142 protein-coding genes, 1 tRNA gene and 1 riboswitch are annotated in these 107557 nt (G+C 71.6%); of the genes, 115 read left to right on the forward strand and 28 right to left on the reverse strand.

All coding sequences use genetic code 11. The features are described 5' to 3' along the window. A riboswitch (cobalamin riboswitch) is annotated at nt 1-115 on the forward strand. A 128-nt stretch (nt 116-243) separates the two neighbouring features. From GPA10_RS04695 to GPA10_RS04720, 6 genes are all read left to right on the forward strand, one after another. Continuing rightward, nucleotides 244-1485 (forward strand): SCO2321 family membrane protein, encoded by a 1242-nt coding sequence (locus GPA10_RS04695; protein ID WP_157164360.1) that lies wholly within the window; start codon nt 244-246, stop codon nt 1483-1485. After that, a complete protein-coding gene (locus tag GPA10_RS04700; protein WP_425505665.1) occupies nt 1482-2258 on the forward strand; it encodes an SCO2322 family protein in 777 nt (258 codons plus the stop codon). Before GPA10_RS04695 ends, GPA10_RS04700 begins: the two co-directional genes overlap by 4 nt. Then, the gene (locus tag GPA10_RS04705) at nt 2194-3498 is read left to right on the forward strand and encodes an energy-coupling factor transporter transmembrane component T (protein ID WP_425505666.1); all 1305 of its coding nucleotides are present in this window, start codon (nt 2194-2196) and stop codon (nt 3496-3498) included. The genes GPA10_RS04700 and GPA10_RS04705 overlap by 65 nt, the downstream gene beginning before the upstream one ends. A gap of 2 nt (nt 3499-3500) precedes the next feature. After that, nucleotides 3501-5153 (forward strand): ABC transporter ATP-binding protein, encoded by a 1653-nt coding sequence (locus GPA10_RS04710; protein WP_157164613.1) that lies wholly within the window; start codon nt 3501-3503, stop codon nt 5151-5153. A 182-nt stretch (nt 5154-5335) separates the two neighbouring features. Next, a complete protein-coding gene (locus GPA10_RS04715; protein WP_343040430.1) occupies nt 5336-6151 on the forward strand; it encodes an ECF transporter S component in 816 nt (271 codons plus the stop codon). A gap of 345 nt (nt 6152-6496) precedes the next feature. Next, nucleotides 6497-6916, forward strand: coding sequence for an aggregation-promoting factor C-terminal-like domain-containing protein (locus tag GPA10_RS04720; protein WP_058845822.1), 420 nt, complete (start codon nt 6497-6499; stop codon nt 6914-6916). A 198-nt stretch (nt 6917-7114) separates the two neighbouring features. On the opposite strand, the gene GPA10_RS04725 is transcribed toward GPA10_RS04720, so the two are convergent. Beyond that, nucleotides 7115-8284, reverse strand: a complete 1170-nt coding sequence (locus tag GPA10_RS04725) for a steroid 3-ketoacyl-CoA thiolase (protein WP_058845823.1) — start codon at nt 8282-8284, stop codon at nt 7115-7117. 290 nt (nt 8285-8574) lie between these two features. Between GPA10_RS04725 and GPA10_RS04730 the strand changes: the two genes are divergently transcribed. Then, entirely contained in the window at nt 8575-9819 is a 1245-nt protein-coding gene (locus GPA10_RS04730; RefSeq protein WP_157164363.1) for a cytochrome P450, read from the forward strand. A 112-nt stretch (nt 9820-9931) separates the two neighbouring features. Then, the gene (locus GPA10_RS04735) at nt 9932-11566 is read left to right on the forward strand and encodes a hypothetical protein (protein ID WP_343040331.1); all 1635 of its coding nucleotides are present in this window, start codon (nt 9932-9934) and stop codon (nt 11564-11566) included. On the opposite strand, the gene GPA10_RS04740 is transcribed toward GPA10_RS04735, so the two are convergent. Further along, complete coding sequence (locus GPA10_RS04740; protein WP_425505667.1) at nt 11523-13817, reverse strand: bifunctional glycosyltransferase 87/phosphatase PAP2 family protein; 2295 nt, start codon at nt 13815-13817, stop codon at nt 11523-11525. The genes GPA10_RS04735 and GPA10_RS04740 overlap by 44 nt on opposite strands. 522 nt (nt 13818-14339) lie before the next feature. On the opposite strand from GPA10_RS04740, the gene proP reads away from it, so the two are divergent. The 3 genes from proP to nadE all read left to right on the forward strand — a co-directional run bounded on the left by proP (nt 14340) and on the right by nadE (nt 17787). Then, on the forward strand, nt 14340-15818 hold the full coding sequence (proP, locus tag GPA10_RS04745) for a glycine betaine/L-proline transporter ProP (protein ID WP_157164365.1): 1479 nt from the start codon (nt 14340-14342) through the stop codon (nt 15816-15818). 312 nt (nt 15819-16130) lie between these two features. Next, entirely contained in the window at nt 16131-16865 is a 735-nt protein-coding gene (locus tag GPA10_RS04750) for an O-methyltransferase (protein ID WP_157164366.1), read from the forward strand. Between the two features lie 91 nt (nt 16866-16956). After that, the gene (gene nadE, locus GPA10_RS04755; protein ID WP_343040332.1) at nt 16957-17787 is read left to right on the forward strand and encodes an ammonia-dependent NAD(+) synthetase; all 831 of its coding nucleotides are present in this window, start codon (nt 16957-16959) and stop codon (nt 17785-17787) included. Nucleotides 17788-17842: 55 nt separating this feature from the next. Here nadE and GPA10_RS04760 read toward each other — a convergent pair whose 3' ends face one another. Next, complete coding sequence (locus tag GPA10_RS04760; protein ID WP_058845829.1) at nt 17843-18238, reverse strand: FHA domain-containing protein; 396 nt, start codon at nt 18236-18238, stop codon at nt 17843-17845. Between the two features lie 117 nt (nt 18239-18355). Here GPA10_RS04760 and GPA10_RS04765 point away from each other — a divergent pair, with 117 nt between their 5' ends. Together GPA10_RS04765 and GPA10_RS04770 are read left to right on the forward strand one after the other, a co-directional pair. Beyond that, a complete protein-coding gene (locus GPA10_RS04765) occupies nt 18356-18778 on the forward strand; it encodes a DnaJ family domain-containing protein (RefSeq protein WP_157164368.1) in 423 nt (140 codons plus the stop codon). A 72-nt stretch (nt 18779-18850) separates the two neighbouring features. Then, on the forward strand, nt 18851-19168 hold the full coding sequence (locus tag GPA10_RS04770; RefSeq protein WP_058845831.1) for an antibiotic biosynthesis monooxygenase family protein: 318 nt from the start codon (nt 18851-18853) through the stop codon (nt 19166-19168). Between the two features lie 51 nt (nt 19169-19219). Here GPA10_RS04770 and GPA10_RS04775 read toward each other — a convergent pair whose 3' ends face one another. Continuing rightward, nucleotides 19220-20572 carry an NsdA family TPR-like regulatory protein gene (locus tag GPA10_RS04775; RefSeq protein WP_157164369.1) on the reverse strand — a complete coding sequence of 451 codons (1353 nt, stop codon included), beginning with the start codon at nt 20570-20572 and terminating at the stop codon, nt 19220-19222. Between the two features lie 274 nt (nt 20573-20846). Here GPA10_RS04775 and GPA10_RS04780 point away from each other — a divergent pair, with 274 nt between their 5' ends. Continuing rightward, nucleotides 20847-21305 carry an ATP-binding protein gene (locus GPA10_RS04780; protein ID WP_425505668.1) on the forward strand — a complete coding sequence of 153 codons (459 nt, stop codon included), beginning with the start codon at nt 20847-20849 and terminating at the stop codon, nt 21303-21305. Between the two features lie 133 nt (nt 21306-21438). Continuing rightward, nucleotides 21439-21999: a GNAT family N-acetyltransferase gene (locus GPA10_RS04785; protein WP_157164371.1), complete on the forward strand. Its 561-nt coding sequence runs from the start codon at nt 21439-21441 to the stop codon at nt 21997-21999. 399 nt (nt 22000-22398) lie between these two features. On the opposite strand, the gene GPA10_RS04790 is transcribed toward GPA10_RS04785, so the two are convergent. Further along, nucleotides 22399-24435 carry a DHA2 family efflux MFS transporter permease subunit gene (locus GPA10_RS04790; protein ID WP_157164372.1) on the reverse strand — a complete coding sequence of 679 codons (2037 nt, stop codon included), beginning with the start codon at nt 24433-24435 and terminating at the stop codon, nt 22399-22401. 176 nt (nt 24436-24611) lie between these two features. Here GPA10_RS04790 and GPA10_RS43595 point away from each other — a divergent pair, with 176 nt between their 5' ends. Further along, a complete protein-coding gene (locus GPA10_RS43595) occupies nt 24612-25640 on the forward strand; it encodes a peptidoglycan-binding protein (protein ID WP_157164373.1) in 1029 nt (342 codons plus the stop codon). 85 nt (nt 25641-25725) lie between these two features. On the opposite strand, the gene GPA10_RS04800 is transcribed toward GPA10_RS43595, so the two are convergent. Together GPA10_RS04800 and GPA10_RS04805 are read right to left on the reverse strand one after the other, a co-directional pair. Continuing rightward, nucleotides 25726-26385, reverse strand: a complete 660-nt coding sequence (locus GPA10_RS04800; protein ID WP_157164374.1) for an HAD-IA family hydrolase — start codon at nt 26383-26385, stop codon at nt 25726-25728. Nucleotides 26386-26672: 287 nt separating this feature from the next. After that, nucleotides 26673-27257 carry a TMEM165/GDT1 family protein gene (locus tag GPA10_RS04805; RefSeq protein ID WP_157164375.1) on the reverse strand — a complete coding sequence of 195 codons (585 nt, stop codon included), beginning with the start codon at nt 27255-27257 and terminating at the stop codon, nt 26673-26675. 283 nt (nt 27258-27540) lie between these two features. Between GPA10_RS04805 and GPA10_RS41600 the strand changes: the two genes are divergently transcribed. From GPA10_RS41600 to GPA10_RS04830, 5 genes are all read left to right on the forward strand, one after another. Further along, nucleotides 27541-27777, forward strand: coding sequence for a hypothetical protein (locus tag GPA10_RS41600; protein WP_198351506.1), 237 nt, complete (start codon nt 27541-27543; stop codon nt 27775-27777). Nucleotides 27778-27890: 113 nt separating this feature from the next. Continuing rightward, nucleotides 27891-28538 (forward strand): HNH endonuclease family protein, encoded by a 648-nt coding sequence (locus tag GPA10_RS04815; protein WP_157164377.1) that lies wholly within the window; start codon nt 27891-27893, stop codon nt 28536-28538. Between the two features lie 110 nt (nt 28539-28648). Beyond that, nucleotides 28649-30394 (forward strand): alkaline phosphatase D family protein, encoded by a 1746-nt coding sequence (locus GPA10_RS04820; RefSeq protein WP_343040432.1) that lies wholly within the window; start codon nt 28649-28651, stop codon nt 30392-30394. Between the two features lie 218 nt (nt 30395-30612). After that, nucleotides 30613-32616 carry an FAD/NAD(P)-binding protein gene (locus GPA10_RS04825; protein ID WP_157164378.1) on the forward strand — a complete coding sequence of 668 codons (2004 nt, stop codon included), beginning with the start codon at nt 30613-30615 and terminating at the stop codon, nt 32614-32616. 71 nt (nt 32617-32687) lie between these two features. Next, on the forward strand, nt 32688-33146 hold the full coding sequence (locus tag GPA10_RS04830) for a DoxX family protein (protein ID WP_058845840.1): 459 nt from the start codon (nt 32688-32690) through the stop codon (nt 33144-33146). 171 nt (nt 33147-33317) lie between these two features. On the opposite strand, the gene GPA10_RS04835 is transcribed toward GPA10_RS04830, so the two are convergent. Next, nucleotides 33318-33866 (reverse strand): superoxide dismutase family protein, encoded by a 549-nt coding sequence (locus GPA10_RS04835; RefSeq protein ID WP_157164379.1) that lies wholly within the window; start codon nt 33864-33866, stop codon nt 33318-33320. A gap of 252 nt (nt 33867-34118) precedes the next feature. Here GPA10_RS04835 and GPA10_RS04840 point away from each other — a divergent pair, with 252 nt between their 5' ends. Next, nucleotides 34119-34739, forward strand: a complete 621-nt coding sequence (locus GPA10_RS04840; protein ID WP_343040334.1) for a DedA family protein — start codon at nt 34119-34121, stop codon at nt 34737-34739. A gap of 150 nt (nt 34740-34889) precedes the next feature. On the opposite strand, the gene GPA10_RS04845 is transcribed toward GPA10_RS04840, so the two are convergent. Continuing rightward, complete coding sequence (locus tag GPA10_RS04845; protein ID WP_157164381.1) at nt 34890-35114, reverse strand: DUF2277 domain-containing protein; 225 nt, start codon at nt 35112-35114, stop codon at nt 34890-34892. Nucleotides 35115-35171: 57 nt separating this feature from the next. Here GPA10_RS04845 and GPA10_RS04850 point away from each other — a divergent pair, with 57 nt between their 5' ends. The 4 genes from GPA10_RS04850 to GPA10_RS04865 all read left to right on the forward strand — a co-directional run bounded on the left by GPA10_RS04850 (nt 35172) and on the right by GPA10_RS04865 (nt 37785). Next, nucleotides 35172-35531 (forward strand): hypothetical protein, encoded by a 360-nt coding sequence (locus tag GPA10_RS04850; RefSeq protein ID WP_058845844.1) that lies wholly within the window; start codon nt 35172-35174, stop codon nt 35529-35531. A 206-nt stretch (nt 35532-35737) separates the two neighbouring features. Further along, on the forward strand, nt 35738-36037 hold the full coding sequence (locus tag GPA10_RS04855) for a hypothetical protein (protein ID WP_157164382.1): 300 nt from the start codon (nt 35738-35740) through the stop codon (nt 36035-36037). 513 nt (nt 36038-36550) lie between these two features. Beyond that, nucleotides 36551-37090 (forward strand): hypothetical protein, encoded by a 540-nt coding sequence (locus GPA10_RS04860; RefSeq protein WP_157164383.1) that lies wholly within the window; start codon nt 36551-36553, stop codon nt 37088-37090. Between the two features lie 149 nt (nt 37091-37239). Continuing rightward, a complete protein-coding gene (locus GPA10_RS04865) occupies nt 37240-37785 on the forward strand; it encodes a DUF6879 family protein (RefSeq protein ID WP_343040337.1) in 546 nt (181 codons plus the stop codon). A gap of 20 nt (nt 37786-37805) precedes the next feature. Here the strand turns inward: GPA10_RS04865 and GPA10_RS04870 are convergent, their stop codons facing one another. After that, nucleotides 37806-38351, reverse strand: coding sequence for a flavoprotein (locus GPA10_RS04870; protein ID WP_157164384.1), 546 nt, complete (start codon nt 38349-38351; stop codon nt 37806-37808). Between the two features lie 115 nt (nt 38352-38466). Here GPA10_RS04870 and GPA10_RS04875 point away from each other — a divergent pair, with 115 nt between their 5' ends. Next, nucleotides 38467-38736: a hypothetical protein gene (locus tag GPA10_RS04875; RefSeq protein ID WP_157164385.1), complete on the forward strand. Its 270-nt coding sequence runs from the start codon at nt 38467-38469 to the stop codon at nt 38734-38736. Between the two features lie 55 nt (nt 38737-38791). On the opposite strand, the gene GPA10_RS04880 is transcribed toward GPA10_RS04875, so the two are convergent. Continuing rightward, nucleotides 38792-38974: a hypothetical protein gene (locus tag GPA10_RS04880; RefSeq protein ID WP_157164386.1), complete on the reverse strand. Its 183-nt coding sequence runs from the start codon at nt 38972-38974 to the stop codon at nt 38792-38794. 159 nt (nt 38975-39133) lie between these two features. Here GPA10_RS04880 and GPA10_RS04885 point away from each other — a divergent pair, with 159 nt between their 5' ends. The 4 genes from GPA10_RS04885 to GPA10_RS04900 all read left to right on the forward strand — a co-directional run bounded on the left by GPA10_RS04885 (nt 39134) and on the right by GPA10_RS04900 (nt 41568). Beyond that, entirely contained in the window at nt 39134-40384 is a 1251-nt protein-coding gene (locus tag GPA10_RS04885) for a helix-turn-helix transcriptional regulator (protein ID WP_157164387.1), read from the forward strand. Between the two features lie 91 nt (nt 40385-40475). Next, nucleotides 40476-40931: a hypothetical protein gene (locus GPA10_RS04890; protein ID WP_157164388.1), complete on the forward strand. Its 456-nt coding sequence runs from the start codon at nt 40476-40478 to the stop codon at nt 40929-40931. Continuing rightward, a complete protein-coding gene (locus tag GPA10_RS04895; protein ID WP_157164389.1) occupies nt 40928-41122 on the forward strand; it encodes a hypothetical protein in 195 nt (64 codons plus the stop codon). The genes GPA10_RS04890 and GPA10_RS04895 overlap by 4 nt, the downstream gene beginning before the upstream one ends. Further along, complete coding sequence (locus GPA10_RS04900) at nt 41119-41568, forward strand: hypothetical protein (protein WP_157164390.1); 450 nt, start codon at nt 41119-41121, stop codon at nt 41566-41568. Before GPA10_RS04895 ends, GPA10_RS04900 begins: the two co-directional genes overlap by 4 nt. 3 nt (nt 41569-41571) lie before the next feature. Here GPA10_RS04900 and GPA10_RS04905 read toward each other — a convergent pair whose 3' ends face one another. From GPA10_RS04905 to GPA10_RS04915, 3 genes are all read right to left on the reverse strand, one after another. Further along, nucleotides 41572-41805 carry a helix-turn-helix domain-containing protein gene (locus GPA10_RS04905; RefSeq protein WP_343040338.1) on the reverse strand — a complete coding sequence of 78 codons (234 nt, stop codon included), beginning with the start codon at nt 41803-41805 and terminating at the stop codon, nt 41572-41574. A 694-nt stretch (nt 41806-42499) separates the two neighbouring features. Continuing rightward, nucleotides 42500-43795 (reverse strand): tyrosine-type recombinase/integrase, encoded by a 1296-nt coding sequence (locus GPA10_RS04910; protein ID WP_343040339.1) that lies wholly within the window; start codon nt 43793-43795, stop codon nt 42500-42502. Between the two features lie 445 nt (nt 43796-44240). Then, nucleotides 44241-44618 carry an XRE family transcriptional regulator gene (locus GPA10_RS04915; protein WP_157164391.1) on the reverse strand — a complete coding sequence of 126 codons (378 nt, stop codon included), beginning with the start codon at nt 44616-44618 and terminating at the stop codon, nt 44241-44243. 563 nt (nt 44619-45181) lie between these two features. Between GPA10_RS04915 and GPA10_RS04920 the strand changes: the two genes are divergently transcribed. From GPA10_RS04920 to GPA10_RS05010, 19 genes are all read left to right on the forward strand, one after another. Continuing rightward, nucleotides 45182-45430 carry a hypothetical protein gene (locus tag GPA10_RS04920; RefSeq protein WP_157164392.1) on the forward strand — a complete coding sequence of 83 codons (249 nt, stop codon included), beginning with the start codon at nt 45182-45184 and terminating at the stop codon, nt 45428-45430. A 95-nt stretch (nt 45431-45525) separates the two neighbouring features. Beyond that, nucleotides 45526-45876, forward strand: a complete 351-nt coding sequence (locus tag GPA10_RS04925) for a hypothetical protein (protein WP_157164393.1) — start codon at nt 45526-45528, stop codon at nt 45874-45876. Then, nucleotides 45873-46799: a hypothetical protein gene (locus GPA10_RS04930; RefSeq protein ID WP_157164394.1), complete on the forward strand. Its 927-nt coding sequence runs from the start codon at nt 45873-45875 to the stop codon at nt 46797-46799. The genes GPA10_RS04925 and GPA10_RS04930 overlap by 4 nt, the downstream gene beginning before the upstream one ends. After that, nucleotides 46799-47050, forward strand: coding sequence for a hypothetical protein (locus GPA10_RS04935; protein ID WP_157164395.1), 252 nt, complete (start codon nt 46799-46801; stop codon nt 47048-47050). The genes GPA10_RS04930 and GPA10_RS04935 overlap by 1 nt, the downstream gene beginning before the upstream one ends. Continuing rightward, complete coding sequence (locus GPA10_RS04940) at nt 47047-47409, forward strand: hypothetical protein (protein ID WP_058847321.1); 363 nt, start codon at nt 47047-47049, stop codon at nt 47407-47409. Before GPA10_RS04935 ends, GPA10_RS04940 begins: the two co-directional genes overlap by 4 nt. Next, nucleotides 47406-47783: a hypothetical protein gene (locus GPA10_RS41605; protein ID WP_198351507.1), complete on the forward strand. Its 378-nt coding sequence runs from the start codon at nt 47406-47408 to the stop codon at nt 47781-47783. Before GPA10_RS04940 ends, GPA10_RS41605 begins: the two co-directional genes overlap by 4 nt. Next, on the forward strand, nt 47780-48427 hold the full coding sequence (locus tag GPA10_RS04950; RefSeq protein ID WP_157164396.1) for a hypothetical protein: 648 nt from the start codon (nt 47780-47782) through the stop codon (nt 48425-48427). Before GPA10_RS41605 ends, GPA10_RS04950 begins: the two co-directional genes overlap by 4 nt. Next, entirely contained in the window at nt 48424-48651 is a 228-nt protein-coding gene (locus GPA10_RS04955) for a hypothetical protein (RefSeq protein WP_157164397.1), read from the forward strand. The genes GPA10_RS04950 and GPA10_RS04955 overlap by 4 nt, the downstream gene beginning before the upstream one ends. After that, nucleotides 48648-49541: a PD-(D/E)XK nuclease-like domain-containing protein gene (locus tag GPA10_RS04960; RefSeq protein WP_157164398.1), complete on the forward strand. Its 894-nt coding sequence runs from the start codon at nt 48648-48650 to the stop codon at nt 49539-49541. Before GPA10_RS04955 ends, GPA10_RS04960 begins: the two co-directional genes overlap by 4 nt. Next, nucleotides 49538-50401, forward strand: a complete 864-nt coding sequence (locus GPA10_RS04965) for a hypothetical protein (protein WP_343040340.1) — start codon at nt 49538-49540, stop codon at nt 50399-50401. The genes GPA10_RS04960 and GPA10_RS04965 overlap by 4 nt, the downstream gene beginning before the upstream one ends. Then, nucleotides 50398-51132, forward strand: coding sequence for a 3'-5' exonuclease (locus GPA10_RS04970; RefSeq protein ID WP_343040341.1), 735 nt, complete (start codon nt 50398-50400; stop codon nt 51130-51132). Before GPA10_RS04965 ends, GPA10_RS04970 begins: the two co-directional genes overlap by 4 nt. Further along, on the forward strand, nt 51132-51371 hold the full coding sequence (locus GPA10_RS04975) for a hypothetical protein (protein ID WP_157164399.1): 240 nt from the start codon (nt 51132-51134) through the stop codon (nt 51369-51371). The genes GPA10_RS04970 and GPA10_RS04975 overlap by 1 nt, the downstream gene beginning before the upstream one ends. Then, nucleotides 51368-51766 carry a restriction endonuclease gene (locus GPA10_RS04980; protein ID WP_157164400.1) on the forward strand — a complete coding sequence of 133 codons (399 nt, stop codon included), beginning with the start codon at nt 51368-51370 and terminating at the stop codon, nt 51764-51766. The genes GPA10_RS04975 and GPA10_RS04980 overlap by 4 nt, the downstream gene beginning before the upstream one ends. Then, nucleotides 51763-52656, forward strand: a complete 894-nt coding sequence (locus GPA10_RS04985) for a hypothetical protein (RefSeq protein ID WP_157164401.1) — start codon at nt 51763-51765, stop codon at nt 52654-52656. Before GPA10_RS04980 ends, GPA10_RS04985 begins: the two co-directional genes overlap by 4 nt. Then, the gene (locus GPA10_RS04990; protein ID WP_157164402.1) at nt 52653-53234 is read left to right on the forward strand and encodes a WhiB family transcriptional regulator; all 582 of its coding nucleotides are present in this window, start codon (nt 52653-52655) and stop codon (nt 53232-53234) included. Before GPA10_RS04985 ends, GPA10_RS04990 begins: the two co-directional genes overlap by 4 nt. Continuing rightward, complete coding sequence (locus GPA10_RS04995; RefSeq protein ID WP_157164403.1) at nt 53231-53470, forward strand: hypothetical protein; 240 nt, start codon at nt 53231-53233, stop codon at nt 53468-53470. The genes GPA10_RS04990 and GPA10_RS04995 overlap by 4 nt, the downstream gene beginning before the upstream one ends. Further along, on the forward strand, nt 53467-53694 hold the full coding sequence (locus GPA10_RS05000; RefSeq protein ID WP_157164404.1) for a hypothetical protein: 228 nt from the start codon (nt 53467-53469) through the stop codon (nt 53692-53694). The genes GPA10_RS04995 and GPA10_RS05000 overlap by 4 nt, the downstream gene beginning before the upstream one ends. Before the next feature lie 113 nt (nt 53695-53807). Further along, nucleotides 53808-54014 carry a helix-turn-helix domain-containing protein gene (locus tag GPA10_RS05005; protein ID WP_157164405.1) on the forward strand — a complete coding sequence of 69 codons (207 nt, stop codon included), beginning with the start codon at nt 53808-53810 and terminating at the stop codon, nt 54012-54014. Beyond that, the gene (locus GPA10_RS05010) at nt 54014-54340 is read left to right on the forward strand and encodes a hypothetical protein (RefSeq protein ID WP_157164406.1); all 327 of its coding nucleotides are present in this window, start codon (nt 54014-54016) and stop codon (nt 54338-54340) included. Before GPA10_RS05005 ends, GPA10_RS05010 begins: the two co-directional genes overlap by 1 nt. 62 nt (nt 54341-54402) lie before the next feature. Here GPA10_RS05010 and GPA10_RS05015 read toward each other — a convergent pair whose 3' ends face one another. Further along, a complete protein-coding gene (locus GPA10_RS05015) occupies nt 54403-54642 on the reverse strand; it encodes a hypothetical protein (RefSeq protein ID WP_157164407.1) in 240 nt (79 codons plus the stop codon). Here GPA10_RS05015 and GPA10_RS05020 point away from each other — a divergent pair. From GPA10_RS05020 to GPA10_RS05100, 17 genes are all read left to right on the forward strand, one after another. After that, nucleotides 54641-55255, forward strand: coding sequence for a GIY-YIG nuclease family protein (locus GPA10_RS05020; protein ID WP_157164408.1), 615 nt, complete (start codon nt 54641-54643; stop codon nt 55253-55255). The two genes, GPA10_RS05015 and GPA10_RS05020, sit on opposite strands and share 2 nt — an antisense overlap. Before the next feature lie 25 nt (nt 55256-55280). Further along, nucleotides 55281-56249, forward strand: coding sequence for a hypothetical protein (locus GPA10_RS05025; protein ID WP_157164409.1), 969 nt, complete (start codon nt 55281-55283; stop codon nt 56247-56249). After that, on the forward strand, nt 56246-56641 hold the full coding sequence (locus GPA10_RS05030; RefSeq protein ID WP_157164410.1) for a hypothetical protein: 396 nt from the start codon (nt 56246-56248) through the stop codon (nt 56639-56641). The genes GPA10_RS05025 and GPA10_RS05030 overlap by 4 nt, the downstream gene beginning before the upstream one ends. After that, the gene (locus GPA10_RS05035; RefSeq protein WP_157164411.1) at nt 56638-57273 is read left to right on the forward strand and encodes a zinc finger domain-containing protein; all 636 of its coding nucleotides are present in this window, start codon (nt 56638-56640) and stop codon (nt 57271-57273) included. The genes GPA10_RS05030 and GPA10_RS05035 overlap by 4 nt, the downstream gene beginning before the upstream one ends. Further along, nucleotides 57270-57635 (forward strand): hypothetical protein, encoded by a 366-nt coding sequence (locus tag GPA10_RS05040; protein ID WP_157164412.1) that lies wholly within the window; start codon nt 57270-57272, stop codon nt 57633-57635. The genes GPA10_RS05035 and GPA10_RS05040 overlap by 4 nt, the downstream gene beginning before the upstream one ends. Then, complete coding sequence (locus GPA10_RS05045; RefSeq protein ID WP_157164413.1) at nt 57632-57820, forward strand: hypothetical protein; 189 nt, start codon at nt 57632-57634, stop codon at nt 57818-57820. Before GPA10_RS05040 ends, GPA10_RS05045 begins: the two co-directional genes overlap by 4 nt. An 86-nt stretch (nt 57821-57906) precedes the next feature. Beyond that, nucleotides 57907-58758, forward strand: a complete 852-nt coding sequence (locus tag GPA10_RS05050) for a hypothetical protein (protein ID WP_157164414.1) — start codon at nt 57907-57909, stop codon at nt 58756-58758. After that, on the forward strand, nt 58755-59420 hold the full coding sequence (locus GPA10_RS05055) for a hypothetical protein (protein ID WP_157164415.1): 666 nt from the start codon (nt 58755-58757) through the stop codon (nt 59418-59420). Before GPA10_RS05050 ends, GPA10_RS05055 begins: the two co-directional genes overlap by 4 nt. 38 nt (nt 59421-59458) lie before the next feature. Then, nucleotides 59459-59929, forward strand: a complete 471-nt coding sequence (locus GPA10_RS05060; RefSeq protein WP_157164416.1) for a hypothetical protein — start codon at nt 59459-59461, stop codon at nt 59927-59929. Between the two features lie 76 nt (nt 59930-60005). Next, entirely contained in the window at nt 60006-61061 is a 1056-nt protein-coding gene (locus GPA10_RS05065; protein WP_157164417.1) for a hypothetical protein, read from the forward strand. After that, the gene (locus tag GPA10_RS05070) at nt 61058-61243 is read left to right on the forward strand and encodes a hypothetical protein (protein WP_157164418.1); all 186 of its coding nucleotides are present in this window, start codon (nt 61058-61060) and stop codon (nt 61241-61243) included. The genes GPA10_RS05065 and GPA10_RS05070 overlap by 4 nt, the downstream gene beginning before the upstream one ends. Beyond that, nucleotides 61240-61485 (forward strand): hypothetical protein, encoded by a 246-nt coding sequence (locus GPA10_RS05075; RefSeq protein ID WP_157164419.1) that lies wholly within the window; start codon nt 61240-61242, stop codon nt 61483-61485. The genes GPA10_RS05070 and GPA10_RS05075 overlap by 4 nt, the downstream gene beginning before the upstream one ends. Continuing rightward, nucleotides 61482-61826 (forward strand): hypothetical protein, encoded by a 345-nt coding sequence (locus tag GPA10_RS05080; RefSeq protein ID WP_157164420.1) that lies wholly within the window; start codon nt 61482-61484, stop codon nt 61824-61826. Before GPA10_RS05075 ends, GPA10_RS05080 begins: the two co-directional genes overlap by 4 nt. Further along, entirely contained in the window at nt 61823-62227 is a 405-nt protein-coding gene (locus tag GPA10_RS05085) for a hypothetical protein (protein WP_157164421.1), read from the forward strand. The genes GPA10_RS05080 and GPA10_RS05085 overlap by 4 nt, the downstream gene beginning before the upstream one ends. Nucleotides 62228-62390: 163 nt before the next feature. Then, a complete protein-coding gene (locus tag GPA10_RS05090; RefSeq protein ID WP_157164422.1) occupies nt 62391-62873 on the forward strand; it encodes a DUF6085 family protein in 483 nt (160 codons plus the stop codon). A 2-nt stretch (nt 62874-62875) separates the two neighbouring features. Next, nucleotides 62876-63160, forward strand: a complete 285-nt coding sequence (locus GPA10_RS05095) for a hypothetical protein (protein WP_157164423.1) — start codon at nt 62876-62878, stop codon at nt 63158-63160. A gap of 90 nt (nt 63161-63250) precedes the next feature. Continuing rightward, nucleotides 63251-63463 (forward strand): hypothetical protein, encoded by a 213-nt coding sequence (locus GPA10_RS05100; RefSeq protein ID WP_157164424.1) that lies wholly within the window; start codon nt 63251-63253, stop codon nt 63461-63463. A gap of 229 nt (nt 63464-63692) precedes the next feature. Here GPA10_RS05100 and GPA10_RS05105 read toward each other — a convergent pair whose 3' ends face one another. Both GPA10_RS05105 and GPA10_RS05110 read right to left on the reverse strand, forming a co-directional pair. Continuing rightward, nucleotides 63693-63908 (reverse strand): hypothetical protein, encoded by a 216-nt coding sequence (locus GPA10_RS05105; protein ID WP_157164425.1) that lies wholly within the window; start codon nt 63906-63908, stop codon nt 63693-63695. A 23-nt stretch (nt 63909-63931) separates the two neighbouring features. After that, the gene (locus tag GPA10_RS05110) at nt 63932-64261 is read right to left on the reverse strand and encodes a DUF6233 domain-containing protein (protein ID WP_343040343.1); all 330 of its coding nucleotides are present in this window, start codon (nt 64259-64261) and stop codon (nt 63932-63934) included. Between the two features lie 92 nt (nt 64262-64353). Here GPA10_RS05110 and GPA10_RS05115 point away from each other — a divergent pair, with 92 nt between their 5' ends. After that, on the forward strand, nt 64354-64530 hold the full coding sequence (locus GPA10_RS05115; RefSeq protein ID WP_157164426.1) for a hypothetical protein: 177 nt from the start codon (nt 64354-64356) through the stop codon (nt 64528-64530). Nucleotides 64531-64545: 15 nt separating this feature from the next. Here GPA10_RS05115 and GPA10_RS05120 read toward each other — a convergent pair whose 3' ends face one another. Next, nucleotides 64546-64980, reverse strand: a complete 435-nt coding sequence (locus GPA10_RS05120) for a DUF6221 family protein (protein WP_157164427.1) — start codon at nt 64978-64980, stop codon at nt 64546-64548. Continuing rightward, on the reverse strand, nt 64973-65248 hold the full coding sequence (locus GPA10_RS05125; protein WP_343040344.1) for a helix-turn-helix domain-containing protein: 276 nt from the start codon (nt 65246-65248) through the stop codon (nt 64973-64975). Before GPA10_RS05125 ends, GPA10_RS05120 begins: the two co-directional genes overlap by 8 nt. Before the next feature lie 183 nt (nt 65249-65431). On the opposite strand from GPA10_RS05125, the gene GPA10_RS05130 reads away from it, so the two are divergent. The 12 genes from GPA10_RS05130 (at nt 65432) to GPA10_RS43315 (ending at nt 70521) form a co-directional block, all read left to right on the forward strand. After that, entirely contained in the window at nt 65432-65740 is a 309-nt protein-coding gene (locus GPA10_RS05130) for a hypothetical protein (protein WP_157164428.1), read from the forward strand. Then, nucleotides 65737-65910 carry a hypothetical protein gene (locus tag GPA10_RS41610; protein WP_198351508.1) on the forward strand — a complete coding sequence of 58 codons (174 nt, stop codon included), beginning with the start codon at nt 65737-65739 and terminating at the stop codon, nt 65908-65910. The genes GPA10_RS05130 and GPA10_RS41610 overlap by 4 nt, the downstream gene beginning before the upstream one ends. Next, nucleotides 65907-66197 (forward strand): hypothetical protein, encoded by a 291-nt coding sequence (locus GPA10_RS05135; RefSeq protein ID WP_157164429.1) that lies wholly within the window; start codon nt 65907-65909, stop codon nt 66195-66197. Before GPA10_RS41610 ends, GPA10_RS05135 begins: the two co-directional genes overlap by 4 nt. Before the next feature lie 65 nt (nt 66198-66262). Beyond that, complete coding sequence (locus GPA10_RS05140; protein ID WP_157164430.1) at nt 66263-67345, forward strand: hypothetical protein; 1083 nt, start codon at nt 66263-66265, stop codon at nt 67343-67345. Then, the gene (locus GPA10_RS05145; protein WP_157164431.1) at nt 67342-67554 is read left to right on the forward strand and encodes a hypothetical protein; all 213 of its coding nucleotides are present in this window, start codon (nt 67342-67344) and stop codon (nt 67552-67554) included. Before GPA10_RS05140 ends, GPA10_RS05145 begins: the two co-directional genes overlap by 4 nt. After that, entirely contained in the window at nt 67551-68090 is a 540-nt protein-coding gene (locus GPA10_RS05150; RefSeq protein ID WP_157164432.1) for a hypothetical protein, read from the forward strand. Before GPA10_RS05145 ends, GPA10_RS05150 begins: the two co-directional genes overlap by 4 nt. Next, on the forward strand, nt 68087-68599 hold the full coding sequence (locus GPA10_RS43310) for a hypothetical protein (protein WP_157164433.1): 513 nt from the start codon (nt 68087-68089) through the stop codon (nt 68597-68599). The genes GPA10_RS05150 and GPA10_RS43310 overlap by 4 nt, the downstream gene beginning before the upstream one ends. Beyond that, on the forward strand, nt 68596-69237 hold the full coding sequence (locus GPA10_RS05160) for a hypothetical protein (RefSeq protein WP_157164434.1): 642 nt from the start codon (nt 68596-68598) through the stop codon (nt 69235-69237). The genes GPA10_RS43310 and GPA10_RS05160 overlap by 4 nt, the downstream gene beginning before the upstream one ends. A 63-nt stretch (nt 69238-69300) precedes the next feature. Further along, nucleotides 69301-69561 (forward strand): hypothetical protein, encoded by a 261-nt coding sequence (locus GPA10_RS05165; protein WP_157164435.1) that lies wholly within the window; start codon nt 69301-69303, stop codon nt 69559-69561. Nucleotides 69562-69639: 78 nt separating this feature from the next. Continuing rightward, complete coding sequence (locus GPA10_RS05170; RefSeq protein WP_157164436.1) at nt 69640-69792, forward strand: hypothetical protein; 153 nt, start codon at nt 69640-69642, stop codon at nt 69790-69792. 63 nt (nt 69793-69855) lie between these two features. Next, the gene (locus tag GPA10_RS05175) at nt 69856-70029 is read left to right on the forward strand and encodes a hypothetical protein (RefSeq protein WP_157164437.1); all 174 of its coding nucleotides are present in this window, start codon (nt 69856-69858) and stop codon (nt 70027-70029) included. A gap of 135 nt (nt 70030-70164) precedes the next feature. Continuing rightward, a complete protein-coding gene (locus tag GPA10_RS43315) occupies nt 70165-70521 on the forward strand; it encodes a hypothetical protein (RefSeq protein WP_157164438.1) in 357 nt (118 codons plus the stop codon). Between the two features lie 46 nt (nt 70522-70567). Here GPA10_RS43315 and GPA10_RS43950 read toward each other — a convergent pair whose 3' ends face one another. Together GPA10_RS43950 and GPA10_RS05190 are read right to left on the reverse strand one after the other, a co-directional pair. After that, nucleotides 70568-71062 (reverse strand): endonuclease domain-containing protein, encoded by a 495-nt coding sequence (locus GPA10_RS43950; RefSeq protein ID WP_157164439.1) that lies wholly within the window; start codon nt 71060-71062, stop codon nt 70568-70570. Continuing rightward, complete coding sequence (locus tag GPA10_RS05190) at nt 71055-71255, reverse strand: hypothetical protein (RefSeq protein WP_157164440.1); 201 nt, start codon at nt 71253-71255, stop codon at nt 71055-71057. Before GPA10_RS05190 ends, GPA10_RS43950 begins: the two co-directional genes overlap by 8 nt. Before the next feature lie 105 nt (nt 71256-71360). Between GPA10_RS05190 and GPA10_RS05195 the strand changes: the two genes are divergently transcribed. From GPA10_RS05195 to GPA10_RS05315, 26 genes are all read left to right on the forward strand, one after another. Then, a complete protein-coding gene (locus tag GPA10_RS05195) occupies nt 71361-71744 on the forward strand; it encodes a WYL domain-containing protein (protein WP_157164441.1) in 384 nt (127 codons plus the stop codon). A 77-nt stretch (nt 71745-71821) separates the two neighbouring features. Further along, nucleotides 71822-72346: a hypothetical protein gene (locus tag GPA10_RS05200; protein ID WP_157164442.1), complete on the forward strand. Its 525-nt coding sequence runs from the start codon at nt 71822-71824 to the stop codon at nt 72344-72346. Continuing rightward, nucleotides 72327-73826, forward strand: coding sequence for a hypothetical protein (locus GPA10_RS05205; protein WP_157164443.1), 1500 nt, complete (start codon nt 72327-72329; stop codon nt 73824-73826). Before GPA10_RS05200 ends, GPA10_RS05205 begins: the two co-directional genes overlap by 20 nt. A 50-nt stretch (nt 73827-73876) precedes the next feature. After that, nucleotides 73877-74008 (forward strand): hypothetical protein, encoded by a 132-nt coding sequence (locus tag GPA10_RS43320; protein WP_281364758.1) that lies wholly within the window; start codon nt 73877-73879, stop codon nt 74006-74008. 15 nt (nt 74009-74023) lie between these two features. After that, on the forward strand, nt 74024-75643 hold the full coding sequence (locus GPA10_RS05210) for a phage portal protein (RefSeq protein ID WP_157164444.1): 1620 nt from the start codon (nt 74024-74026) through the stop codon (nt 75641-75643). Further along, nucleotides 75640-76752 (forward strand): head maturation protease, ClpP-related, encoded by a 1113-nt coding sequence (locus tag GPA10_RS05215; RefSeq protein ID WP_157164445.1) that lies wholly within the window; start codon nt 75640-75642, stop codon nt 76750-76752. Before GPA10_RS05210 ends, GPA10_RS05215 begins: the two co-directional genes overlap by 4 nt. 9 nt (nt 76753-76761) lie before the next feature. Next, nucleotides 76762-78111 (forward strand): phage major capsid protein, encoded by a 1350-nt coding sequence (locus tag GPA10_RS05220; protein WP_058847368.1) that lies wholly within the window; start codon nt 76762-76764, stop codon nt 78109-78111. 79 nt (nt 78112-78190) lie between these two features. Then, on the forward strand, nt 78191-78604 hold the full coding sequence (locus GPA10_RS05225; RefSeq protein ID WP_157164446.1) for a hypothetical protein: 414 nt from the start codon (nt 78191-78193) through the stop codon (nt 78602-78604). 17 nt (nt 78605-78621) lie between these two features. Further along, nucleotides 78622-79092 (forward strand): hypothetical protein, encoded by a 471-nt coding sequence (locus tag GPA10_RS05230; protein WP_157164447.1) that lies wholly within the window; start codon nt 78622-78624, stop codon nt 79090-79092. Nucleotides 79093-79192: 100 nt separating this feature from the next. Continuing rightward, nucleotides 79193-79513, forward strand: a complete 321-nt coding sequence (locus GPA10_RS05235; RefSeq protein ID WP_157164448.1) for a hypothetical protein — start codon at nt 79193-79195, stop codon at nt 79511-79513. A gap of 41 nt (nt 79514-79554) precedes the next feature. Next, nucleotides 79555-80613 (forward strand): hypothetical protein, encoded by a 1059-nt coding sequence (locus GPA10_RS05240; RefSeq protein WP_157164449.1) that lies wholly within the window; start codon nt 79555-79557, stop codon nt 80611-80613. 1 nt (nt 80614) lies between these two features. Beyond that, entirely contained in the window at nt 80615-80989 is a 375-nt protein-coding gene (locus GPA10_RS05245; RefSeq protein ID WP_157164450.1) for a hypothetical protein, read from the forward strand. 6 nt (nt 80990-80995) lie between these two features. After that, nucleotides 80996-81460 carry a hypothetical protein gene (locus GPA10_RS05250; protein WP_157164451.1) on the forward strand — a complete coding sequence of 155 codons (465 nt, stop codon included), beginning with the start codon at nt 80996-80998 and terminating at the stop codon, nt 81458-81460. Beyond that, nucleotides 81453-82205 carry a hypothetical protein gene (locus tag GPA10_RS05255; RefSeq protein ID WP_157164452.1) on the forward strand — a complete coding sequence of 251 codons (753 nt, stop codon included), beginning with the start codon at nt 81453-81455 and terminating at the stop codon, nt 82203-82205. The genes GPA10_RS05250 and GPA10_RS05255 overlap by 8 nt, the downstream gene beginning before the upstream one ends. Further along, on the forward strand, nt 82205-82651 hold the full coding sequence (locus GPA10_RS05260) for a hypothetical protein (protein WP_157164453.1): 447 nt from the start codon (nt 82205-82207) through the stop codon (nt 82649-82651). The genes GPA10_RS05255 and GPA10_RS05260 overlap by 1 nt, the downstream gene beginning before the upstream one ends. Nucleotides 82652-82657: 6 nt before the next feature. After that, on the forward strand, nt 82658-83065 hold the full coding sequence (locus GPA10_RS05265) for a hypothetical protein (protein ID WP_246258775.1): 408 nt from the start codon (nt 82658-82660) through the stop codon (nt 83063-83065). Nucleotides 83066-83077: 12 nt separating this feature from the next. Beyond that, the gene (locus GPA10_RS05270; RefSeq protein ID WP_157164454.1) at nt 83078-83482 is read left to right on the forward strand and encodes a hypothetical protein; all 405 of its coding nucleotides are present in this window, start codon (nt 83078-83080) and stop codon (nt 83480-83482) included. Nucleotides 83483-83623: 141 nt separating this feature from the next. Beyond that, nucleotides 83624-87481: a phage tail protein gene (locus GPA10_RS05275; RefSeq protein ID WP_157164455.1), complete on the forward strand. Its 3858-nt coding sequence runs from the start codon at nt 83624-83626 to the stop codon at nt 87479-87481. 70 nt (nt 87482-87551) lie between these two features. Next, the gene (locus GPA10_RS05280) at nt 87552-88001 is read left to right on the forward strand and encodes a hypothetical protein (RefSeq protein WP_343040349.1); all 450 of its coding nucleotides are present in this window, start codon (nt 87552-87554) and stop codon (nt 87999-88001) included. 3 nt (nt 88002-88004) lie between these two features. Next, nucleotides 88005-90266, forward strand: coding sequence for a hypothetical protein (locus tag GPA10_RS05285; protein WP_157164456.1), 2262 nt, complete (start codon nt 88005-88007; stop codon nt 90264-90266). Nucleotide 90267: 1 nt separating this feature from the next. Next, entirely contained in the window at nt 90268-91485 is a 1218-nt protein-coding gene (locus GPA10_RS05290) for a poly-gamma-glutamate hydrolase family protein (protein WP_157164457.1), read from the forward strand. An 11-nt stretch (nt 91486-91496) separates the two neighbouring features. Continuing rightward, the gene (locus GPA10_RS05295) at nt 91497-92015 is read left to right on the forward strand and encodes a hypothetical protein (protein WP_157164458.1); all 519 of its coding nucleotides are present in this window, start codon (nt 91497-91499) and stop codon (nt 92013-92015) included. Between the two features lie 11 nt (nt 92016-92026). After that, nucleotides 92027-92278 carry a hypothetical protein gene (locus GPA10_RS05300; RefSeq protein WP_157164459.1) on the forward strand — a complete coding sequence of 84 codons (252 nt, stop codon included), beginning with the start codon at nt 92027-92029 and terminating at the stop codon, nt 92276-92278. 43 nt (nt 92279-92321) lie between these two features. Beyond that, nucleotides 92322-93233 (forward strand): N-acetylmuramoyl-L-alanine amidase, encoded by a 912-nt coding sequence (locus GPA10_RS05305; RefSeq protein ID WP_157164460.1) that lies wholly within the window; start codon nt 92322-92324, stop codon nt 93231-93233. Nucleotides 93234-93254: 21 nt separating this feature from the next. Then, nucleotides 93255-93626, forward strand: coding sequence for a hypothetical protein (locus tag GPA10_RS05310; RefSeq protein WP_157164461.1), 372 nt, complete (start codon nt 93255-93257; stop codon nt 93624-93626). A 15-nt stretch (nt 93627-93641) separates the two neighbouring features. Continuing rightward, nucleotides 93642-93938, forward strand: coding sequence for a hypothetical protein (locus GPA10_RS05315; RefSeq protein ID WP_058847385.1), 297 nt, complete (start codon nt 93642-93644; stop codon nt 93936-93938). A gap of 714 nt (nt 93939-94652) precedes the next feature. On the opposite strand, the gene GPA10_RS05325 is transcribed toward GPA10_RS05315, so the two are convergent. Together GPA10_RS05325 and GPA10_RS05330 are read right to left on the reverse strand one after the other, a co-directional pair. After that, entirely contained in the window at nt 94653-94841 is a 189-nt protein-coding gene (locus tag GPA10_RS05325) for a hypothetical protein (protein WP_157164463.1), read from the reverse strand. Between the two features lie 25 nt (nt 94842-94866). After that, on the reverse strand, nt 94867-95559 hold the full coding sequence (locus GPA10_RS05330) for an HAD family hydrolase (RefSeq protein ID WP_343040353.1): 693 nt from the start codon (nt 95557-95559) through the stop codon (nt 94867-94869). A gap of 82 nt (nt 95560-95641) precedes the next feature. Between GPA10_RS05330 and GPA10_RS05335 the strand changes: the two genes are divergently transcribed. From GPA10_RS05335 to GPA10_RS05355, 5 genes are all read left to right on the forward strand, one after another. Then, complete coding sequence (locus GPA10_RS05335; RefSeq protein WP_157164464.1) at nt 95642-96844, forward strand: helix-turn-helix domain-containing protein; 1203 nt, start codon at nt 95642-95644, stop codon at nt 96842-96844. A gap of 106 nt (nt 96845-96950) precedes the next feature. After that, nucleotides 96951-97406, forward strand: a complete 456-nt coding sequence (locus GPA10_RS05340; RefSeq protein WP_157164465.1) for a hypothetical protein — start codon at nt 96951-96953, stop codon at nt 97404-97406. After that, nucleotides 97403-97606: a hypothetical protein gene (locus GPA10_RS05345; RefSeq protein WP_157164466.1), complete on the forward strand. Its 204-nt coding sequence runs from the start codon at nt 97403-97405 to the stop codon at nt 97604-97606. Before GPA10_RS05340 ends, GPA10_RS05345 begins: the two co-directional genes overlap by 4 nt. Then, nucleotides 97594-98088: a hypothetical protein gene (locus tag GPA10_RS05350; protein ID WP_157164467.1), complete on the forward strand. Its 495-nt coding sequence runs from the start codon at nt 97594-97596 to the stop codon at nt 98086-98088. Before GPA10_RS05345 ends, GPA10_RS05350 begins: the two co-directional genes overlap by 13 nt. Continuing rightward, nucleotides 98085-98228, forward strand: coding sequence for a hypothetical protein (locus GPA10_RS05355; RefSeq protein WP_157164468.1), 144 nt, complete (start codon nt 98085-98087; stop codon nt 98226-98228). The genes GPA10_RS05350 and GPA10_RS05355 overlap by 4 nt, the downstream gene beginning before the upstream one ends. A gap of 4 nt (nt 98229-98232) precedes the next feature. On the opposite strand, the gene GPA10_RS42210 is transcribed toward GPA10_RS05355, so the two are convergent. Both GPA10_RS42210 and GPA10_RS05365 read right to left on the reverse strand, forming a co-directional pair. Further along, nucleotides 98233-98466 carry a helix-turn-helix transcriptional regulator gene (locus GPA10_RS42210; RefSeq protein WP_343040355.1) on the reverse strand — a complete coding sequence of 78 codons (234 nt, stop codon included), beginning with the start codon at nt 98464-98466 and terminating at the stop codon, nt 98233-98235. A gap of 525 nt (nt 98467-98991) precedes the next feature. Continuing rightward, a tRNA-Val gene (locus tag GPA10_RS05365) sits at nt 98992-99063 on the reverse strand. A 362-nt stretch (nt 99064-99425) separates the two neighbouring features. Here GPA10_RS05365 and GPA10_RS05370 point away from each other — a divergent pair. The 4 genes from GPA10_RS05370 to GPA10_RS05385 all read left to right on the forward strand — a co-directional run bounded on the left by GPA10_RS05370 (nt 99426) and on the right by GPA10_RS05385 (nt 103321). Continuing rightward, entirely contained in the window at nt 99426-100796 is a 1371-nt protein-coding gene (locus GPA10_RS05370; protein ID WP_425505669.1) for a hypothetical protein, read from the forward strand. 126 nt (nt 100797-100922) lie between these two features. Beyond that, complete coding sequence (locus GPA10_RS05375; protein WP_157164470.1) at nt 100923-101540, forward strand: DUF4383 domain-containing protein; 618 nt, start codon at nt 100923-100925, stop codon at nt 101538-101540. Nucleotides 101541-101573: 33 nt separating this feature from the next. After that, a complete protein-coding gene (locus GPA10_RS05380) occupies nt 101574-102197 on the forward strand; it encodes a bifunctional 4-hydroxy-2-oxoglutarate aldolase/2-dehydro-3-deoxy-phosphogluconate aldolase (protein ID WP_157164471.1) in 624 nt (207 codons plus the stop codon). 95 nt (nt 102198-102292) lie between these two features. Next, nucleotides 102293-103321: a sugar kinase gene (locus GPA10_RS05385; RefSeq protein WP_157164628.1), complete on the forward strand. Its 1029-nt coding sequence runs from the start codon at nt 102293-102295 to the stop codon at nt 103319-103321. Between the two features lie 31 nt (nt 103322-103352). On the opposite strand, the gene GPA10_RS05390 is transcribed toward GPA10_RS05385, so the two are convergent. The 3 genes from GPA10_RS05390 to GPA10_RS05400 form a co-directional block, all read right to left on the reverse strand. Then, nucleotides 103353-103580, reverse strand: coding sequence for an FmdB family zinc ribbon protein (locus GPA10_RS05390; RefSeq protein WP_079085943.1), 228 nt, complete (start codon nt 103578-103580; stop codon nt 103353-103355). 203 nt (nt 103581-103783) lie between these two features. After that, a complete protein-coding gene (locus GPA10_RS05395; protein WP_157164629.1) occupies nt 103784-104575 on the reverse strand; it encodes an HAD family hydrolase in 792 nt (263 codons plus the stop codon). Between the two features lie 101 nt (nt 104576-104676). Continuing rightward, nucleotides 104677-107211 carry a phosphoribosyltransferase gene (locus tag GPA10_RS05400; RefSeq protein WP_246258779.1) on the reverse strand — a complete coding sequence of 845 codons (2535 nt, stop codon included), beginning with the start codon at nt 107209-107211 and terminating at the stop codon, nt 104677-104679. Nucleotides 107212-107557: the final 346 nt, after the last annotated feature.

Below are 107557 nucleotides of genomic sequence, written 5' to 3' on the forward strand. Positions count from 1 at the left end.
GGCGGGTCGTCATCATGCGCGTACGAGGGAAAGCCGGTGCGAATCCGGCGCTGACCCGCAGCCGTGATCCGCGCGCCTCCCCACCTGTGCGCGGTGAGCCGGAACGCCTCCCGCCGCATGACCGGCTCGCGTCATCGGAACTGCCGATGGCCGGCATCGTCGAGGTATACGGAGCCGGAGCCGCCCGGTGCCCACCCGTGCCGTGCCGCCCGGCTCCCCGCAGGGAGAGGCACCCGCCGCATCATGAACGTTCGCCGCAGCGCAGCTGCCCTGGCCGTGGCCGTCGCCGCCCTCGGCACCGCCGCCGCCCCGGCCGCCTTCGCCGCCGACGCCTCGCCGTCGCCCGCGGGCCCGCTGCCGTCCGGTCTCTACGGCAAGAAGGACCCGCAGTTCGACGGCGTGTTCCGGCAGTCGTACGCCCTGCTCGCCCTGAAGACCTCCGGCGTCACCCCGGCCGCCAAGGCCGTCGACTGGCTCACCGGCCAGCAGTGCGCGAGCGGCGGCTTCGCCGCGTACCGCGCCGACGCGAACGAGCCGTGCGGCTCCAAGACCCAGGTCGACTCGAACTCCACCGCCGCCGCCGTGCAGGCACTCGCCGCGCTCGGCGGGAAGCAGGACACCGTGAAGAAGGCGCTCGGCTGGCTGAAGTCCGTGCAGAACCAGGACGGCGGCTGGGGCTACAACCCGGGCCTGCCCAGCGACGCCAACTCCACCGGCATCGTCGTCGGCGCCTTCGCCGCCGCCGGTGAGAAGCCCGCAGCCGTGCAGTCCCAGGAGGGCAAGGCACCCGAGGACGCCCTGACGAAGCTCGCCATGGACTGCGGCAAGGGCGGCGGCGCGTTCGGCCTCGCCGACGCCAAGTCCGGCAAGCTCGCCCCGAACGCCGACGCGACCGCGGCCGGTGTGCTCGGTGGTCTCGGCCAGGGCCTGGTCCTCGACGAGAAGGCCCGCAAGGAGGCCCAGAAGGCCGACGGCGCGCCCGAGTGCGCGAAGCCGGACGACGCCGCGCAGGCCGCGCGGAACGGCACCGGCTACCTCCTGAAGTCCCTCGCCAGGACCGGTCACCTCACCTCCGCGATGCCCGGCGCCGACGACCAGCCGGACGTGGGCAACACCGCGGACGCCGTCGTGGCGCTCGCCGCCGCCGGTCAGCAGGAGCAGGCGGAGAAGTCGGCGAAGTGGCTGTCGGAGAACTCCGCCGCGTGGGCCAAGGACAGCGGCCCCGCCGCGTACGCGCAGCTGATCCTCGCCGCCCGTGCCGCGGGCATGGACGCCCGTGACTTCGGCGGCGCGAACCTCGTCGACCAGCTCACCGCCCAGGGCCCGAAGCCCGAGGCCACGGACGCCGGTGACGAGGCGGAGAAGAAGGACGGGAAGGACGACGGCTCCGGGGTCAGCGTCTGGTGGATCGTCGGCGTCGGCCTGGTCGCCGGTGTCGGCATCGGCATCCTCTTCAGCGGCCGCAAGAAGAAGAACCAGCTGTGAGCCCGCGCCGCCCGGGGCGCGGCCCGCGCGCGGCGGCCGCCCCTCTCCCGACGGTGCTCGGGACGCTCGTGACCGCGCTGGTCGCAGCCGTCATCGCGCTCGCCGCCACCCTCGTCACGGCGGGCGCGGCCCAGGCCACCGAGTACCGCTACTGGTCGTTCTGGCAGCAGGACAAGGGCGGCGCCTGGGTGTACGCCACGCAGGGCCCCTCCGTCGCGCGGCCCGACGACGGCGACGTGGAGGGCTTCCGGTTCGCCGTGTCCGCCGACTCGCGCAGCGCCGTGCGGCCGCGCGGGGCCGCGGACTTCGACACGATCTGCGCGGACACGCCCGCGCGCGGCGGCAGCAAGCGGATCGCGGTCGTCGTCGACTTCGGCACGCCCGGCGACGCCCCCGGCGGCGAGACGCCCCCGAAGACACGTACGGCGTGCGCGCGCGTCGGCTCCGACGCCACCACCGCCGACGCCCTCGCCGCCGTCGCCAAGCCGCTGCGCTACAACAGCAGCGCGCTGCTGTGCGCCATCTCCGGCTACCCGAAGAACGGCTGCGGCGAGCCGGTCTCCGGCAAGGAGTCGAAGGGCGAGGACTCGGGAGGCAAGGACTCGGGGGACGAGGACTCGGGGGGCGAGGTGTCCGCGGGCGAGCGGGGCAGCGGCACGGCGGACGGCTCCGGGGACGGCGGCGGGCCCTCCGTCGGCCTGCTCGCCGGTGTCGGCGCGATCGTCGCGCTCGGTGCCGCCGCCGTCTGGCAGGCCCGCCGCCGCCGTGGCTGACGCGGCCCCCGTCCCGCGCGCCCGGCGGCGCCGCCTCGCCCCGCAGGCGCACCGGTCGAACGCCCTGCACCCGGGAGCCTGGTGGCTGTGGTCGCTCGGCCTCGCCACGGCCGCGTCCCGCACCACCAATCCGCTCCTGATCGGGCTGATCGTCGGCGTCGCCGGCTATGTCGTCGCCGCCCGCCGCACGTCCGCGCCGTGGGCCCGCTCCTACGGCGCGTTCGTGAAGCTCGCCCTCGTCGTCATCGGCATCCGCCTGGTCTTCGCGATCGTCCTCGGCTCGCCGATCCCCGGTACGCACCTCATCGTGACGCTGCCGGAGGTGCCGCTGCCCGACTGGGCGCAGGGGGTGCGCATCGGCGGCCGGGTGACCGCGGAGGGCGTGGTGTTCGCGCTGTACGACGGGCTGCGCCTCGCGGGCCTGCTGATCTGCGTCGGCGCCGCCAACGCCCTGGCCAGCCCGGCCCGGCTGCTCAAGTCGCTGCCGGGGGCGCTGTACGAGGCCGGGGTCGCCGTCGTCGTGGCGATGACGTTCGCGCCGAACCTGATCGCCGACGTGCAGCGGCTGCGGTCCGCACGGCGGCTGCGCGGGCGCCCCGACAAGGGGCTGCGGGGGCTGCTCCAGGTGGGTCTGCCCGTCCTGGAGGGCGCCCTGGAGCGCTCGGTCGCGCTGGCCGCCGCGATGGACGCGCGCGGCTTCGGCCGCACCGCCGCCGTGCCCGCCCGGGTGCGCAGGACGACGGCGGCGCTGACGCTCGGCGGTCTGACGGGGGTGTGCGCGGGGACGTACGGGCTGCTCACCGCGGAGGGCTCGACGTACGGCCTGCCGGTGCTCGGTGTCGGGCTCGCCGCCGCGCTCGGGGGCCTGTGGCTCGGTGGCCGCCGCTCGGTGCGCACCCGCTACCGGCCGGACCGGTGGGGGTGGCGCGCCTGGGCCGTCGCCGGGTCCGGCGCCGCCGTGGCCGCTTTGATGATCGCGGCGAACTCGGGGGACGCCGGTGCCCTGCACCCCGGGGTCGTCCCGCTGGTCGCGCCCGAGCTGCCGCTGCTGCCCGCCGCCGCGGTCCTGCTCGGACTGCTCCCGGCGTTCGTGGCGCCGGTGCCGCCGCCCGCGGAGGCACCGGTCCCGGAACGCCGCCGCCCCCGCCCGCCCCGTACGCCTCGCCCGCCACGTACATCCCGTACACCTCGCGCACCCCGTACGTCCCGCTCGTCCCGTACCGAGGAGAAGACCTCATGACCATGATCCGGTTCGAGGACGTCTCCGTGCGGTACGAGGGGGCCGCGGAGCCCACCGTGCGGGGCGTCGACCTGAGCGTCCCCGAGGGCGAGCTGGTGCTGCTCGTCGGTCCTTCCGGGGTCGGCAAGTCGACGCTGCTCGGTACGGTCAGCGGGCTCGTCCCGCACTTCACGGGCGGCACCCTGCGCGGCCGGGTGACCGTCGCGGGGCGCGACACCCGCACCCACAAGCCGCGCGAGCTGGCCGACGTCGTGGGCACGGTGGGCCAGGACCCGCTCGCCCACTTCGTGACCGACACCGTCGAGGACGAGCTGGCCTACGGCATGGAGTCGCTCGGTCTCGCCCCGGACGTGATGCGCCGCCGCGTCGAGGAGACCCTGGACCTGCTCGGCCTCGCGGACCTGCGGGACCGCCCCATCGCCACGCTCTCCGGCGGCCAGCAGCAGCGCGTCGCCATCGGCTCCGTCCTCACCCCGCACCCCCGCGTCCTGGTCCTCGACGAGCCGACGTCGGCCCTCGACCCGGCCGCCGCGGAGGAGGTGCTCGCCGTCCTCCAGCGCCTCGTCCACGACCTCGGCACCACCGTCCTGATGGCCGAGCACCGCCTGGAGCGCGTCGTGCAGTACGCCGACCAGGTCCTGCTCGTCGCCGCCCCCGGCGAACCCCCCGTCCTCGGCGATCCCGCCGCCCTCATGGCCGTCTCCCCCGTCTGTCCGCCGGTCGTGGACCTCGGCCGCCTGGCGGGGGCGGACCCGCTGCCGCTGACCGTGCGGGACGCGCGGCGCAGGACGGCGGGGCTGCGGGAGCGGCTCGCGGGGGTGGAGGTTCCCGTGGGGCCGGTGGGCGCGGCGCACGGCGCGGGAGCGGGCCGGGACGCGGTGCCGGCCGCGCGGGTCGAGCGGCTCGCCGTACGGCGGGGGCGGGTCGAGGCGCTGCGGCGCGTCGACCTCTCCGTCGCGCCCGGTGAGACCGTCGCCCTGATGGGGCGCAACGGCGCGGGCAAGTCCACGCTCCTGTCCACCCTGGTGGGACTGCTCGCCCCCGCGTCCGGGTCGGCGCGGGTCGGGGGCGCGGTGCCGCACCGCATGGCGCCGCGCGAGCTGATCCGGCACGTCGGCCTCGTACCGCAGGAGCCGCGCGACCTGCTGTACGCGGACACGGTCGCCGGAGAGTGCGCGGCGGCCGACCGGGACGCGGACGCCGCGGCGGGCACCTGCCGGGCGCTGGTGGCGGAACTGCTCCCCGGCATCGCGGACGACGTGCACCCCCGCGACCTGTCCGAGGGCCAGCGCCTGGCCCTCGCCCTCGCGATCGTGCTCACCGCCCGCCCGCCGCTGCTCCTCCTCGACGAGCCGACCCGCGGCCTGGACTACGGCGCCAAGGCCCGCCTGGTGACCGTCCTGCGCGGGCTCGCGGCGCAGGGGCACGCGATCGTCCTGGCGACGCACGACGTGGAACTGGCGGCGGAGCTCGCCCACCGGGTGGTGATCCTCGCCGACGGCGAGGTGGTGGCGGACGGCCCGACGGCGGACGTCGTGGTGTCGTCGCCGTCGTTCGCCCCGCAGGTGACGAAGGTGCTCGCGCCGCAGCCGTGGCTGACGGCGACCCAGGTGCGCAGCGCCCTGCGGGCGGCGGAGGGGGAGGCGACGCCGTGACCGTCCCGGAGTCCCCGAGACCCCCGTCGTCGCCCTCGCCGTCGCCCTCGCCGTCGCCGTCGCCCCCCTCGTCGCCCTCGCCCTCGCCCTCGCCGTCGCCGTCGCCGTCGCCGTCGCCGTCGGGCCGCGCCCGTCCCGCCGTCGACCGGCAGGTACGCCCGGTACGGCTCGGGCCCCGGTCCGTGGCCGCGCTCGGCCTGGTCAGCGCGGTCGGGGTGGTCGCCTTCGGATGGCCCCTGTTCGCGGGCGGCGACTCGTCGCTCAGCGCGCACGCGCAGGACGCTCCGTGGCTGTTCGCGGCGTTGCTGCCGCTGCTCATCGGGGTCGTGGTGGCGACGATCTCCGACGTCGGCCTGGACGCGAAGGCCATCGCGATGCTCGGGGTGCTCGCCGCGGCGGGCGCGGCGCTGCGGCCGCTGGGCGCGGGCACGGCCGGGATCGAGCCGATGTTCTTCCTGATGGTGCTGAGCGGGCGGGTGCTCGGGCCGGGCTTCGGGTTCGTGCTCGGCGCGGTGTCGATGTTCGCGTCCGCGCTGCTCACCGGCGGGGTGGGGCCGTGGATGCCGTTCCAGATGCTGGCCATGGGGTGGGTGTGCATGGGGGCGGGCCTGCTGCCGGGCGCGGACGCCGCGGCGCGCTCCCGGCTCCGCCCGAACGCGGCGGGCGCCATCCGCGGGCGCTCCGAGCTGTGTCTCCTCGGCGCGTACGGGGCCCTCTCGTCCGTGCTCTACGGCACCGTGATGAACCTCCAGGGCTGGCCCTACATCGGCGGGCTCGCCACCGGGGTGTCCTTCGTGCCGGGCGACCCGGTCGGCGACAACCTGGGCCGCTTCGTCGCGTACTGCCTGGCCACCTCGCTCGGCTGGGACCTGCCGCGGGCCGTCGTCACGGTGGTCCTGAGCCTGACGCTCGGCCCCGCCGTCCTGAAGGCGCTGCGCCGGGCCACCCGGCGGGCCGCGTTCGAGACGCCGGTCACGTTCGAGCCGTCCGAACGGTGAGCGGGTCTGCGCGCTCCGTGAGGAAAAGGGCGGCTCGTCCGTGAAGCGGCCCACAGGACCTTGGTCCTCCACTACCCGGGGCCGTAGCCACACCACTTGAGGCGTACACACCAAAACACGCTCTGACCTGGGCTTTGAGAGCCACGTCACACGGGGGACCTCCGGTCATGGTGCGAGTACCACTAGTAAGAGGGGGCATTGCCAGGCCGCGACAGCCCTGTTTCTCTGGATGAGTCGCACGGCGCCGACGTGCCCCTCAGGGCCGCGGCGCCGAGGCATTCCCCCCACGATCCGCGTGATCACGGCATGCCCGCGGCCATCCAGTCCCCCACCGGAAGGTCCTCTGTGTCCGTCTCGCTCCTCCGCCGCATCGCTTCCCCGAAGAAGGCTCTCGCCACCGGCGCCGTCGCCGCGGCCGCCACCGGCATGGTCTTCGCCGCGGCCCCCGCCCAGGCCGCTCCGGCGGCCGCGACGTCCGACTCGGCCAAGGCCGTGGCTCAGCGGATGATCTCGGACGACGCGCAGTTCAAGTGCTTCGACCACATCGTCTCCCACGAGAGCGGCTGGGACGTCAACGCCAAGAACGCCTCCTCCGGCGCGTACGGCCTGGTCCAGGCCCTGCCCGGCTCGAAGATGGCCTCCGCGGGCGCCGACTGGCAGACCAACCCCGAGACCCAGATCGAGTGGGGCGTCAAGTACATGAAGGACCGTTACGGCAGCCCCTGCGGCGCGTGGAGCTTCTGGCAGGCCAACGGTCACTACTGAGCCCCCCTGGGCTTCAGGCAGCGAAAAGGGCGGCACCCCGGTGTGGGTGCCGCCCTTTTCGCGCTCCGCGCTCGTCCTCAAACGCCGGACGGGCTGGTTTCCCACCCACCCACCCTCACTGCCCGCCGCAGGCAATCAAGCCCGTCCGGCGATTGAGGACGAGGCGCGGAGCGCCGGTACACCCCACCCCGGCAAGGGCTAAAGCCGCTGAAGAAGCGTCGCGGCAGCGACCGCACCCCCCGCGCACATGCACACCAGCGCGAACTCCTTGTCCGCCCGTTCCAGCTCATGGAGGGCGGTGGTCAGCAACCGCGCCCCGGTCGCCCCGACGGGGTGGCCGAGGGCGATCGCGCCGCCGTTGACGTTGACCTTCTCCAGGTCCTGCTCGAAGACCTGGGCCCAGCTGAGGACGACCGAGGCGAACGCCTCGTTGATCTCGACCAGGTCGATGTCCCGCAGGGACATGCCCGCCTTGCCGAGCACGGCCCGCGTCGCGTCGATCGGCCCGTCGAGGTGGAAGTGCGGATCGGCCCCGACGAGGGCCTGGGCCACGATCCGGGCCCGCGGCCGCAGCCGCAGCGCGCGGGCCATCCGCTTGGAGGTCCACAGGAGCGCGGCGGCCCCGTCGGAGATCTGCGAGGAGTTGCCCGCGGTGTGCACGGCGGTGGGCATGACGGGCTTGAGGCCGCCGAGGGCCTCCATGGAGGTGTCGCGCAGCCCCTCGTCGCGGTCCACGAGCCGCCACATGCCCTGGCCCGCGGCCTGCTCCGCCTCGTCCGTCGGCACCTGCACGGCGAACGTCTCGCGCTTGAAGCGCTCCTCGCTCCAGGCGGCCCGCGCCCGCTCCTGCGAGATGAGGCCGAGGGAGTCCACGTTCTCGCGGCTGAGCCCCCGCTTGCGGGCGATCCGCTCGGCCGCCTCGAACTGGTTGGGCAGGTCGACGTTCCACTCGTCGGGGAAGGGCTTGCCGGGCCCGTGCCGGGAGGCGGACCCGAGCGGCACCCGGGACATCGACTCGACGCCGCAGCTGATCCCGACGTCGATGACGCCCGCCGCCACCATGGTGGCGACCATGTGCGCGGCCTGCTGGGACGAGCCGCACTGGCAGTTGACCGTGGTCGCCGCCGTCTCGTACGGCAGCCCCATCGCGAGCCACGCGGTGCGCGCCGGATTGGCGGACTGCTCACCGGCCTGGGTGACCGCGCCGCCGACGATCTGTTCCACGCAGTCGGCGTGGATGCCGGTGCGGCCGAGGAGCTCACGGTAGGTCTCGCCCAGGAGATAGGCGGGATGGAGATTGGCGAGCGCGCCCCCGCGCCTGCCGATCGGAGTGCGCACGGCTTCGACGATGACAGGTTCAGCAACCACAGACTCGTCCTCTCCTCCACGGCCCGCGGGGCGTCCCGGCATCCCGCGCGTGAGAACTAGTACGCGTTCTAGTTCTGTTCAGCAGTCTGCTGAGCCCGGCCCCGCTCCCGCAAGGGGCGTGCACACAAGGGCCGTACGCACAAGGGCCGTACAGGCAATGCCCGCAGCGTCACCCACCCCGGGCCGGTCGCATCGATCACGTCGTGGGCCTTGCGACTTGCAGAACCCGTGATTACGTTGCCTACCCACCTCCTGATGACCCGTCAGATGAACGTCTGGAGCTGGCTTCGATGTCCTGTCCCGCCCTGCCCGACGGCTTCGACTTCACCGACCCCGACGTCCTGCGCGACCGCGTGCCCTTCCCGGAGTTCGCGCGGCTGCGGCAGTCGGAGCCGGTGCGCTGGATCGCGCAGCGGCCCGGCATCGCCGGCTTCGACGACGCGGGCTACTGGGCCGTGACCCGGCACGCCGACGTCAAGTACGTGTCCACCCACCCGGAGCTGTTCTCCTCCGCCCTGAACACCGCGATCATCCGCTTCAACGAGTCGATCGGCCGCGACCGGATAGACGCCCAGAAGATGATCATGCTTAACATGGACCCGCCCGAGCACACCCGGGTCCGCCAGATCGTGCAGCGCGGCTTCACCCCGCGCGCCGTCCGGTCCCTGGAGGGCGCCCTGCGCGACCGCGCCCGCCATATCACCGAGAGCGCCCTCGCGAGCGCCGCCGTCGACGGCTCCTTCGACTTCGTCACCCAGGTCGCCGTCGAACTCCCCCTCCAGGCCATCGCCGAGCTGATCGGCGTGGAGCAGGAGGACCGCGCCAAGATCTTCGACTGGTCCAACAAGATGGCGGCGTACGACGACCCGGAGTACGCCATCACCGAGGAGGCCGGCGCCGAGGCCGCGATGGAGATCGTGAGCTACGCGATGAACCTGGCCGCCGCTCGCAAGGAGTGCCCGGCCGAGGACATCGTCAGCCGGCTCGTGGCGGCGGAGGACGAGGGGAACCTCAACTCCGACGAGTTCGGGTTCTTCGTGATCCTGCTGGCCGTCGCCGGCAACGAGACCACCCGCAACGCCATCACCCACGGCATGCACGCCTTCCTCACCCACCCCGGCCAGTGGGAGCTGTACCGGCGCGAGCGCCCGGCGACGACGGCCGAGGAGATCGTGCGCTGGGCCACGCCCGTGGTGTCCTTCCAGCGCACGGCGACCGAGGACACCAGCATCGGCGACGCCCGGATCAGGAAGGGCGACCGCGTCGGGATCTTCTACTCCTCCGCCAACCACGACCCCGAGGTCTTCGACCGCCCCGACGCGTTCGACATCACCCGCGACCCGAATCCGCACCTCGGCTTCGGCGGCGGCGGCCCGCACTTCTGCCTCGGCAAATCCCTCGCCGTCCTGGAGATCGACCTCATCTTCCACGCCCTCGCCGACGCCATGCCCGGCCTGCGCCTGACCGGCGACCCGCGCCGGCTGCGCTCGGCCTGGCTCAACGGAGTCAAAGAACTCCAGGTCAGCGTGGGCTGAGCACGCGGAATCCGCCAAATGTTCAGGTGATCGGCAAGAATCGCCAACGTTTTCGACGCGACGCGCGTCTAGTGGGGTGAACCTTGCCCCTCCAAGACTTCGAACGGAAACGGTGGCCGTGGTCTCTGCCGACGTCTCGCTCGTCCCGGCCGGCAGTTCACCCACAGAACGGAAGAGTCCCTTCCGTACCGCCCGCTCCTTCTGCCGGCGCCACCGCGTCGCCGTCCTCGCGACCGCGCCCACGCTGCCCCTGTACGCGCTGTGGGCGGCGTTCCTCGCCACCGGCGGCGGCGACCTCGCCGCCCAGGAGGCCTGGGCCAGGTTCGCCGACGACCACGGCTCGGCCGCGTACGGCCTCTTCTGGTACGGCGGCATGCACACCGCCAACTACAGCCTGATATCCCCGTACCTGATGGCCGCGCTCGGCGTGAAGACCGTCACGGTCCTGTCCGGCGTCGCCGGTGCCTGGCTCGTCGCCGTCCTCATCGCACGCTCCGGGGTGCGCAGACCGCTCGGGCCCGCGGTCCTCGCCTCCCTCGCCGTGTGGTGCAACGTCGCCTCCGGGCGCACCACGTTCGCGCTCGGCCTCGCCTTCGGACTCGGCGCCGTCCTCGCGCTGCTGCGCGGGAAGCGCGTGACGGTCGCGGTGCTCTGCGCGGCGCTCGCCACCATGGCCTCCCCCGTGGCGGGCCTGTTCCTCCTGGTGGCGGGGGCGGGCTACTTCTTCGTACGGGAGTGGGGGCGCGCCCTGGCCCTGCTCGTGCCGCCGGTCGTGGTCGTCGGCCTCACCACGCTGCTCTTCCCGTTCAAGGGCGAGCACCTGATGTGGGCGCACCGGATCTACCCGCCCGCCTTCTTCAGCCTGGTCCTGGTGGTGGCGGGGCCCCGGGAGTGGCGGGTGCTCCGCTGGGGCGCGGGGGTGTACGCGGCGGGGACCGTCCTGACGTATCTGATCCCCTCCCCGATCGGCACCAACGTCGAGCGCCTCGCCGAACTCGTCGCGCCCGCGCTGCTGCTCGCCGCCCTGCTCACGCCCGCGCTCTCCACCATCCGCCGCCTGGCCCTGGTGACCGCGCTCGTCCTGTCGACGGCGTGGGTGGCGCAGAAGACCGCCGACGACCTGAAGGTGTCCACGGCGGTGCCCGCCTGGGCCAGGGACACCCAGGGCGTCGTCGCGGAGCTGAAGCGGCTCGGCGCCGACCGCGGCCGGGTCGAGGTGGTGCCCGCCCGCAACCACCGCGAGGCCACCGCGCTCGCGCCGTACGTGAACATGGCGCGCGGCTGGAACCGCCAGCTCGACATCGAGCGGGGCAGGCTCTTCTACGACGGTTCGTTCTCCGCGGCGACCTACCGCGCCTGGCTCGACCGCTGGGCCGTCGGCTACGTCGTGCTGGCGTCAGGGCGCCCCGACGGGCCCGCCCTCGCCGAGGCCGCCCTGGTGCGCAGCGCCCCGAAGTGGCTCGAACCGGTGTGGCAGGACGAGCACTGGCGGATCCTCCGGGTGCGCGACGCGGTGCCGATGGCGTCGGCACCCGCCTCCGTGGTCCGTGCCACCAGTACGGACGTGGTGGTACGGGTGCCGGAGCGGGGCGCGGTGACGGTGCGGATCGCGTACTCGCCGTGGCTCAAGGCCGACGGGGCCTGCCTGCGCAAACACGGCGAGTTCACCCGCCTCACGGTCCGGGCGCCGGGCACCTACCGGATCAGCTCGGGGTACGGTCGCCCGCCGCGCCCTTCGGCTTGCTGACGGGCGGCGCGTCCGGCGCGTCCGGCGACGTCTCCCTGGCCTTGCCGGGCGCCGCCTTCCCCGCCTTGCCGGGTGGCGGAGCCTGCTGCTTCTCGGACGTGGGCAGGAGTTTCTCCGGGGTGAGCGCCTTCTCCGGGCCGGTGCCGCCCTTCACGGCGGCGGGCTCCTTCCCGGGGGACGCACCGGCCGCCCCTGTCGCCCCTCGCGCCCCGGCAGCTCCAGGCGCGGCGGCCACCGCGGGCCGCACCCCCGTACCGACCCGGAGGGCCTCCTTCACGCGCGGCCCCTGGAGCAGATACGTCAGTCCGAAGCCGGCGCCGACGACGGCCGCGCCGCCCACCGCGTCGAGGACCCAGTGGTTGCCGGTGCCGACGATGGCGCACACCGTGAAGAGGGGGTGCAGCAGGCCGAGGGCCTTCATCCACCACTTCGGCGCGAGGATCGCTATGGTCAGGCCGCACCACAGGGACCAGCCGAAGTGCAGCGAGGGCATCGCCGCGTACTGGTTGGTGAGCTTCGTCAGGGTGCCGTAGTCCGGCTGGGAGAAGTCCTGCGGGCCATGGATGGTGTCGATGAAGTTGAGGTCCTCCATCAGCCGCGGCGGCGCCAGCGGATAGCCCCAGAAGCCGACGAGCGCGAGGATCGTGGCGAAGCCGAGGGCGGAGCGCGCCCACCGGTACTGGGCGGGGCGGCGCAGATAGAGGATCGCGAGGACGCTCAGCGGCACCACGAAGTGGAACGACGTGTAGTAGAAGTTGAAGAAGCTCTCCATCCAGGGCGTGCGCGCCGTCAGATGGTTGAACCAGTGCTCGATGTCGATGCGCAGGAACTGCTCGATGGAGTGGATCTGCTCACCGTGCGTCTCGGCCCGCTCCCGGCCGCCGGAGATGGTGCCGCCGGTCGCCGCGAGCCGCGTCTGCTGGTACGCGGAGTAGCCGACGCGGATCAGGAGCAGTTCGAGGAGCAGGTTCGGGCGGGTCAGGACGCGCCGCCAGAACGGGAACAGCGGCACCCACTTCCAGCGTGCCGGTACGGGATCGGCGTACGAGGTGGGGATCGGCTTCCGGTACTCGGGGGCCGTGCGGGACAGGAACGGCACGAACAGGGCCGAGGCGAGCGCGGCGATCAGGACGACGTTGTCGCGCACCGGGTCCAGGGCCGACATGTTCGGCAGCATCATCTTCGACGGCAGCGTCATCACGAGGACGATGGCGATCGGCCACACGTACCGGTCGGACGCCCGCTTGCCGACCCGCCCCACGACGGCGAGCAGCAGCCACAGGAGCTGGTGCTGCCAGCTCGTCGGGGACACCGCGACGGCCACACAGCCGGTGAGCGCGACGGCGAGCAGAAGCTGGCCGTCGCGGGCGTAGGTGATCGCGCGGCGCAGACCGACGACGGCGACGGCGGCGCCGAGGGCCAGGAAGACCCCTATCTCCAGGGGCCCTTCGAGGCCGAGGCGGAGCAGGGCGCCGTGCAGCGACTGGTTGGCGCCCGCGTCCGGGTTGGCGCCGAGTCCGGCGCCCGCGAGGTGGTGCACCCAGTACGTCGACGAGTCGTGCGGCATGGCCGCCCAGGCGACGGCGGTGGCGGCGGCGAAGGTCGCGCCCGCGGTACCGGCGGCCTTCCTCCGGCCGGTGAACCACAGCAGCGGCGCGAACAGCAGGACGGTGGGCTGCAGGGCCGCGGCGAGACCGATGAGGATGCCGGGGGCCCGCTCCCCGCGCACGGCGAAGCAGCCGAGCAGCACGAGGAGCACGGGGATGATGCTGGTCTGGCCGAGGTGGAGGGTGTTGCGCACCGGCAGGGACAGCATGAGCAGGCAGATCGCGACGGGGGCCGCGAGCAGCGAGGTGCGGCGCGAGACGGGCTGCGGCAGCGCGCGGGCGGCGACCAGACCGAGGACCACGACGAGTCCGAGGGTGCCGAAGGTCCACGCCCAGCCGAGCGCGTTCTCCGCGGAGCTGGCGAGCGGCTTGAGGGCGAGGCCCGCGAAGGGGGTGCCGGTGAACTTGTCCGCGTCGTAGAGCGAGCCGTTCACGTGCAGCACGCCGTTCGGCCCGATCCAGGTCTCCAGGTCGGTCAGGCGTTCGCCCTTGGGGGTGCGCAGGACGACGGCCACCTGCCGTACGGCGAGGACGGCGGCGATCAGCCAGAGGGCGACCCGGACGGCCCCGATCCGCGGATCGGGCGTCCCGGATGCCCCCGTGCCCAAGGCACTTCCCGGTCGCCTGTGCTCAACATTCGCCACGCCCTGTCGGCCCTCCCGCCCCATCCGTCACCCTTGAATATCGCTGAATATCTCGTTGTACGCGCCAGGAGATCTGACGGGATCCACCAGCAGATCCACCAGCAGATCCACCAGCGGACCCATCAGCAGACCCACCAGGGATCCCCTGATGCCACCCGAAGAGGCTCGCACGCCCCTGAGGGAGACGCGCGCAACCCCCACGTCACCTGGCAGCCACACCGCTTTTTACCGGCTTTTCGGGTCCTGTGCCCAACCGGCCCACGGGCGGCGGGGGCCGCGACGGGGCCCGTACGGCGCATATTTGTGCGAAGACTGCGGGTACCCCCCTGTGCGGTTGCACCGTCCGGGCGCGACATAGATCACATGGGCCTCATGCCGCCACTGCCGGAAGTAATCCCGTTTGGCCTGAATACAGCGCTATTGCCCACTGTGCGCGATCACGCCGCGACCCCGCGTAATGATGCTTGCTGCACCTAAGGTCACGGGGTCCATGTCGTCCACGAAAGGCAGGCGAGCGAGCTCTTGCCGACCGCGCAACACGTCGAACCTCGCACCTCGGCGGCCCCTCCCCGCTCCGGCCAGGCTCCCGCCCCCGGCACCCCGGCGGGCACGCCCCCCGGGACCCCGGCCGCCACGGAAGCCACCGTCACCGACCCCGCGCTCGTCAAGCGCGCCGTGAAGGCGGCCGCGCTCGGCAACGCGATGGAGTGGTTCGACTTCGGCGTCTACAGCTACATCGCGGTGACCCTCGGCAAGGTCTTCTTCCCCTCCGGCAACCCGACGGCGCAGCTCCTCTCCACCTTCGGCGCCTTCGCCGCGGCCTTCCTGATCCGCCCCCTCGGCGGCATGGTCTTCGGCCCGCTCGGCGACCGCGTGGGCCGCCAGAAGGTGCTCGCCCTCACCATGATCATGATGGCGGCCGGCACCTTCGCGATCGGCCTCATCCCCTCGTACGCCTCGATCGGCGTCTGGGCCCCGGTCCTGCTCCTCCTCGCCCGCCTGGTGCAGGGCTTCTCCACCGGCGGCGAGTACGCGGGCGCCTCCACCTTCATCGCCGAGTACGCGCCCGACAAGAAGCGCGGCTTCCTCGGGAGCTGGCTGGAGTTCGGCACGCTCGCCGGCTACATCGGCGGCGCGGGCCTCGTCACCCTGATGACGGCCCTGCTCTCCTCCTCCGACCTGGAGTCCTGGGGCTGGCGCATCCCGTTCCTGATCGCGGGCCCGATGGGCCTGATCGGCCTCTACCTGCGCATGCGCCTGGAGGAGACCCCGGCGTTCGCGGCCGAGCTGGACAAGGCCCACAAGGACGAGCAGACCCGGCCCAAGGTCCGGGTCCGGGACATGGTGACCGGCCAGTGGCGCGCCCTGCTCCTGTGCGTGGGCCTGGTCCTGGTCTTCAACGTCACGGACTACATGCTCCTGTCCTACATGCCGAGCTACCTCACCAGCGAGCTGAAGTACGACGAGACGCACGGCCTGCTCGTCGTCCTCGTCGTGATGGCCCTGATGATGTGCGCCCAGCCGTTCATGGGCGCCCTCACCGACCGCGTCGGGCGCCGCCCGGTCATCGCCGCGGGCTGCGCGGGCTTCCTGCTCCTGTCCGTCCCCGCCCTGCTCCTGATCCGCGAAGGCTCCCTGTGGGCCATCGGCCTCGGCATGGCCGCGCTCGGCCTGCTCCTCGTCTGCTTCACGGCCTCCATGCCCTCGGCGCTGCCCGCCCTGTTCCCCACCTCCGTGCGCTACGGCTCCCTCTCCATCGGCTTCAACATCTCCGTCTCGGTCTTCGGCGGTACGACTCCGCTGGTGGTCACCGCGCTGATCGGGGCGACCGGGGACGTGATGATGCCCGCCTACTACATGATGGCGGCGGCGGTCGTCGGTGGGATCGCCGTCTGGTACATGGCGGAGTCGGCGGGGCGGCCGTTGCCCGGGTCGCCGCCGGCGGTGGAGACCCGGGCGGAGGCCCGCGCACTCGCTGGGGCGCGGGCCGAGCGCGGTTGACCGCACCCTCCGGTGCGGTTCGTCCTCGCCGCCGACTGGGCGCTTCCTCCCCCACCCGCCCGCCCTTTCTCCGCGCTGCCGCGCTTGTCCTCAATCGCCGGACAGGCTTTTCCCCACCTGCCCGCCCTTCACCACCCGCCGGGGGATCAAGGCCGCCCCGGCGGAAATGTGAGCCCGTCCGGCGATTGAGGACGAGGCGCGGAGCGCCGACAAGAGGCGGGGGTCCAGGGGGCGCAGCGTCCCTGGTTTCGGGAAGGGGCGGGACTGGGGAGGCACAGCGCAGCGCAAACCCCCACCACCCGAGGAGCAGCCATGGCCCCAGCCCCCACCCCCGCCCCGAACCCCGACCGGCCCCCCACCCCCTGGACGGAGGTCGACGACTACTTCGCCGACCTCCTGGCCCCGGCGGACCCCGCCCTGAGCACCGCCCTGCGCGACAGCGACTCCGCCGGCCTGCCCCCCATCAACGTCGCCCCCAACCAGGGCAAGCTCCTGCACCTCCTGGCCCGCGTCCAGGGCGCCACCCGCATCCTGGAGATCGGCACCCTGGGCGGCTACAGCACCATCTGGCTGGCCCGCGCCCTGCCCGCCGAGGGCGGCCACCTCCTGACCCTCGAATACAGCCCGGAGCACGCGGCCGTGGCCGCCGCCAACCTCGCCCGCGCGGGCCTCGACAAGATCACCGAGATCCGCACGGGCCCGGCCCTGGACTCCCTGGCGGCCCTGCACGCCGAGAACCCCGCCCCCTTCGACCTGGTCTTCATCGACGCGGACAAGGCCAACAACCGGAACTACCTGGAGTGGTCGCTCAAGCTCACCCGGCCGGGCAGCCTGATCATCGTCGACAACGTCGTACGCGGCGGCGGAGTGGTCGACGCGACCAGCGACGACCCCGCCATCCTCGGCACCCGCGCGGCCCTGGAACTCATCGCGAGCCACCCGAGGCTCGACGGCACGGCGGTACAGACGGTGGGCCTGAAGGGACACGACGGCTTCGCCCTGGCCCGCGTACTCGACCAGGACCCGTCCGCGTCGGACAGGCCCTGAACGCCGAGGCCACGCCCACATCCGCGCCCCCGCGACAGCCCTGGGTAGGGTGGGCGCGACAGCACACCGCGTACCGGAACCAGGAGCAGTCGTGAGCGAGCCGGCGTCCACCGCCCTGCAGCAGGAGATCGCCCGGGAACTCCAGGTCGCCGAGGTGTTCGAGGCCGAGCGGGAGATCGAGCGCCGCGTGGCCTTCCTCGCCGAGCGGCTGACGGCCACCGGGCTGCGCTCCCTCGTGCTCGGCATCAGCGGCGGCGTCGACTCCACCACCGCGGGCAGGCTGTGCCAGCTCGCCGTCGAGCGGGCCCGCGCCGCCGGACACGAGGCGCACTTCTACGCGATGCGACTGCCGTACGGAGTGCAGGCCGACGAGCACGACGCGCAGCTCGCGCTCTCCTTCATCCAGGCCGACCACGTGCTGACCGTGGACGTCAAGCCCGCGAGCGACGCCGCGCTGGCGGCCGCCCTCGCCGCCGACGTGGCCTTCCGCGACGCGGGCCACCAGGACTTCGTACTCGGCAACATCAAGGCACGGCAGCGCATGATCGCCCAGTACGCCGTGGCGGGCGCGCACGACGGCCTGGTCGTCGGCACCGACCACGCCGCGGAGGCGGTCTCCGGCTTCTTCACCAAGTTCGGTGACGGCGCGGCCGACCTGGTCCCGCTGACCGGCCTGACCAAGCGCCGGGTGCGCGCCGTCGCGGACGCCCTCGGCGCGCCCGCCGAGCTGGTGTGGAAGGTGCCGACGGCGGACCTGGAGACCCTCGACCCGGGCAAGGCCGACGAGACGGCGCTCGGGGTCACGTACGACGAGATCGACGACTTCCTGGAGGGCAAGCCGGTGGACGAGCGGGCCTACGAGAAGATCGTCGGCCGCTACCGCCTGACGGAGCACAAGCGCCAACTGCCCATCGCGCCCTAGCCGCCACACAGCACTGCGCTGCACGGCACGGCACCGAACGGAACAGCACCAGCGCTCAACTCTCGTGATAGAACCCCACGTTGACGCTCCGTGGTCCCGACCGGTCCTGGACGACGACCTCACCGGTGCCGCCGCGGGGCAGCGGGGTCGTGGCCCCGTAGGCGAGGGGCACCGCGGAGCCGCCGGTCAGGATGCGCACCTCGGCCGCCGGGTCGGGCTGCGAGCCGCGGACCCACGTCACCGTCCACGCGCCGTCGATGCGGCAGCGGAACTCCAGGTGCCTGCGCGAGACGAACAGCCAGTCCTGCGGCGGCGAGAGCCTGCACACGGCGCGGTCGCGCCCCACGCGCAGGACCGCGCCGGGATCGCTCGGCGCGTCCGCCATCAGCATGCCCGCGGTCGCTCCCGCGTCCGCCGCCCCCGACACCATGGCCATGGTGAGCTCAAGCACCTGGGTACCCCCTGCCCCTGAATTCCGGACCACCGCGCGCATCCTAGCCCCGGACCAGGGCCTTCCACCGGCCTCTCGCCCGGGGACACCCCGGACGTGCTCTGCGACCATGGAGGCATGACTGAACGGAAGCCACCAGGAGTCGCTTTCGAGTCCTGGGTCGACAAGCAGATCCGAGAGGCGGAGGCGCGCGGCGACTTCGCCGCCCTGCCGGGCCGCGGCAAGCCGCTGCCGCACGACGACGGCGCGGCGTACGACGAACTGTGGTGGGTCAAGCGGAAGCTGGCCCGCGAGGGGGTCTCCGTCCTCTCACCGACGCTCGCCCTGCGCAAGGAGGCCGAGGACGTCGCCGCCGCGGCCGCCGATGCGCCCTCCGAACGGATGGCGAGACGCCTCGTCACCGAACTCAATGAGAAGATCCGGGTGGCCCTGCGCAACCCGCCGCCGGGCCCGCCGCTCGGCCTGCGGCCCTTCGACGTGGAGGAGGTGGCCCGGGGCTGGCGGAAGCGACACGGAGCCGAGGGAGCCGACGGGCCCTGACGGGGTGAAGCCCGGGGGCGCGGGGGGGGGCCGCGCCTCCTCCGTGTCCGGTCGTGCGCGACGATGGTGCCCATGAGCATCGTGAAGATCAACGTCCTGACCGTGCCGGCCGAGCAGCGCGAGGTCCTCGAGAAGCGGTTCGCGTCCCGCGCGGGTTCCGTGGAGAACTCGGACGGCTTCGAGTGGTTCGAGCTGCTCCGCCCCGTCGAGGGCACCGACCAGTACCTGGTGTACACGCGGTGGCGCGACGAGGCCGCCTTCCAGGCGTGGATGGAGGGCCCGATGAAGTCGGCCCACCAGGGCGGCGGCGACCGCCCGAAGCCCGCGGCGAGCGGCTCCGAGGTCTGGTCCTTCGAGGTCGTCCAGCAGGCGGCCCCCAAGGGCGCATAGCTCTGGCTCGCTTGCGTACGCCGGGCCGGTGGATTTGTGCGGCAGGCGACATCAGAACGGAAGTTCTGGTGCCGCCTGGCCTCGCGCGATGCTCACGACGCGTTCGTGGAAGTCGCGGGAAGCGATCTCTCGCGGATACCGGGACCGGAGTTCCCTGTCCAGTTCGTTGGCGACCAGGAGCAGGGAGGGCAGGGACTTGCGGTCGGCCTCCAGCGCCACGGTGCCCATCCCCACTGCCTGTTCCATGTCCCCGGTCCGGGCAGCGGAGACCCCGAGCGTGAGGCGGGCTTCAGCAGCTCGCATGGGTGAGGTCTCGGTCCCGTCCGGGCCTGTACTGATGCGGATCACCGACCGGGCGTGCTGGGCGGCGCGCTCGTCGTCGCCGAGCAGACGGTAGGCATCCATCTCGTAGAAGTCCCACTTGTCGGGATCGATGATGAAGTGATGCTCCGGGTGGTCCGGGCGGGGCAGCCGGTCCAACCTCGCGCGCCCCGCGTCGAGAGAGTCGCGGACCAGGCGAGCATCCCCCATACGCGCGGCGGCACGTGCCTTGTGGGCGTAGAGCTGTACGCCGACGGAATGCGTCTGGTCGGCGGCGTGCCCGGCCTCGACCGCGTCGATCATGTCCTGCCAACGGCTCTGCGTGAGGGCGAACCATGCTTCGATCTCCCACGCCCACGCCTTGATCTCGCCGTGGCCGACTTCGTCGCCGATCCTGAGTGCGGCGGCCTTGCTGAGGTTGGCCGCCTCCGACTGGCCCCGGTCGTACTGGACGCACGCGTTCAGCAGGAACAACCAGCCCGCGTCGACGAGGAGTTCCCTGTGCTGGCGCAGGGTCATCCGGCTTTCGAGCTGCTTGGTGACGTACTGGAGGCCGTTGCGGGTGCGCTCGTGCAGGTGATCGGCATCGGCGTACGGATAAGCGCGTGCCAGTTGGTCGATGCCCTGCTCGATCGACTCCAGGGCCGCGCTGTTGATGTCGGACATCTCGGCCCGCCGAAGCAGCTCCGCGACGTCCCACAGTCCTGCGCCGCCTCGCGCGAGCAAGGTGCTCGGGTCCACCTGCCGCGAGACGTCCGTCCGGCGTTCGAACTCCCAGGGCCTCGGGGCGAGCCCGGCGAGATGGCCGGGGATACGCAGCGCGTCCACCACTTCGAGGATCTTGCGGTGCTGTGTGATCCGGGGGCGGACGCCGTGGCCGTCGGCCTCGGGCCGCGCCATCTTGCCGATGTGCTCGCGCTTGTAGCCGACGGCTTCGGCGATCTTGGCGTAACTGATCTTTCCGTGCAGCCGGGCGAGGCGGAAGACCTCGCCGAAGTCATGGTTGGCGATGGCCGCGCGTACGTCGGCACGTTCCACCACGTGCGGCGGCAGGGCCGCCGGAGTGGGAGCAGCTTCGGTCATCTCACGTCCCCGTTGTGGCTGACCTTCCGTCTCCGTGCCGCGAGTGTACTCACGAGGGGGGTCCCCAAGAGGGGGGAGCGGCACGCGGCGAAAGCGGTGGACCCTCGGTCCACCCTGCCGGGACCATCCCGGTGGGCGCGAGCCGAGAACGGGTGATCGTGCCATGAACGCGCCGGACAACAGAGGTTTGGCGAACCCATCCGTATCCGTCGTATCCGTACCCCCAGCTCCTCGTGAGCGGAAGCAGATACCGGTTGGCGGGCACTTCCGTGCGTTGACGCTCTTCGCCGAGTCCCCGGACTGTGTACGCGGCTCGCGGGCCATGGTGAGCGCGTGCCTGCGGGACTGGGGGCTCGCCCCTCTCGTGGACGACGTCCGGCTGGTCGTCTCGGAACTGGTCGGCAACGTGGTCCATCACGTAGTGCCGGACACGTGCCTGTCACGGCCCGGCGCCGCACGGCGTATCGACGTCGTTCTCAGAATGTGGCCGCAATGGCTCTTCATCGGTGTGACCGACGAAGACTCGACGCTGCCTGATCTGCCGCTGGGCGAGTTCGTCTCCCCGGAACTGGCGGGCGAGTTGTCCGCAGCGGTGTTGCCGGACAGCGGGCGTGGCCTGTTCATCGTGCATCGTCTCGTCGACTTCGTGTGGTGCGAGCCGGGTGAGGTGGGCGGCAAGACCGTGTGGTGCCGCTTCGACCTTGATTGCAGGGACGCCGACAGCTTGACGTAGAGATCACCGAGCATCCGCGCGAGCACATACCGGAACCGGATCGCCGATCTCTTGGCGGGGCGCGGCCTCTGGTGCTCTCACGGTCACCAAATCCCTTGGGATCTGTGTGGGGTGACGGCCTAAGTTGACGAGTATGACCGTGCACAGGAGGAGTAGTCGCCACGTCGGACCGGACGGGTCGGGAAGGCACGAGCCGTGGACCGTGGCCCCCGAGCCCGTCGGCTCGGCGGCGGCGGTCGCGCTGTGGCGTGCGTACTACACGGAGGTCAGCGACCGCTGGTACGAGGTGCACGAGGGGCGTCGTACGGACGCCGCCGAGCTGGAGCGGGGCATCGCGGAGGACACCGGTGCGGGGCTCTCGCCGCCCGCCGGTGTCCTCCTCGTGGCGCGCCACGGCGGTGAGCCGGCGGGCACGGTGGGCGTGCGCCTCGTCGCGCCCGGCACGGCCGAGCTGACCCGCGTCTTCGTGCTGCCCGCGCTGCGCGGTAAGGGCGGCGGGACGGTCCTCCTGACCGCCGCGGAGGAGGCCGCCCAGGGTCTGGGCGCGACCCATGTCCGCCTCGACACCCGCAACGACCTCGTCGAGGCACGGGCCCTCTACGCGCGCCACGGGTACGTCGAGGGACCTCCGCACAACTCCGACATGTACGCGGAACACTGGTTCCGCAAGAACCTGCCCCCGCGAACGGCCTGACGGCCGCGCCGCTACTGGTTCCGTCGCCGACCCGGGATGCGGGGTGAGGGTCGTGGGTGTGCCGCCGTACGCCGACCCGACGGCCGACAGCAACGGGCGGGCGGGTGGGAGACACCGCCGCGGCAGCGGCGGAAGAGGGCCACCACGGCGCACGGCGCGGGAACACCCCCGTACGCCAGCCCGACGGCCGACAGCAACGGGCGGGCGGGTGGGAGACACCGTCGCGGTAGCGGCGGAAGACGGCCACCATGGCGTACGGCGCGGGAACACCCCCGTACGCCAGCCCGACGGCCGACAGCAACGGGCGGGCGGGCGGGAGACACCGCCGCGGCAGCGGCGGAAGAGGGCCACCACGGCGCACGGCGCGGGAACGCCCCGTACGGGAAGGGAGGGGGCCCTCTACGCCCGCCGGGCGGGACGCTCCGCGTCGGAGCCGCACATCTCGGCCCCCAGTTCCTCCACCAACTGCATGAGATCCGTGGGCCGTCCGGGCCCCCACCAGTCCCCGAGGAGTTCGGAGAGCGACTCCTCCCGCGCGGTGGCGAGCCGGGCGGCCACCTCGCGGCCGGAGTCGGAGAGCCGCATGCCGAGCCCCTCGCGGACGGCGAGGCGCCGTTCCTCCAACTGCCGGGCGGCCTGGGTGACGACGGTGAGCGGCACCGTGCTCCGCTCGGCGAGCGTGCCGGGTTCCACGTGCCCGTGCCGGGCGATCCGCAGGAGGAGCCAGCTCGCCGCGGGCAGCAGGTCGTACCCGGCGCGCTCGGTGATCCGCACATACACCTCGCGCCGTCCCGCGCGCGTACCGAGCAGGGAAAGAGCCCGCGCCACCTCGTCGTACGAGGACCGCTCGACGGGGTTGCTGGCGAGGGTCTGGGTGGCCTCGGGCGCCCGTACGGCCCCGCGCAGCCGGTCCTCGCGCAGGAACCAGGCGAGGACGAAGGCGACGAGGGCGACCGGCGCCGCGTACAGGAAGACGTCGGTGATGGCGGATGAGTACGCGTGCAGCGCCCCGGCGCGGGCCCCGGGCGGCAGTTCCGCGATGCCGCGCGGATCGGCCTTGAGGGAGTCGACGCCGGCCCCGGCGGGCAGGTCCTGCCCGCGCAGCGCGTCGGTGAGCTTGTCGCCGAGCCTGCCGGTGAACACGGTCCCGAAGATCGCGACGCCGAACGAGGCGCCGATGGACCGGAAGAACGTGGCGCCGGACGTGGCGACGCCGAGGTCCTCGTAGTCGACGGCGTTCTGCACGATGAGCACGAGGACCTGCATGACGAGGCCGAGCCCGAGGCCGAAGACGAAGAAGTAGGCGCTCATCTCGCCGGTGGGGCTGTTCTCGTTCAGCTGGTGCAGCAGCAGCAGGCCGAGCGTGGTGACGGCGGTGCCCGCGACGGGGAACACCTTCCACCGCCCGGTGCGGCTGACGATCTGCCCGGACACCGTGGAGGCGATCAGGAGCCCGGCGACCATCGGCAGCATGTGGACGCCGGACATGGTCGGCGAGACGCCCTGGACGACCTGGAGGAACGTCGGCAGGTAGGTCATCGCCCCGAACATGGCGAAGCCGACGACGAAGCTGATGACGGCGGACAGCGTGAAGGTGCGGATGCGGAACAGCTTCAGCGGGATCACCGGTTCCGCGGCCTTCCGCTCGACCGCCACGAACCACACGGCGAGCAGGACGCCGAGCACGGCGAGCCCGATGATCCGCGCCGAGCCCCAGGCCCAGGTCGTACCGCCGAGCGAGGCGACGAGGACGAGGCAGGCGGCGACGGAGGCGATGAGGAAGGTGCCTAGGTAGTCGATGGTGTGGCGGGCGCGGCTCGCCGGGATGTGCAGGGCGGCGGCGATGACGGCGAGGGCGACGACGCCGATGGGCAGGTTGACGTAGAAGACCCAGCGCCAGCTGAGGTGCTCGGTGAAGACGCCTCCGAGCAGCGGCCCGAGGACGCTGGTGGCGCCGAAGACGGCGCCGAAGAGGCCCTGGTACTTGCCGCGTTCGCGGGGCGGGACGAGGTCCCCGACGATCGCCATGGACAGGACCATGAGGCCGCCGCCACCGAGGCCTTGGAGCGCCCGGAAGCCGATGAGCTGGGGCATGTTCTGCGCGACGCCGCACAGCGCGGAGCCGATCAGGAAGATGACGATGGCGGTCTGGAAGAGCTTCTTGCGGCCGTACTGGTCGCCGAGTTTGCCCCAGAGCGGGGTCGCGGCGGTCGCGGCCAGCATGTACGCGGTGACGACCCACGACAGGTGTTCCAGGCCGCCGAGGTCGCTGACGATGGTCGGCAGGGCGGTGGAGACGATGGTCTGGTCGAGGGCGGCGAGGAGCATGCCGAGGAGCAGGGCACCGATGGACACCAGGACGCTGCCCGGCACGTGTTCCGGGGAGCCCGCCAGGCGCCTCGCTCCGGCAGGGCGGGGGCTCACGTCGTGCGTCATGGACACCTCCTGCGGGTGCTCACTTTCCATCGTCGTCGGTGTCACCCGTTATGGCCTGTTGAGTCGTGCGGCTGCATACTCCTGGGAAGCCCTGTGGGGCCGGCGAGGGAGGGGAGCGGGCAGTGGACACGGGAGACGCGGCACGGGGCCGGTTAGATGAGCCCGGGGAGCCGGGCGTGACAGGGGCGGCGGCCGGGGCGGCCGGATGCCCGGGGTGCGGCACGGCCAGGGGCCCCGGCGGGGAGCCCGCCTGCGGCTGTGCGGGCGCGGCGGCCCGTGCGGCCCTGGAGGCGCGGTCGGCCCAGGCGGCGGCCGTGGAGGACTTCGATCCGCTGCGGATCCGCCCGTATGTGACGCTGCCGGAGCCGTCGGCACCGTCGCCCCCGCCTCCGCTGCCCGGAGGCACCGGACCGGACACGAGAACCGGCACCGGAACAGCCTCGGACACAGGCACAGGCACAGGCGCCGAAGCAGGCACAGACGCGGGCACACACGCGGGCACGGGCCCCGTACCACCACCCCCCGGCCCCGTAGCCGCGGGCCGGGAGCGGCGCCGCAGCCGCGCCGCCCTCTTCTCCGGCGCGGGCATGCTCGCCGCCTCCGCGGCCGTCTTCGCCGGTGGCATGTACGCGGGTGCCGGGGGCGGCGGCGGGCTCGAAGGGCACGCGGACCGTGCCCTGCCGGACACGGCGTCGAGCAGCCCGGACCGCCCCGGCCACCCCGGCGCCGGGGACCCCGGCGCGGACGAACCCGCCCTTCAGACGTCGGTGCGCTCCGCGGCCGTCGCGCCGAGCCCCGGCGCGACCCGCGCGGAACCGCGCGCGACGCGCCCCTCGCCGGAGCCGTCGTCCTCGTCCCCGTCGGCGTCCGCGCGGCAGGAGTCCCCTCGTACGCTGCGGGAACCGGCGACGTCACCGACGCGTACGACGGCCCGCGCGACCGGCACGGTGATCCTGCCACCCGACCGGCGCCCGCAGGGTCTCCGGGCCCTGCACGTGGGCGACACGGGTCCCGATGTGAGCGAACTCCAGTGCCGACTGGGACAGTTGTCCCTGTACGTGGGCCCGCGGGACGGCACCTACTCCCCCGCGGTCGCCGACGCGGTGGCCCGCTTCCAGTGGGCGCGCGGCGTCACCGACGACCCGCCCGGCACCTACGGCCGGGCGACCCGCCGGGCCTTGGAGGCGGAGACGACCGTGTCTTAGGGGGCACGGCCGAAGTGGGCCTCAGCCCGAGAGGCGCCCGGCTGAAGAGGACCTCGACCGAAGGAGACCCCGGCCGAGGGGTGCCTCAGCCGAAGACGAGGCGTATCGCGCCGTCCGCGGTCGGGGTGACCCGGACCCGCGTCAGGTCGTCCACCCACACCGTGGGCTCATGGGCACCGGCGCGGGAGCCTATCCCGACGACCCGCATCCCGGCGGCCCTGCCGGCCGCGATGCCCGCCCCGGAGTCCTCGAAGACGACGCAGTCGGCGGGGTCGAAGCCCAGCTCGGCGGCGCCCTTGAGGAAGCCCTCGGGGTCGGGCTTGCTGGCGGAGACGTTCTCGGCGGTCACGCGCACCGCGGGCAGCGGGAGCCCGGCGGCGGCCATCCGCCCGGTGGACAGCGGTATGTCGGCGGACGTCACCAGGGCGTGCGGGAGACCGGCGAGCGAGGCGAGGAAGCCGGGGGCGCCGGGCACGGGGACGACGCCGTCCATGTCGGCGGTCTCCTCGGCGAGCATCGCCCGGTTCTCGGCGAGGTTCTCGGCCAGGGGCCTGTCGGGCAGCAGCAGCGCCATCGAGGCGTGGCCCTGGCGGCCGTGCGCGACGCGCAGGACCTCGTCCCCGTCGAGGCCGTGCCGGGCGGCCCAGCGCCGCCAGACGCGCTCCACGACGGCGTCGGAGTTGACGAGGGTGCCGTCCATGTCGAGGAGGAGGGCTCGGGCGGTCAGTTCGTTCACGGCCGTCATCGGCGCACTCCAGAGGGGAAGAACCGCAGGGAAACGCGGACGCGGGGCGTCCCGGGGATCAAGGCGGCCCCGCCCGCCGGTCAGGGAGTACGGGCGGAGCCACTTTGTTCCCTCACGGTACAAAACAAGCCCCTCATGCGCCAACACCGCAGGTCAAGCCGTTGTGCGAGCACAAGCCCAGGCGCCCGTGACCTGGCGCTCAGACCCAGCCGGGGCCGGGCCCCGGCGCCGGGTCCACTCCCTCAGGCCACCGCCGGGGCCGCGCCCCCGGCGTCAGGTCCACTCCCTCAGGCCACCGCCTCGATGAGGCTCCACACACCGAGCGCCAGCATCAGAACCCCCGCGATCTTCGTGATGAGGGACAGCGGCACCCGCTTCATCAGCGCCTTGCCGCCCACGATGCCGATCCCGGCGACCGCCCACAGCGCGAGCACCGCGCCGAGGCCCACGGACAGCGGGTCGTCGTACCGCGCCGCCATGTTGGCCGTCATGATCTGCGTGAGGTCGCCGAACTCCGCGACCAGGATGAGCATGAAGCCCGCTCCCGAGACCCGCCAGAAGCTCTGGTCCTTCGGCGCCTTCACCTCGTCGCCGTCCTCGTCGCCGCCCTTGGAGAGCAGCAGCATCGCGGCGCCGCCGAGGAAGAGGACGCCGGTGAGCGCGTGCACCAGCTGCTGCGGAAGGAGCGTGAGCACGCTGCCCGCGGCCACCGCGAGCACCACGTGCAGGGCGAAGGCGGCGGCGACTCCGGCGAAGACGTACGAGGCGCGGTAGCGGGTGCCGAGGACGAGCCCGGCGAGCGCGGTCTTGTCGGGGAGTTCGGCGAGGAAGACCACGCCGAAGACGAGCGCCGTCACACTGATGCTGATCAAGGTTCCTCAATCGGTCGGGCCGCCCCGCCGAGAGTTCCGCAGCCTTCGCGTACGACACCTCGGCACGGCAGCGCACGGCTGCGCGCACGGGTGTGCACGCTGAGCACTGCTGGCCGAAGGTCTCGCTGGCCGCCCACCGCGTGGGCTGCCTCCGGGCGCCGGCTCAGACGAACTGAGCAGTATGTCGACGGTCCGGCGAAGAGCTACTCCCCTTCTGCTCCGGCCATCCTACGCGACCCGCGCACCGCCCCGGCCAGGGACTTTGGCCCCGCCCCCTTCGATCGTGACCCATGCCACACCGGGCACCCGGGCCGCCGCACCCGACCGCCCGGAACACCGCGAGCACCCCGAGCACCCCGAGCACCCCGAGCACCCCGAGCACCCCGAGCACCCCGAGCACCCACCGGACACCGGGAGCGCCACCCGCGGCCACCCGGCACACCCACGCGCCCGGCATTTCACCCCGAAGTACCAACTTCCGCCTCAACGCGCCGCCATGACGGGGCACCAGAACCCTTGATGTTTACAGGTGATTGACGCGACCCTGTCACTCAGTGCACACCTCGGCGCCATCCGAGCACGCCAGCATGACCGCCCCACCGGTCAACGTCCCCCCACACCAAGGGAGTTCAGATGCCCACGTTCTACGCGCGTCACCGCGCCGCCACCCTCGGCGCCCTCACCGCCCTGGCCGCCGCGGGCACCCTGCTCGCCGGCTCGCCCGCCCAGGCCGCCCCGCCCACCCCCGTCGACGCGAGCACCGCCCGCACCTACCTCGGCCAGCTCACCGTGCGCGCCGAGGGCTCCTCCGACGGCTACAGCCGCGAGAAGTTCCCGCACTGGGCGACCCAGTCCGGCGCCTGCAACACCCGTGAGGTCGTCCTCAAGCGGGACGGCCAGAACGTCCAGCAGGACGGGAACTGTGCCGCCGTCTCCGGCACCTGGAAGTCCGCCTACGACAACGCCACCTGGACCCAGGCCTCCGACCTCGACATCGACCACGTCGTACCGCTCTCCGAGGCGTGGAAGTCCGGCGCCAACGCCTGGACCACCGACCGCCGCAAGAGCTTCGCCAACGACCTGGGCCAGCCCCAGCTCATCGCCGTCACCGACAACGTCAACCAGGCCAAGGGCGACAAGGACCCGGCCGAGTGGATGCCGCCCACGTCGTCGTACCACTGCTTCTACGTCCGCATGTGGGTGGACGTGAAGCACCACTACGGCCTCACCGTCGACTCCGCCGAGAAGAGCAAGCTCACCTCGGTCCTCAACGGCTGCTGACCGGCCGCCGACCGGCCGCCGACCGGCGCTGATCACTCCGCTTCGGCGGAACCGGCCCGCCCGCCTCCGTCGTTCCGTACCGTACGGGGCGACGGAGGAGGGTGATCACTGTGGCACGGCTGCGCCTGGGACCACTGCTGAGGTACGTCGACGGCGCGAGCGCGACCGTCTGGGTGGAGGCCGACCGGCCCTGCACGGCTGAGGTGCGCTGCGCCGACGGCGCCCGGGGCACGGCGCGGACCTTCCAGATCGCGGGGCACCACTACGCCCTGGTGCAGGTCGAGGGGTTGCGTCCGGGCACGGACACGGCGTACGAGGTGTCGCTCGACGAGAGCCCCGTGTGGCCGCTGCCCGACTCGCCGTTCCCACCGAGCACCATCCGGACGCCGGGCGGCACGGCAGCGAGCGGGAGCGGCGGCGGCACGGGCCGCGACGGCGGCACGAGCCATGACGGGGACGGGGGCGGGGACGGGGAGACCGTGCGGGTGACCTTCGGGTCCTGCCGGTGGGCCGCGCCGCCCGCGGCCGAGCACGGCGCCTCCCCGGGAGCCCGGCTGCGCTCGCACCAGGAGGACCCCATCGGCCCCGACGCCCTCGACACGCTCGCGGCCCGCATCGCCGCCGACCCCACCGGACCGCGCCCCGACGTGCTGCTGCTCCTGGGCGACCAGGTGTACGCGGACGAGGTCTCCGACGACACCCGCCGCTGGCTCGCGGCCCGCCGCGACCTCTCCGAACCCCCGGGCGACCAGGTCGCGGACTACGAGGAGTACACCCACCTCTACTACGAGTCCTGGCTCGACCCCGAGGTGCGCTGGCTGCTCTCCACGGTGCCCAGCTGCATGGTCTTCGACGACCACGACGTGATCGACGACTGGAACACCAGCGAGTCCTGGCTGGCCGAGATGCGGGCCACGCCCTGGTGGCGCGAGCGCATCCTCAGCGGCCTGATGTCGTACTGGGTGTACCAGCACATCGGCAACCTCCCGCCGGACGAACTCGCGCGCGACGAGCTGTTCACCGCGGTGCGCGCCGCGCCCGACGGCACGGACGCCCTGCGCTCGTTCGCCGCGGCCGCCGACAGCGACCCGGCGTCGACGCGCTGGAGCTACCGCAGGGACTTCGGCCGTGTCCGCCTGCTGATGGTCGACACCCGGGCCGCCCGCGTCCTGAAGGAGGACGAGCGGGCGATGCTCGACCCGGAGGAGGCCGAGTGGCTGCGCGCGCAGGCCCTGGAGGGCGGCTGCGACCATCTGCTCATCGGGACGTCGCTGCCGTGGCTCCTCCCGCATCTCATTCATGACGCCGAGGGCTGGGACGCGGCACTGTGCCGCGGCGAGCGGGGCGCCCGCTGGGCCCGCTTCGGGGAGCGGCTCCGCCGGGCCGCGGACCTGGAGCACTGGGCGGCGTTCCCGTCGTCGTTCGACTCCCTGGCCGCGGTGATCGCCGAGGCCGGTTCGGGCGCGGACGCCCCGGCGACGGTGTGCGTCCTGTCCGGCGACGTCCACCACGCGTACGTCGCCGAGCCCACCTGGCCCGGCGGCGGCCCCGACGCGCGCGTGCTCCAGCTGACCTGTTCGCCGGTGCACAACTCCATACCCGCCTACATAAGGGGCGGGTTCCGGTTCGGCTGGAGCCGGGTCGGCCGGGCCCTCGGGCGGCGGTTCGCCCGGCACGGGCGGCTCCCCCGCGCCGCCGTCGACTGGCGCAGGACGGGCGGCCCCTGGTTCGGCAACCATCTGATGACCCTGACGATGCGGGGCAGGTCGGCCCGGCTGCGCCTCGACCGGGCGCGGGCGGGCAAGGACGGCGCGGAGCGGATGGAGACCGTGTCGGAGACGCAGCTGACCCCATGAGCCATGAGCCCATGAGTGCTTGCCTGCCTCCGTGCCCGCCGACCCCATGGGCCGGTATGCCCTTTCCGTCGGCGTGACGCGGGCCACAACCGGATGACGATCCTCCGAAGCGGGGTCCTGCGACCGCACTGCCGACGGCATGATGTCCCGGTCCCTCCGTCCGTACCGGGAGCCATGAGCCGTACCGGGAGTCACGATCCGTACCGGGAGTCACGCCTTTGTCTGCTGCCCCGCCCGCTGACCCTTCCATAGCCGTCGTCGGCGCGGGGCCACGCGGCACCAGCGTCCTGGAGCGCCTGTGCGCGTCGGCCACCGAGCTGCTGCCCCTGGGGGCGCGGCTCACGGTCCACGTGGTCGATCCGGCGCCGCCGGGTCCGGGACGGGTCTGGCGCACCGCCCAGCCGCCGGAGCTCCTGATGAACACCGTCGCCTCCCAGGTGACGCTGTTCACCGACGCGAGTGTCGACTGCGCGGGGCCGGTGCGGCCGGGGCCGAGCCTGTACGAGTGGGCCGCCCGCGGGCACCTGCCGGGGCTCGGCCCCGACGACTATCCGACGCGCGCCGACTACGGCCGCTACCTGGAGTGGTTCTTCGCCCGCACCGTGGCCGCCGCGCCCGAAGCCGTCCGCGTCGTCGTGCACCCGGCGCGCGCGGTCGGCCTGAGCGAGGAGCCCGACGGACGGCAGACCCTCGTGCTCGACGACGCCGAGGTGCTGTCCGGGCTCGGCGCCGTCGTCCTCGCCCAGGGGCATCTGCCGGCGGCCCCCGACCCGGCCCAGGCGGAGCTCTCCGCGTACGCCGCCCGGCACGGCCTGCGCCACATCCCGCCCGCCAACCCCGCCGACATCGACCTGAGCGCGGTCGCGCCCGGCGAACCGGTGCTGCTGCGCGGCCTCGGCCTGAACTTCTTCGACCACATGGCGCTCCTGACCGTGGGGCGCGGCGGCCGTTTCGTCACCGGCGAGGACGGCGCGCCGCGCTATGCGGCGAGCGGCGACGAGCCGCGCCTGTACGCCGGTTCGCGCCGCGGAGTCCCGTACCAGGCACGCGGCGACAACGCCAAGGGCCCCTACGGGCGGCACCGGCCCGCGGTCCTCACCCCTGAGGTCATCGCCCGGTTCCGCAAGCGCGCGGACAGCGGGGACGCGCCCGACTTCCGCGCCGAGGTGTGGCCGCTGGTCGCCAAGGAGGTCGAGACAGTCCACTACACGGCGCGGCTGAACGCCTCCGGCGCGGCGGAGCGGGCCCGCGCCTTTCCCGACCGCTTCCTCGACACCGCGCCCGGCAGCCCCGAAGAAGCCCTCGTCCTGGACGAGTTCGGGTTCGCCCCCGACGACCGCTGGTCCTGGGAGCGGCTCGCGCGGCCGTACGCGGGGCTCCGCTTCGGCTCGCCCGACGACCATCGGGCCCGGCTGCTCGACCGGCTGCGCGACGACGTCGCGCAGGCCAGGCTCGGCAATGTGGCGGGCCCGCTCAAGGCGGCCCTCGACGTGCTCCGCGACCTGCGCAACGAACTGCGCCTCGTCGTCGACCACGGCGGCCTGACCGGCGCCTCGCGCCGCGCCCATCTGGACGGCTGGTACACGCCGTTCAACGCCTTCCTGTCGATCGGCCCGCCGCGGCGCCGCGTCGAGGAACTCGTCGCGCTGATCGAGGCGGGAGTCGTGGAGGTCGTCGGGCCGCGGATCGACGTGCGCGGCGCGGACGGGGCGTTCCACGCGCACTCGCCGGACGTGCCGGGCTCCGGGGTGCGGGTGACCACCCTCATCGAGGCCCGGCTGCCCGAGCCCGACCTGCGGCGCACCGGGGACGCGCTGCTCGCGGGGCTCCTCGCCGCCGGGCAGTGCCGTCCGCACACCGTGGACGGCTACGAGACGGGCGGGCTCGACGTGACGCCGCGGCCGTACCGCCTGATCGACGGCGAAGGGCGGGCGCACGCGCGCAGGTTCGCGTTCGGGGTGCCGACGGAGGGGGTGCACTGGGTGACGGCCGCGGGCGCCAGGCCGGGGGTGGACTCGGTGACGCTGTCCGACGCGGACGCGGTGGCGCGGGCCGCGCTGCGGGCGGCGGCTCCGGCTCCCACTCTGGCTCCGGGTCCGGCCCCGGCTCCGGCTCCGGCCCCGGCTCCGGCTCCGGCTCCGGCTCCGGAAGGGGCGATGTCCGCCCCCGCGCGGGAGATTCTCACGAAACACTCAGATGTTGAAGTTGCAAGTACTAATTAGGCGGACCTAATCTTGGATCTCCCGATCGGTTCCCGTCCCCAAACCGTTCAAGACCGAAGGAGTCCCCCACCATGACTGGACGTCTGGACAGCGCCCAGCCCTATGCCCTCGGCCTCTTCCGCATAGTCGTCGGACTGCTCTTCGCCTGCCACGGCGCCGCCTCGCTCTTCGGCGCGCTCGGCGGCACCGACGGCTCCGGCGGCACCGTCGACGCCGGTACCTGGCCCGGCTGGTACGCGGCGGTCATCCAGCTCGTCGGCGGCAGCCTGGTCCTGCTCGGCCTCGGCACCCGCGCGGCGGCGTTCGTGTCGTCGGGGTCGATGGCCTACGCGTACTTCAAGGTGCACCAGCCGGAGGCGCTGTGGCCGATGGAGAACGGCGGTGAGGCCTCGGCGATGTTCTGCTGGGCCCTCCTGCTGCTCGTGTTCACCGGTTCCGGGGCGTTCGGCCTCGACCGGGTGATCGCCTCGGCCCGCCGCGAGCGCGAGCCGAAGGCCGCGGACTCGGAGCGCACGCCCGTCGCGGCCTGACCCGCAGGGCGCGCACGGTCGGCGCCCCTTTCTCCGTGGCTGGTTCCCGATACGGAGGAAGGGGCGCCGTCGGCGTTCCGGCGCCTCGCCGGTTTTCCGGGGCCTCGCCGGTTTTTCGGGGCCTCGCCGGTTCTTCGAGGCCTCGCCGGTTTCCGAGGCCTCGCCCCGGCGCTACTTTCCGGCGCGCGGCTCGAACGGCACGGTGAAGCACGCCACCCGGTCCCCGGCGCCGCCCTGTTCGCGGTGCAGCACCACCGACGCCGCCTCGCCGGGCCTGAAGTTCCAGGGGTGGACCGCCGACGCGGCCCCCGATCCGTCGCGGCGCGCGGTGAAGTCCAGCCACACCTCGTTGCCCGGATTCACATAGTCCGGATTCTCCGACGGCTGCACCGGGTCCGGGTGGTTCTGATAGTGCCCGCCCGCCGCCTCGGGGTCGACGCCGCACGGCTTGCGGTGCACGTGCACACCGAACTCGTGGCCCGCCCGCACGCCCTTGACCCTGAGGCCGACCCGGGTGCCGCCGTGCTCATGGCGCTGCGTGACCAGGATCCGGGCGCCGGGAGGCACGAGGTTCCGGTCGTAGGTGAGGGCGGGCGCGTGCGCCCTGGACGGCGCGAACCGTCCCTCGGCGCGCACACAGTCGGCGCCCGCGCCGGGGGCGCCACCGCTCGCTGTGAGCACGGCTGCCGCCACGGCCGCGGTCAGTATTCCTGCCACCATCGTCGAGTCTCCTCGTATCGCCGTCGAGCGCCCGTTGTGTGCGCCTCTGCTCCGTTCGTACGGGACATCCGGCGCGTCCGCCCCGCCAGGGCGTCACCCGGGTGAACGTGATGTAGCGAACATCTGAGCCCCCAGTGGATCTACGGACGACAGTCCGGCGTACGCTGTACAGCTGTCATCAGGCCGCCACCCGCCGCTCCCCGCGCCATCGCGGCGAATGAGTTGCCGACCGGGGAGTCACGGGGAGTTTCGGTGTTGGAGTGTGTGGGGGCGCTGACCGGCAGCCCATGGATCTACGCGGTCGTGGCCCTCTCCGTCCTGTTCGACGTGTTCCTGCCGCTGCTGCCGAGCGGGGTGCTCGTCATCACCGCGGCCACGGCGGCGGCGGCCGCGGGTTCCGGCACCGGGCGGGTGCCGCAGGACGTGCCGGACATCCTGCTCCTGATGCTCTGCGCCGCGACCGCGTCCGTGCTCGGTGACCTCGTCGCCTACCGCCTCGCCCGGCGCGGCGGCGCCCGGCTCGACCGCGCCATCGCCCGTTCCCGGCGCCTGACCAGCGCCCAGGAGCGGCTCGGCGCGGCCCTCGCGCGCGGCGGCGGCGTCCTCTTCGTCATCGCCCGCTTCGCCCCCGCGGGCCGCTCGATCGTCTCGCTCGGCGCGGGCACGGCCCACCGCACGGTCCGTGAGTTCCTGCCGTGGTCGGCGCTCGCGGGCGTGGCCTGGGCCGGATACAGCGTGGGCCTCGGCTACTTCGGCGGCCAGTGGCTGGGCGCGACCTGGCTGGCCACGGGCGTCTCGGTGTTCGCGCTGTTCGCGGCGGGGGCGGGGGCGGCGTTCCTGGTGCGGCGGCCGCGGGAGCAGCCTGCGGGCTAGGCCTTTTCCGGCCTGCGGGCCGGGCCTTGTCCAGCCCGCGGGCCGGGCCGTCCCCAGCCTGCGGGCCAGGCCTTCGGCCCTGGGGGCTCGGGACCCGGCCCCGGTCCCGGCCCCGGGTCCGCCCGCACAGGCCCACGGCCCGGCCGCGGCCTACGAGGCCGTACCCGCCCCCCGCACCTCCAGGTGGGTGAGCAGCTCCGCCGTCGCCTCGGCGACGGCGTCGACGGCGCGGTCGAAGACCTCGCGATTGTGGGCGGCCGGGGCCCGGAACCCGGAGACCTTGCGCACGTACTGGAGCGCGGCGGCCCGGATCTCCTCCTCGGTGGCCTTCTCGGGGAGCGCGGGCGGGCGAAGAGTCTTGATGCTGCGGCACATGCCACCAGCTTCGCACGCCACTCGCCCCTGGAATTCGAACAGGAGTACTATCGCCGGGTGTCCGCAACCCCCGAGCAAGAGTTCCCGAGCGACCTCCTCGCAGGACAGGAGGAGCTGCACCAGGTCAGATCCGAACTGCACGCCCTGCTGAAGCGGCTGCCCTGGTCCGTCGAGCCCCACGACGGCTTCAGCGACGACCACGGCTGGCGCAAGGTGGAGCGCCCCGCCTCCCCCGGCTGGACGCCGGACGAGCAGGCGGAGGTCGAGAAACTGCGCGCCCGGGAACGGGAGTTGGCGGTCTTCGTGAGCTGTCACCGTTTCTGGGAGCAGGTTTCGGGCCCGGCCGCGGTGGATACCCGGACGAGGCTCAAGTACGTGCACAAGCCACCGCCCGGTGCCTCCTCCGAGGAGCATTGACAGGCGGTGAGGGCGGGCGTTGACTCGCGTACGAGGGACGGTCCAGCCCTTGACGGCCGCCGCCGTCGGCCCGGTCCGGGCGGCGTCGGCACGTGCACGAATACAGCTCATCCGGCCCCGCGCTCAGGTGCCCAGGCCCCGCCCCGAGCCCGTGCGGCCCGTCCATCGAACCCGGCCCCCGCGTTCCAGCGTGCGGAGGTGCACCCATGACTGTTCTTGTCGTCGCCCTGATCGTCGTCCTCATCGCCCTGGGCTTCAGCCAACCCGTGCTGTGGCTCGCCGCAGCCGCTCTCGTCTGGTTCCTGGTCCGCCGGTTCGACGGCGGGCAGGCCCGGCCCGGCTCCTCCGGCAGCGGAGCGGGCGCGACGGCCCCGGGCCCGAGCGCCGCGAAGCCCGGCGGAGCGCTCCCCTCCTCGTACCGCGACTACCGCATCCGCCGGGACCGCCAGGAGCGGTGGGACCGCAGGTACCGCCGTACGCATCCGAAGGCGAAGGGCGGCAAGTAGCGGCCGTTCCGCCCTGTCCGGCGCGGGGCCGCGGAGAGCGGATATCCACGCGCGCCCGGCGCCGGGCACCGCCGACGCAGAGCGGATTTTCAAGCCCGTCCGGCGCCAGGCACCGCCAACGCAGAGCCGCGCAGAGCGGATCTTCAGCCCGTCCGGCGTTTGAGGACGAGCAGGCCGCAGGCCGCGACGATCGGCGGCGCGGCGCTGGGCGGCGCGGCACCGTACCGGAGTGACGGGCGCGACGCGGCGCGGAACCGCACCGGAGTGACCGGGCACCGCCCGGTACGACTTCTCACCGTTCCGGGTGACAGCGCGCTTATCCGGGCCCCCCGGGGGGAGTGTGCGCATGCACCGTGCACCGAACCAGCCCCGGGAGTCGCCCGCATGCGCCACGAAGCCGCCCCACAAGAAACGGGGGCGGGAGCCGGGCGGAGCCGCAACCCGCGCCCCGCGACGCCCCGTTGCCCGCGCGGGCCGCGACCGCGCCCGGGGGCGTTCGGCGCCGTCGCCCGGATGTCCGCCCGCGCCGTCCACACCGCCCTGGCCGCCGCCGTCGCCCTGGCCGTCCTGACCGTGGCGGGCTGCACGTCCCCCACCCGGTCGACCTCGATGCCTCCGAACGAGGTCATCAAGACGGCGCAGCGGGACCTCACCGAGGGCTGCCTGACCCGGCAGGGCCTGGCACCGCCGCGCCCCGGCGCCCGCCCGGCGTCCGCGCCCCGGCAGCAGCAGGTGACACGGGCCGTGTTCGGCGCGGGCCGCACGGAGCTGTCCGTGAAGCTGCCCACCGGATACTCGGTGCGCGCCCACACGGACGGCTGTCTGGCCGCGGCCCAGCGCACGCTCTACGGCGACCAGCGCCGCTGGTTCCGGGTGTCGACGGTGGTCAACAACCTCAAGCCGGAGGCCGCCTTCCGCAAGGAGCCGCTCGCGGAGGTCCGCACCCGGCACCGCGCCGACCTGGCCGAGTGGCGCAGGCTGCGGGCCCGAGCCCTGATCAACGCGAAGGCCCATCTGCAGGCGGAGTCCCACCGCACCGCCGCGCGGGACTGATCACAGCACACATTCCCGCCAACTCGGCCGCGCAGGAGCACGATTACCGCCGACTGAGCAGCGCCGCACCGCCCGAGGACGCATGCTGTAACTCGCCGACGCCCAGTGATCGGAATCGAACCGCAGTGATCGGATCGGAGTGGACCGAAGTGAACCGAGTGCCCGAGTTCATCGACAACGCCACGTTCGCCGCCTACTTCGAGGGATTCGAGCACACGGCCTGGCGCCTGGAGACGCGCACGGGCTACGCGTCCGACCGCGTGGGAGCGAAGTTCCACCACTTCCTGGAGACGGGCGGGGTACCGGACGACTCGCACCGCCCCTGGTGCCGCAACGTCCAGGCGCAGACGGCGCGGGGCAAGCGCATCGAGCGCGTACGGATCGTGGACTCCCCGCCGACGAGGGAGCAGTTGTTCCTCCTGGCGAGCGCCGCCGTCAACATCTCCGTGGGCGAGGACATCCGCAACCTGTGGCGCAAGGACGCCGACAAGGCGGGTCTGCCACCGGAGGACTTCTGGCTCTTCGACTCGCGCCGCGCCCTGGTCCTGCACTTCTCCGACGCCGACGAGTACCTCGGCGCCGAACTCGTGGAGGACCCCACGGACGTGGTCCGCCTCTGCCAGATCAGGGACGCGGCCCGCCACTACGCGTTCACGCGCGAGGAGTTCCTCTCTCAGGTACCTTCCGGCACCTGAGCCGCACGGGACCCCGGCTCTCACGGAGCGTCGCCGAGAGCCAGGCGCTCGGCGGCATCGAGGACCAAGTCCCAGGGATACTCTCCGGGACGTCCCTGGCCTGGCTGGTTGGGGGTGAACCCGCCCTCGCCGTACAGCACTTCGACGCCCATGGCGCGCAGCTCCGCCACGCTCCGGTCCAGCCTCGGATGGGCGGCGAACGCCGCGTTGACGCAGGGCATCGCGACCATCGGGATCCTCTTGCCCACCCCCTCGGCAACGACCCCCACGACGAACGACGTGGTCAGTCCCTGCGCCCAAGCGTTAAGGGAGTTGAACGTGATGGGCGCGAAAGCGATCGCGTCAGCCTGCGGCCATGCGTCCTGCTCACCCGGACGCTTGTACCGGGAACGCACGGGATGTCCGGTCAGTGCAGACAGCACGTCGAGGTCGTCGGTGAGCCACTCGGCGGCGCTCGGCGTCAACCCGAGGCACACGTCGAATCCGCGCGCCTGCGCGTCCCCGATCACAGGGGCCAGGTCGAAGACGGGCGGAGCGGCACTGACGAAGAGGTACAGCGTGGCCATGCCGCCCATCCGACCACAGGCGGCACCTGCGGGTGTGGGGCGTCACCATCGGCGTCGTCCTCGTCTCCGGCATGGCCGACCGACCGCCGGCGCACCTGAGAAAGAGAGGCCGCTGATGGACGTGGGGGCACTCGCCGCGACAGGGGTCGCCTTGGTCGTCGGACTGCTGACGTGGACGCAGTCCCGCGCCACGAACCGCAGGTCGGACTTCCAGACGATCACCGACCGGCTCGACCGGGAAGTCACCGAAGAGCGCACACAACGCAAGCTGTTGACGCGCGCCTACCTGGACCTGCACGGATGGGCCCGCCGCGTCGGCCCCGACACCCCCGCCGGGCCCGCGCCCGAACCACCCGCCGAACTCGACCTCACCCCCTGGCGCTGAACACCACGGCGCCGCTCTCCTCCGTGAGGGCGGGGCCGCTTCGTCATGTCCGGGGTCAGGCGGCAATGACGATCTGTGCGGCGCGTTCGGCTGCGATCCATTCGATGAGGAGGTGTTCGTAGCGTGCGCGCTCCTCGTGGGTGAGTCCGACGCGGGGGTCGGTCCAGAGTGCGCGGATGTCCTCGTTCACGGCCGCAGCAGGCCGCACGGGGCCAGGGGGCGGGGAGTTGGGGGACATGGAGCAAGCGTAGAGGGCGCCGCTGACAGGACGCTACGGCGCCATGCAGACCTACCGCCCCGCCGTCAGCCAAGATCCAGGGTGAGAGACGCCTCACATGAAAACGGCCCTGCCCATACCCTGACAGTGACGAGCTGTTCAGAGAGGGGCAAGGCCGCAATGTCTTCAGATGCTACCCCGGACCCGTACGCCGACCCGCTGCGCTTCGGCCAACGCGTACAAATCCTCCGCGAACAGCGCGGGATGACGCGTCCCCAACTGGCCGACTTCGTAGGCGTCTCCCCGCACACCCTGAAGAAGATCGAGAACGGGCAGCAGCAGGCCCCTGGCCTGGACATGGTGCTGCGCATCGCCGAAGCACTGCGAGTGCGCGACCTCGCCGACCTGACAGGCCACCCAGACATGCACGTTCATCTCTTCGTGGGACCCGGGCATCCCCGACTCGCGTCCGTCAAGAACGCGGTCGACTCCTTCGCGCTCTCCGCCACAGTCGAGCCGCCCCCCGTCGCGCACCTCGATGCACGACTGCACGCGGCGTGGACAGCACGACACCAAGCGCCCAACCACCGGGACGCAATCGGCAAGTTGCTGCCGGACCTCATCCGCGACAGCAAGGCACTCGTGCGGCACGCCGACAGCGCCGCCGACCGTCGGGCAGCGCAGGCACTGCTCGCTGAGACGTACAGCCTGTGCCAGTTCTTTGTCGCCTACCAGCCGGACCCGAGTTTGCTGTGGCGAGTCGCCGAGCGCGGCATGACGGCAGCGCAGGAGTCGGAGGACCCGCACTCGATCGGCGTGGCGGCCTGGCTGCTGGCGCAGGCGCACCGCGACAGCGGGCCGCGCCACTTCGAGGCAGCGGACGCCGTCAACCTCGAAGCCGTCCGCTTCCTCGAACCGCTCCTCCCGGATGCCTCGGATGATGTCCTTGCCATCGCGGGTGCTCTTCAGTTCGAGCTCGGGTACACGGCGGCACGCCGGCGGGAGACCGGGACGGCGTGGCGGCACTGGGACAAAGCGAACGACATGGCCGAGCGCTTGCCGCCGAGCTACTACCACCCGGTCACGAGTTTCAGTCGGGCCATCATGGGCGCGCACGCTGTCACTGTCGCGGTGGAACTGCACCAGGGCGGCGAGTCCGTGCGTCAGGCGGCGAAGGCCGACAAGACGGTCATCAAGTCGCGGCCCCGCCGGGCTCGGCACCGGATCGAGGAAGCACGGGGCTTCCAGCTCGATGGGCAGCCGGACGTCGCCATCGCCACGTTGCAGAAGGCGCATGAGGCGGCGCCCGAGACCATCGCGTACAACGGGTACGCGCGCCGGATCATCCTCGAAGAGGTCGAGTCGAAGCAGGCTGTACGGCGTCACCGCGCTTCTGAGCTGGCTGTACGGGTCGGCATCCTGGCTGCATGACGAGGGGACCGGAATCCGGTCCTCCCTCTGTGGAATGCCCCCTTACGGTCGCTGATGTGAGGCAGATCACCGCGACCGTGAGGGTGTCCCGATGAGCGACAGACAACTGATCACCGAATGGCTGGCGCGGACCGACCCCAACCCGGGCATGGTCTATCGGGCGTGGGAGCACAATAGCGTCGCCCTGCTCCCGCTCGGCCGCATCTTCGACGCCGTCCGCGTCCCCTGCGAGCGCATGCACGCCGCCGTGGGCAGCGACGTTCCGCGGACAGTCGCTGCCGCACTCCTCACCTGGCTCGACGGCCCGGTCATCCGGGATCTCCGCAGCAGCATGGGCCCGTACTACGTCCTCATCCCACCGGACGCCCCGTGGGACGGCGCGGAAGAGTGCCTCGGCAACGACACCTACCTCGGCGTCCCTCGCCCCGGGGTGCTGTCGCTGCACGCACACTGGGTCGTCCTCCCTTCCTCTCCTGGTCACCTGTGCGAGCCCGCGCGCCTCGCCGCGCTGCTGGCGACCGCCGAGCCGCTGGCGGTCGAGTCATGAGCGCCACCACGGCGGAGCTGAACGCGACAGCGACGCGGGTCTACGCGACGTACACAGGACACCTGAACTGCTGCCCGCCCTGCCAGCGCACGGACTACTGCCCGACCGGGGCCCGCCTGCGCCGGGCCTGGAGGGACGCCCAGGGCGCCGCCACCCGAGCCCTCCGGGAGCGCACGGGAGACACGCGGTGATCCGCATCGCCCGCGCGGACCTGGACTGGCTGCTCCCGGCCGGCGCCGACCTCGACGTCGTCACCGCCGCCTGGGACAACGGCACCCTCGCCCCGATCCCCGTGGGCCGCCTCTGGGACGCCATCCAGCTACCCAAGCATCTGGGCTGGCCCACCCTGAACTGCTTGCACAGGGCCCGGCACAGCGTCGGCGCCTCACTACAGGGGTCGTCCTACTTCTACGTCCTCGTGCCACCCGGCGGCGCCGCGATCTGGAAGGCACCCGCCACGGTGGCACTCAGCTGGGGCGACAAGCTGGCCGTACCGGACCCCGCGCAACAGGTACCGCTCACGCCGAACGCCCGCACGTGGGTCATCCCGCCCCGCCTGCCCCTCACCCTCTCCAACCCCACCGCCCTGAGAGCCGCGTACCAGGCTGCCCGGCGGGAGGCGCAGCCAGGCATATGAGCGTCAGCGGACGAGGTCGGCCAAGGGGACGTCCAGGACGTGTGCGACGCGGAGCAGGGTCGACAGCGTGACCTCTTCGCCGGCCTCCAAGCGCTGGAGGGTCCAGCGGTTGACGCGGGCGGCCATCCACACGTCGTCCTGGGTCAGGCGGCGGCTGCGGCGGGGCTCGCGGATGGCGGCGCCGATCGCCTTACGGCGGTCATCGATCCAGGCGCCATCGGCGGGCAGGTCTCGCACCCGCCCAAGTCCAAGCTGATCATGACCGAAGGTCTGCCCAATACATCAGGCTTTTTGTGATCAGTCTTCGCACTCAGCCCTGCGGCTCTGGCATATGCCGCAGGGCTAGATGTGCGGTCCAGTAATAGAACACGTGTTCACCCCTTTTGGTGATGACCTTGGGGGCCCGCGGCTGTTGCACATGAGGTAACGCCCGCACCACCTCAGGGCGTGTCGGGTCGTCTCCCAGGGCGCCCCCCTCCAGTGACGGCCCGGCACTCGGGACCGCCCCCGCCCCCGCCTCGCGGGGATGGGGGCGGTCTGTTGTGCTCAGCGGCTCCGCCTGGCGGTTCACCTGCAGGAACACAGAGATCGTTTAGGAGGAATTTAGGGGCCAAGTCCCGATACTGAGGGTGTAGTCAGAGTGCGCGAGGCAGGCGCCAGAGTGCACCACGAGCCTCAACGTAAAGGCCCCGCACCTCAATTGAGCTGGGGATACGAGGCCTGGACGCTGGTCAATCCGGTGGGCGCGGACGGTTTCGAACCGCCGACATCTGCCTTGTAAGAGACCGTAAATCGACTACTGGTTTCGCCGGGACTTGCCGAGACTCGCCCGGTAGCGACTTGACCAGCAAATACGAGAACCGCCGAGATTCGCCGAGACTCGCCGAGGGGGGTTTGTGGCCCCGATGTGGCCTCGCGATGGCCTCGCTGGTCATGAGACCGCCCGCAGGTGCCGCCCCGTGACCAGCGCGGACCGGACCTCCTCAACCAGCTCGGGCCCGGCGTGCTGGTACAGCCACGTCACACGGCCGCCGCGCTCATGCCCCATGATCACCTGAACGTCCTTCTCGGGAACGCCTGCGTCCTTCAGTCGCGTCGCGAACGTGTGCCGAAGGTCGTGCACCCGTGGCCAGTACTCCGTGCGGCCCGTCTCCTCATCCTTCATCAGCCGCGCCAGACCAGCGTCTTTGATGGCGGGAATCCAGTGACGGCGGAAGTTCGGTCGGGTCAAAACTCCGTCCAAGTCCGTCAGTGCGCCGTCCTTGCCCCTGCGCTGGGTACCCGACAGAGGGCCCCGAAAGATGAGCTCCTCCGGATGCATACCGTCTTCGATTGAAGATGTGGTGGCCGCAGGCTTCCACTTGGCCACCATCATTTCCACCGCTTCGACTGCGGCCGGCGTTAGGGGGACCGTCCGAAAGCCCGCTTTCGTTTTCGGTGCAGCCTTCCTTCTGATCTTTCCTCGGTCGTCGATGAGAACTTCCTTTACCTTCACCGTGGCACTGCCGAGGTCTACGTTGCACAGGCGCAAACCGGTGTACTCACCCCACCGCATACCCGTCTCCTCCGCGAAGACCATGAGCGGCCTGTAGTACTCGGTGAGGTGCATTCGGATAAGCGCAGCCTGCTCCCGCGTTGGCGGCATCAGCTCATCAGGGTGCCGCTCCTTGGGGGCCTCGATCTCGACGTCGAGCGTCGGGTTCACCGTGATACGGCGGTCACGTAGGGCCCCGGTCATCATGTGCCTGAACAGCTCCAGCACCTTGCGCTGCGTCTCGCGTCCCGACACCTCGTTCGTGATCCAGTCCTGAACCTGAATCCACGTGATCGAGTTGAGCTTACGGTTGCCCCACTTAGGCTGGATGTGGACGTTCCAGGACGATAGCTTCCGGTTGACGGTAGTCGTCGCCTTCTTCTTCGCGGTAGGCCACCAGATCTCCCACCAGACGTCGACCGTGATCGCGCCGCGTTTGGGGTCTTGATAGGTGCCAGCGTCCAACTGGGCCCGAACCTTGTTGAGGTGAGCTACCGCGTCCTTCTGGCTGTCGAAGGTCGGGCCGCATAGCTTCCCGTCAGGGTCCCTGTAACGCGCCTGCCACTTGCCCTGGCAGTCTCTTCGCGGGGTCCTGTCGCTGTACTTGCCGGGCGGGTACTCCTTGAGGCACAGGGGGCAGCCACACAGCTTGCTGCGCTTTTGGCGCGGGTTCTTCCCAGCGCTACGCGCCACGCTTGATCACCTTCTCGTTCCTTCGCTGCTGTGGAATAGCAGGGAGGAATGCAATCGCCTCCCCACACCAACAGCGTGCACCGAACTCCTCCTGCTCCACGTTGAGTTGGTGAAGTGCACGCCGAATGGCACGAAGAGCTAGGTGCTCATCGAGCTCAGAGGGGATGGTCAGGAGCTGACGCCCCGCGTCCCACGGCTGCGTAAGCGTGGCGACCGGCGCGAACTGGACACGAATACACATAGACTCCCCCGGGTTACATGCGTGGCTGGGGCTGACCAACGGGGGAGGACATCGGTCGTGTGGTTGTGACCGTAGCGCCTACTGAGTGAATATGCGACCACTCTGCGCGAGATCGGTGTTCGGTTTTGCACAGCGGGTGAGCGAGCCTTCAGGCGTAGACCTTGGCAGACCCCAAAGGGTTGCAGCCTTTTTCTTGACGCGCGGTCAGCTCTTGTGGTTGCTATCCCGAAGCGCTCTCGCTTGAATCAGCGTGGTCCGCTGCTGCTCCTCAGTCAACTCACGGAAGTACGCGAGGAGTTGACCCTCTCGGTCGGGGTCGAGAGGCCCCGGGGCCTTGCGGCCGGCGGCGGCGAAGAGTCGCTCTTCGGCGTACCGCGGGAAAGCGGCCGCGAGAGCCCGGATAGCGTCCGCCCGCGGGGTCCGCTTGCCGTGCGCCCACGTATTGACGGCGGAGACGGACATGTCGAGGCCCTGCGCGGCGAGGCGTCGCTGGACCTCGGTGTCACTGACCCCGTAGTCGTTCTTCAGCTCAACGAAGACCTGCGCGAAGGTCTCGGAGGTGGGGGTCTCGTCGGTCTCCACGGGGCAAGACTGCCCGTCCGCTTCTACTTTTCGCAAGTAAAAGTAGAAGCGTGGCGCAAAACGTAGCGGCGCGCGACATCCCCGTCACGCGCCGTCGATGGCGTCATGCGCCAAGAGAATAGAACGCACTTACGAAGCGCGCAGCCCTCGGTCAGACTCGGCGAATCTCGGCGAAACCGTTGACTCGCTGCGACTGCGACTGTAGAAATGTCGCAACGCCTCGACGAGAGGCGCCTCACTTCCCACCATCCGGCGCGAGGTCCCCATGCCGAAACTCAGCCGCAAGGGCGATGGCAAGCCACTCAGAGACGCAATGGAGCGCGCCGGCCTTAGCGGACCCGAGCTCGCCGAGGCCACCAAAGAGGTCGATCCGACCGGTCGGGGCATCAGCTCCGCCACCGTCGGTCGCCTCACCGGGCGCGGTAAGACCGCTCGCACACACTGCGAGTTGGCAACGGCTTGGCTCGTGGCTGAAGCGCTGCACAGGCGGACCAGCGCGCCCCTCCAGGACCTCTTCAGCATGCCCTCACGTTCGACTACGACAGTAGAAAGGTCAAGGTCTGATGCCGAAGAAGAGTGACCGCCGCGTCGCCCTGCCGGCCGGTCTCGTTCCGCTGCTCACGCAGAAGGAGATCGAGACGTACTACGGCGTGTCCGAATGGCAGATCCTCCAGTGGATCAAGGGCGGGATGCCCCAGGAGCCCTTCGCGGGCCGCGGGCGCCGCTTCTCCCTCGCCAAGTGCGAGGCCTGGCACGCCGATAACGACGAGCTCATGGACGACGAGGCCGACGTTCTCGCCGCCTCCGTCTGACTATCCCCTGAAGGCGCCGCAGGGGCCGCCCGACTTCCCGGCCCGGCGAACCCCCACGACTACGGCGCCTCATCACACGAGAAACGAGGTCACCGATGACCACAGAGATTACCGTCCGGCCGCTCGGCGAGTTCGGACTGATCAGCGACAACCACCGCGCCGTCAGGGCGATGCTCGACTTCTCCCCTCTGCCCGCGCCGACGATGATCGCCCGGCCTGACGCCGTGTTCGTCACGGTCGCGGACCTGGACGACCTCGGCGAGTGGCTCCAGGAGCGGGGCGGCACCATCCACATCAGCTCGGCTGGTGACGGCCTGGAGCTGTGGACCCTCCTCACGGCGACGCCGCCGCGGGCCGATGGGTCGTCGGTTCCGGTGCGGGTGTCGGTGCCGGTGCCGATGGGCGAGTCGGTCATGGCATACATCCGTGCGGCGGTGGCGGAATGAGTGCGCCGACGTCGCATGACCCGGTCGCGGTCAACACCCGGGACGGCGTGGCGTGGCTGCGCCGTGCGGTGACGGTGGACGGGCGTGCCCTGTACGCGATGGACGGTGCCGTCATGGGTGCCCCGGAATTCGTGCTGGCAACGCTGGAGGATCTGGCGGAACGGGGGATCACGGGGTCGGCGGATGTGCTGCCGATGCCGGTGGGCCCGGCGCCGCAGACGCTGCGCGAGGCCGACGAACTGGCCGTGTTCCGGGCGCTGGAGCTGGGAGACGTCGACGGCCGGGTATCGGCGTCGTGTGGGAAGCCCGGCCACCCGACATGGTTGCGCAAGGTTGACGACACCCGTGCCTGCCCGTGGTGCGTGATGGATCTCCAGAACGATTCGCTGGTCGCTCGGACGCACCAGTTGGCGCTCTACCAGGAGATGGAGCGCAACTTCTGGGGCAACCAGCGGGTGGACGAGTCCCTGGCGGCGGTCGCGAATCGGCGGATCGCCGAGCTGAATGAGGAGCGCGACAAGCTGCGGGCTCGGGTTGCCGAGCTGGAGGCCGAGAAGCAGCAGGCGTCCGCTCTCGGGGCTGCTGCCGAGGAGCGGCTCGCCGCGCGGATCTTCGGTGACGAGGCCACGGCGGACGAGCTTCCCGAGGTGGAGGTGCGGGCGCAGCGTGCGGCGCTGCTCGCGATGCTGCCGAAGGCCCCGCCTCCGGTGCCGATGCCTGGTCAGGGGCCGGAGCTGCGTGCTGCGTATGGGGTGTGGGAGCGGGTTGCTGGGGTGCTCGGTGTCGAGCTGCCGCAGGGGCCGCCGATGTCGGTGGCCGAGTCGTCGGAGAAGCTGCGGCTGTTGTTCGCCGGGGCCGAGGCCATGGGCATCCCGCTGCCGCCGAGGGGCGATGACTCGCCTGAGGCGGGTGATGGGTCGTGATGCCCGAGTCCCTGCCTTCCGCGATGTGCCTGGCGACGAGCGTGTACGCCGCGCTGTCGGTACCGGTGCTGCTGGTGCCCGATGACCCGCAGTGGCCGTCCGTCCGGGAGCTGATCGAGACCCGGGCCGGGGACCGGCTGCTCGTCGAGGCCGCCCGCGCCCGTGACACCGCCCGGGATGTCCGGGCTCGGGCCGTGCAGGCGGCCGTCCTTCTGCTCCGTCTCTCCGCCCGTAAGGGAGCCGCACGATGAAGCACCGTATCGAGGGCCCGACCCCCCTCACCATCAAGGCCACGGCCACTGGCGCCGAGATCGGCCTCGCCAGCTTCCTCAAGCTCGTGTTCCTGGAGCTTTTCGAGGACGCCGACGGCGACCCGTCGTCGTTCGCCGAGGAGTTCGCCGACATGCACTCGTTGTCGCAGGCTGCGCAGCGTGGTGGCGTCGACTGCCACGCCCGGCACGAGTTCGACGAGCGGCTCGACCAGATGATCGACCGGTACGCGGACGAGGGCACGGTGAAAGTGCCGTCGTGTGGGGTGACGCAGCTCGCGGCTGTGGTGCGGGAGATCGCGGCGCCGCGTCCGGTGCCGGGGCAGCGGGGTGCCGCGTGAAGAAGCCCGTGAAGATCAACGGCCGCCTGACCATCACCCCGCCCATTGGCGCCTTCTGGACTCAGGCGGACTGCGCGGACGAGACCGCGACCATGCGGTCCGAGGTCTGGCCTGCCGTCCGGAAGTTCATCGCCGAAAACTACCCCGGATACGGCCTTGCGTTCACGGCCGACGACATCGCCATCTGCACGCTCTGCGGCTTGGAGTTCGAGGCGCTGACCGCCGACGAGGCGGCCGACGAGGCGACTCGGCAAGACGAGCACAGCGTGGAGGGTGAGCCGGTGTGCTGCTACGCGGCAATCGGCGAATTCCGTGCAGAGCGGGGCATCCCGCCGCTCGTCGAAGAGCAGCGCGGGATCGGTGGTGCCGCGTGAGCGAGACCGTGATGACGCCGGAGGCCGCGCTCGTGCGGTTGCGGCAGTACCAGGAGCGGCTCGCGCCGACGTGGTCGACCGCGTCGTACGGCGGCTCGTCGGCGGAGGTGACGCTGGCGGAGATTGCGCGTGTGCTGGCCGCTGAGGTCGAGACGTTGCGTGCGCGAGTGGAAGAACTGGTGCGGCAGCGGGACGACCTGCTCGTTGAGGACGCGCTCGCCGAGCGGGCCCGTGAGGGCGAAGAGCCGCTGGTCGTGTCCCGTTTCGACACCGCCATCGAGCCCGCGCCCGAGGAGGAGCCGGTCCTGACGATCGGGGCGATCGCCGAGGACGGCCGCCCGGTCGCGCTGCTGCTGGACGTCGAGACCCGCGCGAAGGTCGGCGCCTGGATCACTGTCCCGGCGCCGCGGGCGGCGTCGTCGAGGGAGCGGCGTCTGGAGCAGCTCCTCGACACCATCCGCCAGCACGGCGGGACGTGGACGTCCGGGCGCGTGCAGGGCTTCCGGCGTGTGCCTGGCGGTGCGACGCAGCGCGGCACCGCCCGACGTGATCTCGCTGAGCTGCGCGATCGGGGCCATCTCACCGAGCACGGGCCGCAGGACGGCCGCTACTACACCCTCTCGAGGAAGGACGGCCGCTCATGACCGGGCCCGAGCACTACCGCGAAGCCGAGCGCCTTCTGCGCGACCAGTACCGCACCGACCAGAGCATCGCCGAGGCGCAGGTTCACGCGACGCTCGCCCTCGCCGCCGCCACGGCTATGCAGGCCGCCGTCGACGGGTGCGAGCCCGGCATGGGCTCCGGCGAGTACCACGAGTGGTACCAGGCCGCAGGCGTGAAGCCGCGGCAGGGTGGCGATGCGGGATGACGACGACCGCGCGCGCCGGGGCCACCACGGCCCCGGCCGCCGGGCCGACTCCCACCGTCGAGCCCGGCATCCACGAGATGACCAACGAGGAATACCACTCCCACCGCGGCATCCTCTCCTCCAGCGGCGCCCGCCTGCTCCTGCCCCCGTCCTGCCCCGCCCTGTTCCGGCACGCACAGGACGCCCCGCAGGAGCCGAAGAAGACCTTCGAGCTCGGCTCGGCAGCACACAAGCTGGTCCTCGGCGAAGGCCCCGACCTCGTACGGGTCGACGCGGACAAGTGGACCACCAACGCCGTCAAGGCCGAGGTCACCGCGATCCGGGACGAAGGCGGCATCCCCCTCAAGCCCGCCGAGTACGAGCAGGTCCACGCGATGGCCGACGCGCTGCGCCGCCACCCAGTCGCCGCCGCCCTGTTCGACCCCGCCCGCGGCCGCCCGGAACAGTCCCTGTTCTGGCGGGACCGGCCCACCGGCGTCATGCGCCGAGCCCGCTTCGACTGGCTCCCCGACCCTCGCGCCGGCCGCCTCATCATCCCCGACTACAAGACCTGCCGGTCCGCTGAACCGGGCGCACTCGCACGGGCCGTGGAGACCCTCGGCTACCACCAGCAAGACGACTGGTACCGCGCAGCGGCCCGCGCGCTGGATCTCGCCGACGACAGCGCGGCGTTCGTCTTCGTCTGTCAGGAGAAGACCCCGCCGTACATCGTCACGGTCATCGAGATGGACGCCGAGGCCCGCCGCATCGGCGCGGCCCGCAACCGTCGCGCGCTCGAAGTCTTCGCCGAGTGCACCGCCTCCGGGCACTGGCCCGGCTACAGCGACGAGATCGCCTACCTCTCCCTGCCCACGTGGGCCGCCATCCGTGACACCGAGGAGTACCTGTGAACCAGCCGATCGAACGCATGGCCCCGGCGTCCGCTCCCGCCCGCGTCGGCCAGGGCACGGCAGTCGAGCAGTCCCGCGCCGTCGCCGAGGTCCAGGCCGCGATCGTCGTCGCCCAGCAGTGCCCGCGCGACATCAACGCCGCCATCGCCGAGATGCGCCAGTCCTGCACCCAGCCCTTCCTCGCCGAGCGCGCGTTCTTCCGCTACTCCCGCGGCGGCGGCAACATCACCGGCCCATCCGTCCACCTGGCCCGGGAGCTGGCTCGCTGCTGGGGCAACATCCAGTACGGCCTCGTCGAGATGCGCCGCGACGACGAGTTCGGCCAGTCCGAGATGCAGGCCTTCGCCTGGGACGTCGAGAAGAACTCCCGCAACAGCTCGACGTTCATCGTCCCGCACAAGCGGGACCAGAAGGGCGGCCCGAAGCAGCTCACCGACATGCGGGACATCTACGAGAACAACGCTAACAACGGCGCCCGCCGCGTGCGGGAGGCGATCTTCGCGATCTTGCCGCCGTGGTTCGTCGAGGAAGCCAAGCAGCTCTGCAACAAGACCCTCCAGGACGGCGGCGGCAAGCCGCTCCCGCAGCGGATCGCGGACGCCATCCGCGCCTTCGAGGGTATCGGCGTCACGCAGGACCGCATCGAGACCAAGCTCGGGCGCCCATCCGGGAAGTGGACCGAGCACGACGTCGCCCAGTTGCTGGTGGCGTTCCAGTCGATCAACCGTGGCGAGGTGACGGCGGACGAGGAGTTCCCGCTGCCGCGGGTCACGGTCGACGAGGTCAAGCAGCAGGCGGCGGACAGCGGCAAGGCTGACTGGCCCGCGGCGACGTTGCCTGGAGCGGGGGCGCGCGCGTGAGCCCCTGGTACACCGGCCGCCTGGCCGGTTTCGATCTTGAGACGACGGGTGTCGACGTCGAGAACGACCGCATCGTCACCGCCTGCGTCGTCCAGTGCGGCGGCGGACACGACACCGCGTCCGGCACCTGGCTGGCCGACCCGGGTATCGAGATCCCCGAAGGAGCGGCGAAGGTCCACGGCATCACCACGGAGCGGGCCCGCGCGGAGGGACGCCCGGCGGCCGAGGTCGTCGAACAGGTCACCGCGGCGCTCACCGAGGTCGTCCTCGCCGGGACGCCCGTCGTCGCGATGAACGCCTCCTTCGACCTGACGATCCTCGACCGCGAGGCCCGCCGCCACGGCGTGCAGCCCCTCGTCGACATCGTCGGCGACGACCTCCGCGTAATCGACCCCCGCGTGCTGGACAAGAAGATCGACCGGTACCGGCGCGGCGGACGGAAGCTCGAAGACCTCTGCCGCACCTACCGCGTCCGGCTCGACGGCGCGCACTCGGCGGACGCTGATGCGATCGCCGCGTGCCGGGTCGCCTGGCGCATCGCGCAGAAGGTGTCCGCGATCGGGTGCGCGTCGCTCGATGTCCTGCATGCACAGCAGGTTGAGTGGGCGCGCGAGCAGGGCGAGTCGCTGGCGAGCTACTTCCGGCGGACGCCCGGCAAGGAGCACCAGGCCGCGACGGTGCGCGTCGAGTGGCCGCTGATCCCCGCGCCGCGCGAGGGAGGCGACCGCTGATGCGCCTCCTCAGACTCCGCCGCCCCACCCCGCCCGTCCCGTGCGCTGACCCGCCCGCGCCGCCGAGGCCCGTGCTGCTGCGGGAGGACGCTCTCGTCCGCCAGCTCGCGGACGGCTCGGTGGAGCCCAACATCTGGGCGATCTGCCCGGCCGAGGAGCGGGCCCGGCTCCACGCCCTGCACGCGGACCGCAGCCGCACCTGCTGGACCTGCCGCTGGACCACCCAGGGGGACTCATGACCACGCCCACCAAGCCCCGCAGTAACTACGCGCGCGGCCGAGACCTCGAACACCGCGTCCGCAACCACCTCCGCGAGCAGGGCTACGAAGTCCTCCGTACCGCGGGTTCCAAGTCGAAGGTCGACCTGGTGGCGCTGAAGAGCGGCCAGATGCTGTTCGTCCAGTGCAAGCGGTCCGGTGCCCTGCCCCCGGCGGAGTGGAACGGACTGTGGGACCTCGCGCAGATGGTCGGCGCTGTACCGGTCCTCGCCGAGCAACTGGCGCGCGGCCGTCGGTACTGGAGGCTGACCGCGCGCAAGGACCAGCCCGGTAAGCGGCAGCCGATGGCGGAGCTGAAGCTCGACGAGCTGGCTGGGGTGCAGTGGCCCGAGCGTGAGGCGGTGACCCGCTCATGAGCCCTCGCCCCGTCAACGCCACCGACACGGACATCATCGCCATGCTCCGCGACGGCCACAGCAACACCCGCATCAACCGCGAACTCCACGTCGACAAAGCCCGCGTCAGCCGCATCCGCACCCAACTCGGCCTGCCCCAACACGCTCGCGCCGGGCAAACCCGCAGCCTCGAACAGAAGTGGGCCGACAACACCCGGCCCACAGACGACGGGCACCTGGAATGGACCGGCGAGCACGCCAAGGCCTCCGGCACGCCCATCATGCGCCACAAGCAGGGCTTCTACAGCCCCGCCGCCCTCGCCTTCGAGATCAAGCACGGCCGCGAACCGCAGGGCTACGTCAAGGCCCACTGCGGCCGCGCACACTGCATCGCCCCCGACCACGTCTCCGACGCCGCCGGCCGCCGCCAGACCCGGCTCGAAGAGCGTGCACGGCGCGGCATGACCGAGATCGCCGCCACCTGCCGATACGGACACGACCTCAGCGAGCACGCCAAGTTCGAGCCCGACGGCACCCTCTACTGCGGCCAGTGCAACACCCTCAACAAGCAGGTCCGCCGGGACCCGTCTCTCCCCCGGCGGACACGACCGCGTCCAGCCACGCCGGGCGAGTCCTTCCGGCTCCACACCGAGCCGGTCGACGGCGGTCATCTTCGGTGGACCGGCTACGTCGCGCACGGCGTGCCCACCGTGTGCCACGCAGGCTCCGCCTACTCGGCGTACCGGATCTCTTTCCGTCTGCACCACGGCCGAGAGCCTGTGGGGCGGGCCATGCCGACCTGCGGCAAGGACGGCTGCCTCGCAGGCGATCACCTCGCGGACCGGCCGATGCGGGAGGCGAACCGGCGGGCAGACAAGGCGTACGCGGCGATCTTCGGTGGCGCGTCATGAGCCGCGCCTCCGCCCACGGCACCGAAACCCGCCGCACCGCCGACTGGCGCGACCACGCCGCCTGCCTCACCACCAACCCATCGATCTTCTACAGCGGCGACGAAGCCTCCACCGAAGAAGCCCGCCGGATCTGCACCAGCTGCCCGGTCCGCTCCCAGTGCCTCACCGCCGCCTACACCGAACGTGATCAGTGGGCCATCCGCGGGGGCCGCACCGTCGACGAGCGCAAGAGGGCCCTGCGCGACGCGGGCGGGATCATCGCCCGCGCTGTCGCCGACGCCCTCCAGGACACCGTCCACCTGCTCACCCACATCTACCAGCAGCACACCGTCACCGATGACGGCCACCTGATCTGGACCGATCCCCGCGTCTACGTCACGGTCCGCGGCACCGCGTACACCGTGAACCGGATCGGCTTCGTGGGCGCTCACGGTCGGATGCCCGTAGGGCACGTGACCCGCGTGTGCGACCGCGGCGGGTGCGTCGCCGCTGACTGCCTGGAAGACAGCCCTCTGCGGGAGGCCAGTAGGCGGCGCCGGGTCTACGAGCAGTGGCACGGCCTGGTGGATGCCGGATGAGCGGCTCCCGGCGCCGCCGCGCCCCGCCCGAGCGGGAGTACGTGCCCGGGGCACTCCTGGACTGGAACGACTCCGGCCACTGGGACTACGAGCGCGCCGAGCCCTGCCGCTACTGCAAGGTCCCCACCCAGCTCCGTGACTCCAAGGGCAGCCACGCGCACAAGACGTGTGCAGAAGAGGCCCTTGCTCAGCAGGCCGCTGAGGCGGCCGACGCCTACCAGAACGGACAGCCATGACCCACCACCCCGCCCGCCGCCGGGCCGCCGCCGCGGCCCTGGCCACCGTCCTCTCCCTCGGCCTGCTGGCCGCGTGCGGCGACGAGCCGGACGACGACTGCGACACCGACGCGCTCGCGCTGGTCGCGGTCGACAAGCCGTGGCCGGCGCCCGCGAAGCAGGCCAAGCCGAAGCCCAAGCCCAAGCCGAAGGCTCCGCGAGTCGACGTCGACGACTGCGACTGACCGCCCCAGACCGGCGGCCGCGCCCGCACCCGTCGCGGCCGCCACCCGGGCCCGCCCGCACCTCCCCCCGGCGGACGGGCCCGGGACCCCAAACCAACAGGAAGGCACAGCACATGACCACCACCCGGCGCCCTCGCCTGAAGGGCACCGACCGCGAGGAGACCGCCCGCCGCGCTGCCGAGCTGTACGGGCAAGGCTGCACGATCGCGTCCGTCGCCCGGCAGCTCGACCGCTCGTACTTCCTTGCGCGCACGCTGCTGCTGGAGGCCGGGGTCACACTCCGGGCCCGCGGCGGACATACCCGGAAGGCGGCCGCCTAATGGGGATGTACCACACCGTGGCCCTCGCCTACGGCTTCGAGATCCCCACCAGTACCGACCTGGACGAGATCGACCGGGCCACCGCAGGCCAGGACCACCACCCCGACGGCGTCGGCTACATCATCGTCGGCGACTTCGAGAAGACCCTCCTCGTCACCCGCTACACGCGCGCCACCGAGAACGCCGTGGTCCGCCTCGCACCTGAAGCCCTTGCCGCGCCTGCCGAGCTGGCCGGGTGGGAGGCCGCTCTCCACACGGTGGCTGTCCGGCTCGGCTTCACGGGCCATCCGGCTCCTGCCTGGTTGTTGATCCACAACTACCGCTGAGCAGAGCACGAAGCCCCGCACCGTGCTGGCGCGGGGCCCGGGACAGAGAGGAGAGACCGGTGTCAGGACTCGGCGATCCTGCGCGCGGCGTTGTAATCGCGCTGGAGCTTGGGGTCCGGGGCGATCTTCGCAACCCACTCGCGCGTGAAACCGGTGAGCTTCGCCATGTGCGATGGGCCTTTGCCCTCGGCGCGCCCCTGGACCAGGAGTTGCCGCAGTTCAGCGTCCGCTTCGTTGAAGGCCTTCTCGGCCCGAGCGCGCTTTCTGGCTGCGTCCTGAATCTCCATGTCGAGCGTATCCATGCTGCTCATCGTGGCACAGCTTGTCACGATCGCGCTACGCGACCGCGATACGGGATCGCGAACCGCGATCGCGAACGGTATTCTCACTCGTATGTCCTTGCACACCACGCACTTCCCTCTGAGGAAGCTCGACCGCGACGCGCCTGTGAAGTACTTCCTGGAGCCCGAGACCACGCACCCCGAGTGGGTCAAATCCTGCAAGTACTTCTACGTCTACCGCTTCTACAGCAGCGACCGGCGCCCCCTCTACATCGGGATCACAAGCGGCGCTCCAACCCGATGGGATGCGCACCGGAAGCGCTCTGCATGGTGGCCGGAAGTCGAGTACGTAGCCGTCTCCTTCTACCCCTCGTACAGCGCGATTCAGGTGGCGGAGAAGGCGGCTATCCGCAGCGAGAAGCCGCAGTGCAACCGGCAATTCGTACGCGGGCCCGCCCACCTTTCGCTTCACCTGCATGGCCAGGCCGAAGAGGCAGCAGCACTGCTCTTCCGCGACGCAGACGCGAGCTTCATCAGCGAGCTGGCCCACCTGCTGACGAAGCCGGAGCGCTTCCCCCAGCCGGAGCCACCTCCGGCCGCCCGGCTCGCTGACGACGCGGCCAGCACAGCCTGATCACTACGCACGAGAGAAGCGCTACATGCCCTGGTTCGCACTCGACGACGGGTTCGACACACACCCCAAGGTGCGCAAGGCAGGCAACGCCGCCATCGGCCTATTCGTCCGGCTCGGCGTCCACGCCACCAAGCACCTCACCGAGGGCCACCTCGACGGCGTCATCGTGCGCGACTACGGCACCCCCGCCACCGTCCGCAAGCTCATCGCGGTCGGCATGCTCCACGAGCACGGCCACGCTTGCCCGCGCTGCCCGCAGCCCGTCGAGGACGGCTTCGTGATCCACGACTACCTCGACTACAACAAGTCCCGGGCGCAGATCGAAGCGGCTCGCGAGGCGGCTCGGAAGCGTCAGAACAGGGGGCGGGAGAGCGCCCGTCGGAACCGAGAAGCGCGCGATTCTGCTGCGAATCTCGACGGAAACTCGCGCGAAAATGACGCGAGTTTCGCTCCAAACTCGCGCGAAAATGCACCCCGGTTTGAGGACAGCCCCGCAGGTCACGAAGGTGTGTCACGGCGTGACACCCACGAGGGTGCAACGGGTGTCCCCTCCCCTCCCCTCCCCTCCCAGAACTACGGGGTGGCTGATGTAGGTGGGGATAGTGCGGGTAGTGGGGCGCACGCACCCCGGCCTGACGGCCCCTCCGCAGACCTCGCACCCATCGACGCCGACGGCTTCACCCTCACCGACGCCATGCGCCGTTGGGCCCTCCAGACCTTCGGCCCCACCGTGGACATCGACCACTCCACCGCCCAGTTCGTCAGCCACTACCGATCCACCGGCGCCCGCCGCCGCTCCTGGCCCGACGCCTGGCAGAAGTGGATACGCGACGACGCCAAGCGCGCGGCCGAGCGCGCCAACCGCCCGCAGCAAGGCGCCTTCCTCGTCCCCCTCCCCGGCGGCGGCCAGAACCCGCCACCCGCACGCCGCTCCACCACCGACGAACGCGTAGCCGGATGGCTCGCCCTCGCCTCAGGAGACGACACCCCATGACCACCACCCCGGCACCCAGCGAGTTCCTCTACGAACTCTGGGACGCCAACTGGGACGACGGCCCTCTCGGCAACTACCAGGTACTCGCACACCCGATCACGAAGAAGACCGCCCGGCGGATCTACTTCACGTACTCCACCGGCATCCGCCGCCCCGCGTACGTCGACCGACAGCGGATCGAAACCGACGGCGTGATCTACCACGGACGCACGCTACGGCGCCTACACCTCGCCCCGCCCGAGCTCCCCGAACTCCTCGACCGCCCCAGGCAGCCCACGCTGCCGGAGCTCAGGAAGGCCATGGCCGACGCCCACCCGGACCGGGGCGGCACCGACGAGGCATTCATCGCCGCCCGCCGGCGGTACGAGCGTGCCAAGGAGGCCGCCCGGTGACCCCCGACGAAGCCGCCCGCCTCCTCGCCACCGCAGCCGCCTTCGACAACCGCACCCCCAGCAAGATCGCAAAACATGCGTGGGCCTCAGCCCTCCACGACCTCCCCCTCGACAACGACACCATCGACGCCGTCGCCCGCTACTACTCCGCCCCCGCCGCCCCCGGCGAGACCGGACGACGGTGGATCGAACCCCACCACGTCCGCACCCACCGCACCGCCATCCGCAACGAACGCCTCGGCACCACCATCCCGGCCTACAAACCGCCCACCGAGCCCGAGACCGGCCGCGACTTCACCACTCGCCGACGAGCACAGCTCACCGCCATCGCCGACGGCCGCGAACAGCCCGTCCCCGTCACCGCACTCAACGGCGGACCCCACCCCCGCGTCGCCCGCGCCCTCGAAGGAGTCGGCGACATGCCAGCCGACGACCAGCCCTACATGCCCGCCGACTTCCGCGAGTCCATCGGCATGGCCGCCACGCCGCCCGAACTCCGCATTTCGTGCCCCAAGGACGGCTGCCGCGCCCTCGCCCGCCAGCCGTGCAAGACACCCCGTGGTCACCGCCGCGCGACCCCACACCAGGCCCGCACCGACGCCGCCCGAGGAACCGACAGGAGCGCCTCATGAGCCCCATCCGCCCCGAAAACCGCGACCGCTACCCCGCCGACTGGCCCGACATCAGCCTCCGCATCCGCACCCACCGCGCCGCCGGCCGCTGCGAATGCCACGGCGAATGCGGACGCGGCACCCACACAGGCCGCTGCCCCAACCTCAACGGCGGCACCGCCTACGGCACCGGATCCCGCGTCGTCCTCACCGTCGCCCACCTCGACCACACCCCCGAGAACTGCGACCCCAGCAACCTGCGCGCCATGTGCAACGGCTGCCACCTCCACTACGACCGCCACCACCACGCCGAGACCCGCGCCCGCACCCGGCGCGCCGCCCTCGAAGCCGCAGGACAGCTCTCCCTGGGAGGCACCCCATGATCCGCGTCGACCTCCCCGACATCCCCACCACCGACCGCCTCATCGAAGCCCTCCACGTCGCCGCCGGAACCCACCCCCACACCCCCCAGGCCACCGAGTGGAGACGCCTCGCCCACGACCTGGAGACCGCCCTCGACGCCCTCGGACCCGCACCACCCGCCCAGGTCCACCAGACAGCCGCCTGACGCGGCCAACCGAACGCCGCACCATCCCCCCGACCGCTCATCCGGATATCGGGCAGACCGCGCACAAACCAACCCAAAGGAGCAACATGTACCCGGCCCTCTTCACCACCCCCGGCGTCCGCCAGTTCGCCGAGGAGATCGACGCCGAACGCCAGCGGCAGCTGACCAAGTTCGGCGAGCAGCACCACCCCGACATCGAACCGCGGGACATCCCGGTCGTCACACACCACTACTACGCCAGCCGCGCCGACATCTGGAAGCAGGTCAACGCCGAGCGGGCCACGCCGAGCACGGGCGGCCGGTGCGCGGCCTGCCCGGGTAGCGCGAGCGGGCCGCACACCCACACGGCGTGGGACGGGGTCCTCCTGGAAGAGGTCTACGAGGCGCTCGCCGAGTCCGAACCCGCCAAGCTGCGCGCCGAGCTCGTCCAGGTCGCCGCCGTGTGTGCCGCGTGGATCGCCGACATCGACAGCCGCACAGCCGCCGAGGAGCAGCCCGCCGCCGGCCAAGTCTCCGCCCCGCTCCCGCCCGAGCTGGTCTCCGCGATCCTCCGCGACCCCGACAGCCCGTACTACCCGTCCCAGATCACCGTGGTCTGCGACCACTGCGGCGCCGAGGACACGAGCGACTACATGGTCCGCGAGGACATGACCCCCACGGAGCGCCTCGGCGTCGCCCGCAAGCACCTCGTCACCAAGGGCTGGGAGCACGACGCCAAGGTCGGGGACGACTTCTGCCCGGTGCACGCCTCGACGAGCGCGGCTGAGTGCGCGGCGTGCCGCACGGCGTTCGATCCGGCGGACTCCCGGCACGACGGCCGGGCCCGGTACGGCCTGACCGACCACTGCCGCCGCTGCGTCGACCGCTGCCATGAGGGCGGCGCGGAACACGTGTGCTTGATCTGCGACCCGGCACGCTACGGAGGCCAGGGATCATGACTATCCCCAGGGACGACCTCACTGGGCGCACCTTCGGCTCCTGGGCGGTCCTGGAGTTCTCGCACCGAGCGGCCAACAGAGCGGCCCTCTGGTCCTGTCGCTGCGCCTGCGGCGCCGAGAAGGCAGTCCGCGGCACCGACCTCACCCGCGGGAGGAGCACACGCTGCCCCGACTGCGTCAAGGTCGCGACTGGCGCCCATGGCCGGAAGCTGTACAAGGTCTGGCACAACATCCGCCAGCGGTGTGAGAACCCGGAGCATCGTGACTGGAGCCGCTACGGCGGCCGCGGCATACGGGTCTGCGAGCGGTGGCAGCAGTTCGTGAACTTCCACGCGGACATGGCGCCCGCGTACCGGGCCGGTCTCACGGTCGAACGGACCGACAACGACGGCCCGTACTCCCCGGACAACTGCCGCTGGGCGACGCGCACAGAGCAGAGCCGCAACAGGCGCAACAGCCAGTTCGCAACCCTCTACGGCCGCACGGCGCCCGTCGCTGAATGGGCCGAGCTGCTCGGCTTGGAGGCGGGAGTGATCCGCGACCGGCTGAACAAGCTGGGCTGGCCTGTTGAGCGGGCTCTGACCACTGGCGCCAACCCGAACGTGCTGGCCTGCCTCGCCAAGTCGACCGACGCCGGCCACCGCTGCCCGGTCTGTGCGTGACCGCGGCCACCGACCCGACACCACGAAGGAGCACCACCGTGTCCGACCGCCCGTATACCGACGCCGACCTCCGCGCCGAAGCCGCCCGCCAGCACGCCACGCTCACCGACGACCCCGACTTCATGGGCGTTGGCGAGCAGATGGAGGACGCCTGGGTGCCCTCCGTCGAGACGACCGAGGACGGCAGCGCCCGCACCTGGAAGGACCTCCTCGTCACCCCGGACGAGACCGGCGACGACGAGGACTACACCGCGTTCGACGAGGCACGGCGGAAGATCCTCGCGCCGATCGAGGGCGCGGCGGACGTGTCCGAGTGGGCCGTCAACCTCGGCGCCGACGGCCTGGAACCCGCCGGGCACACCATTCAGCTCGGCGCGAAGGGCCCCGCCGTCGAGGACACGGACCAGCCGTTCGTGCGGCTGCACTTCGCCTTCCACCCCGACGCGACCGCCGCCGAGCGAGACCGCTTCGTCATGGAGCTGAGCAAGGTCGTGCTTCGCAACCTCTGACCCGCAGGACGGCCGCCCGCAGGGAGCGCGGGCGGCCGTCACCACCCAGCACACCACACCAGCCCTGGAGAAGCCCATGTCTGCTCACGCAACGTCTGACAGTGTCCGTGACGATCTGCTGCACGCGATCGACTTCAACCTCTGCATCGGCCCGCTCGGGTACGAGTCGCCGGAGGCGCTGCTCGCCGCCTACGACGCGTCCCGGGCCGCCGCGCCGCCCGAGCCCGCGGTGTCCGACGCGGCGCGCCGCACCCGGTACGGCAGGGCCATCGTCGACGGCGGCGGTTGCACCGACCTGCCTGCCGTCACCACGGCCGTGATAGCGGTGGCCGACGCCGAGCAGGCCGACCGCCCCACCTGGCCAGCCGCTCTCCGTGAGGCGGCCCGCCTCGTCGGCGAGTACACCGGCAACACGTCCGACGCCTCGGCCCGGATGCTCGGCCGCCTCGCCGACGGCACGCCCCGCCCGAACGACCCGACGCCCGTGAACCCGGCGGCGCCCGCCGACTGGGACCTCCGCGACCGCATCACCCGCGCGCTCGACGAGTGCCGCTCGCTGATCCCGACCGCGCAGGCCGACGCGGTGCTGGCCGTCCTCCCCGCACCCGCCGACCGGGCCGCCGATACGCCGCCCCCTGCGCTCACCGAGGAGGGTCGCCTGCGGGCGCGGGTCCAGGTACTCGAAGAGGACGCCGAACGCGATCAGGGCCTGGCCAAGGTCGGGGCGCGGTGCATGCGCGAGGGGCACCAAGGGCTGATCGAGACGGGGCGTGCCGTCGTTGAGGGCCACCGCTTCGCCCTGTCCGTGAGGCTCGGGCTCGGGACCGACGCCTCGTGGGATTCGATCTACGAGCAGGTCGCGGAGCTGCGCCGCATGGCCGACGAGGCGCAGCAGACCCAGCCTGCCGTCGGCACCGTCGAGGCGGACCCGGCGCGCATCGACCGACTGCGCCCCGAGTTCACCGAGCACTCCAGCGTGGAGGCGATCGATACCCAGCTTCGCCGGGCCCGCTCGCAGGAACGCCGCTGGCATATCCGGACTGAGTGGCTTATCAGCCTGCGACAGGCCCGGATCGCTCAGAAGGAGAACGGCGAGTGGCCCGCCGCGCAGCAGAACGGCGCCCGGCCATGACCGCCCGCCGGTGCGTGCGCGGGCACTTCATCCCCACCACCGCCCCCACCAACGCCTGCCGCTGCGTGCTCATACCGGGCTACCTCCGCCGCCACCACTTCAGCGGCGACACGGCAGGGCAAGGGCGCGGCATCTACGAGAAGGGCGTCGTCACGACTTGGGCCCACAGGAGCTACCTGTGATCGAAGCCCTCGATGTCCTTTTCGCCGCATTCATCTGGTGGCTGATCGCGGCCGCCGTCGTACTCACCATCGCTCTCTACGCCCTCGCCGCCGTCGTCGCGTGCGCCTGGCATGCCGTCACGCGGCGCCACACGGGCCCCTCCTGGGCCCGCGGACCCCTCCATGCCCGAATCCTCGCCCGACGCCTCACACGGCCCGCACACGGCCACACAGCCAACATCACACCCCGGGAGACCTCGTGACGCCCACCGACGAACTCCGCACCGCCGCCGCGACACTCCGCAGCAACGCCGAAGCCGCTCACCGCGCCTCCCCTGGCCCATGGACGATCACGGAGGAGCGAGTCATCCGCTGCGCCGACGGCATGATCGTCGCCGATCGGAGCAGTACCGAGCACCCCGCCGAGCACGCAGATCTGCCCTTCATCGCCGCGATGGACCCCACCGTCGGCCTCGCCCTCGCCGACTGGCTGGAGGAAGCAGCGCGCCAGGAGGCCTACACCCGCGCCGAGTTCGGCCACCGCGGCGGCGCCGGTGTCCACGCACTCGCCATCGCCCGCGCGATCAACGGGAGCCAGCCATGACCCCCAGCCGCGCCGCCCTCGCCTACTACACCGGCGCCTGCGCCCTCCTCGCCACCACCGCGACCATCTACCTCACCCCCTACTGGCCCGCCGCCGCCATCCCCCTCTACGCAGCCGGAGTCTGCCTCTGGTGCGGCTACCGCGAAACCGCCCTCGCCCGCCACGCCCGCGTCGACGCCCAACGCGCCGAGCTGGCGGCCCGGCCGGCGCCGTGCTGCCTGCTCTGGCAGATGTCCGACGGCGGCGACCACGGCGCCGACTGCACCCTCGGACCCGGCCTCGTCGCAGAAATCCACCAAGGCTGGACCGAGATCAACAGCGCCTGCTGCCTGACCTCGTGGCAGACCCGCGGCACCACCCACGACACGGCGCACTGCACCAGAACGGACCAGACCGCATGACCGGCCCGTCGTCCGCGCCCCGGGGCGAGCACACCCCACACACCGGGGCCACCTGGGAGCAGCAACTGGCCCGCGTCGAGTAGCTCGTCGACGACGACGCCCCCACACCCCGCCCGAACCGCGCAACTCGGCGCGCCCTCGCGCGCGCAGCACGGAGGAAGAAGTGACCGAACAACCCGCATCCACCGCACCCCTCGCCGCAGGCCTGCCCCACGTCCAAGGCCGCTGCCCTGCCTGCGGCGCCGCTGGACTGTTCCTCGGCAACGGCGGGTACATCACCTGCTCCGTCATCGACTGTCCGCAGCCAGACGCGGCCACGGAAGTCCTCGCCGACTTCTGGGAAGCACGCCAGCATGGCGCGTTCACGTTCTGCCCGCAGAGCGTCGGGCACGTGACGATGGCCGCGTTCGCCAAGAAGATCACCGAGAAGGTGACCGCAGTCGCGCAGCGAGCGGAAGCCGTGCGCTATGCCAACGAGCAGAAGCAGCGCGCCGAGCGGGCCGGGGCTGCCGTCGAGCGCGGGCGCGCCTACGCCCACGAACTCCGCCACAAGGACGCCATGGGTCTCCTCGCCGCCCTCGACACGGCGCCTGGCCCGGCATCGAGCCGAGCGACCGAGCCCACCACCCAGCACAAGGAGCCGTGACCATGGACCGCAACCAGCGCCGCGCCCGAGCGATCGGCATGCGGAAGACCAACCCCCTCCCTCACCTCCGTACCACCCCCGCATCACCCGGGACCGTCTACTTCATCGAGTCCCGCCCTCACCCCCACGCCCCCTGGGAGCGCGCCAGCAGCAGTACGGCCACGTGGGAGGAGAAGCCCGAGGCACTCCGGCGGCTCACCGCCCGCCGTGAGACGCAGCCGTCTTGGGAGCACCGGCTGATGGAACGGATCACCACCGTCACCGAACAGCCCGCCGCGGAGAAGTGACCGCGAAGTTCTGCGAACAGGCATGACCGAGGTATTGACCCCATACGTCCCCGGGCGCAGCCTGTACCCCCCATGCAACGGGGAGGCGCCATGGCAGAGGAACGCCGTCTGGGACTGGCCAGCGAGAAGCCGACGTCCCGGTCACGGGTCGTCGCCCGCGACGAGGCTGACGGAGGGCAGACGATCATCGTGGTGAAGCGTGATGCGGAAACCGACCGGATGTCCGACGCGGAGATTCTGGCGAAGGCCGACAAGTACCTGCGCAACCGCCGCCACCTGCGAGCGGTGGACGACGCGGAGTAGGCCAGCGAGCCCCGGGCACCACCCCGGGGCTCAGTCGTCGGCCCTCCAGGCGCAACGCCACGACCAGCGTAGGGCCGTCAGCAGTCGGAGACTCCCTGCGGCTGGGGAGATCAGCAGGATCTGGCGTCGATCCGGGCAGCACGCGGCCCGCCGTTCCCCACGGGACCAGCGGGCCGAGACGTGAGTGCCCCCCCTCACGGTGACGCACCACGACCGTACGTCGGCTTGATCAGTGCGTCCAGACCTCGGGGCCGCCCCCGCGCCACTCGATCATCTGCGAGCGCACCACGTCCATCTCGTCCCAGCCCTGGAGCCCGGCCTGCTGGAGCAGCGCGGCGATGTCGCGCGCGGAGTAGGCGAGGCCGAGGATCGTCCCGTCCGCGCGGATGCGCCGGCCGCCGTCCTCGTCGGGCGGATAGATCACGACGGGTGCACTGGAGACCATGCCCCCAGCGTGCGGCAGGCGGCTCAGTCCAGCACGCCGAGCTCGGTGTCCGGCCGGCAGTGCGGGCACGCCTCCACGCCCTCGGCCAGCGCCCGCCGCGCCTCCTCCATCACGGCGGCGCGGGTGTGCTTGCCCGCGGTGGGGCAGTCGCCGACGTGAACGTAGATCGGCGGCCGTCCCGCGGCACCCTCGATCAGCCAGTCCGGGGGCGGCGGCCGGCGCGCGAGGCCGCGGGCCCGTTCGGCTTCCTGCCGCTCGGCGGTCGCGATCGCTTCGTCGAGGCGGTGTACCCACATGGCGTGCCAGGTCCGCAGGGTGCGGAGGCGGGGCAGGTCAGGGGGTAGATCGGACACAGGTTCGATTCTAGGTGCACCGAGCGACGGGGGCCGGAGGTGGGGCACAGGCGTACGATTCTGTTGAATCGCGAACAGACAGGAACGCCGCTATGAGCACGCCCGCCCCTGAGGTCACCTACGAGCCCCCGATCACCGGGGCCGGACCCTGCGCGACGGCGCAGTGCGAGCGGCAGGCACAGAAGTACGGCCCGGCGAACGGGCGCCCGTCGAGCCCGCTGTGCAACGTCTGCCTCGCCAAGGTCAAGCGCGACGGCGCGGGCACGTAGCCGCGCGCCGTTGAGCTACGGCCGCCACTCCTCGCGATAGCCCGGCCGGTCCGCGTAGGGCAGCGCGAGCAGACGCAGGGTCGGGCAGGGGAAGACCTGTTCGACTTCCCCGTTGTCGCACGTGGTGCACGCCCAGCCGTTGAGTGCGTGTTCGGCGAGGATCCGCCTCTTGGCGTCGATCTCGCGCAGCACCCGCGCCGGGCCCCAGGTCGCGATGTGTTCCGCCGCCGCGCGACCGTCGAGTACGGCCGCCCGCTCGCCACTGTCGCCGTCGATACGCGACACCCGGGCGACCGCCCGGCAGGTCGGTTCGCTCCGGACGCTGTACTGCCCCACGTCCGAGTCCTGAGTGACGTACCACTCGACGTCTCCGAGCGTCACCATGGCAGCTCGCGCCGCCTCCGTGTCGACGTCGAGCTGCTCGCCGAGCCACCGCACGAGATCATCCATCCTGCGCCCCCTTACGCGGCCGATTCTTCCCAGACCCTGAATAGCCAGCCTCGATGTCCTGCACCGTCCGCAGGGACACGCCGAGCCGCGCCGCGATCTTCCGGTACGAAACCGGAGGCTCCTGGGCTCGCATGTCCAGCACGACCTGGCGCCGCTGCTCCCGCCACCGTTTCGCCCTCGCCTCCTGATCCGCCAGAACTTCGCTGATCGCTCTGGCGCGGGACTCCGGGTCGGCGATCGCCTCCACCTCGTCCATGGCTTCGATCACGCGTTGAGCCTCCTCGGTCACACCCGGCCTCATCTCTTCGGGCGGGCCGCTTGCCTTGAGCGTATGGGACCCCATACGGTCGTGTGAAGCAGCCCGCGCTGCTGACGCAAGAAGGCCCCGGCCCGGCGCTGGAACGCCATAAGGGCCGGGGCCGCCCACCTTCAACTCCACGAAGAGGCAGGCATGCCCGAGCGTACCGATCAGCCCCCTGAACAGCCCACCCCCGCGCTCCCCGCGCCCTCCTACGCCGCGCAGGTCCTCACCACCGCGGCCGCCGAGCTGGAACGCATGGGACGCACCAGCCTCGTCACCGAGGGCGCCCTCCGCCGCGCGATCACCGTCGCCGTCGCCACCCGCCTCCACCAGCTCCCCACCACCGTCGCCGACGAGGCCGCGCGCCGAGCGTGGGCCGCGATCCCGCCCGGCGTGGACGGCAACACCGGCCGCGTCCAGGCCGCGGTCCTGCGCGGCACCGCACGGAGGCTCGGATGAGCGAGCCCACCGCAGCCGAGCGCGTCGCCGCACTCCACGCCGAGGGCGCCGCCGACTACGCCCACGCCCACGACCCGGATGTTCAAGCCGCCGCCCGCGACCAGCTCGCCCTCGCCCGCACCCACGGCAACGAGCAGGCCGGTGCCCAGACCGGGGGCGGCGCCCAGTGACCGACTACGCCGCCCTCTCCGAAGCGCTCCTCGCCGCCGCTGACGCCATGCACCGCGACATGACCCTCGACGCCGACCGCGCCCTCCGCCACGCCATCTACGGCGAGCCGGACGCGGCCCCCGAAGAGGACACGGACGCGGCCGCCCTGCACCTCGAAGCGCTCACCGCAATCGCCGAGCTCTGCACCGTCCAGCCCGAGCAGGTCGCCGGCCTCCCACACGGCCGCGCGCAGATCGCCGCCCGCATCGCTTCCAGCCGCGCCGCCGTCCAAGCGCACCGCGACTGACCCCGACCGGCCGGGCCCGTCACCACCCCCGGGCGGGCCCGGCCTCCCCTTCCTGGAGCCACACCGTGAAGACCCTCACCGGAGGACAGCGGACCGTCCTCATCCTCACCACGATCCCCATGATCGCGGTAGGCATCGGGGGCGCCATCGGCACCTACGCCAACGCCTCCGCCATCCTCCACCGCAAGGAAACCGCCCTCGGCGTCGTCGCGGCAGGGGAAGGCGCCACCCTCGTCGCCGCCCTCGTCATGATCGTCGTGACCATGCTCGGCCAGCCCGCCCCCCACACCGTGCGCGCCGCACTCTGGCTCCTCCCCCTCGCCGCCTCCACGATGGGCCTGGCCATCGCCCCCAGCGTCACCGAGGCCGTCGTCTACGCCCTCACCCCGCTCGCGATGACCGCCAGCGCCGAGGGCATCAGCTTCCTCGCCCGCCGGATCGTCGTGCACCGCACCGGCATCGACATCGAAGCCCAGCGCAAGAACGCAGCCACCATGCGGCGCCTCGCCTACCACCGCGCCCGAGCCGCGCGACACCCACGCAAGCGGGTCCGCAAGCGGTCCACCCTGCGCGTGTGGCGGCTCATGAACCACGTCGGCGACGGCGACGCCCAGCTCGGCTCAGGACTCGTCCAGATCCAGCGTGACCGGCTCACCGAGGGCGCCAACGCGGCACTCGCCGCCATGCTCGACACGCCCCCGGCTCTCCCCGAGCTGACCGCAGAACAGCCCGTGAGCCGTGAGCCTGAGCCTGAGCCGGGCGACTTCGACGACGTCGTCGGCACCGCCCTCATCGTCGCCGCACCCGAACTCGGCCACGCCCCCGCCACCCCACCCCTCTTGGGCCGCGAACCCCTCCACCCCACCCTTGACCTGCACGTCTCACGTGAGCCCGCCCTGAGCCCGACTGAGCCGCTCACCCACGCCCACGGTGAGCCCGCTCCTGAGCCGCCCCGTGAGCCCGACAGTGATCCAGGAGCCGACGACCGCGAGCAGCAGATCGCCGAACTCGCCGCCCGGCTCAGGACCGGGGAGCGGCTCACCAAGTCCAGCGCCGCCGAAATCCTCGGCGTGAGCCCGGCCACCGCCGGCCGACGACTCAAGGACGCGCGCGCCCGAGCCGGAGACGGAACGGGGTTCTACCCGTGATCCGCATCCTGATCTCCGCCGGGGGCCTGATCCTCGCCCTCGTCTGCATCGCCGCCGTCGGCGCCGCCGCCGCACTCGCCGCAGCCACCTGGGGCGACCGCCACCCGCACCGGCTCACCACCACCGCCCGCGCCCTCGCCGTGGCCGTCGCCGGGCTCTGCATCCTCCTCGCCGCCACCAGCTACCTCGCCGAGGCATTCCTGTCATGACCGACCAAAAGCCCCCGATCATCCCGACCCGGGTCATCCCCAGCGGTGCGCCGCTGCCCGACCGGCCGCCCGAGCCCGGTGAGCTGCCCCCGTGGTGGCCCCCGCCACCCCCGCCCGCGGCACCAGCCCCACCCCCGCCGCCCCCACCACCGCCGCCGTCGCACCCAGGCACGATCGAGGTGCGCATCACCTACGAGCCGCCCGTCCCCGTCGAACCCACCCCGTCCCGCTGGCAGTGGCTGACCGACTGGCTGCGCCCCTGGCAGTCCCTCGTCGCCGCCGGAATCGCCCTGCTGCCCGCATTCGACGGCTACAGCCTCGCCACCGGGTGGGGCGCCGCCCTGCACGACGCCCGCACCACCGAGTCCATCGGCGCCGCCTACGTCCTGGCAGGCGCCGGGATCGGGATGGCGCTCCTCCTCGACCGCACCGGCCGCCTCCTGCCCCGCGCCCTGCTCGTCACCTCCATGGTCGGCGCGCTCGGCGTCATGGACTGGTGGGACCCCTTCCTCATGCTCACCGGAGTCTCCCGATGACCGGCACCACCACCCTCACCCTCGGCGGTCTCCTCGCCGCCCTCCTCGTCCTGCTCGCCAACCTGTACCCGTGGTGGACCGGCAACCGCGAGATGAAGATGCTCGCGCCCTTCGGTAAGGGCTTCACTGGGGCGGCCTGCGCCGCCGCCTGCCCCGGCGGTCTCCTCGGCTGGGCCCACTCCCGGTCCGGCACCGTCGCCAACGGCGCAGGCGAACGTACGGGGGCCGTCACTACCGGCACCAGCTCCGCCTCCGGAATCACCAACGGCCAGCTCGTCGGCCTCGGCGCCACCGGCGCCGTGGTCGCCGTATGCGTCGTCTTCCTCGTCTGCCTCGCCTACAAGGCCGCCGGAAAGGCCGACAAGCGCCGCATCCTCGGCGGGGCCTTCGTCGGCTCCGTCCTGCTCCTCACCGCAGGCGTGGCCGGTGCCCTGGCCTGGCTGCCCGGCACCCTCAACACGGGCGGCGAGGTCCTGGTCGACGCGGTGCAGGGAGTGGGCGTCCTGTGACCCGCCTCTCCCGCGCAGCCGACCGGCTCGCCACCGGCTCCAACCTCCTGACCAGACGACTCCTCGCCAGGGCCGCGGCCTGGTGCGCGCGCGGCCGCCGCACTGACCTGACCGGCTGGAAAGCCATCCTCGGCATCATCCTCCGCGTCCTTCTGCTGGCTCTGGGGGCGTACCTCGCTGCCCCTATCGTGCGCGCCCTGCCGTGGCTGCTGTGGCTCCTCACCGGCTGGTGGCTGTGCGCCGCCTGGAGAGCCGCCCGAAAAGCCGCCGCAGACTCGCCCGAAGAAGCTCCCGAAGAGGCGTCCGAAGAGGCTTCGGAAGAGGCGTCCGAGGAAGTCCCTGCCGACGGCGACGGGGAGACTCTCCGGGCCTTCCTCCTGGAGCTCATGGGGACCGGCTCCGCGGTGCACCTGCGCACCGTCCTGGACCACCTCCAGAAGCGCCCCCCGACGGCTGCCCTGACGGCCCGCTGGACGATCGCCGATCTGCGCTCCTGTCTGGAGGCGCACGGCATCCCCGTGCACCCCAAGGTCAAGGCCGCCGGTGGGGGGCCGACTCGCGGGGTCCGGCGGGTGGATCTGACCCCTTCCCCGACCGACGCGCAGGAGACGTCTACCGCGCCGTCTACCGCTGCCTGACCTGCACGTCTACCACCGCATCTACCGACATCTACCCGCCATCTACCGCCCAGGGAGACAGCCGTGACCCCCGCCGAGAAGCTCGACTTGTACGACCGTCCGCCCGTGGCCGACGTGGACAGCTCCGCCCGCTACCGCAAGGAGACGAGCAGCGACGACGGGCGCACCTGGGAGCACCCGCGCCAGATGACGGGCAAGTTCCTCCGCCACGACATGGTCGACGCGCTCGCCGCGGGCTGCGCCGTCACGGTCGAGGGCGGTGCAGCCGTCATCGAGTCCCCGCACCCGATGGGCGGCTGGATTCGCTACACGCTCATCTGCTGACCCCGGGGCGGCCGCTCGCTGCCAGGCATCCCGGCCGCCCCGGTATCCATCCCGATCACACGAGACAGGAACCCCATCGTGCCACTGCGCGACGACATGCCCACCCGGGCGCCCGACGGCGAGAGCGACCCCGAGTACGCCACCGACTACCAGGGCAGCAGGGGCGGTTGGTACCCCACCGACCCCAAGCCCGTACCCGGCACGCCCCAGCCACGCACCGAGCAGAGCTGACAAAAACGTGACAGAACGCGGAAAGCACTCCTCCACCACGACCGCCTCCGAGAGGCTGGCTCCATGAGCGAACCGAACCCCGAACCTCCGCAGAGCCCCGAGGGCGACTCCTTCTACTGCGCCCCACCACCAGGCTGGGACCCCGACGACGACTGGGAGCCAAGCAACAACGACTCCCTGCACTACGCCACGTGCATCGCCGACCCGACCGACCCCAACGACTTCTACGACCCCTGATCGGCAAACCGGGCTCCGCGCCCGGCACCGGCCCCGCCGCGCCACTCCGTCGCGACGGGGCTTCGTCATTCCCTCCCCACCGCCGCAGCCGCGCCGCTACGATCCCGCCCCATCACCATCCACGGGGGGGGACCCATGCGCCGCACCAGCATCGCCGTACTCACGCTCGCCGTCGCCACCTTGGCCGGCTGCGGCTCCGACGACAGCTCCGACACCAAGCCCAAGAAGCCGAGTAAGACGACCACCGTTGACGCAGCCGAGCAGCGCAGAGCCTGTATCCAGGGGTGGATGGACGTGCTCGAAGCGCGCCCGGACGACTTCGACCCGGAGACCGACGAGGACCTTGAGCCTGCCGGATGTGCGGGCGTGCCGGACGTGGTCCGGGAGGACTTGTACATGGACGCGCTGGAGCAGGTGAACGAAGAGGGACAGGACGAGCTCAGCGACTGCCTGGACGACCCGGGCTGCACGAGCTTCCCTGTGCGCCCTTAGGGAAGGACACGGCGGCCCCGCTCCGGTCATCCGGGCGGGGCCGCCGTCACGAGGTGGGGCGGTCACAGAGACGAAGGTTGTGCGGGCCGTAGTGCCGTTGCAGCCACATCCACGTGCGAGGCGAGCCACGGTACTTGGCTACGTGCCTCCACACCTCGCCATCTCGGCGCCAGCGGAGTCCACGGCAGGCCACGACGATCGACCCATCCGGCGGCTCGGGCTTCGGCTCAGCGTCGGCGCCAAGCCGATGCAGCTCCTCACGCCACCACGGCCTGGCTAGGTAGCCTGTCGCCCACTTGGGCGTGACGCCATCCGGCAACGCCGTGTTGCAGGTTGAGCACAGCAGACCACGCACAGCCCATTGGCCGACAGTGGCGTCGTGATCAACAACGAGGAACCCGTGCTTCGTCTGCTCAGGGGCCGCGCGGCAGATCTGGCATCGGCCAGCGGCGCGACGGACTAGCCGATCGTAGTCCTCGCAGCCGAGGTGATACGTCCGGTGGCTGCACGCCCGGCCTCGCGGTTTGACGTGGTCAGCCATCCGAGAGGAGTGAGCGGCCGTCAGCTACCAGGCGTCTGACGGTCTCTCGGCTGTAGCCGGTGGCTTCGATGATGTCCTTCTGCTGCATGTGCTCGGCGGCTTCGGCGAGGCCTCGGGCGCGGGTGCGCTCTGCCTCAGCGACGGTCTCGTCGTAGGCCTGTCGGATCTTGGTGACGTCATCTCGGGTGAGCATGCCCTCATGATGCCTCACGCGCTAGGCCTAGTCCACTTGACATGCCTCACGGGCTAGGCCTAGCCTATTAGGCATAGCCAGTCAGGCAAGGCCGAGGGGGACCCGATGAGGCACACCGCACACGAGACCAGCACCCAGACCCTCACCCGCCTCATCAAGGCCCTCGACAACCAGCACCCCATCACCATCACCTACACCAAGGCCGACGGCACCGAGACCATCCGCACCATCGAAATCTTCGACATCACCGTCACCGCCGTCGGCGACATCGTCCTCCGCGCCATGGACCGCACCAGCGGCGAAGCCCGCTCCTTCCGCCTCGACCGCATCCAGACCTACACCATCCACCGCACCGCGTACGTCGTGCCCCGCCCGGCCGCCGACGAGCCCCGCCCCGCACGCGGCCTCGCCACCATCACCGTCCTCTACCCCATCGACCTTCCCGCCCTCGCGCGCGTCCAGCTGCTCGCCGACGCCCTCGCCGCCTAGAGCCAGTTGCGCGCGTCGTTACCATCCATCAAAGAACTTTGACGCGGCAACACGCAGGCGAGAGGCAGGTGGACGCCGTGGCCAACCCCCACCAGGACGCCCGCAACCACAACACCGGCAGGTACGAACGCACCCTGGAAACCGCCCAGCGCGACGCCCGCGCCGCCGCACTCCGCGCCGAGGGCCGCACCTACCAGGAGATCGGCGAGGACCTCGGGATCACCAAGGGGGCCGCCATGGACGCCTGCCGCCGCGCCGTACGCGAAGCCGTCCAGGACTCCGCCAAGGACCTGATCAACCTCGAAGTCACGCGGCTCGAAGCGATGTACGACGAGGTCCTCGACATCCTCCAACGCGAGCACTACGTCGTCTCCCACGGACAGATCGTCCGCGACGACACCGGCACCGCACTGCGCGACGACGAGATGAAGCTGAAGGCCATCGACAGAGCCCTGCGCACCCGCGAGTCGTTCCGCAAGCTGCTCGGCCTCGACGCTCCCTCGCGCGTCAGCGTCGAAGCCGAGCAGCTCGGCCGCGAGATCGGCCGACTCCTCGACTCCGCCCTCGGCCCGGACGACACCGGTGACGACACCGACGCGTGACGCGGTCCGCCAGCAGATCGACATGCTGGTGCGCGCCGGGGACACCAAGGCCCTGCGCGAGATACGCGACCAGCTCCGCCGGAAGGTCGACCGGCGCAACCTGCGCGAGCGCTCCCGCCTGTACGCGCACAACCCGGTCGGCTGGGTGCAGGAGCGTCTGCGTCAGACCGTGTGGTCGAAGCAGCGCGAGATCATGCTCAGCGTCCGCGACCACCGCAGGACCGCCGTCCGCTCGTGCCACGGTGCGGGCAAGTCACACACTGCCTCGCTGGTCGCCTCCTGGTGGCTGGACACGCACCCGCCCGGAGAGGCCTTCGTCGTCACCTCAGCGCCGACGTTCGCTCAGGTCCGGGCGATCCTGTGGCGCTACATCCGCCGCACCCACCGCCGCGGCAAGCTCGCCGGCCGGGTGAACCAGACCGAATGGCACATCGACGACGAACTCGTGGCATTCGGCCGGAAACCCGCCGACCACGACGAGAGCGCGTTCCAAGGCATCCATGCCCGGTACGTGCTGGTCATCCTCGACGAGGCGTGCGGCATCCCCGAGCAGCTGTGGGTGGCGGCGGACGCGCTGACGACGAACGCGGACTGCCGGATCCTCGCAATCGGCAACCCGGACTCGCCCTCGTCGCACTTCCGGAAGGTGTGCCTACCCGGGAGCGGTTGGCACGTCATCGGCATCAGCGCGTTCGACACCCCCAACCTCACCGGCGAGGAAGTCCCGGAGCCGGTGGCGCAGGCCCTCGTGGGCAGGGAGTGGGTAGAGGAGAAGGCGAAGGAGTGGGGCGAGGACAACCCCCTCTACCGAAGCAAGGTCTTGGGCGAATTCAGCGAGGACGCACCCAATCGCGTCGTCCGCGCGAGCGACATCGCCGCGTGCCGCATCGACCCCGAGGCGAAGCCGAAGGCGGAAGACCTGGAGCCCGTCGAACTCGGCGTCGACGTCGGCGGCGGCGGAGACGAGACCGTCATCCGCGAACGCCGCGGCCGCCGCGCTGGCCGAGAGTGGCGGGCGCACACGGACCGGCCGGAGAAGATCGCCCCGCTCGTGCTCCAGGCGCTCAAGGAGAGCGGCGCGGGCGCGGTGAAGGTCGACAGTATCGGCGTGGGGTTCGGCGTGATCGGTGAGCTCCGGAACCTGGCCAGCCAGGGCAAGCACAGCGCGCGGATCGTCGGCGTGAATGTCGGCGAGAAGTCCTCTCAGCCGGACAAGTTCAAGAACTTGCGGGCCGAGATCTGGTGGGAGATCGGCCGCGGCCTGTCCGAACGCAAGGGGTGGGACCTGTCGTCCATGGCGAACGACGACACGACGGTCGCGCAGCTGCTCGCGCCGCTGTGGGACGTCGACGCGCAGGGGCGTATCCAGGTGGAGCCGAAGGATGAGATCAGGAAGCGACTGGGGCGGTCGCCTGACAACGCTGACGCCCTGTTGTTGGCTTTCTACAGCGGAAGCCGAACAAGGGTGAGGTGGCTATGAATCGCACGAGGGAAAGAATTCGCAGCTCAGTAACCAAGTTCAACGGTTGCATGCCTGTTCTGCTTGACACGTCTGGCATCATCCTGTTGTCGGGTTCCGCCATGATGATCCACATGGCGGCGGGAGTCGCTGCCGCGGGCATCGGCTGCCTCGTCCTGAACTGGCGGATCTACGGCAGGTGACAGAGGGGAGGGCTGGTGGCCAGAACCCTCCTCGGCGCCCTCCTCAGCCGAACCGCCACCGCGAACCTCCCCGTCCCTCTCGTCGGCCGCGCGGCCACGTACGGCGCGTACATGCAGCGCCGCGACGCCGAGGGCCAGATGCGCGCCATGTCCGCAGTCGGGACCCTGTTCGCGATCGTCGACCGCACCTCGAACGCCACCGCGCTCGTGGACTGGAAGCTCTACCGCAAGGCCAGGTCCGGACGCGACGAGGACCGTGTGGAGGTCACCTCGCACGCGGCCCTGGATCTGTGGAACCGGCCCAACCCGTTCATGCCGCGGCAGGAGTTCGTCGAGTCCAGCACGCAGCACTACGACCTCACCGGCGAGACCGAGTGGGTCATCGCCCGGCGGCCCGGCGTGAGCATCCCGCTGGAGATGTGGCCGGTCCGTCCTGACCGCATGACGCCCGTGCCTGACCGGGAGACCTTCCTGAAGGGCTGGGTGTACACGTCGCCCGACGGCGAGCAGATACCCCTTGGCCTCGACGAGGTCATTCAGCTCCGCCGGCCGAACCCCTTGGACCCGTACCGCGGGCTGTCGCCGGTGCTGTCGATCCTCCCTGACCTCGACACCAGCCGGTACGCGGCGGAGTGGTCGCGGGCCTTCTTCGTCAACAGCGCGCAGCCGGGCGGGATCATCGAGGTCCCGCAGGCGCTCTCGGACCAGGAGTTCGACGAGCTGCGCGAGCGATGGAACGAACAGCACCGCGGCGTCGGCAACGCCCACCGCGTAGCGATCCTGGAGCACGGCAAGTGGGTCGACCGCACCATCAGCCAGCGGGACATGCAGTTCGTCGAGCTGCGCGGCGCCACTGCGGACCGGGTCCGCGAGGCGTACGGGATCTCGAAGACGGCGATCGGTGACTTCGAGGACATCAACCGGGCCTCCGCGCTCGCGGCCAAGAGCTGGTTCGCCGAGCAGATGACGATCCCCCGCCTGGAGCGGATCAAGGCCGCGCTCAACCATGAGCTCCTGCCCATGTTCGGGCGGGCCGCCGAGGGCCTGGAGTTCGACTACGAGAACCCCGTCCCGCCGGACGCCGAGACCGAGGCGACCACGCTCACCGCGAAGGTCGGCGCGGCGGCGGCGCTGATCGAAGCGGGGGCGTACGGCCCGGCTGTGCTCGAAGCGTTCGACCTGCCGGAGATCCAGTTCGGCGCTCCCGGAGCCGACCCGGACCGGGAGCTCCTCATCAAGCTGGTGACCAGGGCCCCGCTGCTCGCCCCGACAATCTTGCCCATGTTGGGGTTCGACGTGCCGGAGAAGCCGACGACGGACGCGCCGCCCCCGCAGGACGAGCCCGCCCCCACGCCTCCCGCCGACGACGAGCCGGTGGACGCATGGGGTACCGCCGTCGCCGGGCTCCTCGGCGAGGACGTCGAGGCCGCGATGCGGTACGAGGCCGTGGCCCACATCGACGACAACACGTGCGGCCCGTGTGCGGACAACGACGGCCGCGTCTACCGCAACCGCGCGCAGGCCTACAAGGACTACCCGGGCGGCCGGGGCTACGTGAAGTGCGTCGGAGCCGAGCACGGCAACGAGTGCCGGTGCGTTGTCCGCAAGCGGAAGAAGACGAGGGACGACGAATGATCAACTTCCCCGCGAACCTCGCCTCGTTCGTCGCCCGGCAGCGGGAGCAGGCCGACAAGCAGCGCGCCCAGCTCGGCATCGAAGCTCGGTCCTGGTACCGCATCAGCAACACGGCGGACCCGGACGAGGCCGAGGTGATGCTGTACGACGAGATCGGCGGCTTCTGGGGAGCGACGGCCGACGACTTCATCGCCGACCTGAAGCAGATCACCGCCCCTCGCATGCGGGTCAGGGTGAACTCACCGGGCGGCTCAGTGTTCGAAGGCGTAGCCATCGCGAACGCGATCCGCTCCCACCCCGCGACCGTCACCGTCCAGGTCGACGGCATCGCCGCGAGCATCGCCTCCGTCATCGCGATGGCCGGAGACCGCGTGGTCATGGCCCCGCAGACCATGATGATGATCCACGACGCGGCCGGGATCTGCATGGGCAACGCCGCGGACATGGCCGAGATGGAAGAACTCCTCGACCTCATCTCCGACAACATCGCCGACGCCTACGCCGCCCGTGCGGGCGGCACCCGCGAGCAGTGGCGCGAGCGGATGCGCGCGGAGACCTGGTACCTCCCCGAGGACGCCGTCGAAGCCGGGCTGGCCGAGGAGTGCCTGCCGATCCCGAAGAAGAGCGGCACCGCCCCGGAGCCCGACGAGGGCGAAGAGGAGCCGGAGATGCGGCGCCGCTTCGACCTGACCGCGTACGGCTACACCGGCCCGCGGCGCCCGGACACCCCGAAGCCCGCGCCCGGCCCGCCCCGCGCGGCGGACCCGACGCCCGAGACCCCCTCGCCGCAGCTGGTGGTCAGCCTGGCTGATCTCCTCGGTGAGGCGGCGGTGGCCACGCTCCGGGCCGCCGTGACGGCGCCGGCCGAGCCCACCGCACCGGCCGGCGCCGATCCCGCCGTTGAGGAAGGCCGCGTACCAGTCACGGACAGCGCGGAGGAACGTACTGACGCCACCGCGCCTGCCGCAGAGCCCGTCCCTGAGACGCCAGACAACGACTGGGCGGCCGTGGTCGCCCACCTCATCCCAGAGCCCGACCCGTGGGCCGCGCTCACATCCCACCTGACCCACCCCACGGCGTCGTCCAGCGCGGCGACGGAAGCAGCCTGAGGAGGCACTGTGGCTACACCGACCATCCCGCGCGACGCCAGCGAGCTGGAAGACGCGCTCGGCGACACCGCGACGCTCAAGGACATCGTCAAGTCGCCGGAGACGCTGAAGGACTTCATCGTCGACTACGCCAAGGCGCAGCAGAAGCACGACCCCGGCATCGAGCAGCAGATCCGCGAGGAGACCCAGAAGCAGTTCGCGGACGTCCTTCGCAACGACAAGCTCCTCAACGAGATCAACCGGCTGAACCTCGACCCCACCGGTGGCCCCGTCGCCCGCTCCAAGCACTACAACGCCAAGGCCCCGGGCGCCTCCCTCGACAAGGACTTCGGGAACTGGGGCAAGTTCCTCGCCTCCACCTGGGACGGAGCCAAGGGCGCCGCCGCGATGACGGCGCAGGACGACATCTCTCGCATCCAGAACGCGTTCGGCTCCTCGGTGCCCTCCGATGGCGGGTTCCTCATCCCCGAGGTGCTTCGCGCCGAACTGCTGCGGGTCGCGCTGGAGATGGCGGTCGTCCGCTCCCGGGCCCGCGTGGTCCCCATGGAGTCCCTCACCGTCCCGTACCCGATGCTCGACTCCACGTCGAACGCCTCCTCGGTGTACGGCGGCGTCGTCGGCTACTGGACCGAGGAAGGTGGAACCCTCACCGACTCCTCTCCGACCTTCGGGCGGATCGAGCTGGTCGCGAAGAAGCTCACCCTCTACTCCGAGGTCCCCAACGAGCTGTACCGCGACAGCCTCATCAGCCTCGAACAGTTCATGAACGAGTCCTACCCCGAAGCCCTCGCCTGGTTCGAGGACGTCGCGTTCACCTCCGGCAACGGTGTGGGGCAGCCGCTCGGTTACCTCAACGCGCCGGCTGCTGTGTCGGTGGCGAAGGAATCCGGGCAGGCGGCGGACACGATCGTCTGGGAGAACCTGGTCAAGATGTACGCCCGCATGCTGCCGTCCAGCATGCAGCGCGCGGTGTGGGTGGCGAACAACGACACCTTCCCCGAGCTCGCGACCATGGCCCTGTCCGTCGGTACGGGCGGGTCGGCGGTCTGGATCGGTGATGGCGGCGGTGAGGCGGCTCCGCCGATGCGGATCCTCGGCCGTCCCGTGATCTTCACGGAGAAGGTGTCGACCGTAGGTGACGCCGGTGACATCAACCTCGTGGACTTCGGCTACTACCTGATCGGTGACCGGCAGGCGATGCAGTCGGAGACATCGGCGCACTTCAAGTTCGGCAACGACAAGACGGCGCTCAGGGTGATCGAGCGGGTGGATGGCACCCCGTGGATCAAGTCGGCGATCACGCCGAAGACCGGCAGCAGCACCCTCAGCCCGTTCGTGAAGATCGCGAACCGAGCCTGATCCGCCAGCCTCGGCCAGCAGTCACGCCCTGGCCGGGGCCTCATCCGCAGAGGCAATCAACCCCCTCAAGGAGGGCACCATGCGAGGACTCGGACGGGTCTTCAACGTCATCCCGGCAGCGTCCGGCGTGCACATCCCACTCACCAACGCGAGCGCCATCAGTTTCGTCACCTACGAGGACGACGGCACCACCATCGCCACCATCAAGGAATCGGTGGACGGCGCCTCCGAGCAGGCCCTGGACTGCGACGTCTACCCCCACAAGGCCCCGGGTGTCGGCGGCACGTGGACGGCGATGGCCGAGCAGGACGACACGCTCGCGCTCGGCGGCGACACCACCAACGACTGCATGGTCTTCACCGTCGACGCGAGCCAGCTCTCGGACGGCTTCAACTGCGTCGAGGTCACCGTTGACGGCGGCATCTGCATCGCGCTGCTCCACGACCTCACCTCCGGCCGTAAGCCCGCCAACCTGCCGCGCAACGTGGTCTGAGAAGGGAGTACTGAGACATGAGCACTCTCATCCAGGGCGACCAGGTCCGGGCGCTGCTGCGCGGGATCAAGGTGTCGCGGGCCACCGCGGCGCTGCCGCAGACCGCGGCCGGGGCGCTGTTCACGGTGTCCGGCGGCAAGGTCCTCATCACCGGCCTCGTGGGCGAGGTCACCACCGTCATCCAGACTCAGGCCGACAACACGAAGCTGACCTTCGACCCAGCCGACGCCGGGGCGACGCAGGATCTGTGCGCGGTCCTCGACATCACCGCGGACGCTGTCGGGACCATGTACTCGGTCACCGGGACGCCGGGCACGGCGATGCAGGACGCGCTGAACTTCCTGCCGTCGAACAAGGTCCCGGCGCAGCCCATCGTGCTGAAGCCGGGCTCGATCCTGCTGGACTGCGCTGCCTCGAACACCGGCAGCGTGAAGTGGGAGCTGACGTATATCCCGCTCGACAACGGCGCGTCCGTGGCGGCGGTCTGAGATGGCGCTGAGGCGATGCCGGGAGTGCACGACACGGTTCGCGGTGGGCCTCCTGGTATGCCCGCACTGCCGATCAACAGATCACGAGGAGGACGGCGCCATGCCGAAGATCACCCGCCACGGCGGCCCCACCATCGCAGGCGCGGAGGTTACGGGCGGCGCGTGGAGCGACGAGGACACGCCGGACGGATGGCCGGAGTCCGCCGAGGAGGGAGGTGAGGAGTCATCTCCTGGGAGCAGCTCCTCAACATCATCCGAGAAGGACGAGACCTCGCCCGAGCAGAGCGAGACGCCCCGCCCGTCGCGTGCCCGAACGACGGCGAGCCGCTCAAAAAAGGACCGGACGGCGAACTCTTCTGCGAGTGGGACGGATGGCGGCCCCGAGGACGATACGTCGGCGACGGGCTCCGCTGACGCGTAGGCACTGGACAGCAGCGACACGACGAGAGGAGGTGACGAGAGATGACCCAGCCCTGGTACGCGACCCGCGAGGAGATCAAGGCCGAGCTGGACGTGCGGGAGACCGCGCGCAGCAACGCCCGGATCGACCGGGCGCTCGACGACGCCACCGATGCCGTGCACGGCCTGTGCCACCGCACCTTCTACCCGGTCGCGGCAACCCGCTATTTCGACTGGCCCAACAGCCAGTCGGGGACGTCGTGGCGGCTGTGGCTGGACGCCAGCGAGGTCGTTTCCGTCACCAGCCTCGTCTCCGGCGGCGCCACGATCCCGGACACCGACTACTTCCTGGAGCCCAACGTCTCCGGGCCGCCGTACAACCGGATCGAAATCGATCTCGCGTCCAGCGCTGCGCTCGGCGGCGGCGACACGCACCAGCGGGACGTTGGTATCAGCGGCGTGTGGGCAGGCTGCGCCCTCGTCGAGACGCAGGCTGGGGCCACCGTCGAGGGCCTCGACGCATCCGAGACGGGCATCGACGTGGATGCCGCCACGGCTGCTGCGGTCGGCGTCGGCAGCCTGCTGCGTATCGACAGCGAGCGCGTCATCGTCTCCGGCCGCTCCCAGCTCGACACCGGCCAGACCCTGGGTGGTGGGGGCCTGACCATCCAGAACAGCGCCGTCACCGTGGCCGTGGCAAGCGGCGCGGCGTTCGCGGTCGGGGAGACGATCCTCATCGACGGCGAACGCATGCGAGTCGACGACATCGCGGGCAACACCCTGGTGGTGACACGGGCGTGGGACGGCTCGGCGATCGCAGCGCACAGCGTCGGGGCCACGATCTACGCCCCGCGGACGCTGACGGTGCAGCGCGCCGCGCTCGGTACCACCGCCGCCACCCACAACTCCGGGGCCAGCGTGCACCGGTGGGACCCGCCCGGCCCCGTCAGGCAGCTCTCCGTCGCCGAGGCGCTCACCAGCCTCCTGCAGGGCCGCTCCGGGTACGCGCGGACGGCCGGCACCGGTGAGTGGGAGCGCGAGACGACCGGCCGCGGTCTGAAGGACTTGCGCGAGCGCGTGTACGCCAGCCACGGGCGCAAGGCCCGAGTCAGGAGCGTGTGACGTGCTGCTCGACGTCTCCACCCGCGCGACCGGGCCCTTGTTCGACGGCCGTGCCCGCGCTGCCGCGAACGCCTACGTCAACCGCCTGGAGCGGCAGCTCGCCGAGGAGGGTCTGAACATCCTCCGTGTCGAGATGCGCGCGGTGTTCCGGAACCCGACGGGCTACTACGAGTCCCGCTGCCGCGTCGAGGACGGGCGGCGGATCACGGACAGCCGGGTCGTGTACGGGCCGTGGCTGGCGGGGGTGGGCTCACGGAATTTCCCGGTGACCAGGTTCAAGGGCTATGACCACTGGATCCGTACGCGCCACCAGCTCAACGAGCGCAAGGTCGGCTTGGGTGAGCGGCTGTTGCGCCGGTACACGGGACGGATGTGATGTGCCGTGACTCTTGATCTGCGCGTCTACCGCTCCCGGGCCACCTCGCACGCCCAGGCCACCGGCTTGTTCGGCCAGGTGCTGGGGCACGAGCCAGTCTCGGCGCCCGGGAGCGGGCTCACCGCCGCCTACTGGGTGTCCCGCATCGGCCCGGTCCCGCCGGGCTCGGGGCTCACGGCGACGACCGCGCGCCTGGAGCTCATGGGTCGCCTGCTCATGCCTGCGGACACCGAGCCGCCGGACGAGGTGGATCTCGCGGTGACGGATGCCGTGGACGCGCTGGTAACGGCGTACACCGGCGACCTGGACTTCGGGGACAGCGTCCGCAACGTCGACGTGCTCGGCGCCCACGGCGCCCCGCTCCAGGCTCAGTTCGGCTACGCGACCTTCCAGGGCGGGACCACGTACCGGGTCGCAACCCTCACCATCCCGCTGATCATCAACGACGCTTGGGGGCAGGCGTATGGCTAAGACCTCAGGGCTCGGCGACAACCTGTACATCGCCGGGTACAACGCCTCCGGCGACATCCAACAGCTCGGCCGGATCGGTGGCGGCCCGGCCCTGCTCAACTTCACCGGGATCGACAAGAGCGCGTACGAGCGCCGGGGCGGCCTGCGTGACGGCGCGGTCGAGATGACCACGTTCTTCAACACCGACTCGATCACTCCTGCGACGCACGAGACGCTGTCGGCGCTGCCGCGTACGGATGTGATCCTGACGTACTGCCGCGGGACGACGCTCGGTGATCCGGCAGCGTCGCTGGTGGGCAAGCAGGTCAACTACGACCCCACGCGGGCCGATGACGGGATGCTGACGTTCGGGGTGTCGGCGCAGGCCAACGGCTACGGCATCGAGTGGGGACGCCAGCTCACCGCAGGGGTCCGTACCGACACCGGGGCTGCAAACGGTGCCTCGATCGACACGGCGGCGTCAGCGGCATTCGGAGGCCAGGCCTACCTCCAGGTGTTCGGGTTCACGGGTACAGACGCCACGGTGAAGATCCAGGACTCAGCGGACGACAGCAGCTTCACCGACGTCGCCTCCTTCGCCTTCACGCAGATCACTGCGGGACCGACGACCGAGCGGATCGCGCTCTCCAACACCGCGACAATCCGTCGGTACGTGCGCGCCGTCACGGTGACCACCGGCGGGTTCACCTCGCTCAGCTTCGCCGTCAACGTGATCAAGAACGAGGTAGCGGGAGTGGTCTTCTGATGACCGTCGAACTGTTCCGGCCCGAGCCGCTCATGCCGCCGCAGGCCTACAAGACGTACGAGATGCGGGCGCCGCTCTCCTCCCACTTCCGGCCCGGGACGTGCGCGCAGGCGGAATGTCCGCACTTCCTCAACGGCTGGCGTGTGCACGTCGAAGCGCTCACGCCCGACCTGCTCCAGGCTGCGCGGACATCGGGCCGCCGGTACCGCGAGGAGCACGTCGCCGAGGGCCACACCTACCTGGTCTTCGAAGCGGGGCAGGCGTGCTTCCGCGCCTCGCAGCACCGCGTACGCGTCGATCGGCCGCCGCTGTACCTCGTCCGCGACGGCGACCACCGCGGGAATCCGCTCGGCACGAAGGCCCGGCTGCATCAGCGGCCGGAGCACTGGATCGAGGACTTCGCCACGCATCAGCAGGCGATCGCAGACGAACTCAACAAGGGGTGATCACTCATGGCGAAGTCCAGCGGGTTGGGCCAGACCACACTCTCGGTCGACGACGCGGGCGGTACCGCGCGCGACATCCGCAACGACATCACGAACTGGCAGATGGCCACGCCGCGCGGCGTGCAGGACACCACCGGCGTCGACAAGTCCGCGAATGAGCGACTGCTGCTCCTCGCCGACATGTCCGTGACGTACAACGGCGTGTTCAACCCGTCCAGCAACCGGCAGCACGACGTGTTCAAGACGGTGCCGTCCACGAGCGTGGCGCGGACCTGCACGAACACCGTCAACGGGGTCACGCTCGCCGGTGAGCTGCTGTTCTCCGACTACCAGATCACCCGGGCCGACTCCGGCGAACTCACCTGGTCCGCGCCCGGCGCTCTCGCCGACGGCACTGTGCCGACTTGGGCCTGAGGGGAGAGCCACATGGGCTACAAGGCAAAGCGTAAGACGATCACCCTCCAGTTCGAGCCGGGCCACGACCTGTACGGCCTGGAGGTGCAACTGCGCGGGATGAACATCGGCCAGTACCTGAAGTTCACCGGCTACGACGGCGGCGACGGCGAGACCGTAGCCGGGCTGATCGACCGGTTCGGGGAGCACCTCGTCACCTGGAACCTCGAAGACGAGGACGGCACGGCCATCCCGGCAACGCCCGGGGCTGTGCAGGAACAGGACCACGATCTGATCCTCGCGCTGGCCAACGCCTGGATGGATGCTCTGGCGGGGGTGCACGACGGTGACCCTTTGGCGGAGAGCTCGCCCTCTGGCGAGCCGTCCCTGGTGGAGTCCGTCCCGATGGAAGCACTGTCACCGAGCCTCGCGAGCTGAAGCACGCGCGCTGGGTCCTGGACCTGTGCACCCGCTTCAGGTGCCTGCCCAGCCAGCTGTACGAGGAGGACTCCGACCTCTTGCGCCTGCTGGCGCTCGAAGAACTCGGAGGGCGCGACGAGCGTGGAGGGGAGGTAGACGATGTCTGACGACGTCACGATCACCGTGCGGGTCAACAACCAGACCGCGGCCGGGTTCCGGGACATCCACGGGCAGATCCGCACGCTGGACGGCCGGTTCGCGACAGCGGCGGGCGGAATCCGCAGGTCTTCGTCGGGCATCTCCCAGGCGCTGGTCGATGTGAAGGCGTCGATGCTGTCGCTGGCGCCGGCCGCGGTACCGGTGGCGGCGGCGATGGCGCCAGTCGCCGCGAAGACCGGCGCCGCAGGGCTGGCGCTGGTCGCGTTCGGGGCGGCGTTGAAGCCGCAGATCTCCAACCTCCAGGACGTCTCCGCGGCGCAGGACAAGTACAACGACGCGGTCACCCAGTACGGGCGGCAGTCCAAGCAGGCGATGGAGGCGCAGCAGGCTGTCGCGCAGACGCTGCGGACGATGCCGAAGGAGACGCAGCGCGCAGCGGTCGGCTACCAGCTGCTGCGGGAGGAGACGAAGGCATGGTCGGACGACATGGCCCGGTTCACGATGGCGCCGGTCGAGAAGAGCTTCGCGGTCATGGGCCAGGTCGTGCCGAAGCTGACGCCGATGGTGCGTGGGGCGTCGACGGAGTTGGACCGGCTGATGTCGGTCGCGGGCGGCGCGGTGAACACCTCGGCGTTCGACGCGCTGATGGACAAAGTCTCGGCCTTCGCGAACTCCTCGTTGCGGGAGGCCACCGACGACGCGATCCACTTCGCCCGTGTCCTGTCGGAAGGGGGCGGCGGTGAGGGGGCTGTCGGGCAGTTCTTCGCGTACGCGCGCGAGAACGGCCCTGCGGTGCGGGAGCTGTTGTCGAGCGTGGCGCAGGCGGCCGGGAATCTCGCTGCGGGCGCGGCGGAGGCGGGGCCGGGGCTGCTGGCGGTAGTGAACGCGCTGGCGCAGTTGGTGGCGGCGGTGCCGCCTGAGGTGATCGGCACGCTGATGCAGGTGTACGCGGCGTTCAAGTTGATCACGCTGGCGGGTGCGGGCATCGCGGCTACGAGTGCGGCTGCTGGTGGGCTGGCGACGCGGGTGACGGCGCTGGGGACAGCGTCGGCCGCTGCGGGCGGCGGGTTGGCGGGGCTGCGGGCGGCGTTCATGGCGCTGGGGGCGACGGCGAAGGCGTCGGTCGTGGTGGCGGGTATCGCGGCGGTCGCCGTGGCGGTGCACAAGTTGTCGAGTATGGGGCGCGAGGCGCCGCCGAACGTCGAGCGGCTGACCACGAGCTTGGGCAGGCTGGGACAGTCCGGGAAGATCGGCGGCGAGGCGGCCCGCGTCTTCGGGGACGACCTCGGCGGGCTGTACGACAAGATCCGGTCGGTGTCGGACCCGGCGACGGTCGACAAGGTTCAGCAGGGCCTCGTCAAGATCTTCTCGCTGGGCATGGCGGACTCGACGCCGGTCAAGGAGGCCAAGCAGAATCTCGCCGCGATCGATGACGCCCTCGCCGGGCTCGTGAAGGGCGGCAAAGCCGAACAGGCGGCGCAGGCCTTCGAGGCGTTGAAGCGGGCCTACCGCAAGGGCGGCGGGGATGTCGGGGACCTCAAGGACAAGCTCGACGGGTACAAGAGCGCCCTCGCGGATCAGCGGTTCGAGCAGGAGCTCGCCGCGCAGTCGATGGGTCTGTTCGGGGCGCAAGCACAGAAGGCGCAGGCCTCGCTGGATGCGCAGAAGCGCTCCGCTGATGGGCTACGGCAGTCCTTGCAGGCCCTGAACGACGCGCAGCGCCAGGGCCTGGGCGGGATGATCGGCTTCGAGGCAGCGATCGACGCGGCCGCCAAGGCGGCGCAGTCCAACGCCGGGGCGCTGTCGATGTCGGGCGGGAAGCTCAATCTCAACAGCGAGAAGGCCCGGGACGCGGCGTCGGCGCTGAACGACTTGGCCGCGAAGACGGATGAGGCTGCGGCGCAGGCGCGGCAGTCGGGGGCGTCGTGGGAGACGGTCAACGGGATCTACGCCCGGGGCCGCGGGGAGTTCCTCAAGCAGGCGCAGGCGATGGGCTTGACCGCCGCGCAGGCGCGGCAGTTGGCCGGGCAGATCATGAAGATCCCCAGCAAGAAGTCGACGCGGCTGGAGATGCGTACCGAGGACGCGGTGACGGGACTGAACTCCGTGATCGCGGCGATGAAACGGACCCCGAAGGCCAAGAGCGTCACCGTCAAGGCACTGACCAAGGACGCAGTCGCGCTGTTGCAGTCCTTGGGCTTGAAGGTCCGGCGGATGCCCGATGGCTCGTTCCGGGTCACGGCGAAGACAGGCGCAGCGCATTCCAGCATCGGAGCGGTCCGGCGGGCGCGGGACGGGCTGAAGAACAAGACGATCTCCATCGGTGCCAACACGGGAGCGTTCAGGGCTGCGGTCAGCGGGCTGGTTGGCCGGGTGCTGGGTACCTCCTTCATCAACGTGGTGTACCGCAAGAACCCGGCGGTGGGGGCCGCGCTCCTGGGTGGCATGCGTGCGTTCGGTGCCTCCGGCGGTCTGGCCAGTACCTTGCCGCAGAAGCGGTTCGCCAGCGGGGGCGCGGTACAGGCGTTCCCCAACGGGGGGCCGATCCAGGGCCCTGGTACCTCGACGTCGGACAGCATTCTGGGCATGTTCCCGTCGGGGGCGACGGCGCGGGTGTCCGACAGCGAGTACGTCGTGCAGGCGCGAGCCGTGAAGAAGTACGGCGTCCGCTTCCTTGATGCCCTGAACGACGGTCGGCTGCTGATCCCCGGGCTGAAGAAGGGGGGCCTGACGAAGGCGCAGCGGGCGGAGCGGGCCCGCGAGGCTGCGCGGGTGCAGCGGGAGGCGCGGAACACGCTGTGGGATCAGTTCGGGATCTCCCATTTCGGGCGGAAGGCGGGGTATCAGCGGGATCCGTTCGAGAAGGCATTGGGGGCGCCGTCTGATCTGGGGTCTCTGGTCTCCTCGCTGAATCAGGCGCGCGGCAACATCAAGCGCGCGACCAGCGGGGGCACCGAGCGGCGTCTGCTGCGCGCGCTGGACTCGACGGGCAAGAGCCTGATCAGGAACGAGAAGTCCCTCAGCAAGGTCAACACGGCCCTGGACAAGGCCAAGGACAAGCTCGGCGACCTGCGGAGCAGCGCCTCGCAGCTCCAGGAGTCGGTGCGGTCGAACGTCCTGTCGGCGGCGAGCATCCTCCGTGGGCAGGGTGAGGGCAAGCCGGTCACCGTGCGGTCCGTCATGAGCGGTCTCATCGACTCGCGGGACAAGGCGACCGCGTTCTCGGGGGCCCTGTCGACGCTGAAGAAGCGCGGGCTCGACAAGGGGCTGCTCCGGCAGATCGCGGAGGCGGGCATCGACGGCGGCGGGCTGGAGACGGCGGGCGCGCTGATGCGGGCGTCGAGCTCCGAGATCAAGTCGATGAACTCGTTGCAGGCTCAGATCGCGAAGTCCGCGCTGAGCTCCGGAAAGACGGCTGCGGACGCCTTCTACGGGGCGGCGATCAAGGCGCAGGAGAAGCTGGTCAAGGGCCTCCAGAAGAGCCAGGACAAGCTGGAGAAGGCCATGGCCAAGCTGGCCAGGGCGCTGGAGAAGACGATCGCGCGCGGCCTCCGCGGCCGGAAGGCGGCCGGCGGCATCATCGGCGCTGCGGCGTCGGGTGGTATCCGCAGCGGCCTGACGTGGGTGGGTGAACACGAGCCCGAGCTCCTGGATCTGCCGGTCGGCTCGCGGGTGCGGTCCGGCCCGGACTCCAGGCGGCTGGCTGCCGCCGCGTCGGGCGGGCCTCGGGAGCCGATCGTTCTGGAGCTTCGGTCGAGTGGCAGTGACGTCGACGAGTTCCTGTTGAAGATCCTGCGCCGCGCCATCAAGACGCGCGGCCGTGACGTCCAGCTCGTCCTTGCGGGGCGACCGGCATGAGGAAGTGATCCAGATTCACAGGTACCGCACATGGAACGGGCCAGCCCCCACCAGCGCCGCGCAGGCGTCGGTGACGACGGGCACGTCGATCAAGACGATGCTCCAACTCGCCACCCCCAGCACGCGTCAGATCCAGTTGATCTCGTGGGGGTTCACCGTCGACGATCCCCCCGGCGCCGACGGGGTCGTCGAGCTGCTCCAGGTGGACGTCGCGGCGACGGTCACGGCGCACGTGGCGTCGGGTGTGCAGCCGCTGGACCCGAACGCACCGGCCAGCCTCATGTCGCTGGGCACGAGCGCGACGGGCTACACGGCGACCGCCGAGGGCACCGTCACGGCGTCCAGGGTTTTCGATGTGGTGGCGCTGAGCTCGGCGACGGGCGAGTCGCCGCTGACGTACACGTACCAGTGGATGCCGGACGAGCGGCCCATCGTCGCCGTCTCGAAGTTCCTGCGGGTGCGGGCGACCACGGCGACGACCGCGGTCGATCTCCGCTGCTGGGTCTGCTGGGACGAGTAGCCGATGCCCGGAGGTCTCGCAGCGCGGGTGATGGGCTGGCAGCGGCGGATGGGCGCCGCGGCCGGTCCCCTCGGCGCGTCCGGAGAGGCGTCGACCGGGGCGCCGGTGACGGTGGAGCTGTGGATCAGCGGCGCGTGGGTGGACATCACCTCGTACACGATGGTCCGTGACGACAGCGGCTCGATCCGGATCACGCGGGGGATGCGGGACGAGGGCTCGCAGACGGAGCACGCCACGGCGCAGCTCCAGCTGAAGAACACGGACGGGCGCTTCTCGCCCCGGAATCCGTCCGGCCCGTACTTCGGGCTGATCGGCCGTAACACGCCGATGCGGATCTCGGTTCCGGACGGGATGGGCGGCAAGTCGTACCGGCTGTGGGGCGAGGTCTCCGACTGGGCGCAGGGCTGGGACACCAGCGGCAACGATGTGTGGACCGACGTCGAGGTGAGCGGCATTATCCGGCGTCTCGCGCAGGGTCCGGCGCCGGAGCGGTCAGTGATCTACCAGGCGATCACGGATCCTCTGCTGCCGCAGGTGGTGGCGTACTGGCCGTGCGAGGATCCGGCCGAGTCCACCCAGCTGGCGTCGGCGCTCGTATCGGGGTCGCCGATGCGCTGGTCGGGGACGCTGGCCCTGGCCGCGTACGACGGGATCAAGGCCAGCGACCCCCTGCCGGACTTGTCGCTGGCCACGCTGTCGGGTGGCGTCGCGCGGTACGACGATCCGACTGCGACCCAGGTCCGCTTCCTTGCCTCGATTCCTGCTGACGGGCTGTCCAACGGGAAAGTGCTCTGCGCGATCGACCAGTTCGACTACAGTCCCGGCTCCGCGCAGTTCTGGGAGCTGTACTACACGACGGACACCAAGAGCCTCACCCTGTCTCAGCACGACTCGGTCGGCTCTGAGCTGGGCGTCGCGTTGCCGCACACGGTGGACGTCCGTGGGCGTCAGCTCTACGTCTCGATCGAGTTCTCCGAGAACGGCACGAGCCTGACCCGGGCGGTCCGGCTGACGGACGTGAACAGCGGTGTGACGTACAGCGCGACCGACACCGCCTTCCTGACGCAGGTCAGCCGGGTGACCCGCATCCAGTTCGGTCCGGCGAGCCGGTCGGTGGTGGGGCTGGGGGGCACGCAGTACCTGCCCGGGGTGGCGATCGGGCACGTGACGGTGGAGACCGCGGTCACGGCCACGAACGCGCTCGGCGTGCGCCTCAACCCGATCGGCGAGCGCGCCGGCCTCAGGGTGCTGCGGCTGTGCGGGGAGGAGGCGATCCCGGTCGACTGGATCGGCGACCTCGACGACACGGTGGCGATGGGCGCGCAGGGCCGGTCGAATCCGTTGACGCTGGTCCGGGAGTGCGTTGAGGCGGACGGCGGGATGCTCTACGAGAGCACTGCGGTGCTCGGGCTGGGGTATCGGACGCGGGGGTCGCTGTATGGCCAGGACCCGGCGCTGGTGCTGGACTACGCGGCCTACAACCTGGCTGCGGTACCTGTGCCGGTGGAGGATGACCAGCGGGTCCAGAACAAGGTCACGATCACGGTCAACGGCATGAGTGCCACGTACGAGGAGACCGAGGGCGCCCTATCGACGGCGCTGCCACCGGCGGGTGTGGGTGCGTACGGCACGGACGTCACACTGAATCTGAGCAGCACGGACACGGTCGTGCTGCGGGATCAGGCGGCGTGGCGGGTGCACCTCGGCACGGTGGACGAGGCCCGGCACCCGCAGATCAGCGTGAACCTCGCGCACCCCTCGTTCGTCGCGAACCCGGCGCTACGGCAGGCCGCGCTCGCGCTGCGGCAGGGCGACCGCGTGCAGATCCAGAACCCGCCCGCATGGCTGCCGCCGCAGGCCATCGACCAGCTCATCCTCGGCGTCGAGGAGACCATCTCGCACTTCCAGCACCGGCTCGTGTTCACCTGCGCCCCAGCGTCCCCGTACACGGTGGGTGTCCTCGACTCGCCGGACGCCCGGCTCGACACGCCGGGCTCCGAGCTGACTGCTGCGGTGTCCTCTTCGGCGACGGCTCTGACGGTGGCGCCGTCGGCGGGCGAGTCGACGCTGTGGACGACGGACCCGGCGGAGGCGCCGTGGGACATCCGGGTGGGCGGCGAGGTCATGACGGTCACGGAGGTCCAGTTCGTCGTGCAGGACGGCTTCGACCGGACGCAGACCAGCGGGTGGGGGACGGCTGAGTCCGGCCAGACGTGGACCACCACGGGCGGGTCGGCGTCGGACTACTACGTGGAGGGCGTCTGACATGGGCGACGTCTATGCGAACTACGCGGCGCTGGCGGCGGCGGAGACCGAGGGTGTGAGCTATGAGCGGCGCACGGTGGACGTCACCGGGGCGACGTGGACGTCGATCGCGATCCACGGGGGCGGCATCGAGGCCGGGTCGGGCGAGATGGCCCGGTACGTGGGCGCCGGTCTGATGGATCACTATGAGTTCGCCGGGATCAAGGCCAGCGGTAACACCGACCTCCACATCACCAGCACCAACTTCGACGAGCCCACGTGCCAGGCGCTGGTCGCCGCGTCCATAAGGACCCTGTCCTTCCACGGCTACCAGGGCACCGACGGCGTGGCCGCCACCGCGCTTGGCGGCCTGGACACCGTTCGCCGTGACCGGGTCTCCGACGCGCTCACCGCGGCGGGGTTCACGGTGGTCACTGCGCCGCAGGAGATCAGCGGGTCTGATCCGGCGAACATCTGCAACCTGAACGCCAGCAGTGCGGGCGTGCAGTTGGAGATGTCCCGCCAGCAGCGCATGGACTTTTTCCCGGGCGGCGACACCTCCCGGACGATGCGCGATTCGGGTCAGCGGACGGATGCGTTCTACGCCTACGCCGCCGCGGTCATCTCCGCGTTCGACGGCGAAGCGAAGATCGACCTGGGCAGCGTCAACGTCAGCCGCTGGGCGACGATTGCCTACGGGCAGGCGGACTGCGACATCACCGTGGACATGGCGACGGACGTCCTCGCCACCGGAGGCTCTCACTTCCTGGCGCTCGCCGGCCGGTTCACGGATACGGACAACTGCTACTTGGCCAGGGTGGCGTTCAACACCGATCAGTCGATCACGCTCACCCTGCGGAAACGCGTCAGCGGGACGGAGACGCTCCTGGCGACTGCCTCCACGGATCTGACGCACGCCGCGGGCCGCCAGTTCACTGCTCGTCTACAGATCGTCGGCCGCACCCTGTCCGCGAAGGTGTGGCAGACGGACACCGCCGAGCCGTCGGCGTGGCTGGTCTCCACCACGGACTCGTCTCTGACGGGGCCCGGGTCGGTCGGTATGCGGTCGATCTTGTCGACGACGAACTCGAACACGCTGCCGGTGACGGTGTCGTACGACAGCTTCGCGCAGCTCGGCCCGCAGGTCTTCACCGTGACCCGCTCCGTCAACGAAGTCGCCAAGGCCCACGCCGCAGGCGCTGATGTGCGCCTCGCTTCCCCGACCATCCTCGCCCTGTAAGGAGCCGTGCTGTGCCTGAGGCGTATCCGACACCGCTGGCCGGTCAGCGGCTGACTGCGTCGCTGCTGCGGTCGATGCAGCCGATGACCGTGCGGAAGACCGCGGACGAGTCCCGGTCGGCAACGACGACGCTCGCCACCGACACGCACCTGGTCGTCTCGGTGGAGGCGTCCGCGGTCTACACGATGACCGGCTGGATCAAGTACTTCGCCGACCCGACCCCGGACATCAAGATCTTCTTTTCGACGCCGACGGGGTGCCTGGGCGAGTGGGCGTGGATGATGCCTGGCTCTAGCACCAGCGCTACCGGGACCGCGGGCTACTCGATCCGCACCGAGACCAACGACATCGCGAGCTTCCGGACTGGATACGGCACCAGCGATTCCATCCACTACACCCCGGTATCCGGGCTCTTTCGCGTGGGCTCGACCGCCGGGTCCATCGCGCTCCAGTGGGCGCAGAACACGTCCAGCGCCACCGCGACCACGCTCTACACCGACAGCTGGCTCTCGTACCAGCGGATCGCCTGAGGAGACCTCTCATGCCCTACGTCACCCCTCGCTGCGAAGCCACGCAGTACGACGGCTCCAACAGCATCGATCTCCTCGCCTGGCTCGACGGCACGTACACGGTGCTCAGCGAGTCCGAGACCACCCTCGTCCTCCAGGACGGCGAGGGCACGCGCAAGCGGATCCAGCCCGGTGGCTGGCTGGTGCGGGACGCGAACAGATCGCTGGTCTGGTACGGGACCGCAGCCGCGTACGAGGAGCGGTGGACGGTGGTCTCGCCATGACCCTGCCGCGGATGTTCCCCACCTGCACGACCAAGGAGGCCTGATGGCCACTCCGATGTCCGCTTCCGCCTTCGCCCGAGCGCTCAGAGCCGAGGGCGTCACCGTCGTCGAGGTCGGCGACTGGGAGCACCACAACCGCAACACGAAGGGCCCCTGGGGCCCGGTCCACGGCGTGATGATCCACCACACCGTCACCCAGGGCTCGGCCGCCACCGTCGACATCTGCCGCCGCGGGCACTCCGCGCTGCCGGGCCCGCTGTGCCACGGCGTCATCACGAAGGACGGCCGGGTCCACCTGGTCGGGTACGGCCGCGCGAACCACGCGGGCCTGGGTGACGACGACGTGCTCCGGGCGGTCATCGACGAGCGGCCGCTGCCCGCCGACAACGAGGCCAGCGTCGACGGGAACCGGCACTTCTACGGGTTCGAGTGCGAGAACTGGGGCGACGGCGAGGACCCGTGGCCGGCCGCGCAGCTTATGGCGATCGAGAAGGTGGCGGCGGCGATATGCCGTCATCACGGCTGGTCGGCGCGGTCGGTGGTCGGGCATCTGGAGTGGCAGCCGGGCAAGGTGGATCCGCGGGGGTTCGGCATGGCGTACATGCGGGATCGGATCGCGCATCGTCTGGGTGGTGCGGCGCCGGGGCCGTCGCTTCCGGCGCCGTCGCGGCCGTCGGTGTCGCTGTCGAAGCTGATCAAGGCGGCGAAGACGGACCCGAAGAAGAGCGGGACGCCGGTGTCGTACAAGGGCGTGCGCACCGTGGAGGCCGCGCTGGTCGACGCGGGGTTGCTCGCGAAGCCGCGCGTCGACGGGCATTGGGGGACGGCGACGGTGACGGCGTACGCGAAGTGGCAGAAGCGCTGCGGCTACTCCGGCGCGGGCGCCGACGGGATACCGGGGGCGGAGTCGCTGCGGCGGCTCGGCGCCAAGTACGGCTTCGCGGTTGGCGCGTAGCCCTTCACGAAGGAGAGTCTCATGCGGATCTTCGGCAGAGAGCCGGTGTACATCCTCGCGGTCGTCGCGATCGGGCTGAAGTTGGGCGCGGCGTACGGCCTCGACCTGTCGGCGGAGGAGCAGGGCACCATCATGGCCGTGCTGTCCCTCGCCGTAGCGGTGGGCACAGCGATCGTCCTGAAGACCGGGGCCGCCGGCGCGTCGATCGTGAACCTCGCGCAGGGCCTCCTCGCCCTGTTCCTGGCGTTCGGCTTGGACATGTCCGCCGAGACACAGGCCCTGTGGATGTCGGGTATCGAGGGCGTGGTGGCTCTGCTGCTGCATCGCGAGGTGACGGCGCCCGTGCCTGCTCTTGCGATCGAGCAGAAGAGCCCCCTCGAAGCGCGCGCCTGACGGAGGGGGTGAGCGGTGGCTGACGAGCCGACACTCGGTGAGGTGGTCCGGAGGTTCGAGGACCGCCTCGCCGACGTGCGCGACGACATCCAGCAGCTCGGCCACCGCATCGACACCAAGGTCAGCCAAGAGGTGTACGACCTGCGGCATGAGGCGCTGGCCTCGCGGGTGACGACGCTGGAGACGCTGCGGGAGAAGGACGCTGAACGGATCGTGGCGACGCGTCGGTGGCTGATCGGCGCCGTGGTCGTGCCGCTGGTCGGGATCCTGCTGCCGGTCATCATCCTGCTGACGCGAGGGTCGGGGTCATGACGCGCGGGCAGATCCGGGCGGAGGAGCGGCGGTGGCGCCGCGGCGACGTGTTCGCGGTGGTCGGTGCCATCGTGCTGGGCGCCGTGATCGCGTGGATCGTGCTGACGGTGCAGGCCTTGACGGATGACCTGCGCACAGCGAACGAGGTCAGGGATGCCCTGGCCAGGCAGGTGCAGGGACTTGGAGAGAAACCGATCGGCGGGCCGCCGGGGAGCCGAGGGGAACCGGGCCGCAGCGTGACCGGGCCGCGGGGGCCGCGTGGTCCCGCAGGCGAGCCTGGAGATCCGGGCCCGTCCGGCAGCCCGGGCCGGAGCGGAGCGGCGGGGAAGGCTGGCGCCGCGGGCCGGGGGGGCGAGGACGGTCCGGCCGGGGAGGCGGGCCAGAGCGGGGAGGCCGGCGCGCCGGGGGCAGCGGGCGCGAACGGGGCGGACGGCGCGGACGGCGTCGCGGGTCCGCCGGGGCCGCAGGGCGAGCCGGGGCCCGCGGGCCCGGCGGGATCGCAGGGCGAGCAGGGGCCGCGCGGTGAGCAGGGGCCCGCGGGCGAGCCTGGTCGGGAGGGGCAGGCCTGCCCGGAGGGGTACAGCCTCCAGGCGCCGGCCGGGGATCCGGATGCGCTGGTGTGCCGCAGGGACGGTGCTCCGGATCCGGGTGAGGGTGAGCCTCCGCCGCAGGCTGCGGCTCTGGATCCGGCGCGTCGGCAGTACTGATCGGCGTTCAGGCGGCGATGACGATCTGTGCGGCGCGGGTGGCTGCGATCCATTCGACGAGCAGGTGCTCGTATCTGGCGCGCTGTTCGTGGGTGAGTCCGATGCGGGGGTCTCGGGTGTGCCAGAGTGCGCGGATGTCCTCGTTCACGGCCGCAGCAGGCCGCACGGGGCCAGGGGGCGGGGAGTTGGGGGACATGAGGCAAGCGTAGAGGTCAGCACTGTCACCCCGCCACGCCACCGGTTCGGGCGCACGAGATGGCAGCGAAGGCCTTCTCAGTGTCTGCCAGGCCTTCCAGTACCGTGTCGGCGCCGGAGCCCCGCAGTTCGGTCGCCGAGGTGCGGCCCGTCGCCACGGCGACCACCCGGACTCCGGCACCCAGGCCGCCCTCGACGTCCGCGGGCGTGTCCCCGAGGAAGGCTGCCTTGTCAGGCCGGGTAGCGGAACGGGCCAGGGCAGCCCGCAGCAACTCGGGGCGCTCCTCCCCGTCCTCGGCGTACGCTCCATCCTCAAGTCGCAGGTAGCCGTCGAGGCCGAAGACTGCGAGCTTGACCTCTGCGGCCGCGCGGACGTTGCCCGTCACTACGGTCTGGCGTACGCCCTTGTCCGCGAGACGGGCAAGGACGGCGGCGGCGCCCGGCAAGGCGTGCCCCCGCTCGCGCAGTTCGGCGGCTCGCCGGACGTGTACCGCGCCAAGGGCCGCGGCAAAGGACTCGAACAGCTCATCGCTGTACGTGATGTCGTGGAGGCGCGCGGTCTCTCTCAGAATGACCCGCTCTGTCGAGCCGGTAACGGATGCCTGCTCTCGCATCTCGATGCCCGTCACCTCGTGGAATGCCTGCGCCCACAGCTCACGCCCGAGGCCCCGCGTCGCCATCAGCGTATGGTCGATGTCCCACAGCACCAGCTCCGGCACGGCGTCCCCTCTCTCGGTGGATTCCCGTGTCCCCCTGTAGCGGGCACCCTACGCTCAGGAGCAGCGAGCAAGGAGTGGGCAGATGGTTGCAGCGGACCTCCCCATCGGGGACCGGATCAGGCACTACCGCGGCGAACGTCGGCAGGACGCGGTCGCTGGACTGGTGGGGATCTCGCCGGACTACCTGTCCCAGATCGAGCGGGGTCTTAAGGTGCCGTCGCTGCCGATCCTGTACGCCCTCGCGCAGGAACTGGGAGTGCCTACCGCAGCGCTGCTCTCTGAACGGCCTCCTCCTGCGGAGGAGACGACCGAGAGCCCGGAGGCCGCGGTGGGGCGCGCGCTCCTCGGCTACGGGCCCGCGCGCAGCGCCACCCCCGTGACGGCAGGCGTACTGAGGGACCGGGTGGAGGCCGCGTGGCACAGCTGGCAGACCAGCGGTGACCGGTTCAGCGCAGCGGCGGCGACGCTGCCCGAGCTGGTCGCAGACGTGGAACACGCGGTCCGCGCGACGCGTGGTGGCTCCGATGCAGCTGAGCGACGCGCTGTCTTGCGTACCGCTGCCGATCTGTATTGCCTGCTCCGCTCTTACCTGCGGCGCACAGGACGCGTCGACCTGGCGACTCTCGCGGCTGACCGCGCCGTGCGGGCCGCGGAGGACGCTGACGATCCCCTGCGCATCGCTACGGCGCAGTGGAACTTGGGGCATGTGCTCTTGGCTGCCAACCAGCCTGCTGAAGCAGAGGAGCTTGCGCTACGGGCGGCCGAGCGAGTCGGCTCCGCGCGGCTGCCGGAGGTAGAGCGCAACGCGATGGAGGGGGCGCTGCAACTGGTTGCCGTGCTCGGGTCGGCCCGCCGACGGCGTTGGAAGGAAGCGAGGGAGCGACTCGTTCAGCACGCTGCGCCGGCGGCTCGTCTGGTGCCAGAAGGCAGCAATATCGGCTGGACGGTCTTCGGCCCGACGAACGTCGCTCTGCACGCCCTGTCCATTGAGATGGAAGCGGGCGAGACCGGTGATGCGCTGAACACGGCGGACGCCATCGACACGAGCCCTCTGGTCTCGTTGGAACGCGAGTTCACCTTCGGCCTGGAAGTGGCGGCCTGCCACAGCCAGAGGCGAGACGATGCCTCTGCGCTCCTTTCTCTGCTCGGTCTGGAAGGAATTGCTCCAGAGGATCTGGCGAGGAATCCGCTTGCTCGGCAGCTGGTGCTGACGGTGATCCGTCGGGCTCGGGCGATGCATGCGCGGCAGGCCGAGCAGCTCGCCATCCGGATCGGTCTCGTGTAGCTGGCGAGCTTGTGGTTCGGCCGAGCTGTCAGTTCGGTTGGGGCCGGGAGAAAGTGCCTACGGTCGCTGATGTGAGGCAGATCACCACGACCGTGAGGGTGTCCCGATGAGCGACAGACAGCTGATCACAGAGTGGCTGGCGCGGACCGACCCCAACCCCGGCGCGGTCTACCGAGCGTGGAACAAGGACAGCGTCGCCCTGCTCCCGCTCGGCCGCAGCTTCGACGCCGTCCGCGTCCCCTGCGAGCGCATGCATGCCGCCGTGGGCAGCGACGACCCGCAGATAGTCGCTGCCGCACTCCTCACCTGGCTCGACGGCCCGGTCATCCGGGATCTCCGCAGCAGCATGGGCCCGTACTACGTCCTCATCCCACCGGACGCCCCGTGGGACGGCGCGGAAGAGTGCCTCGGCAACGACACCTACCTCGGCGTCCCTCGCCCCGGGGTGCTGTCGCTGCACGCACACTGGGTCGTCCTCCCTTCCTCTCCTGGTCACCTGTGCGAGCCCGCGCGCCTCGCCGCGCTGCTGGCAACCGCCGAACCGCTGGCGGTCGAGTCATGAGCGCCACGACGGCGGAGCTGAACGCGGCAGCGACGCGGGTCTACGCGACGTACATGGACCACCTCGGCGCCTGCACCCCCTGCCAGCAGATGGACCACTGCCCGAAGGGGACCCGCCTGCGCCTCTCCTGGAAGCGAGTCCAGGGCGCCGCCATCCGGGCCCGCCTGAACCGCCGGGGAGGCGCCCCGTGCGGGACGTGAGCATGGCCATCCGCATCTGCGTCGCCCCCGGGGTGTGCTCCCTCACCCCCGAGCAGAACGCCGGCACCGTCTGCGTGTGGTGCCCCGCGGCACTGCTGCCCGGCGAGGGCATCGACTTGGGCGGCTCCGGCCCCTGGCTGCCCCACGCCTGCCCCGCCTGCTACCACGCGCAGACCGCGGCCCTGGCGACGTACTACGACTGGATCGAACACCATCAACAGTGCGAGCCCTGCCGTACCGCCCCGTGCGAGCAGTCCCTCGCGCTACGGCACGCCGCCATGCGGGCCCGGGAGGAAGCCGGGCGCCCTCCGCCCCTCTGCGCGTCGTGCCTGGAGGCCATCGGACCGGGCGAGGGGTGCATACCGCTGGTCTGGGACGGGAACGGCAGGCCGGTGCTGTCGATCCTGCACACCGGGCCGTGCGCGTACCCGCGGCGCGGATACTCCGTCCACCTGCCCCCGCCCGCCGGAGTCGACTGGTGAGCCAAGGTGCACCGGTCTGCTGGGACTGCGACCAGCCGATCCGGCCGGGCGAGCCGGTGATCGTCACGGCGAAGGACTCGCCGTCCGCGGGCGGGGCCCGGGTGGTGCTGCATGCGGGGCACTGTCCGGTGGAGGAGTAGGCCGTCAGCGGACGAGATCAGCGAGCGGCACGTCGAGGGCATCGGCGATCAGCAGCAGGTCGATGAGCGTGGGCACGCTCGTCGCCGCCTCGTAGCGGTGGACCGTCTTGTGGTCGCGGCCGATGCGCTCGCCGAGGGCGACTTGCGAGAGATGGGCGCTGCGGCGGGCTGCGCGGATACGCCCCCCGATCTCCCGGCGGCGGGTCGGCACCCAGTCGGGGAGAGGATCGAGCGGCACCCGCTCACGTTCTGACGATCAAGGCCGCATGTCTTTACCTGGCCAGGTAAATTTGTCGATCTTCAATGAGGGAACCCGAAAGCTGCCGCTCCTTGCCGGGCTGAGCGGCACAGGAGCGGTCGGCGGGCGTACGTGTCTCCGCCTTTCGGCCGTCAGGCGCTAAGACTCGGTCAAGGCGCCGCCGCCCCGGGGGCGTTCGCTCCCGGGGCGGTCTACGTTGAACGTCAGAAGGCCCCCATCGATTTGTGCGATGGGGGCCTCCGCCTGCTCGGGCCGGCCTCCCCGCCGGGCGCCGTGCAGGTCTACGAGAGGCGTGTCTCAGGCACGCTTGGGGAGACGGCCTGCCCCTCTCGTGCTCGCCACTCTACGTGCGCCGTGCAGGCAGTCCAGTCCTCCGTATGAGTGAGAACTGTGAGCATGATCGTCTGGGGATGTGGCCTCGATGTGGCCTCGCGCATGAGATCGGCCCCCCATCCGATCTTGGATGGGGGGCCGATCATGCCGCTCAACTGCACGGCCTCACTGTGGGCGCGGACGGTTTCGAACCGCCGACATCTGCCTTGTAAGGGCAGCGCTCTACCCCTGAGCTACGCGCCCGGAATGTTCCGACAGCCTACCCTGCCCGTGGGCCGGGGCCGCAAACCGTGTGCGGAGGCGGAAGCGGGCCCCGGCAGCGCGGGGACTGCGTGTCCGACGTACGGGTCACCCGGTGGTGGCCGGTCACCGTCCATCTTCCACGTGACCTCGGTGCTGCCGCCGATGACGGCCCGCCCGTCGACGGCAGCGGACAGCAGGGCCGGGGGCGGACGTCTCACCGTGCGCAGCGCGAACTGACCGGCCCGTGTGTTCGTCCTTCACCGGTGGGAGAATGACATCGGGCAGGGCGACAGCACGGGAGAGGGACAGTGACGGCGACACCTCCGCGGCCGCGCACAAGGGACAGATGGACGTCGTCGGCGGTGGCCGCGGGGGCCGAAGCGGGTGACCGTGCGGGTACCGCCCGCTCAGGCGGGATCCTCGCGCTCGCGTTGCTCCCCCTGCACCTGCTCCCCCTTCTCACCACGGTCCTCCCCGCCGCCTTCACCGGCGGCGGCACCCGGCGCTGGTTCGGTGGCCGCGGTGAGAACGTGCGCGCCGAGGCGCAGGCCGCCAAGGACGCCGCCGCTGCCGCGTTCTACGAACTGGACAGCGCGCAGCGCGACCTGCGGATCTCCATCGAGACCATCGCCGCCGTCGACTCCTCGCCCGCCGCGCGCAAGGCGGCCGGCGACTTCGAGGCGTTCGGGCGGCGCATCGACGAGGTGAGCCATCAGTACATCACCGCCGTCGACGCGCACGACCTGGACCGCGACGACCTGGAGGCGTCCGCAGCCGCCCGCGCCCGTACCGAACTGACGCAGGCCAAGGACGCCCTCGGTACCACCAAGCGGGACCTCGACCGGTTCACGCAGGACCTCGCGCCGCTGCTCGACAAGGCCGAGACCCAACTCGCGCGCCTCGCCCCGGCCGTGGAGCGTGCCCGGCAGACCCTGCTCGCCGCGACCACCGCGCTCGACGCGGTCCGCGCCGCCGGGCTCAAGGCCGACGACCTGGCCGGACGGCTCGCCGCGCTCGCGCCCGAGCTGACCAAGCTCAACCAGGGCGCGGGGCAGCACGGCGTCCCCGACACCCTGCACCGCGCGGACCGCGTCGTACGGGACGCCGAAGCGGTCCGGGCCGAGGCCGAGCGGCTGCCGGAGCGCGCCCGCGACATCGACCGGCGGCTCGTGTCCCTGCGTACGCGCGCGCAGGCCCTGACCACGCGCAGCGAGCAGGTGCAGCCGATCCTCAGCGAGTTGCGGCGGCGCTTCACCGCCGCCTGCTGGCAGGACCTCCAGCGGGTGCCCGAGCAGGCCGCCCAGAGCGTGCGGCAGGCCGAGACCAAGCTGACGGAGGCCCAGCGCGCCCGCGACGACCAGCGCTGGCCGGACGCCACGGCGCTCCTGTCGACCGTGCGGGCCTTGCTGAACTCCACCGACGAGGCCGTGTCCGCCGCCGGTGACCGGCTGCACCGCCTCAACGCCGTCGCCAAGGACCCGCAGGCGGAGATCGAACGCACCCGGTTCGCCGTCCGCGACGCCCAGCGCCTGGCCATGGCGGGCCGCCAGAAGCCCGACCCGCGCCACGCCCGCCCCCTCGACGACTCCGTGGCCCGCCTCGACCGCGCCGTCGCCGCCCTGGACGGCCGCCACCCCGACTACTGGCACTTCCTGACCGAGACGGAGGCCGTCCGCACCACCGTCGCGCGGGTCGTCGCGCAGATCCGGGAGGAGCGGGGGCAGGGCGCCTGAACCCCGGGCTCCGGGGACGGCTGGGCTGGCGGGCCGGGAACGGCTGGGCTGGCGGGGCGGGTGCTGCGGGCGGATCCTGTGAAGAGGTACGTCGTACGGGCCTCCGCACGCTCTGAGGAGGCGGTCATGGCCACGCACACGCTTCGCTCCCGCTCCCGGTCCCGATCCCGGTCCGGTTCTCGTTCTCCCTCCGGCCCGCCCTCCGGCTCGCACCCGTTCAGGAACCGCAGGCGGCGCGTCACCCTCGACGAGCATCTGCCCGTCGACCACCGGCTCAGCCGGTTCTACCGCTTCGGCGCCGGTCTCATGGGCCTCGTCCTGCTCGCCTTCGGCATCCTCGGGCTGATCGACAAGGTCGGCTTCTTCGACACCGGCGGCGACACCGTCGCCGGACTGAACACCAACGGGGCGCTGAGCGTCCTCTCGGTCTGCGCCGGGCTGCTGCTCCTCGTCGGCATGGTGATCGGCGGGAACTTCGCCTCGACGCTCAACATGGTGCTCGGCATCGTGTTCATCGTCAGCGGCTTCGTCAATCTCGCCCTCCTCGACGGCGGCTTCAACTTCCTGGCCTTCCGAATCCAGAACGTGCTGTTCAGCTTTGTCGTCGGGGTGATGCTGATGTTCTTCGGGATGTACGGGCGGGTCAGCGCGACGCTGCCGCACGACAATCCGTACTGGAGGGCGCGGCACCCGGAGCACTCCGACCGCGCTGTCGGGGCCGTCGGGGGCGACCGGGTCGGCTGAGGGCCCCTCGGCACGCTGTGCGAGCCTGGGGGCATGGTCGACTTCACGACAGCCCTGCGGGCGCGGCGGCTCGTCGCCATCGTGCGCGGCTCGGACGCGGAGGCGTCGTTCCGTACGGTGATGGCGCTGGTCGAATCCGGGGTGCCCCTGGTCGAGGTGTCGCTGAGCGGCGCCGACGCGCTCGGTGTGCTGCGCCGGGCGCGGGCGGAACTCGGCACGGACGCGTGGCTCGGCGCGGGCACCGTCCTCACGGCGGCCGACGCGGCACGCGCCGCCGACGCGGGCGCGAACCTGATCGTGACGCCGGGGCTCGGCCCCGGCGTCGAGCACGCCCTCGCCGCCGGTCTGCCCGTCCTCGCGGGCGTGCTCACCCCGACCGACGTGATCGCGGCGGAGGCCGCGGGGGCCACCGCCCTGAAGGTGTTCCCGGCGTCCGCCGTGGGCGGCCCCGGCTATCTGAAAGCGCTCCTCGGTCCGTTCCCGGGCCGTCCTTTCGTCCCCGTCGGCGGCGTGGACGCGGCCGCCGCGGCGGAGTACCTGGAGCTGGGCGCGGTCGCGGTGGGCGTCGGCTCGCCCCTCGTCGGGGACGCGGCGGACGGCGGGGACCTGGGTGCGCTGCGGCAGCGGGCGGGGCGGTTCGTGACGGTGTGCGAGTGAGCGCCCCCGGGCGGGCGGGCTCTCCCGGGCGGGCGGGCTCTCCCGGGCGCATCGTCCCCGTAGGCGCCGCCGATGTCCTCACGTTCGGTGAGACCATGGTCGCGCTGCGCGGTGACGGGCCCCTGAAGCTCGGCGGGACGATGGCGGTGTCCGTCGCGGGCGCCGAGTCGAACGTGGCGATCGGGCTCGCCCGGCTCGGTCACACCGTCCGCTGGGCGGGGGCCGTCGGCGACGACGAGGCCGGTGAGCTGGTGCTGCGCACGCTGCGGGCGGAAGGCGTGGACGTACGGGACGCGGGCCGTGACCCGGGTGCGCCGACCGGCCTGCTGCTCTTCGAGCCGCGGCTGCCCGAGGTGACGCGGGTGCACTACTACCGTGCGGGCTCGGCCGGTTCGCGGCTCGGCACGGACGCCGTCGAGCGGGCCTTCGCCGCGGCGCCGCCGCCGCGGGTGCTGCATCTGACCGGGGTCACCCCGGCGCTCGGGGCCGGCGCACGGGCGGCGTGCGCGCGTGCCCTCGAGCTGGCCCGGGAGCACTCCGTACGGGTCTGCGTCGACGTCAACTTCCGCTCCCGGCTGTGGAGCCGGGAGGACGCGGCGGCCGTGCTGCGCGACTGGGCCTCGTACACCGACGTGCTGATCGCGTCCGACGACGAGTTGCCGCTGTGCCTTCCCGTCGATCTCGGCGAGCGCGGCGAGCGCGGCGAGCGCGGCGGCCCGGCCGGTCGCGCCGGTCGCGGGGATCAGGCCGGTCGCGGCGACCAGGCCGGTAATGGCGACCGCTCCGGCGCGCAGATCGCGGATCAGGCAGCGGGCCTGCTCAATCTCGGTGTACGAGAGGTCGTCGTGAAGCTCGGCGCGCGCGGGGCCACCGCGTACACCGGTGAGGGCGAACTCCACCGGCCCGCGCGGACGGTGCGCGCCGTCGACGCGGTGGGCGCCGGGGACGCGTTCGTCGCCGGATATCTCTCCGCGCTCCTGGACGGCGCGGACGTGGCAGGCCGGCTGGAACGCGCGGTCACCACCGGGGCGTTCGCGGTGGCCTCCCGGGGGGACTGGGAGGGGGCGCCCACCCGGGCGGAGTTGGGGATGCTGGGAGCGGGGGACGGGGCCGTGCTCCGGTAACCCCGCTCCCCCGGCGGCCAGTGGCGGCGCGTCAGCCGCAGCAGCCTCCGCCGCAGCAGCCGCCTCCGCCGCCACCGGCCGCCGGGGCGGCGGCGCGTGCCGGGGTTGCCGCCGTGCCCGCGACCGCCACGGTCGAGAGCAGCTTCACCGTGTCCTCGTGGCCGGAGGGGCAGGTTGCCGGGGCGGCGGACTCCGCCATGGGGCGGCTCAGCTCGAAGGTGGTGCCGCAGGGGCGGCAGCGGTACTCGTATCTGGGCATGGGGACAGGGTACGGGGGCTCGGTGGCCGGAGACCGGCGAGTGGGCGTACACGGGGGTTGTGGGTTGCCGGGGGGGGGGAGGGGGCGGGGTTGCCCGGCGCCGCGGGGTCCGCCCCTGTGCCCGCCCGTTCCGCCCCCTGGGCGGACCAGCCGCCCACAGGGGCGCGGGGACGGCCGCCCACAGGGGCGGGGGAACGAGCGGTCTACGGGGTAAGGAAGCCGCGCAGGATCTGTTCCCCTGCGGCGACCCCCCGTTCCGGTACCACCGTGAGTCCCGGCGTCGACCACCCCGTGTCGGCGAGCTCGCCGTGGGACGGCCGCCAGGCGCGGTCGGCCGCGGTGAGGAGGTCCGCGTCGAGGAGGGAGTCCCCGGCGGCGAACACCTCGTCGGCCTCCGCGCGCCGCGCGATCTCCCGCATGGCCGCGCTCTTGGTCAGGGGCCGCGGCACCGCGTAGATCTTGCGCCCCTGGAGGGAGACGGTCCAGCCGCGCTCGACGGCCCACTCCCCCAGTTCCTTGACGTAGCCGGCGGGCAGCAGCGAGCGGTCCACGACCAGGTAGGCGAAGAGGTCCTCGGCGACCCGCTCCTTGAGGAGCCAGGCGGGGTCGGCGGTGCGCAGCAGATGGGCGCGGACCTCGTCGAGAGGGGCGCACTCGGCGGCCAGGCGCCGCCCGACGGCCGCGCGCCACACCGGGTCCGACTCGCCGTCGACGAGCAGGTGCCCGCCGTTGGCGCAGATCGCGAACCGCGGTACCGGTCCTGGCAGGTGGACGCGGTGGTACTGCTCGCGGGTGCGGGTCGTCGTGGGTACGAAGACGGCGCGCTCCGCCAGCTCCACCAGGAGCGCGGCGGCGGCCTCGGTGACGTACGACAGCGGCTTGCCCTCGTACACCTCGACGCACAGCAGCCGCGGCGCCTCCGCGTCGGGCACGGTCAGGCCGAGCGCGGCGGCGGAGTAGATGAGGGTGCGGTCCAGATCGCTGGCGACGAGCAGGCGGAAAGGGCCGGGCGGGCCGGGACGCCGGGAAGGGCCGGGAGGGCCAGGACGGCGGGAAGGGCCGGGACGGCGGGAACGCGGCCCCGGGGGCGTGGCGCTCACGCGGACGTCACCGCCCTGCCGTCCGCGCCCGTGGCGCCCCGCGTGTACCGGGGGTGGATCAACCCCATGCAGGTGTACGGGAGTTCGGCGACCTCCTCGACCGGCACCCCGCGCTGCTCGGCGAGCAGCCGTACGTGGTCGAGGTCGGCGCCCGCGCCCGCGCGGGCCAGGACCTTCCACGGGACGCGGCGCAGGAGCACGCGCGTGGTCTCGCCGACGCCGGGCTTGACCAGGTTCACGTCGTGGATGCCGTACTCCTCGCTGATCCGCTCCACGGCTGCCCAGCCCTCCCAGGTCGGGGCGCGGTCCGCGGCGAGCACCTCCTTGACCTGCGCGGCCACGGCGTCGGCGACCTCGTCGAAGCGGGCGGCGACGGCGTCGACGAAGACACCGGAGACATCCGTGTCCGCGAGGTCGCGGTAGAACTTCGCGCCGTGGAAGTCGTCGGGCCCGACGAGGTCGGCGCGCAGCACCGTACGCGAGATCAGGCCGGACACCGTGGAGTTCAGGCACGCGGACGGGATGAGGAAGTCCTCGCGGGTGCCGTAGGTGCGGACGCAGGAGCCGGGGTCGGCGAGCACGGCCATCCCGGGGTCGAATCCCGCGGCGCCGCCCGCCGCCTCGAACTCCTCGATCGCGGCGGCCAGTTCGCGGGTGATGGCGCCCTTGCCGGTCCAGCCGTCGACGAATACCACGTCGGCCGGGTCGTGGTGGGCGGCCAGCCAGCGCAGCGCGTTGGCGTCGATGCCGCGGCCGCGCACGATCGACACGGCGTAGTGCGGCAGGTCCAGGCCGAGGCGCTCCTTGGCCCAGCGGCGCATCAGGACGCCGACGGGGGTGCCCGCGCGGGCGAGGGACACCAGGACCGGCCGGGGCGACCGCTCGGCGACGACGGTCTCGGTGACCGTGCCGACGGCCTGCGCGATACGGGCCGCGGAGGTGTCGAGCGCGGACCGGAACAGCTCCTGGTACTGCGGGCTCGGCTGGTACTCCACCGGCAGCGACTCGGCGTAGTGCGCGCCGCCGCTCTGGATGGCCTCCTCGCGCTCCTCGGTGGGCGCCTCCAGGGTGACGTCCGAGAGGTCCTGGAGCAGCCAGCCGACGTCGTCGGGCGCGTACGAGGAGAAGGCGGGGCCGCGGAGGGGGTCGGGCAGCAAGGAGGCTTCCTGATCTTGAGAGGCGTGCGGAGGGGTCTCGGCGAAGGTGTTCGCGGGGATGTCAGGCGTCACGTACGCGGGGGCATCCGGCGTCGCGTGCGCGGGAACGTCCGGCGCCGCGCACGCCGGGACATCCGGCGTCGCGCACGCGGGAGCGTCAGGCGTCGCGCACGCGGGGACGTACGACGGGACGACCGCGAGCAGTACGTGGCCGGTGTGCGCGGCGAGCTGTGCCGCCAGGCCGTCGGGCGCGTGCAGCGCGGGCGTGTCCGCGGTGGAGTCGACCACCGCGACGACCGCGTCGAAGCCGCCGCCCGCCACGTTGTACGCGAACCGCGGCCCCGGCCCGTCGGCGGGGTCGTCGTGCGCGGGGAAGACGAGGCGGGTGCGGATGGCGTACCCGGGGTCGTCCACGGCGAGGACGGGCGAGCGGGTGGTCGTGGAGTACCGCACATCGGTGTCCGTGCCACCGAGGCGCTCCTCCAGGGCGGTGCCGAGGGCGAGCGGCGCGTACATCAGCTCCTCGAAGCCGAGGACGAGGACGCGGCGCGCGCCCGGCGGCAGCGCGGCGGCGACCCGCTCGGCCATGCCCGGCAGCGCCGCGTCCAGGCGCTGCCGGTGCGCGGGCGTGAAGCCGTGCCGTCCGCCGTCGGGCACGCCCGCGGGCCAGCCGAGGTCGACGCGGGTGACGGGCGCCCGCTCGCCGCGCGGCGCGGGCACCGGCGCGCCGGGCGCTGCCGCTGCCGCCGCCTCGTGCTCCGCGACCAGCGCCTGCCCCTTCTCCAGGACGTCGTCGGGCAGCCGCACCGTGCCGGAGGCGAGCGCGACCAGGTCGACGCGGGCGCCCAGCTCGCGCGCGAAGGCGTCTAGGCGGTCCCGGTCGCCGGGGGTGCGCATGTCGACCAGGGCGACGATCACGTACCGCCGCCGGGGGAAGCGGGCGTGCAGGGCGCGGATGGTGTTCAGGACCGTGTTGCCGGTGGAGAACTCGTCGTCGACGAGGACCAGCGCGCCGTCCCCGGCGAGCAGCCGGGGGTCCTCGGGGAGCAGCAGATGGGACGTGGCGTGCGAGTGGGACTCCTCGAAGCCGCCCGCGCGCTCGACGCCGTCGACTGGGCGGCGGGTGGAGTGCAGGTAGGGGGCGAGGGCGAGGCCGTCGGCGACGCTGTGGCCGAGGCCGGTCGCGGTCTCCGCGTAGCCGAGGACGACGGCGCGGGCCGCGTCGCGCTCTCCGAGGAGGGCGCGTACGCGGGCCCCGAGGTCGTACCCGGAGCGCCAGATCACCGACGGGTGCTGCGGCACGTGCTTGCCGAGGACATTGGACACGAGCAGGTGCGCCCGCTTGGGATTGCGGCGCAGGGCCAGCCCGAGCAAGTCCTTGAGCCGACCGCCCCCAGGACCACCGTCCCCGGCACGGTCGGCACGGTCGCCGCCAGGCCCGGCACCGTCACGCCCGGCACCGTGACTCGCGGCACCGTCACCCCCCGCGCCGCCGCTCCCTGCGCCGTTCTCGACCGGTTCAACCGGTTCAACCAGTTCAACCGGTTCAACCGGTTCGACCAGTTCGACCCCGAGCCGCTCCGCGACCCACGTACCCGACCACACCACGTCGTCCGTCTTCCTCACCGTCCGGATAGCACTGCTGTCGCGGGCGCCGCCGCGCGTGCGGGCGCCACCAGGGCCGCCGTGCCCGTCACCGCCCACGGGGGCGCCCCCGTGG

Origin of the sequence: Streptomyces typhae, from assembly GCF_009755605.1 — a bacterium.
In the GTDB taxonomy this organism is placed as follows: domain Bacteria; phylum Actinomycetota; class Actinomycetes; order Streptomycetales; family Streptomycetaceae; genus Streptomyces; species Streptomyces typhae.

Coding starts and splice junctions, on each gene's coding strand:
- GPA10_RS05270 (WP_157164454.1), top strand. CDS start 83,078: ATGGGCTACAAGGCAAAGCGTAAGACGATCACCCTCCAGTTCGAGCCG.
- GPA10_RS05265 (WP_246258775.1), top strand. CDS start 82,658: ATGGCGAAGTCCAGCGGGTTGGGCCAGACCACACTCTCGGTCGACGAC.
- GPA10_RS04730 (WP_157164363.1), top strand. CDS start 8,575: ATGTCCTGTCCCGCCCTGCCCGACGGCTTCGACTTCACCGACCCCGAC.
- GPA10_RS04985 (WP_157164401.1), top strand. CDS start 51,763: ATGAGCCCTCGCCCCGTCAACGCCACCGACACGGACATCATCGCCATG.
- GPA10_RS05380 (WP_157164471.1), top strand. CDS start 101,574: ATGGTCGACTTCACGACAGCCCTGCGGGCGCGGCGGCTCGTCGCCATC.
- GPA10_RS43315 (WP_157164438.1), top strand. CDS start 70,165: ATGCGCCGCACCAGCATCGCCGTACTCACGCTCGCCGTCGCCACCTTG.
- GPA10_RS04830 (WP_058845840.1), top strand. CDS start 32,688: ATGACTGGACGTCTGGACAGCGCCCAGCCCTATGCCCTCGGCCTCTTC.
- GPA10_RS05045 (WP_157164413.1), top strand. CDS start 57,632: ATGATCCGCGTCGACCTCCCCGACATCCCCACCACCGACCGCCTCATC.
- GPA10_RS05000 (WP_157164404.1), top strand. CDS start 53,467: ATGACCCACCACCCCGCCCGCCGCCGGGCCGCCGCCGCGGCCCTGGCC.
- GPA10_RS05225 (WP_157164446.1), top strand. CDS start 78,191: ATGCGAGGACTCGGACGGGTCTTCAACGTCATCCCGGCAGCGTCCGGC.
- GPA10_RS43310 (WP_157164433.1), top strand. CDS start 68,087: ATGACCGGCACCACCACCCTCACCCTCGGCGGTCTCCTCGCCGCCCTC.
- GPA10_RS05345 (WP_157164466.1), top strand. CDS start 97,403: ATGAGCGCCACGACGGCGGAGCTGAACGCGGCAGCGACGCGGGTCTAC.
- GPA10_RS04870 (WP_157164384.1), bottom strand. CDS start 38,351: ATGGCCACGCTGTACCTCTTCGTCAGTGCCGCTCCGCCCGTCTTCGAC.
- GPA10_RS05025 (WP_157164409.1), top strand. CDS start 55,281: ATGCCCTGGTTCGCACTCGACGACGGGTTCGACACACACCCCAAGGTG.
- GPA10_RS05095 (WP_157164423.1), top strand. CDS start 62,876: ATGGACCGCAACCAGCGCCGCGCCCGAGCGATCGGCATGCGGAAGACC.
- GPA10_RS05290 (WP_157164457.1), top strand. CDS start 90,268: ATGGGCGACGTCTATGCGAACTACGCGGCGCTGGCGGCGGCGGAGACC.
- GPA10_RS05305 (WP_157164460.1), top strand. CDS start 92,322: ATGGCCACTCCGATGTCCGCTTCCGCCTTCGCCCGAGCGCTCAGAGCC.
- GPA10_RS04770 (WP_058845831.1), top strand. CDS start 18,851: ATGAGCATCGTGAAGATCAACGTCCTGACCGTGCCGGCCGAGCAGCGC.
- GPA10_RS05070 (WP_157164418.1), top strand. CDS start 61,058: ATGACCGCCCGCCGGTGCGTGCGCGGGCACTTCATCCCCACCACCGCC.
- GPA10_RS05235 (WP_157164448.1), top strand. CDS start 79,193: ATGCCGAAGATCACCCGCCACGGCGGCCCCACCATCGCAGGCGCGGAG.
- GPA10_RS05115 (WP_157164426.1), top strand. CDS start 64,354: ATGAGCACGCCCGCCCCTGAGGTCACCTACGAGCCCCCGATCACCGGG.
- GPA10_RS05085 (WP_157164421.1), top strand. CDS start 61,823: ATGACCCCCAGCCGCGCCGCCCTCGCCTACTACACCGGCGCCTGCGCC.
- GPA10_RS04930 (WP_157164394.1), top strand. CDS start 45,873: ATGAGTGCGCCGACGTCGCATGACCCGGTCGCGGTCAACACCCGGGAC.
- GPA10_RS43950 (WP_157164439.1), bottom strand. CDS start 71,062: ATGGCTGACCACGTCAAACCGCGAGGCCGGGCGTGCAGCCACCGGACG.
- GPA10_RS05005 (WP_157164405.1), top strand. CDS start 53,808: ATGACCACCACCCGGCGCCCTCGCCTGAAGGGCACCGACCGCGAGGAG.
- GPA10_RS04710 (WP_157164613.1), top strand. CDS start 3,501: ATGATCCGGTTCGAGGACGTCTCCGTGCGGTACGAGGGGGCCGCGGAG.
- GPA10_RS04935 (WP_157164395.1), top strand. CDS start 46,799: ATGCCCGAGTCCCTGCCTTCCGCGATGTGCCTGGCGACGAGCGTGTAC.
- GPA10_RS04990 (WP_157164402.1), top strand. CDS start 52,653: ATGAGCCGCGCCTCCGCCCACGGCACCGAAACCCGCCGCACCGCCGAC.
- GPA10_RS05385 (WP_157164628.1), top strand. CDS start 102,293: ATGGTCGCGCTGCGCGGTGACGGGCCCCTGAAGCTCGGCGGGACGATG.
- GPA10_RS05050 (WP_157164414.1), top strand. CDS start 57,907: ATGTACCCGGCCCTCTTCACCACCCCCGGCGTCCGCCAGTTCGCCGAG.
- GPA10_RS04775 (WP_157164369.1), bottom strand. CDS start 20,572: ATGACCGAAGCTGCTCCCACTCCGGCGGCCCTGCCGCCGCACGTGGTG.
- GPA10_RS05010 (WP_157164406.1), top strand. CDS start 54,014: ATGGGGATGTACCACACCGTGGCCCTCGCCTACGGCTTCGAGATCCCC.
- GPA10_RS05195 (WP_157164441.1), top strand. CDS start 71,361: ATGAGGCACACCGCACACGAGACCAGCACCCAGACCCTCACCCGCCTC.
- GPA10_RS05390 (WP_079085943.1), bottom strand. CDS start 103,580: ATGCCCAGATACGAGTACCGCTGCCGCCCCTGCGGCACCACCTTCGAG.
- GPA10_RS05030 (WP_157164410.1), top strand. CDS start 56,246: ATGACCACCACCCCGGCACCCAGCGAGTTCCTCTACGAACTCTGGGAC.
- GPA10_RS04895 (WP_157164389.1), top strand. CDS start 40,928: ATGAGCGCCACCACGGCGGAGCTGAACGCGACAGCGACGCGGGTCTAC.
- GPA10_RS05190 (WP_157164440.1), bottom strand. CDS start 71,255: ATGCTCACCCGAGATGACGTCACCAAGATCCGACAGGCCTACGACGAG.
- GPA10_RS04790 (WP_157164372.1), bottom strand. CDS start 24,435: ATGACGCACGACGTGAGCCCCCGCCCTGCCGGAGCGAGGCGCCTGGCG.
- GPA10_RS05310 (WP_157164461.1), top strand. CDS start 93,255: ATGCGGATCTTCGGCAGAGAGCCGGTGTACATCCTCGCGGTCGTCGCG.
- GPA10_RS05065 (WP_157164417.1), top strand. CDS start 60,006: ATGTCTGCTCACGCAACGTCTGACAGTGTCCGTGACGATCTGCTGCAC.
- GPA10_RS05055 (WP_157164415.1), top strand. CDS start 58,755: ATGACTATCCCCAGGGACGACCTCACTGGGCGCACCTTCGGCTCCTGG.
- GPA10_RS41610 (WP_198351508.1), top strand. CDS start 65,737: ATGAGCGAGCCCACCGCAGCCGAGCGCGTCGCCGCACTCCACGCCGAG.
- GPA10_RS04880 (WP_157164386.1), bottom strand. CDS start 38,974: ATGTCCCCCAACTCCCCGCCCCCTGGCCCCGTGCGGCCTGCTGCGGCC.
- GPA10_RS05020 (WP_157164408.1), top strand. CDS start 54,641: ATGCTGCTCATCGTGGCACAGCTTGTCACGATCGCGCTACGCGACCGC.
- GPA10_RS04845 (WP_157164381.1), bottom strand. CDS start 35,114: ATGTGCCGCAGCATCAAGACTCTTCGCCCGCCCGCGCTCCCCGAGAAG.
- GPA10_RS04890 (WP_157164388.1), top strand. CDS start 40,476: ATGAGCGACAGACAACTGATCACCGAATGGCTGGCGCGGACCGACCCC.
- GPA10_RS05375 (WP_157164470.1), top strand. CDS start 100,923: ATGGCCACGCACACGCTTCGCTCCCGCTCCCGGTCCCGATCCCGGTCC.
- GPA10_RS05215 (WP_157164445.1), top strand. CDS start 75,640: ATGATCAACTTCCCCGCGAACCTCGCCTCGTTCGTCGCCCGGCAGCGG.
- GPA10_RS05275 (WP_157164455.1), top strand. CDS start 83,624: ATGTCTGACGACGTCACGATCACCGTGCGGGTCAACAACCAGACCGCG.
- GPA10_RS04960 (WP_157164398.1), top strand. CDS start 48,648: ATGACGACGACCGCGCGCGCCGGGGCCACCACGGCCCCGGCCGCCGGG.
- GPA10_RS04920 (WP_157164392.1), top strand. CDS start 45,182: ATGCCGAAGAAGAGTGACCGCCGCGTCGCCCTGCCGGCCGGTCTCGTT.
- GPA10_RS05340 (WP_157164465.1), top strand. CDS start 96,951: ATGAGCGACAGACAGCTGATCACAGAGTGGCTGGCGCGGACCGACCCC.
- GPA10_RS04860 (WP_157164383.1), top strand. CDS start 36,551: ATGTCCGCCCGCGCCGTCCACACCGCCCTGGCCGCCGCCGTCGCCCTG.
- GPA10_RS05230 (WP_157164447.1), top strand. CDS start 78,622: ATGAGCACTCTCATCCAGGGCGACCAGGTCCGGGCGCTGCTGCGCGGG.
- GPA10_RS05300 (WP_157164459.1), top strand. CDS start 92,027: ATGCCCTACGTCACCCCTCGCTGCGAAGCCACGCAGTACGACGGCTCC.
- GPA10_RS05255 (WP_157164452.1), top strand. CDS start 81,453: ATGGCTAAGACCTCAGGGCTCGGCGACAACCTGTACATCGCCGGGTAC.
- GPA10_RS04750 (WP_157164366.1), top strand. CDS start 16,131: ATGGCCCCAGCCCCCACCCCCGCCCCGAACCCCGACCGGCCCCCCACC.
- GPA10_RS04815 (WP_157164377.1), top strand. CDS start 27,891: ATGCCCACGTTCTACGCGCGTCACCGCGCCGCCACCCTCGGCGCCCTC.
- GPA10_RS04855 (WP_157164382.1), top strand. CDS start 35,738: ATGACTGTTCTTGTCGTCGCCCTGATCGTCGTCCTCATCGCCCTGGGC.
- GPA10_RS04695 (WP_157164360.1), top strand. CDS start 244: ATGAACGTTCGCCGCAGCGCAGCTGCCCTGGCCGTGGCCGTCGCCGCC.
- GPA10_RS05130 (WP_157164428.1), top strand. CDS start 65,432: ATGCCCGAGCGTACCGATCAGCCCCCTGAACAGCCCACCCCCGCGCTC.
- GPA10_RS04875 (WP_157164385.1), top strand. CDS start 38,467: ATGGACGTGGGGGCACTCGCCGCGACAGGGGTCGCCTTGGTCGTCGGA.
- GPA10_RS05040 (WP_157164412.1), top strand. CDS start 57,270: ATGAGCCCCATCCGCCCCGAAAACCGCGACCGCTACCCCGCCGACTGG.
- GPA10_RS05150 (WP_157164432.1), top strand. CDS start 67,551: ATGACCGACCAAAAGCCCCCGATCATCCCGACCCGGGTCATCCCCAGC.
- GPA10_RS05260 (WP_157164453.1), top strand. CDS start 82,205: ATGACCGTCGAACTGTTCCGGCCCGAGCCGCTCATGCCGCCGCAGGCC.
- GPA10_RS04925 (WP_157164393.1), top strand. CDS start 45,526: ATGACCACAGAGATTACCGTCCGGCCGCTCGGCGAGTTCGGACTGATC.
- GPA10_RS04785 (WP_157164371.1), top strand. CDS start 21,439: ATGACCGTGCACAGGAGGAGTAGTCGCCACGTCGGACCGGACGGGTCG.
- GPA10_RS04980 (WP_157164400.1), top strand. CDS start 51,368: ATGACCACGCCCACCAAGCCCCGCAGTAACTACGCGCGCGGCCGAGAC.
- GPA10_RS43320 (WP_281364758.1), top strand. CDS start 73,877: ATGCCTGTTCTGCTTGACACGTCTGGCATCATCCTGTTGTCGGGTTCC.
- GPA10_RS04800 (WP_157164374.1), bottom strand. CDS start 26,385: ATGACGGCCGTGAACGAACTGACCGCCCGAGCCCTCCTCCTCGACATG.
- GPA10_RS05325 (WP_157164463.1), bottom strand. CDS start 94,841: ATGTCCCCCAACTCCCCGCCCCCTGGCCCCGTGCGGCCTGCTGCGGCC.
- GPA10_RS05285 (WP_157164456.1), top strand. CDS start 88,005: ATGCCCGGAGGTCTCGCAGCGCGGGTGATGGGCTGGCAGCGGCGGATG.
- GPA10_RS05015 (WP_157164407.1), bottom strand. CDS start 54,642: ATGGATACGCTCGACATGGAGATTCAGGACGCAGCCAGAAAGCGCGCT.
- GPA10_RS04885 (WP_157164387.1), top strand. CDS start 39,134: ATGTCTTCAGATGCTACCCCGGACCCGTACGCCGACCCGCTGCGCTTC.
- GPA10_RS04995 (WP_157164403.1), top strand. CDS start 53,231: ATGAGCGGCTCCCGGCGCCGCCGCGCCCCGCCCGAGCGGGAGTACGTG.
- GPA10_RS05120 (WP_157164427.1), bottom strand. CDS start 64,980: ATGGATGATCTCGTGCGGTGGCTCGGCGAGCAGCTCGACGTCGACACG.
- GPA10_RS04975 (WP_157164399.1), top strand. CDS start 51,132: ATGCGCCTCCTCAGACTCCGCCGCCCCACCCCGCCCGTCCCGTGCGCT.
- GPA10_RS05175 (WP_157164437.1), top strand. CDS start 69,856: ATGAGCGAACCGAACCCCGAACCTCCGCAGAGCCCCGAGGGCGACTCC.
- GPA10_RS04940 (WP_058847321.1), top strand. CDS start 47,047: ATGAAGCACCGTATCGAGGGCCCGACCCCCCTCACCATCAAGGCCACG.
- GPA10_RS04955 (WP_157164397.1), top strand. CDS start 48,424: ATGACCGGGCCCGAGCACTACCGCGAAGCCGAGCGCCTTCTGCGCGAC.
- GPA10_RS05335 (WP_157164464.1), top strand. CDS start 95,642: ATGGTTGCAGCGGACCTCCCCATCGGGGACCGGATCAGGCACTACCGC.
- GPA10_RS05105 (WP_157164425.1), bottom strand. CDS start 63,908: ATGGTCTCCAGTGCACCCGTCGTGATCTATCCGCCCGACGAGGACGGC.
- GPA10_RS04835 (WP_157164379.1), bottom strand. CDS start 33,866: ATGGTGGCAGGAATACTGACCGCGGCCGTGGCGGCAGCCGTGCTCACA.
- GPA10_RS04765 (WP_157164368.1), top strand. CDS start 18,356: ATGACTGAACGGAAGCCACCAGGAGTCGCTTTCGAGTCCTGGGTCGAC.
- GPA10_RS05100 (WP_157164424.1), top strand. CDS start 63,251: ATGGCAGAGGAACGCCGTCTGGGACTGGCCAGCGAGAAGCCGACGTCC.
- GPA10_RS05240 (WP_157164449.1), top strand. CDS start 79,555: ATGACCCAGCCCTGGTACGCGACCCGCGAGGAGATCAAGGCCGAGCTG.